Annotated in this window: 100 protein-coding genes, 1 tRNA gene and 1 pseudogene (1 of these 102 cut by a window edge); 61 read left to right on the top strand and 41 right to left on the bottom strand. The window is 64.9% G+C overall.

The features are described from left to right. Both ssb and ABIE56_RS13465 read left to right on the top strand, forming a co-directional pair. On the top strand, window positions 1–294 hold the final stretch of the coding sequence (gene ssb / locus ABIE56_RS13470; RefSeq protein ID WP_429244295.1) for a single-stranded DNA-binding protein. 339 nt of this gene lie to the left of the window's left edge; only the last 294 of its 633 coding nucleotides appear in the window; the start codon falls outside the window, past its left edge; its stop codon occupies window positions 292–294. Window positions 295–395: 101 nt separating this feature from the next. Continuing rightward, a complete protein-coding gene (locus tag ABIE56_RS13465) occupies window positions 396–860 on the top strand; it encodes a GNAT family N-acetyltransferase (RefSeq protein WP_429244294.1) in 465 nt (154 codons plus the stop codon). On the opposite strand, the gene ABIE56_RS13460 is transcribed toward ABIE56_RS13465, so the two are convergent. Further along, window positions 857–5,377, bottom strand: a complete 4,521-nt coding sequence (locus ABIE56_RS13460) for an autotransporter domain-containing protein (RefSeq protein ID WP_429244293.1) — start codon at window positions 5,375–5,377, stop codon at window positions 857–859. The genes ABIE56_RS13465 and ABIE56_RS13460 overlap by 4 nt on opposite strands. A gap of 335 nt (window positions 5,378–5,712) precedes the next feature. Between ABIE56_RS13460 and ABIE56_RS13455 the strand changes: the two genes are divergently transcribed. Further along, window positions 5,713–7,035 (top strand): epoxide hydrolase family protein, encoded by a 1,323-nt coding sequence (locus ABIE56_RS13455; RefSeq protein ID WP_429244292.1) that lies wholly within the window; start codon window positions 5,713–5,715, stop codon window positions 7,033–7,035. Here ABIE56_RS13455 and ABIE56_RS13450 read toward each other — a convergent pair. Then, complete coding sequence (locus tag ABIE56_RS13450) at window positions 7,013–8,545, bottom strand: FAD-dependent oxidoreductase (RefSeq protein ID WP_429244291.1); 1,533 nt, start codon at window positions 8,543–8,545, stop codon at window positions 7,013–7,015. The two genes, ABIE56_RS13455 and ABIE56_RS13450, sit on opposite strands and share 23 nt — an antisense overlap. Before the next feature lie 47 nt (window positions 8,546–8,592). On the opposite strand from ABIE56_RS13450, the gene ABIE56_RS13445 reads away from it, so the two are divergent. Next, window positions 8,593–9,120: a MarR family winged helix-turn-helix transcriptional regulator gene (locus ABIE56_RS13445; protein WP_429244290.1), complete on the top strand. Its 528-nt coding sequence runs from the start codon at window positions 8,593–8,595 to the stop codon at window positions 9,118–9,120. On the opposite strand, the gene ABIE56_RS13440 is transcribed toward ABIE56_RS13445, so the two are convergent. Then, the gene (locus ABIE56_RS13440) at window positions 9,076–9,978 is read right to left on the bottom strand and encodes a LysR family transcriptional regulator (protein WP_429244289.1); all 903 of its coding nucleotides are present in this window, start codon (window positions 9,976–9,978) and stop codon (window positions 9,076–9,078) included. The two genes, ABIE56_RS13445 and ABIE56_RS13440, sit on opposite strands and share 45 nt — an antisense overlap. A 96-nt stretch (window positions 9,979–10,074) precedes the next feature. On the opposite strand from ABIE56_RS13440, the gene ABIE56_RS13435 reads away from it, so the two are divergent. Continuing rightward, complete coding sequence (locus tag ABIE56_RS13435; RefSeq protein WP_429244288.1) at window positions 10,075–10,950, top strand: aldo/keto reductase family oxidoreductase; 876 nt, start codon at window positions 10,075–10,077, stop codon at window positions 10,948–10,950. A gap of 75 nt (window positions 10,951–11,025) precedes the next feature. On the opposite strand, the gene ABIE56_RS13430 is transcribed toward ABIE56_RS13435, so the two are convergent. Further along, window positions 11,026–12,153: an aminotransferase class I/II-fold pyridoxal phosphate-dependent enzyme gene (locus ABIE56_RS13430; RefSeq protein ID WP_429244287.1), complete on the bottom strand. Its 1,128-nt coding sequence runs from the start codon at window positions 12,151–12,153 to the stop codon at window positions 11,026–11,028. A gap of 124 nt (window positions 12,154–12,277) precedes the next feature. On the opposite strand from ABIE56_RS13430, the gene ABIE56_RS13425 reads away from it, so the two are divergent. From ABIE56_RS13425 to ABIE56_RS13410, 4 genes are all read left to right on the top strand, one after another. Further along, complete coding sequence (locus ABIE56_RS13425; RefSeq protein WP_429244286.1) at window positions 12,278–13,153, top strand: EamA family transporter; 876 nt, start codon at window positions 12,278–12,280, stop codon at window positions 13,151–13,153. Between the two features lie 514 nt (window positions 13,154–13,667). After that, window positions 13,668–13,919: a hypothetical protein gene (locus tag ABIE56_RS13420; protein ID WP_429244285.1), complete on the top strand. Its 252-nt coding sequence runs from the start codon at window positions 13,668–13,670 to the stop codon at window positions 13,917–13,919. 167 nt (window positions 13,920–14,086) lie between these two features. After that, window positions 14,087–15,994, top strand: coding sequence for a CocE/NonD family hydrolase (locus tag ABIE56_RS13415; protein ID WP_429244284.1), 1,908 nt, complete (start codon window positions 14,087–14,089; stop codon window positions 15,992–15,994). 199 nt (window positions 15,995–16,193) lie between these two features. Beyond that, entirely contained in the window at window positions 16,194–17,123 is a 930-nt protein-coding gene (locus ABIE56_RS13410; RefSeq protein ID WP_429244283.1) for a Ku protein, read from the top strand. A 3-nt stretch (window positions 17,124–17,126) separates the two neighbouring features. On the opposite strand, the gene ABIE56_RS13405 is transcribed toward ABIE56_RS13410, so the two are convergent. The 4 genes from ABIE56_RS13405 to ABIE56_RS13390 all read right to left on the bottom strand — a co-directional run bounded on the left by ABIE56_RS13405 (window position 17,127) and on the right by ABIE56_RS13390 (window position 21,798). Then, window positions 17,127–18,344 carry an AGE family epimerase/isomerase gene (locus tag ABIE56_RS13405; protein ID WP_429244282.1) on the bottom strand — a complete coding sequence of 406 codons (1,218 nt, stop codon included), beginning with the start codon at window positions 18,342–18,344 and terminating at the stop codon, window positions 17,127–17,129. Next, entirely contained in the window at window positions 18,341–19,330 is a 990-nt protein-coding gene (locus tag ABIE56_RS13400; RefSeq protein ID WP_429244281.1) for a carbohydrate kinase family protein, read from the bottom strand. Before ABIE56_RS13400 ends, ABIE56_RS13405 begins: the two co-directional genes overlap by 4 nt. A 72-nt stretch (window positions 19,331–19,402) precedes the next feature. Further along, a complete protein-coding gene (gene fucP / locus ABIE56_RS13395; RefSeq protein ID WP_429244341.1) occupies window positions 19,403–20,632 on the bottom strand; it encodes an L-fucose:H+ symporter permease in 1,230 nt (409 codons plus the stop codon). Window positions 20,633–20,748: 116 nt separating this feature from the next. Further along, window positions 20,749–21,798 carry a LacI family DNA-binding transcriptional regulator gene (locus tag ABIE56_RS13390; protein ID WP_429244280.1) on the bottom strand — a complete coding sequence of 350 codons (1,050 nt, stop codon included), beginning with the start codon at window positions 21,796–21,798 and terminating at the stop codon, window positions 20,749–20,751. A 166-nt stretch (window positions 21,799–21,964) separates the two neighbouring features. Between ABIE56_RS13390 and ABIE56_RS13385 the strand changes: the two genes are divergently transcribed. The 5 genes from ABIE56_RS13385 (at window position 21,965) to ABIE56_RS13365 (ending at window position 28,872) form a co-directional block, all read left to right on the top strand. Continuing rightward, window positions 21,965–24,310 carry a GH92 family glycosyl hydrolase gene (locus ABIE56_RS13385; protein ID WP_429244279.1) on the top strand — a complete coding sequence of 782 codons (2,346 nt, stop codon included), beginning with the start codon at window positions 21,965–21,967 and terminating at the stop codon, window positions 24,308–24,310. A gap of 134 nt (window positions 24,311–24,444) precedes the next feature. Further along, complete coding sequence (locus tag ABIE56_RS13380; RefSeq protein ID WP_429244278.1) at window positions 24,445–26,244, top strand: sensor histidine kinase; 1,800 nt, start codon at window positions 24,445–24,447, stop codon at window positions 26,242–26,244. Further along, window positions 26,241–26,687 carry a response regulator gene (locus ABIE56_RS13375; protein ID WP_429244277.1) on the top strand — a complete coding sequence of 149 codons (447 nt, stop codon included), beginning with the start codon at window positions 26,241–26,243 and terminating at the stop codon, window positions 26,685–26,687. The genes ABIE56_RS13380 and ABIE56_RS13375 overlap by 4 nt, the downstream gene beginning before the upstream one ends. Window positions 26,688–26,704: 17 nt before the next feature. Next, window positions 26,705–28,282 (top strand): response regulator, encoded by a 1,578-nt coding sequence (locus ABIE56_RS13370; RefSeq protein WP_429244276.1) that lies wholly within the window; start codon window positions 26,705–26,707, stop codon window positions 28,280–28,282. Between the two features lie 215 nt (window positions 28,283–28,497). Beyond that, window positions 28,498–28,872 (top strand): hypothetical protein, encoded by a 375-nt coding sequence (locus ABIE56_RS13365; protein WP_429244275.1) that lies wholly within the window; start codon window positions 28,498–28,500, stop codon window positions 28,870–28,872. Between the two features lie 118 nt (window positions 28,873–28,990). Here the strand turns inward: ABIE56_RS13365 and ABIE56_RS13360 are convergent, their stop codons facing one another. Both ABIE56_RS13360 and ABIE56_RS13355 read right to left on the bottom strand, forming a co-directional pair. Further along, window positions 28,991–30,403, bottom strand: a complete 1,413-nt coding sequence (locus ABIE56_RS13360; RefSeq protein ID WP_429244274.1) for a sigma-54-dependent transcriptional regulator — start codon at window positions 30,401–30,403, stop codon at window positions 28,991–28,993. Between the two features lie 67 nt (window positions 30,404–30,470). After that, window positions 30,471–32,093, bottom strand: a complete 1,623-nt coding sequence (locus tag ABIE56_RS13355; protein WP_429244340.1) for a sensor histidine kinase — start codon at window positions 32,091–32,093, stop codon at window positions 30,471–30,473. Window positions 32,094–32,326: 233 nt separating this feature from the next. Here ABIE56_RS13355 and sucC point away from each other — a divergent pair, with 233 nt between their 5' ends. Then, window positions 32,327–33,529 carry an ADP-forming succinate--CoA ligase subunit beta gene (gene sucC, locus ABIE56_RS13350; protein WP_429244273.1) on the top strand — a complete coding sequence of 401 codons (1,203 nt, stop codon included), beginning with the start codon at window positions 32,327–32,329 and terminating at the stop codon, window positions 33,527–33,529. Window positions 33,530–33,542: 13 nt separating this feature from the next. Beyond that, window positions 33,543–34,415, top strand: coding sequence for a succinate--CoA ligase subunit alpha (gene sucD, locus ABIE56_RS13345; protein WP_247329115.1), 873 nt, complete (start codon window positions 33,543–33,545; stop codon window positions 34,413–34,415). A gap of 1,028 nt (window positions 34,416–35,443) precedes the next feature. Here the strand turns inward: sucD and ABIE56_RS13340 are convergent. From ABIE56_RS13340 to ABIE56_RS13315, 6 genes are read right to left on the bottom strand one after another with little or no spacing between them, the layout of a single operon-like run. Further along, window positions 35,444–36,550: an NAD(P)/FAD-dependent oxidoreductase gene (locus ABIE56_RS13340; protein WP_429244272.1), complete on the bottom strand. Its 1,107-nt coding sequence runs from the start codon at window positions 36,548–36,550 to the stop codon at window positions 35,444–35,446. Continuing rightward, on the bottom strand, window positions 36,547–37,299 hold the full coding sequence (locus ABIE56_RS13335) for a L,D-transpeptidase family protein (protein ID WP_429244271.1): 753 nt from the start codon (window positions 37,297–37,299) through the stop codon (window positions 36,547–36,549). Before ABIE56_RS13335 ends, ABIE56_RS13340 begins: the two co-directional genes overlap by 4 nt. 16 nt (window positions 37,300–37,315) lie before the next feature. Next, window positions 37,316–38,149, bottom strand: coding sequence for a MurR/RpiR family transcriptional regulator (locus tag ABIE56_RS13330; RefSeq protein ID WP_429244270.1), 834 nt, complete (start codon window positions 38,147–38,149; stop codon window positions 37,316–37,318). 15 nt (window positions 38,150–38,164) lie between these two features. Continuing rightward, window positions 38,165–39,256 carry a dipeptide epimerase gene (locus ABIE56_RS13325; protein WP_429244269.1) on the bottom strand — a complete coding sequence of 364 codons (1,092 nt, stop codon included), beginning with the start codon at window positions 39,254–39,256 and terminating at the stop codon, window positions 38,165–38,167. 20 nt (window positions 39,257–39,276) lie between these two features. Next, entirely contained in the window at window positions 39,277–40,677 is a 1,401-nt protein-coding gene (locus ABIE56_RS13320) for an SH3 domain-containing protein (protein ID WP_429244268.1), read from the bottom strand. A 13-nt stretch (window positions 40,678–40,690) separates the two neighbouring features. Further along, entirely contained in the window at window positions 40,691–41,839 is a 1,149-nt protein-coding gene (locus ABIE56_RS13315) for a DUF819 domain-containing protein (protein ID WP_429244267.1), read from the bottom strand. Window positions 41,840–42,209: 370 nt separating this feature from the next. Between ABIE56_RS13315 and ABIE56_RS13310 the strand changes: the two genes are divergently transcribed. The 7 genes from ABIE56_RS13310 to ABIE56_RS13280 all read left to right on the top strand — a co-directional run bounded on the left by ABIE56_RS13310 (window position 42,210) and on the right by ABIE56_RS13280 (window position 52,696). After that, a complete protein-coding gene (locus ABIE56_RS13310; protein ID WP_429244266.1) occupies window positions 42,210–43,622 on the top strand; it encodes a transglutaminase domain-containing protein in 1,413 nt (470 codons plus the stop codon). Window positions 43,623–43,664: 42 nt separating this feature from the next. Continuing rightward, on the top strand, window positions 43,665–46,658 hold the full coding sequence (locus tag ABIE56_RS13305) for a TonB-dependent receptor (RefSeq protein WP_429244265.1): 2,994 nt from the start codon (window positions 43,665–43,667) through the stop codon (window positions 46,656–46,658). A 114-nt stretch (window positions 46,659–46,772) separates the two neighbouring features. Further along, window positions 46,773–49,334 (top strand): membrane dipeptidase, encoded by a 2,562-nt coding sequence (locus tag ABIE56_RS13300; protein ID WP_429244264.1) that lies wholly within the window; start codon window positions 46,773–46,775, stop codon window positions 49,332–49,334. Then, on the top strand, window positions 49,288–49,992 hold the full coding sequence (locus ABIE56_RS13295) for a M15 family metallopeptidase (protein WP_429244263.1): 705 nt from the start codon (window positions 49,288–49,290) through the stop codon (window positions 49,990–49,992). The genes ABIE56_RS13300 and ABIE56_RS13295 overlap by 47 nt, the downstream gene beginning before the upstream one ends. A 161-nt stretch (window positions 49,993–50,153) precedes the next feature. Beyond that, entirely contained in the window at window positions 50,154–51,770 is a 1,617-nt protein-coding gene (locus ABIE56_RS13290; RefSeq protein ID WP_429244262.1) for an NAD+ synthase, read from the top strand. Between the two features lie 178 nt (window positions 51,771–51,948). Continuing rightward, window positions 51,949–52,263, top strand: a complete 315-nt coding sequence (locus tag ABIE56_RS13285; protein WP_429244261.1) for a DUF6968 family protein — start codon at window positions 51,949–51,951, stop codon at window positions 52,261–52,263. A 13-nt stretch (window positions 52,264–52,276) separates the two neighbouring features. Further along, window positions 52,277–52,696 (top strand): DUF4279 domain-containing protein, encoded by a 420-nt coding sequence (locus tag ABIE56_RS13280; RefSeq protein WP_429244260.1) that lies wholly within the window; start codon window positions 52,277–52,279, stop codon window positions 52,694–52,696. A 338-nt stretch (window positions 52,697–53,034) separates the two neighbouring features. Here ABIE56_RS13280 and ABIE56_RS13275 read toward each other — a convergent pair whose 3' ends face one another. Beyond that, window positions 53,035–53,865, bottom strand: a complete 831-nt coding sequence (locus ABIE56_RS13275; RefSeq protein ID WP_429244259.1) for an outer membrane protein assembly factor BamD — start codon at window positions 53,863–53,865, stop codon at window positions 53,035–53,037. 69 nt (window positions 53,866–53,934) lie between these two features. Between ABIE56_RS13275 and rluD the strand changes: the two genes are divergently transcribed. Then, the gene (gene rluD, locus ABIE56_RS13270) at window positions 53,935–54,912 is read left to right on the top strand and encodes a 23S rRNA pseudouridine(1911/1915/1917) synthase RluD (protein ID WP_429244258.1); all 978 of its coding nucleotides are present in this window, start codon (window positions 53,935–53,937) and stop codon (window positions 54,910–54,912) included. 3 nt (window positions 54,913–54,915) lie between these two features. Beyond that, window positions 54,916–55,647 (top strand): peptidoglycan editing factor PgeF, encoded by a 732-nt coding sequence (gene pgeF / locus ABIE56_RS13265; protein ID WP_429244257.1) that lies wholly within the window; start codon window positions 54,916–54,918, stop codon window positions 55,645–55,647. Window positions 55,648–55,802: 155 nt separating this feature from the next. On the opposite strand, the gene otsA is transcribed toward pgeF, so the two are convergent. Beyond that, the gene (gene otsA / locus ABIE56_RS13260) at window positions 55,803–57,218 is read right to left on the bottom strand and encodes an alpha,alpha-trehalose-phosphate synthase (UDP-forming) (protein WP_429244256.1); all 1,416 of its coding nucleotides are present in this window, start codon (window positions 57,216–57,218) and stop codon (window positions 55,803–55,805) included. Further along, window positions 57,215–58,000, bottom strand: a complete 786-nt coding sequence (gene otsB / locus ABIE56_RS13255; RefSeq protein WP_429244255.1) for a trehalose-phosphatase — start codon at window positions 57,998–58,000, stop codon at window positions 57,215–57,217. The genes otsA and otsB overlap by 4 nt, the downstream gene beginning before the upstream one ends. 174 nt (window positions 58,001–58,174) lie before the next feature. On the opposite strand from otsB, the gene clpB reads away from it, so the two are divergent. Next, window positions 58,175–60,757 (top strand): ATP-dependent chaperone ClpB, encoded by a 2,583-nt coding sequence (gene clpB, locus ABIE56_RS13250; RefSeq protein WP_429244254.1) that lies wholly within the window; start codon window positions 58,175–58,177, stop codon window positions 60,755–60,757. A 102-nt stretch (window positions 60,758–60,859) separates the two neighbouring features. On the opposite strand, the gene ABIE56_RS13245 is transcribed toward clpB, so the two are convergent. Continuing rightward, window positions 60,860–63,349, bottom strand: coding sequence for a TonB-dependent receptor plug domain-containing protein (locus tag ABIE56_RS13245; protein ID WP_429244253.1), 2,490 nt, complete (start codon window positions 63,347–63,349; stop codon window positions 60,860–60,862). Between the two features lie 329 nt (window positions 63,350–63,678). On the opposite strand from ABIE56_RS13245, the gene ABIE56_RS13240 reads away from it, so the two are divergent. From ABIE56_RS13240 to queC, 18 genes are all read left to right on the top strand, one after another. After that, window positions 63,679–63,975 (top strand): FmdB family zinc ribbon protein, encoded by a 297-nt coding sequence (locus ABIE56_RS13240; protein WP_429244252.1) that lies wholly within the window; start codon window positions 63,679–63,681, stop codon window positions 63,973–63,975. Between the two features lie 98 nt (window positions 63,976–64,073). Further along, entirely contained in the window at window positions 64,074–64,613 is a 540-nt protein-coding gene (locus ABIE56_RS13235; protein ID WP_429244251.1) for a DUF3011 domain-containing protein, read from the top strand. An 85-nt stretch (window positions 64,614–64,698) separates the two neighbouring features. After that, window positions 64,699–66,471 (top strand): aspartate--tRNA ligase, encoded by a 1,773-nt coding sequence (aspS, locus tag ABIE56_RS13230; protein ID WP_429244250.1) that lies wholly within the window; start codon window positions 64,699–64,701, stop codon window positions 66,469–66,471. 17 nt (window positions 66,472–66,488) lie between these two features. After that, complete coding sequence (locus tag ABIE56_RS13225; protein WP_429244249.1) at window positions 66,489–67,124, top strand: esterase/lipase family protein; 636 nt, start codon at window positions 66,489–66,491, stop codon at window positions 67,122–67,124. Between the two features lie 175 nt (window positions 67,125–67,299). Beyond that, window positions 67,300–68,046, top strand: a complete 747-nt coding sequence (locus ABIE56_RS13220) for a YebC/PmpR family DNA-binding transcriptional regulator (protein WP_429244248.1) — start codon at window positions 67,300–67,302, stop codon at window positions 68,044–68,046. 45 nt (window positions 68,047–68,091) lie between these two features. Further along, window positions 68,092–68,613, top strand: a complete 522-nt coding sequence (gene ruvC, locus ABIE56_RS13215; protein ID WP_429244247.1) for a crossover junction endodeoxyribonuclease RuvC — start codon at window positions 68,092–68,094, stop codon at window positions 68,611–68,613. Then, on the top strand, window positions 68,610–69,206 hold the full coding sequence (gene ruvA, locus ABIE56_RS13210) for a Holliday junction branch migration protein RuvA (protein ID WP_429244246.1): 597 nt from the start codon (window positions 68,610–68,612) through the stop codon (window positions 69,204–69,206). The genes ruvC and ruvA overlap by 4 nt, the downstream gene beginning before the upstream one ends. Window positions 69,207–69,214: 8 nt before the next feature. Beyond that, window positions 69,215–71,107, top strand: a complete 1,893-nt coding sequence (locus ABIE56_RS13205) for a potassium transporter Kup (protein WP_429244245.1) — start codon at window positions 69,215–69,217, stop codon at window positions 71,105–71,107. A gap of 129 nt (window positions 71,108–71,236) precedes the next feature. After that, the gene (ruvB, locus tag ABIE56_RS13200; protein WP_429244244.1) at window positions 71,237–72,277 is read left to right on the top strand and encodes a Holliday junction branch migration DNA helicase RuvB; all 1,041 of its coding nucleotides are present in this window, start codon (window positions 71,237–71,239) and stop codon (window positions 72,275–72,277) included. Further along, window positions 72,274–72,678 carry a tol-pal system-associated acyl-CoA thioesterase gene (ybgC, locus tag ABIE56_RS13195; RefSeq protein WP_429244243.1) on the top strand — a complete coding sequence of 135 codons (405 nt, stop codon included), beginning with the start codon at window positions 72,274–72,276 and terminating at the stop codon, window positions 72,676–72,678. The genes ruvB and ybgC overlap by 4 nt, the downstream gene beginning before the upstream one ends. A gap of 30 nt (window positions 72,679–72,708) precedes the next feature. Then, a complete protein-coding gene (tolQ, locus tag ABIE56_RS13190; RefSeq protein ID WP_429244242.1) occupies window positions 72,709–73,392 on the top strand; it encodes a protein TolQ in 684 nt (227 codons plus the stop codon). 9 nt (window positions 73,393–73,401) lie between these two features. After that, window positions 73,402–73,851, top strand: coding sequence for a protein TolR (tolR, locus tag ABIE56_RS13185; protein WP_247429403.1), 450 nt, complete (start codon window positions 73,402–73,404; stop codon window positions 73,849–73,851). Beyond that, window positions 73,838–74,779 (top strand): cell envelope integrity protein TolA, encoded by a 942-nt coding sequence (locus tag ABIE56_RS13180; RefSeq protein WP_429244241.1) that lies wholly within the window; start codon window positions 73,838–73,840, stop codon window positions 74,777–74,779. Before tolR ends, ABIE56_RS13180 begins: the two co-directional genes overlap by 14 nt. A 114-nt stretch (window positions 74,780–74,893) precedes the next feature. Beyond that, on the top strand, window positions 74,894–76,210 hold the full coding sequence (gene tolB, locus ABIE56_RS13175; RefSeq protein WP_429244240.1) for a Tol-Pal system beta propeller repeat protein TolB: 1,317 nt from the start codon (window positions 74,894–74,896) through the stop codon (window positions 76,208–76,210). 248 nt (window positions 76,211–76,458) lie between these two features. Continuing rightward, window positions 76,459–76,968 carry a peptidoglycan-associated lipoprotein Pal gene (pal, locus tag ABIE56_RS13170; RefSeq protein ID WP_247429394.1) on the top strand — a complete coding sequence of 170 codons (510 nt, stop codon included), beginning with the start codon at window positions 76,459–76,461 and terminating at the stop codon, window positions 76,966–76,968. Beyond that, a complete protein-coding gene (ybgF, locus tag ABIE56_RS13165; protein WP_429244239.1) occupies window positions 76,968–77,810 on the top strand; it encodes a tol-pal system protein YbgF in 843 nt (280 codons plus the stop codon). Before pal ends, ybgF begins: the two co-directional genes overlap by 1 nt. A 4-nt stretch (window positions 77,811–77,814) precedes the next feature. After that, window positions 77,815–78,507: a 7-carboxy-7-deazaguanine synthase QueE gene (queE, locus tag ABIE56_RS13160; RefSeq protein WP_429244238.1), complete on the top strand. Its 693-nt coding sequence runs from the start codon at window positions 77,815–77,817 to the stop codon at window positions 78,505–78,507. A 16-nt stretch (window positions 78,508–78,523) separates the two neighbouring features. Beyond that, window positions 78,524–79,207 (top strand): 7-cyano-7-deazaguanine synthase QueC, encoded by a 684-nt coding sequence (gene queC, locus ABIE56_RS13155; RefSeq protein WP_429244237.1) that lies wholly within the window; start codon window positions 78,524–78,526, stop codon window positions 79,205–79,207. A gap of 87 nt (window positions 79,208–79,294) precedes the next feature. Here the strand turns inward: queC and ABIE56_RS13150 are convergent, their stop codons facing one another. The 10 genes from ABIE56_RS13150 to ABIE56_RS13105 form a co-directional block, all read right to left on the bottom strand. Beyond that, window positions 79,295–79,753 carry a hypothetical protein gene (locus ABIE56_RS13150; protein WP_429244236.1) on the bottom strand — a complete coding sequence of 153 codons (459 nt, stop codon included), beginning with the start codon at window positions 79,751–79,753 and terminating at the stop codon, window positions 79,295–79,297. Between the two features lie 128 nt (window positions 79,754–79,881). Next, window positions 79,882–79,957: transfer RNA gene (locus ABIE56_RS13145), tRNA-Lys, on the bottom strand. A gap of 69 nt (window positions 79,958–80,026) precedes the next feature. Next, window positions 80,027–80,971: a VTT domain-containing protein gene (locus ABIE56_RS13140; protein WP_429244235.1), complete on the bottom strand. Its 945-nt coding sequence runs from the start codon at window positions 80,969–80,971 to the stop codon at window positions 80,027–80,029. An 83-nt stretch (window positions 80,972–81,054) separates the two neighbouring features. After that, window positions 81,055–82,443, bottom strand: a complete 1,389-nt coding sequence (locus ABIE56_RS13135; RefSeq protein WP_429244234.1) for a sensor histidine kinase — start codon at window positions 82,441–82,443, stop codon at window positions 81,055–81,057. Between the two features lie 105 nt (window positions 82,444–82,548). Then, window positions 82,549–83,583: a phosphate/phosphite/phosphonate ABC transporter substrate-binding protein gene (phnD, locus tag ABIE56_RS13130; protein WP_429244233.1), complete on the bottom strand. Its 1,035-nt coding sequence runs from the start codon at window positions 83,581–83,583 to the stop codon at window positions 82,549–82,551. A 99-nt stretch (window positions 83,584–83,682) separates the two neighbouring features. After that, window positions 83,683–84,408 (bottom strand): LuxR C-terminal-related transcriptional regulator, encoded by a 726-nt coding sequence (locus tag ABIE56_RS13125; protein WP_429244232.1) that lies wholly within the window; start codon window positions 84,406–84,408, stop codon window positions 83,683–83,685. Window positions 84,409–84,495: 87 nt separating this feature from the next. Continuing rightward, window positions 84,496–86,352, bottom strand: a complete 1,857-nt coding sequence (locus ABIE56_RS13120) for an ATP-binding protein (protein WP_429244231.1) — start codon at window positions 86,350–86,352, stop codon at window positions 84,496–84,498. 123 nt (window positions 86,353–86,475) lie between these two features. Beyond that, the gene (locus ABIE56_RS13115) at window positions 86,476–87,213 is read right to left on the bottom strand and encodes a TVP38/TMEM64 family protein (RefSeq protein WP_429244230.1); all 738 of its coding nucleotides are present in this window, start codon (window positions 87,211–87,213) and stop codon (window positions 86,476–86,478) included. Then, a complete protein-coding gene (locus tag ABIE56_RS13110) occupies window positions 87,188–87,745 on the bottom strand; it encodes a nucleoside deaminase (protein WP_429244229.1) in 558 nt (185 codons plus the stop codon). Before ABIE56_RS13110 ends, ABIE56_RS13115 begins: the two co-directional genes overlap by 26 nt. Further along, the gene (locus ABIE56_RS13105) at window positions 87,745–89,472 is read right to left on the bottom strand and encodes a glutamine--tRNA ligase/YqeY domain fusion protein (RefSeq protein ID WP_429244228.1); all 1,728 of its coding nucleotides are present in this window, start codon (window positions 89,470–89,472) and stop codon (window positions 87,745–87,747) included. The genes ABIE56_RS13110 and ABIE56_RS13105 overlap by 1 nt, the downstream gene beginning before the upstream one ends. A 102-nt stretch (window positions 89,473–89,574) precedes the next feature. On the opposite strand from ABIE56_RS13105, the gene ABIE56_RS13100 reads away from it, so the two are divergent. Together ABIE56_RS13100 and ABIE56_RS13095 are read left to right on the top strand one after the other, a co-directional pair. Beyond that, entirely contained in the window at window positions 89,575–89,844 is a 270-nt protein-coding gene (locus ABIE56_RS13100) for a DUF2007 domain-containing protein (protein WP_429244227.1), read from the top strand. A gap of 25 nt (window positions 89,845–89,869) precedes the next feature. After that, window positions 89,870–90,388: an adenine phosphoribosyltransferase gene (locus ABIE56_RS13095; protein WP_429244226.1), complete on the top strand. Its 519-nt coding sequence runs from the start codon at window positions 89,870–89,872 to the stop codon at window positions 90,386–90,388. Here ABIE56_RS13095 and ABIE56_RS13090 read toward each other — a convergent pair. Then, on the bottom strand, window positions 90,378–90,992 hold the full coding sequence (locus ABIE56_RS13090; protein WP_429244225.1) for a hypothetical protein: 615 nt from the start codon (window positions 90,990–90,992) through the stop codon (window positions 90,378–90,380). The two genes, ABIE56_RS13095 and ABIE56_RS13090, sit on opposite strands and share 11 nt — an antisense overlap. A 12-nt stretch (window positions 90,993–91,004) precedes the next feature. Then, window positions 91,005–91,964, bottom strand: a complete 960-nt coding sequence (gene oxyR, locus ABIE56_RS13085) for a DNA-binding transcriptional regulator OxyR (RefSeq protein ID WP_429244224.1) — start codon at window positions 91,962–91,964, stop codon at window positions 91,005–91,007. A gap of 157 nt (window positions 91,965–92,121) precedes the next feature. On the opposite strand from oxyR, the gene ABIE56_RS13080 reads away from it, so the two are divergent. The 5 genes from ABIE56_RS13080 (at window position 92,122) to ABIE56_RS13060 (ending at window position 97,771) form a co-directional block, all read left to right on the top strand. Next, complete coding sequence (locus ABIE56_RS13080; RefSeq protein ID WP_247429358.1) at window positions 92,122–92,670, top strand: peroxiredoxin; 549 nt, start codon at window positions 92,122–92,124, stop codon at window positions 92,668–92,670. A 256-nt stretch (window positions 92,671–92,926) separates the two neighbouring features. Further along, window positions 92,927–93,469 (top strand): carboxymuconolactone decarboxylase family protein, encoded by a 543-nt coding sequence (locus tag ABIE56_RS13075; RefSeq protein WP_429244223.1) that lies wholly within the window; start codon window positions 92,927–92,929, stop codon window positions 93,467–93,469. A gap of 105 nt (window positions 93,470–93,574) precedes the next feature. Further along, entirely contained in the window at window positions 93,575–93,934 is a 360-nt protein-coding gene (locus tag ABIE56_RS13070; protein WP_429244222.1) for a DUF1428 domain-containing protein, read from the top strand. Window positions 93,935–94,031: 97 nt separating this feature from the next. After that, the gene (locus ABIE56_RS13065; protein WP_429244221.1) at window positions 94,032–96,710 is read left to right on the top strand and encodes a M1 family metallopeptidase; all 2,679 of its coding nucleotides are present in this window, start codon (window positions 94,032–94,034) and stop codon (window positions 96,708–96,710) included. 68 nt (window positions 96,711–96,778) lie between these two features. Next, on the top strand, window positions 96,779–97,771 hold the full coding sequence (locus ABIE56_RS13060; protein ID WP_429244220.1) for a LacI family DNA-binding transcriptional regulator: 993 nt from the start codon (window positions 96,779–96,781) through the stop codon (window positions 97,769–97,771). A 3-nt stretch (window positions 97,772–97,774) separates the two neighbouring features. On the opposite strand, the gene ABIE56_RS13055 is transcribed toward ABIE56_RS13060, so the two are convergent. Next, window positions 97,775–98,890, bottom strand: a complete 1,116-nt coding sequence (locus tag ABIE56_RS13055; RefSeq protein ID WP_429244219.1) for a Gfo/Idh/MocA family protein — start codon at window positions 98,888–98,890, stop codon at window positions 97,775–97,777. 133 nt (window positions 98,891–99,023) lie between these two features. On the opposite strand from ABIE56_RS13055, the gene ABIE56_RS13050 reads away from it, so the two are divergent. Next, window positions 99,024–99,905, top strand: coding sequence for a phytanoyl-CoA dioxygenase family protein (locus ABIE56_RS13050; protein ID WP_429244218.1), 882 nt, complete (start codon window positions 99,024–99,026; stop codon window positions 99,903–99,905). A 69-nt stretch (window positions 99,906–99,974) separates the two neighbouring features. Here the strand turns inward: ABIE56_RS13050 and ABIE56_RS13045 are convergent, their stop codons facing one another. The 3 genes from ABIE56_RS13045 to ABIE56_RS13035 all read right to left on the bottom strand — a co-directional run bounded on the left by ABIE56_RS13045 (window position 99,975) and on the right by ABIE56_RS13035 (window position 102,505). Next, window positions 99,975–100,820, bottom strand: coding sequence for an alpha/beta hydrolase (locus tag ABIE56_RS13045; protein WP_429244217.1), 846 nt, complete (start codon window positions 100,818–100,820; stop codon window positions 99,975–99,977). Between the two features lie 80 nt (window positions 100,821–100,900). Beyond that, window positions 100,901–101,608, bottom strand: coding sequence for a TIGR02117 family protein (locus ABIE56_RS13040; RefSeq protein ID WP_429244216.1), 708 nt, complete (start codon window positions 101,606–101,608; stop codon window positions 100,901–100,903). A gap of 42 nt (window positions 101,609–101,650) precedes the next feature. Continuing rightward, window positions 101,651–102,505 (bottom strand): alpha/beta hydrolase, encoded by an 855-nt coding sequence (locus ABIE56_RS13035; RefSeq protein ID WP_429244215.1) that lies wholly within the window; start codon window positions 102,503–102,505, stop codon window positions 101,651–101,653. A 134-nt stretch (window positions 102,506–102,639) separates the two neighbouring features. Between ABIE56_RS13035 and ABIE56_RS13030 the strand changes: the two genes are divergently transcribed. The 7 genes and pseudogenes from ABIE56_RS13030 to ABIE56_RS13000 all read left to right on the top strand — a co-directional run bounded on the left by ABIE56_RS13030 (window position 102,640) and on the right by ABIE56_RS13000 (window position 106,594). Then, window positions 102,640–103,317, top strand: a complete 678-nt coding sequence (locus ABIE56_RS13030) for an RHS repeat domain-containing protein (RefSeq protein ID WP_429244214.1) — start codon at window positions 102,640–102,642, stop codon at window positions 103,315–103,317. Between the two features lie 255 nt (window positions 103,318–103,572). After that, window positions 103,573–104,244 carry a hypothetical protein gene (locus ABIE56_RS13025; RefSeq protein WP_429244213.1) on the top strand — a complete coding sequence of 224 codons (672 nt, stop codon included), beginning with the start codon at window positions 103,573–103,575 and terminating at the stop codon, window positions 104,242–104,244. Window positions 104,245–104,276: 32 nt separating this feature from the next. Then, window positions 104,277–105,101 carry a peptide chain release factor N(5)-glutamine methyltransferase gene (gene prmC / locus ABIE56_RS13020; RefSeq protein WP_429244212.1) on the top strand — a complete coding sequence of 275 codons (825 nt, stop codon included), beginning with the start codon at window positions 104,277–104,279 and terminating at the stop codon, window positions 105,099–105,101. 125 nt (window positions 105,102–105,226) lie between these two features. Then, window positions 105,227–105,706: pseudogene (locus ABIE56_RS13015) on the top strand (RHS repeat domain-containing protein); the annotation flags it as partial. Between the two features lie 286 nt (window positions 105,707–105,992). After that, entirely contained in the window at window positions 105,993–106,121 is a 129-nt protein-coding gene (locus tag ABIE56_RS13010) for a colicin E5-related ribonuclease (protein WP_429244211.1), read from the top strand. Continuing rightward, on the top strand, window positions 106,118–106,405 hold the full coding sequence (locus ABIE56_RS13005) for a hypothetical protein (protein WP_429244210.1): 288 nt from the start codon (window positions 106,118–106,120) through the stop codon (window positions 106,403–106,405). Before ABIE56_RS13010 ends, ABIE56_RS13005 begins: the two co-directional genes overlap by 4 nt. Before the next feature lie 45 nt (window positions 106,406–106,450). Beyond that, window positions 106,451–106,594 (top strand): Imm8 family immunity protein, encoded by a 144-nt coding sequence (locus ABIE56_RS13000; protein ID WP_429244339.1) that lies wholly within the window; start codon window positions 106,451–106,453, stop codon window positions 106,592–106,594. Here the strand turns inward: ABIE56_RS13000 and dxs are convergent. Both dxs and ABIE56_RS12990 read right to left on the bottom strand, forming a co-directional pair. Then, a complete protein-coding gene (dxs, locus tag ABIE56_RS12995; protein WP_429244209.1) occupies window positions 106,591–108,486 on the bottom strand; it encodes a 1-deoxy-D-xylulose-5-phosphate synthase in 1,896 nt (631 codons plus the stop codon). The genes ABIE56_RS13000 and dxs overlap by 4 nt on opposite strands. Before the next feature lie 77 nt (window positions 108,487–108,563). Then, window positions 108,564–109,166 (bottom strand): HNH endonuclease, encoded by a 603-nt coding sequence (locus ABIE56_RS12990; protein ID WP_429244208.1) that lies wholly within the window; start codon window positions 109,164–109,166, stop codon window positions 108,564–108,566. A gap of 269 nt (window positions 109,167–109,435) precedes the next feature. Here ABIE56_RS12990 and ABIE56_RS12985 point away from each other — a divergent pair, with 269 nt between their 5' ends. Continuing rightward, window positions 109,436–110,197: a SapC family protein gene (locus ABIE56_RS12985; protein WP_429244207.1), complete on the top strand. Its 762-nt coding sequence runs from the start codon at window positions 109,436–109,438 to the stop codon at window positions 110,195–110,197. A 122-nt stretch (window positions 110,198–110,319) separates the two neighbouring features. Here the strand turns inward: ABIE56_RS12985 and ABIE56_RS12980 are convergent, their stop codons facing one another. The 3 genes from ABIE56_RS12980 to ABIE56_RS12970 all read right to left on the bottom strand — a co-directional run bounded on the left by ABIE56_RS12980 (window position 110,320) and on the right by ABIE56_RS12970 (window position 113,195). After that, a complete protein-coding gene (locus ABIE56_RS12980) occupies window positions 110,320–110,796 on the bottom strand; it encodes a GNAT family N-acetyltransferase (RefSeq protein WP_429244206.1) in 477 nt (158 codons plus the stop codon). A 94-nt stretch (window positions 110,797–110,890) separates the two neighbouring features. Then, window positions 110,891–112,669, bottom strand: a complete 1,779-nt coding sequence (locus ABIE56_RS12975; RefSeq protein WP_429244205.1) for an acyl-CoA dehydrogenase C-terminal domain-containing protein — start codon at window positions 112,667–112,669, stop codon at window positions 110,891–110,893. Between the two features lie 34 nt (window positions 112,670–112,703). Then, window positions 112,704–113,195 carry a hypothetical protein gene (locus tag ABIE56_RS12970; protein ID WP_429244204.1) on the bottom strand — a complete coding sequence of 164 codons (492 nt, stop codon included), beginning with the start codon at window positions 113,193–113,195 and terminating at the stop codon, window positions 112,704–112,706. A 151-nt stretch (window positions 113,196–113,346) separates the two neighbouring features. Between ABIE56_RS12970 and ABIE56_RS12965 the strand changes: the two genes are divergently transcribed. Next, window positions 113,347–113,826, top strand: a complete 480-nt coding sequence (locus tag ABIE56_RS12965) for an SET domain-containing protein (protein ID WP_429244203.1) — start codon at window positions 113,347–113,349, stop codon at window positions 113,824–113,826. Window positions 113,827–113,950: the final 124 nt, after the last annotated feature.

Genomic DNA, 113,950 nt, shown 5'->3' with positions numbered 1-113,950 from the left:
GGCGAAGGCGGCGGTGGTGGTGGCTTCGGCGGCGGCAGCCGTCCGCAGCAGGCCCGCGGCGGCCAGGGCGGTGGCAGCTACGGCGGTGGTGGTGCCGGCGGCGCCGGCGGTGGCGGCAACTGGGGCGGCGGTGGTGGCGGTGGCCAGCAGCGCGGCGGCCAGGGCGGCGGCAACTACGGCGGCGGCAACCGCGGCGGCGATGACTACGGCCAGCAGCGCGGTGGCGGCAACGCCCCGGCGCGTTCGGCCCCGCCGGTCAACGAAGGCTTTGACGACGACGATATTCCGTTCTGAGCCACGGTTGCCCGGCAACTTTGTCCTTCTGGAAAGCCCCGCCATGTGCGGGGCTTTCTTTTGTGGTTGGCGACGCCGCCACTCATGGCATGCTCGACCCCATGAACGAGTACACCATTCACGAAGACGACCTGACAGGTGAGCCCACGCTCGCGCTGCTTGCCTTGCACCTGCGTCAGATGCACGCCAACTCACCCGTGGGCAGCGTGTTTGCCCTCGACGTGTCCGGTCTCAAGGCGCCCAGTGTCACTGTGTGGACGGCATGGCACGACGGCCGCATTGCGTCGGTCGGTGCGCTGAAACAGTGGAACGCTGACTCGGGTGAACTGAAGTCGATGCGTACGCACCCGGACTTTCTCCGCCAGGGTGCGGCGACAGCCATGCTGGAACATATCGTGGTCGAGTCCCGGCGGCGCGGCCTACGCCGGCTTAGCCTTGAGACCGGCAGTGGCGATGCTTTTGAACCCGCGCTTGTTCTCTATCGCAAGCGCGGGTTCGTAGCAGGGCCCGCGTTCGGCGACTACGAGGCCAGTAGCTTCAATCAGTTTTTCCACCTGGCGCTTTAGAAAGCCACGTTCACCCGCGCCGACACCGTCTGCGCCTGGTCACGCTGGCCCTTCTCGTAGTCATACGCGACGTTCAGCGTCGTGCGCGCCGATAGCGCCGCATTGAGCCCCATGTTCAACACCCCGCTGTAACGCGACAGGCCCACGCCAATCAGCGGCTGCCACTGTTGCAAGCCTACGAAGCTGGCGTCGAACACATCGCCGTGTGAAGCCAGCGTGCGGCGGAACTGCGCACCCGCGGTGAAGTCGATGCCGCGGCCGCCATCGAGGTTCCAGTGATGCGAGGCGCGCATGCCCACGCCCGCCTGCCAGCGATCGATGTTCTGCGCGTTGGTGCGCAGGCCGAAGCCGCCCGCGCCCTGCTCGGTGAAGCCATCGCGGTTGATACTGGCGTATTCCAGGTTCACGAACGGCATGATGCGCGTGCCACCCGCATCCAGGTGCAGGCCGCTCTCGCCGTACGCGACGTTGTAGTTGCCGCTGTAGTTGGTGGATACGCCTTGCGCGCTGGTCCCCAGGAGCAGCTCGCGACTCACATCCTGCTGGAAGTGGCCGAAGCCGATACGGCCCTGCGTGTACCAGTTCCCGTTGAGCCAGCCCGCGTACAACATGCCCTCGGTATTGCGGCTGCGGTTGCGGTCGATGCTCCCATCCAGCCGCTGCTGGCCCTGGCTCTGGCCGAACGCGAAGCCTGCCACGCCGTTGCCGCCGATCTGCCGGTCGTTGCCGACCAGCCAGCCGTTCAACTGGAAGCCGACACCATCGTATCCGGCGCGGCCCATGTCGCCGCCTACGTTGAGGTTCTGTGTCCAGGTGCCGAACGCTGTGTTCTTGCCCAGTACGTCGTCAAAGTGATCGGCCAGTGCACGACCGGATGCATCGATGGCTTCAAAGGTCATCGCGGCACTCGCTGCGTGCAGCTGTCCGGAAACACTCTGCAACGACGCCTGCGCTGCCTGCAGGGTGGGCGCCTGCTGGAACTGGCCCGCGGCCTGCACGAAGGCCTGCGACACATTGCTGCTGTTCCCGCTGGCGATCGCCGTATTGAGCTGGGTGAAGGCACCCTGCACACGCTGGGCGCTGTTGAGCGAAGTTGGCGTGTACGCCACGCCGTTGCCCGCGGCCGCGGTGGTCACGTTCAGGCCGGTCGTGTCGAGCCACGCGCTGTTGGCGTCGTAGTGGATCGTCGTCGCGGTAAAGACCACGCCAGTATCCTTTACCAGCTGGCCGAACGTGCCGGTCAGTCCCGTAGCTGCTGTCAGCACAGGCGTGTGCGTGTTCACGACGTAGCCGCTATCCGCACCCGTGATTTCAAGCTTGCCCCCGTTGAGCGTCGCAGATCCGCTGACGGCAAGCTGGCTTCCCAGGCTGACGGCGAGCGTACCGGTGGATGCCTGCGTGTAGCTGCCGCCCACCACCGTGTCGCCCCCATGTACGGCGACCTTGCCAGCATTGGCGAGGTCGCCGCCGACGCCGGCGAGTCCCGGGCCCGGTCGCGAAGCGAAGTTTATGCCATCGATCATGCCACCCTGGGCCACGGTGACGCCGCCTGGCAGAGCGTACCGCGTCATCAACAAGCCTTCGTTGACCGTGGTGACGCCGGTATACGTGTCCTGCGCTTCCAGGGCCACGATGCCTGAACCGTTCTTCGTCACCGAACCATGCCCGGAAATGACGCCACCGGCATCGATGTAAAGGTTGCTATCGAACACCAGCGCGCTGTCGTTCTTTATCGATGCGGACAACGGATAGTTTCCGATATCCGGCGCCGGCAGGGCTCCCGTGTTATCGATCTGCAGCGTGCCATCCTGGACGGCGATGTTCGAGGGGCTGAAGTTATAGCCCGACAGCGCCACCGTGAGCTTGCCGCTACCGGCCTTGATCAGCGTGTCACTGTAAGGCTCTGAACTGACACCGTAGATGGAGCCAGCGAAAGTGAGGTCGTCGCTGCGATCGAAAATGAGCGTACCGCGGCCTATGCTGTACGTGGCATCGCCAAGCCAGCCGTTTGTCGTGCCGTCGCCGACTTGCAGCGTGCTTCCCGTACCGACACCGACACTCCCTGCGGTGAGGTCGTTCGTATCGATGACCCACTTCGCACCATTCACGACACTAAGGCCACCGTCGAATGTGGTGTGGCCGGTTACCGCCTGGGAATAATATTGGGTCGTCCCTGACGCACCATTCAGGCTCAGGGAAGAGGTATGGCCCGTGCCAATCGACAGATCGCCGTGGATAACACCGCCCGCGGTGAGGGTTACGCTATTATGCGAGGTGGGAAGCAGCTGTACGTTGCCGAAGATGGTGCCAGCGTTGACCAGCGTCACCCCGCCATCGAGCGTCGATGCCGTCTGTGCATTCGATTCGACGTAAATAGCGCAGCCGCCCGACCCCGTACACGCCCCGCTGCCGGCGCCCGTGCTTGTGATCGTAGAGCCGGCGCCGTTCGTCACGTAGCCCCCGTGCTGAAGATATAGCGCGGTAGTAGGGCTCGTGATGGTTGCGCCGTTTCGATTGGTCACATTGGCAGCATCGCCAAGTACGTGTACGGCGGCATCGTTCAGGGACCTGATCGTGCTCCCGGCGCCATCGTTGAGGACCCCGCCACCCGCCTGGATGTCGATGGCGATGCCTGAAGCGAGCACAGAAGCACCAGCGAGGTTTTCCACGATGGCCACCCCGCCGCGCGCGCTAATGGCCGTACCGCTGAGAGAGCGAATGGTGCTTCCTGCGTCCTGGTTGTGGACCTGGCCGCCACTGGGAAAATAGATGCCGTAGTCATCGCCTTCGACCATGGCGCCCGCGCTGTTGAGGATCTCGCTCTCGGGGCCGTCCAGCGAGATGCCCGCATGCGAGCCAGCGATGACGCCGCCATCGTGATTCCATACCGCAAGCGAACCGCTGTATGTAAAGCGGCTGTCGACGGCCGCCACCTGGCCGGCGTTATCCAGGATGCCATTACCCTGCAGCGTAATGACGTTGGTCAGGATGGTCTGCGGGTCGACCTGAAGGATGGAGGCCGGGTCGAACTGCATGACGTCGTCGGGATTACCAACGATGATGGCACCCGAACCTGGCGTACCCCGCTGTAGCTCGAGCACGCCACCCGTGATGGCGGTGCCCCCGGTGTAGCTGTTTTGCCAGAGGAGCGTGAGTGTTCCCGCACCCGCCTTTACCAGGTTGCCAGTACCGCTAATTTCGTATCCAAAGACCGAGTTATCACTACGGTCGAATGCCAATGTGCCGTTGTTGATCACGTTCCCGGTGATGGAGCCACTCGTGCCCCCGTTGCCGACCTGCAGCGTACCGCCGCTGATCGTCGTGCCGCCGGTGTAGGTGTTATTCCCACCCAACACCAATGTTCCCGCATCGGTTTTGTCGAGCGAGACGAAGCCTGTCAGTTCGTTGTTGATCGTGGCCTTGAAGCTGGCACCGGCGGCGGTACCGTCGCCAACCCGGATGGTCGTTTGCGTGTCACCGAGCGTGGCGCCGGCGAGGTGTATGGCATCGCCCTGGATCACATAGCCGTCGCTGGCGAACTGCATGCCCGGGGTGTTAAGGGAGCCGCTTGGGTCGCTGACCGTCACCGTGCCGGGCATGCCCTGGAAGACCGCGAACGCGCCATTGGAGAAGCGCGAGTTCAGTGTGCCCGTGGTGTCGGTCCAGCTCGCATCCGGCGTGTTAACCACCCACGTGCCGCTGCCGCCATCGATCACGCCATTCCCCTTGGGCCCGGAACCATCCCAGAAGGTGAACGTCATGCCACGGGTATCCACCAGGTTCACCTGATGGGCCACGCTGGTCTGTATGGCCCAGTACGGAGACGGTAGCGCGCCCAGTTCCAGGCCGTTATCGGCCAGGGTGCCGTCGTAGTTGATCAAGCGGTGCACGCCCGGCCCCAGGTCGCCGCCGCCGATTACGTTGACGTTGAGCGTGCCGTCAAGACGAAGGTTGCCCTTGACGTTGATGAGATCGTCGCCGGTGCCCCCAGGCACGGGACCGGAGTCATAGTTGAGCACCGAGCCTGCGGACAGATTGAGGTTGCCCTTGATCGTAAGTGTGCCGACGTAACCGCTCGAGGCGGGCGCCAGCGTGCCACCATCGCCGATGTTGACGTCACCACCGATAGTGCCGTGTCCTCCAAGCGTTGCGCCGCTGGCGACTGACGTAGCACCTGTGGCGGTTGACTGATCGCCGTCGACATTCAATACGCCAGCGTTGACCTGGGTAGCGCCGCTGTAGAGGTTAGTGCCGGTCAGGGTGAGCGTGCCTGCACCACCCTTGGTGACGCCTGCCGCTCCCGTGATCACATCATCCACGGTCGACGACTGGCCGGCGGCGACATCGAATTCGCCGCCTGGGATACCGGTGGGCGTGGAAGGATTTGATGGGTTAGTGGGGTTGGTCGGGCTGGTCGTGTTCGCTGGCGGTGTCGTGGCCTTGACGTTCCCGCCGCCACCTCCGCCGCCGCCCCCGCAGCCTGAGAGGCCCAGTGCCAATGCCACGGCCAACGCCATGACGCGTGGCTTCCCCCAAACGTCCACGGCCGTCCGACCGGGTGCTCCCACACCGCGCAAAGCTTCCATGTTGTCCCCCTGTTGGTCGCGGAATCTTGCCGTAACAGTTTTCGACTTGCCAGTAGCGACGAAAGGTTTGCGAAAGGCACTTTTTCTTGCGATTCCGTGCGCTGCGGGGTCGGTCTTAAGGCCTAGTGCCGGGCCCGGATACGGCGCCTAGACTCATGGATCACTGCCGCCCACGCACGGACGCGCAGGGGCTACACATCAGGGAGCGATTCCCCTAACGACAATGCATCGCCGGCCTGGCAGCGCTAATGCATGAGGGTTCCCCCATGACACCCGGAGTCTTTTCCTCGCTTCGCCGGCCGTTGCTTGTCGCATTAGCGCTTGTCGGCGCGTCCTTTCTTGCTCCCTCGCTGGCGCTGGCGGCCCCACCCGGTGGCACCGGCATGCTCCTGGACATGACCGACGACTCATCGATCCGCCCGTTCCCCGGCCTGCACGTTTCCGATGACGACCTGGCGGACCTGATCCGCCGGGTGAAGGCGACCAAATGGCCCGACAAGGAGATCGTCGCCGACGACACGCAGGGCGTGCAGTTGGCCACGATGAAGAAGCTCGCCGATTACTGGGGTTCGAGCTACGACTGGCGCAAGTTCGAGAAGCGCCTGGACGCTATCCCGATGTTCGTCACGACCATCGACGGCGTGGATATCCAGTTCATCCACGTGAAGTCGAAGAACAAGAACGCGCTGCCGTTGATCATCACCCATGGCTGGCCAGGTTCGATTGTTGAACAGCTGAAGGTGATCGATCCGCTGGTGAATCCCACCGCGCATGGCGGCAAGGCCTCCGATGCGTTCGATGTAGTGATTCCTTCGCTGCCCGGCTATGGCTTATCCGGCAAGCCCACCGCACTGGGTTGGGATCCACAACACATTGCCCGCGCATGGACCGTGTTGATGAAGCGCCTTGGCTACAAGCACTTCGTGGCGCAGGGCGGTGACTGGGGTAACGCCGTGTCCGAGCAGATGGCGGTGCAGGCGCCACCGGAACTGCTGGGTATCAGCACCAATATGGCCGCGACCGTACCTGACGATATCGCCAAGCTTCTCGCCGCGGGCGCACCGCCGCCGGCCACGCTCAACCCCGACGAAAAGAAGGCCTACGAGCAGCTCGATGACTTCTATAAACACGGCCTTGGCTACGCACAGGAAATGGCGGGCCGGCCGCAGTCGCTCTACGCACTGGCCGATTCACCGATCGGCCTGGCGGCGTGGATGATCGACCATGACATCCGCAGTTACCGCATGATCCGCCGCGTGTTCGATGACCAGAAAGAAGGGCTGTCGAAGGATGACATCCTCGATAACGTGTGCTTCTACTGGTTCACCAACACAGCCGTGTCGTCAGCACGCCTGTACTGGGAGAGCAAGCTGCCATTCTTTGCACCGAAGAACATCCAGATCCCGGTGGCGGTGAGTGCGTTCCCGGACGAGATCTACCAGGCGCCGGAAACCTGGGCGAAGGCGGCCTACCCGAAGCTGATCCACTACAGGCGCTTGCCTGCCGGTGGTCACTTCGCCGCGTGGGAACAGCCCGATGCGTTCGTCACCGAGCTGCGTGACTCGTTCAGGCCGCTGCGGAAGAAGTGAGCATGGCATGGCGCGGGGTTAGCCCTGCGCCTTCCATGTAGGTAAGCAGGGCAGGGACGTGCGCGCTATCGACGATGGCGCCGATATAGCCGTCGGGTCGAACCAGGATCCAGTCGCCGATGGCAAGGCCGTAGGCCGCGTGGAAGTGGCCTTCCGCGTCGCTCAGTTCGTCGTGCTCGCCGATGATGTGCGTGGCAACCCCGGGGCACGCCGGCACCGGCGAACGATCGGCCTGTACGCCTAACAACGTCCAGTGCGGCCCGCGGAACAGATCAAACAGGCGCACGGGTTGCCCACCTGCACCACGTAACGTGGCATCGGGTGCGCGATCGCCGGCCAGCAGCACCGCGGCGTCGCGAACGGGAGCGTCAAGCGCAAGCGAACGCTGCGCGTAGCCAAGGTCGAGCTGTTGCACTTCGCGTGTGCGACGCATGCTGCCTTGTTTCAGGGCATCGAGCATGCGGGTGGAAAGCCCGAGCATGCCGGCCGCTACCGGGCGGCGTTCTTCTTCATAGGTATCGAGCAACGACGCCGGCGCACCCTGGATGACCGCTGCGAGTTTCCAGCCGAGGTTGTAGGCATCCTGGGTGCTGGTATTGAGACCCTGGCCGCCGGTGGGCGGATGCACATGGGCAGCATCGCCGACCAAAAAGATATCGCCGACCCGGTAGTGGTCGGCCAGGCGCGCGCTCATCCTGTAAGCCGATGCCCAGTGCACGGCGTGAACCTGGAGATCGGCGCGGCCGCTACGATCGCGCACCAGCGCGGCGAGGCCTTCCCGTGAGAGGTCAACGTCCCCTTCTAGTGGGACAGGCGCCTGGATCTGGAACAGGTCCGTGCCGGCAAGGGGGCACACAGCCAGCTGGTGCTCCATGTCGCCCTCGCCGAAGCGGTGCCATGCATCGCGGTCGAGGCCGCTCAAGGTGACATCGGCGACCACCGCCCGAACGCCAAGGTCCTTGCCGGGAAAGCCGACATCCAGCGCATGGCGAATGGCACTGCGGCCGCCATCCGCAGCGATCAGGTAGCGGGCACGCACGGTTTCCTTGCCTGAGGGGCCTTCCACCACGGCGGAAACGGCGCCGGCTTCCTGGGTGAAGTCGACCAGCGCGCAGCCGAATTCTACGGTGCCGCCCAGCTCCGCCAGGCGGTCGCGCAGGATGCCCTCGGTAAGGAACTGGGGAAGCATGAGCGGCGTGCCATACGGCTCGGCCGGGCTCGGCGCAGAGGCCTCGATCGCGGCGGCGTCGGTATAGCTGCCGTCGGGGGCGTGGTGGCGCACGTGAGGGTAGGGCCCCCCGGTGGCGATCATGCGGTTCACCACGCCCAGGTCTTCATAGATCTCGAGCGTGCGCGGCTGGATCCCTTTGCCACGCGAGCCGCGAAAGGGAACCGGTTCTTTTTCGATAAGGCGAAAGCGCACGCCGCGGCGGGCGAGTTCGATGGCGAGGGTGAGGCCGGACGCGCCGGCACCGCAGATCAGGACATCGACGGAAGGGGTGGGGGACATGGCGGGCTCCGAATAGGTGTAAGATGCACATATCGCGGGAGCATCCTATGCCAATCAGAAAACATGTGCAAGATGCACATATTAGAGACCAGCTGCGTACCCTGCACGGGTCGATGATCAGCCTGGTGAGCGTCATGAACCGGCCGCAGAACGACGAGGCCCTGATCCGGGAGGCCGGGATCAAGCTGGATCGCGCGCTTTTCCCGCCCCTGGTGCTCGTGGAGCGCCTGGGGCCTATTGGGGTGGTGGACCTGGCCGAGCGGGTGGGGCGCGACTACACGACCGTGAGCCGTCAGGTGGCGAAGCTGGAAAGCCTGGGGCTGGTCCGCCGCCAGGCCCAGCCGGGCGATCGCCGGGTACGCGAATCGGTGATCACGGATGAGGGCCGGGTCATGACCGGCATGCTCGATGCCGCACGCCTCCGCATGGCGGAGCAGGTGTTCGAGGATTGGGACCGGAAAGACTTTGATGACCTGGTGCGATTAATGCGCCGGTTCACCGATGCGATCGAAGCGCGCGTGGATACAGCCTCAACCGGTGGCACGTTCGCGGATGAAATCGACGAAGGCCCGTAACGGCGAGGGCAGGTGTTTACGCCCGGGGTAGTAAAGGAACGGGCCACTGAACTCCTGCACCCACTCATCGAGCACCGTCACCAACGCACCGCTTTCCAGGTGCGGGCGCAGCCAGTCGTCGAACAGGTGGATGATGCCTAGCCCTGCGACAGCACCCTCGGCCGCAAGATCGAACGCGGCGCCCTGCCGTACGAGCAGCGGGCCCTGCGGGTCCACCCGGATGATCTCGCCCCCGCGCTCGAACTCCCACAGCGGTATGCGCCCGCCGGAAAACTGGCCGCGCATGCAGCGGTGTTTGAGCAGATCGCGCGGGTGCAGTGGCGTGCCGTGTTCGCGCAGGTACGCGGGCGATGCCGCGGTCACCAGGCGCTGCGTGCGCGGGCCGATGGGCAGGGCGATCATGTCCTGCTCCAGGCGCTCGTCGTAGCGGATGCCAGCGTCGCAACCGGCCGCCAGCAGGTCGACGAAGCTATCTTCCACCACGATCTCCAGGTGGATATCCGGGTAGCGCTCCAGGAAGGGGACGATGATCGGGGCGAGCACCGTGCGGGCCACGTTGGCCGGCACGTTGATGCGCAGGGTGCCGGCAGGGCGGTCGCGGAAGTGGTTCACCACATCGAGCGCGGCCTCCACTTCGCCAAACGCCGGGGCAAGCCGCTCGGCTAGCCGGGCGCCAACCTCGGTGGGGGCCACCGAGCGGGTGGTGCGGTTGAGCAGGCGTACGCCCATGGCGGCCTCGAGCCGGCGCACAGCCTCGCTAAGGCTGGAGGCGGATTGGCCCGCAGTGCGCGCGGCTTCGCGGAAGCCGCCGGCGCGTACCACGGCCAGGAAGGCAGAAAGATCCTGGAAATCGGTCATTGTGCGGAACGCCGTACGGCCCGTGCCGGTTTGCACGGATTATCGCGCAAAGCCGTACCCCCTATAGTCCTCGCAACCCAACGTGGAGCGATACCGATGATCGACATTTCCAAATCCGGCAGCTGGACCTTAGGCGACCGTCCGGTACACCGCATCGGCTATGGCGCCATGCAGCTGGCTGGCCCGGGTGTGTTCGGGCCGCCGAAGGACCGCGCCACCGCGCTTGCCGTACTGCGCGAAGCGATCGAGTCGGGCGTGAACCATATCGACACCAGCGATTTCTACGGCCCACACGTCACCAACCAGCTGATCCGCGAGGCGCTCAGCCCGTATCCCGATAACCTCACCATCGTGACCAAGGTGGGCGCGACGCGCGGCGACGATGCCTCGTGGTTGCCCGCGATGAAGCCGGCGGAGTTGCAGAAGGGCGTGCACGATAACCTGCGCAACCTGGGCGTCGATGTGATCGACGTGGTGAACCTTCGCCTCATGGGCGACATCCATGCGCCGAAGGAGGGTTCGATCGAGCGGGAGTTCACCGCGCTGGCCGAGCTGCAACAGAAGGGCCTGATCCGTCACCTTGGCCTTAGCAACGCCACGCTCGCCCAGGTACACGAGGCCCAGCGCATCGCGCCGGTGGTGTGCGTGCAGAACCAGTACAACCTGGTGCAGCGCCAGGATGATGCGCTGGTGGATGAACTGGCCGGGCTCGGCATCGCCTACGTGCCGTTCTTCCCGCTGGGCGGCTTCAGCCCGCTGCAGTCCGATCGCCTGGCGGCGGTGGCCAAGCACCTGGATGAAACGCCGATGCAGGTGGCGCTGGCGTGGCTGCTGCACCGCTCGCCGAACATCCTGTTGATCCCGGGTACGTCGTCACTTTCGCACCTGCGCCAGAACCTGGCGGCCGCGGATATCGTGCTGCCGCACGAGGTGCTGGATGAGCTCGAGGTGATTGGCGCGAAGGCGCACTGAGGCACGCCCATCGCGCGCATGCGCGCTCCTACAGATGACCTGCGCAGGCTCTTGTATGAGCGCGCTTGCGCGCGATCAACCGCCAAGGTGTGCCTCAAGCGCGGCAATGGCCTCGCCACCATCGGCCCGGCCAAACCCAATGCGAAAACGCTCCGGCGGCGTGGGCCCCAGCGCCGACACATAGTTGGATGCCGGCAAGAGCAACACCCCACTACGCTCGGCAAGCCCCGCGGAAAACGACTCCACCCCATCCGCCCCGAGGTATCGCGGATACGCCACGCAGCCGCCATCGGGCCGGTACCACGCGAAACGATCGGCATGGCGCGCGAAGAAGGCATCCAGCGTGGCGAGGTTGGCATCGATGATCGCCGTGTTCCGCGCCAGGATCCGTTCGCGCGCTTTCAGGGCGATAAGGGCCAGCTGTTCTGAAGGGCCTGCGTTGCATATCGACAGGTAGTGCTTATAGCGCTCCATGCGCTGCAACAGCCCACGGTCGGCCGAGGCGATCCAGCCAATGCGCAGGCCGGGCAACCCATAGGCTTTCGACATCACGCCCAGCGACAGGCCGCGCTCGTACACATCCCCTGCCTGCGGCAGGAACACCGTGCCCGACGGGCCGAGCGGCCGGTACACCTCATCGCTGAACAGCCACAGGCCGTGTTTGCGGCATAGCGCGACCAGCGCATCGAAGCGTTCGCGCTCGAGGATCTTGCCGGTGGGGTTATGCGGGAAGTTGATCGACACCAGCCGCGTGTTCGGACGGATCGCGGCCGCGACCCGGTCGATATCGAGTGACCAGCGGTCCTCCGGATCCAGTGGCACCCCCGTCGCCGTACCGATCGTGAGCGGCAGGGTCTCCGCCGACTGGTAGTTCGGCGTCACCACGATGGCGTGGTCGCCGGGTTCCAGCAGCACGCGCATGGCGATGTACAAGCCTTCCTCGGCCCCTGCGAAGCAGAGGATGTCGTCGGCGGTGCGCTGCTCGTACGTGCCCGCGATCGCCTCGCGCAGTGCGGGGGCGCCGTACGTCGGGGTGTAGCCCATGTGCAGTCGCTCGAACGCCTCGCGATCGGCAGGCGAGGCCATGGCCAGCAGCTCGTCGATCCGCATGCTTTGCGCATCCGAGGCGGTGAGGTTGTAGCGCGCGGCAAATTCCCAGCGCGAGAACCAGGTTTCGAGGTTGAAGTCGGGGAGGGTGCTCATGAATGGACTATATGTCTATGTGAAACACATTGTCTACATGCCGTGACACCCGTTGCCTGCCGAGAAAAACACTTCGACCCGAATGGCATAAGCCTGCGCCATGCACGTCGGATAAAGTGCGTGGATGGAAGCCCAAAAATCCCCCTGGCTACCCGCGCTTGCCGTGCTCGGGTCGGTCACGTCGTTGTGCATCGGCACCTCGTTTGCCAAGAAGCTTTTCCCGCTGGTGGGCGCGGAGGGCACCTCGGCACTGCGCGTGGGTTTTTCCGCGCTGGTGTTGCTGTTGTTCTGGCGCCCGTGGCGCTGGCCGCTGAGTCGCCGCGATGCGGGCTTCGTCATTCGGTACGGCCTCACCCTGGGCGTCATGAACCTGCTGTTCTACATGGCCTTGCGCACCATTCCCTTCGGCCTGGCCGTGGCCATCGAATTCAGCGGCCCGCTGGCCGTGGCCATGTTGTCATCGCGGCGCGCGGTGGATTTCGTGTGGCTGGCGAGTGCGATCACGGGCCTGGTGATGCTGCTGCCCATCGGGCAGCAAAGCACGCTTGATCCCACCGGGGTGATGTTCGCGCTGGGCGCGGCGGTGTGCTGGGCGCTGTACATCCTGTTTGGCAAACAGGCCGGCCACCTGCATGCGGGCCATTCCGTATCGCTCGGCCTGGTGGCGGCCAGCCTGGTGGTGGTGCCCTTCGGCGTGGCCCATGCCGGTGCCAGCCTGCTCAATCCGGGCATCCTGGCGGCCGGCGTGGGTATCGCCATCGTTTCCAGTGCCATTCCCATGTCGCTGGAGATGATGGCGTTGAAGCGCCTGCCCAGCCAGACGTTCGGGATCATGGTGAGCCTTGAGCCCGCCGTGGCGTCACTGCTGGCCATGCTGTTGCTCGGCGAGCACCTTACCGGCCACCAATGGCTCGCGATCGGCTTCATCGTGCTGGCATCCATTGGCAGCACGATCACCGCCCGCCGGGCCCGGCCGGAAGCCGTCGAACTCGCTGGCTAGGCAAGACCCCCTTCAGGGGAGCTAAGTTTGTCAACCATCACGTGTCGTGTGCTGTGACCTCTTTCATAGGAATTCAGCCGCCGTTGCCGACGTTCCCCGGCCAGTTCGGCACTTTTCCTGCGTGATCACGGGGGCAGCGGTTTTCACCAAATGACGCGCTTATAGGCATATGCGTTCACATTGCCGGTCGCTGCGGCCGGGTTCGCAGGGACACACGGCGTATACGTCATGTCATAATGCCAACTTAACCATGACAAGTCCGGGGGCTAGCCCCGTGCGTGAAGACGCGTTTATTCTGAAAATGGCTGGGAACGCGTCTGCGCCGGGTAGCCAGACAGACTCGCTTCGCCATTGTCGTTGAACCCTAGACGCGGTTATCTTCGGATAAGTACGTCCAGGGTGTTAGATCGATAAGCCCGCAAATGCGGTGGTAGCCGTGGAGGGTTCCGCCTTTGGTGGTGGGGTATCCACTACCGTATTTGCTTCATAAAAACATTTTGAGGAGCCACACACCATGAAGTTTGCCCCGATCGCCGCTCTCGCCCTCATCGCCGTCGCCGCCCTCTCGGGCTGCAACAAGAGCGAAGACAACGCTGCTGCCCCGGCTGCTGACACCGCCCCGGCTGCTGCTTCGACCGCTCCGGCTGCCGCTCCGGCTGCTGAGGCTCCGGCTGCTGCTTCGACGGCTCCGGCTGCTGACGCTGCTGCCCCGGCCGCTGCTTCGACGGCTGCCCCGGCTGCTGCTTCGACCGCTGCTGGCCAGTAATGGCTGACGGCCCGGGCGCCGCAAGGCGCCCCGGTCGACAAGAAAACGCCGCCCCCGGGCGGCGTTTTTTTTGCCCGTGGCGCGTGTGACCACTGGGCATGGTGCGCGCCGCGTGGATCGGGCAGGCTAGGGCGGTTGTGCCGTCCCACTGCCACAGGAACCGCTCCATGACCCGTCGCACGCTGCCGTACTCGCTCCTTGCCCTCTCCCTTGCTGTCACCGCCGGCCTTGCCGCCGCGCAGACCGCCCCGATGACCCCGGATATTCCGGCGAAGTACGAGGCGCCGACCACGGCGAACGACTTCATCAAGCGCGTGGTAGAGATCCCCATGCGCGATGGCGTGACGCTGCATACCGTCATCGTGATTCCCAAGGGTGCCAAGCACGCGCCCATCCTGCTCACCCGCACGCCCTACAACGCCGATGGCCGCGCGGCCCGCGCCGATGCGCACACCATGCGCGACCTGCTCCCGCAGGGCGATGAGGTGTTCGTGGATGCCGGCTACATCCGTGTGTTCCAGGATGTGCGCGGCAAGTACGGCTCCAAGGGCGATTACGTGATGACCCGGCCGCTTATCGGCCCGCTCAACGACACCAAGGTCGATCACTCGACCGATGCCTACGACACGATCGACTGGCTGGTGAAGAACCTGCCCGAATCGAACGGCAAGGTCGGCATGCTCGGTTCCTCGTACGAGGGCTTCACCGTGGTCATGGCGCTGGTGAATCCGCACCCGGCGCTGAAGGTGGCTGCGCCGGAAAGCCCCATGGTGGATGGCTGGATGGGCGACGACTGGTTCCACTACGGTGCGTACCGCCAGACCAACTTCGATTACTTTACCGGCCAGACCGCGAAGACGGGCAAGGGCAGCGAGATCACCCGCGCCGGTTACGACGATTACGAGAACTTCCTGCGCGCCGGCTCGGCGGGCGATTACGCACGCGCCGCCGGGCTTGACCAGCTGCCGTACTGGCGCAAGGTGAGTGAGCACCCCGCCTATGACTCGTTCTGGTCGAACCAGGCCCTGGACAAGGTGATGGCCCAGCAGCCGCTGAAGGTGCCCACCATGTGGCTGCAGGGCCTGTGGGACCAGGAAGACATGTGGGGTGCCATCCACAGCTACGAGGCCGTGGAGCCGAAGGACAAGGGCAACGACAAGAACTACCTGGTAATGGGCCCGTGGCGGCACAGCCAGGTGAACTACGGTGCGGATTCGTTGGGTGCGCTGAACTGGGATGGCGATACCGCCCTGCAGTTCCGCCGCGACGTGTTGCTGCCGTTCTTCAATCAGTACCTGGTGGATGGCGCGCCCAAGGCGAACACACCACCGGTCTTCATTTACAACACCGGCGAGAACCACTGGGACCGCTTCAAGTCGTGGCCGCAGGCCAAGGGCACGAAGCCGCTGTACCTGGAAGCCAACGGCGGCCTGTCGTTCACCGCCCCGGCGGCCGATGCGGCGAAGTTCGATGAGTACATCTCCGATCCGGCCAAGCCGGTGCCCTACGTGCCGCGCCCGGTGCACTTCGCCGATCGCCAGTCATGGACAACCTGGCTGGTGCACGACCAGCGCTTCGTGGATGGCCGCCCGGACGTGCTCACGTACGTGACCGAGCCGCTGACCGCGCCGGTGCGCGTGGCCGGCGCCCCGCAGGTGAACCTGTATGCCTCCACCAGCGGTACGGACAGCGACTGGGTGGTGAAGCTGATCGACGTGTACCCGGATACCAACGCCTCCGAGCCGACCATGGGCGGCTACGAGCTTTCGGTGTCCATGGATATCTTCCGCGGCCGCTACCGTGAGAGCTTCAGCGAGCCTAAGGCGCTTACGCCCAATACGCCGCTGCAGTACAAGTTCGGCCTGCCCACCGTGAACCACACGTTCCAGCCGGGCCACCGGATCATGGTGCAGGTGCAGTCGAGCTGGTTCCCGCTGTACGACCGCAACCCGCAGACCTTCGTGCCGAACATCTTCTTCGCCAAGCCCACCGATTACGTGAAGGCCACCCAGCAGGTATGGCACACGCCCGGCCAGGCCAGCGCGATCGAGCTGCCGGTCGTCGAAGGAAAATAACGCTGCGCGCCCCTTGGGGCGCAGGCTAACCCTGTAGGAGCGCGCTTGCGCGCGATAACCCAACGAAGCGGCGACGCGGCTGGCCATCGGCTGGCCATCGCGCGCAAGCGCGCTCCTACAGGTCCTGGGGCCACGGCCCGACATTTCCTCGACATCCGCGGCGCGATGCTCAGTCTCCCTCTGCTCGAGGATCGCCCCCATGGCCCGCCCCATCTGGACCGGCACCCTGTCGTTCGGCCTGCTCAACGTGCCCATCCGCCTGATGACGGGCGAGCGGCGCAGCGATATCCACTTCCGCATGCTCGACCAGCGCAGCAACACGCCGGTGCGCTATGAGCGAGTGAATGCCGATACGGGCGAAGAAGTCCCGTGGAAGGACATCGTCAAGGCGTTCGAGTACCAGAAGGGTAACTATGTCGTCCTGGAAGAGGACGACATCAAGAGCGCTGCAAGCGATGCCCACGAGACGGTAGAGATCGATAGCTTTGTGGATGCGGGCGCCATCGCGCCGGCCTATTTCGAGAAGCCCTATGTGCTCGCGCCAGCGAAGAAGGCCGAGAAGGGCTACGTGCTGCTGCGCGAAACGCTGAAGAAGACCGGCAAGATCGGCATTGCCCGCGTGGTGATCCGCACGCGCGAATACCTCGCGGCGGTGATGCCCGAGGGCGACGCGCTGCTGCTCAACATCCTGCGCTACCAGGCTGAACTGGTGGACCCCGAGGAATATGGCCTGCCTTCGAAGGAGGCCTCGGCGTACCGGATCACCCCTAAGGAGATCGGGATGGCTGCGGACCTGGTCAAGTCCATGGCCGGCAAGTGGAAGCCCGACGACTACCGCGACGATTTCCGCGACAAGCTGCGCAAGGTGATCGAGAAGCGCCTGAAGAGCAAGGGCGTGACCACCACGGTGGCCGACGATGACGACCATGTGCCGGAGCACGCGACCACCAACGTGGTCGATTTCATGGAACTGCTGAAGAAGAGCATTGGCGCGAAGAAGCGCACGCCGGCGGCGAAGAGCGCCGCGAAGGCCGCGCCCGCAAAAAAGGCCGCAGCGAAAAAGGCCCCCGCAAAGAAAACGGCGGCCAAAAAGGCCGCCGCTAAAAAGAACACGAAGAAGCGCGCTTGACGGTTATTTCTGCATGCGACGCAGCGAGGCCATCACTTCGTAGCAAGCGCCCATCGTGTGATAGTCGGTCTTGCCGGCGGGGCTCTTCTCGTCGTCGTACTTCTTGTTGTCGCGGGTGAGGATCCGGTACCACGCGCCGTATTTGTGATCGACGAAGTGCTCCCAGCTGTACGCCCAGATTTTCTCGTACCACTGGTCGTACTTCGCATCGCCGGTGGTTTCGAACAGCAGCTGCGCGGCGGCGAGGGATTCGGCCTGCACCCAGAAGTACTTGTCGTCATCGCAGACGTCGCCTTCGGGCGAGAAGCCATAGGCGATGCCGCCGTACTCGCTGTCCCAGGCCTTTTCCAGCGCCACATCGAACAGGTGCGCGCCGGTGGGGACCAGCCACGCCTTATGACGCGCCGTGCCCTTGGTGTAGCGCTCCAGCATCATGAGCAGCTTGGCCCATTCGGTCTGGTGACCGGGCTGGAAGCCCCACGGGCGGAACAGGTGCTTGGGATTGTCCAGGTTGTATTCCCAGTCAATCGACCAGTCCTGGTGGTAGTGCTCCCACACCAGCTTCTGCGGGGTAAGGCCCGCCTGGCGCTGGGTCATGTTCTCGGCCAGCAGCAGCGCGCGATCCAGGTAACGATCGTCCTTCGTGGCTTCCCACGCGGCGATCATGGCCTCGGTCATGTGCATGTTGGCGTTCTGGCCGCGGTAACCGGTGAAGTTCCAGTCCTTGTCCGCTTCATCGCGGTAAAGGCCGGCCGAGGGCTCCCAGTAGCGCTTCTCGAGCAGGTCCCAGATTTCGCCCTGCCAGGCGCGGGCTTCATCGAAACCGACTTTCACGCCGCAGGAGTAGGCCAGCAGCATGAAGGCCAGGCCGTAGCAATGGTTCATCTGGTCATCGCGCTGGCCATCGGCGATGGTCCACGCGTAGCCGCCCGTGGCCGGGTTCAGGTGCACCTCGCGCAGGTACTTCAACCCGTGCATGGTGAGTTCCTTGTCCTCGGGCTTGTTGAACTCGAGGTAGGCCATGGCGTGGTTGAACACGAAGCGCGTGCTGGATACCAGGTGGCGGTGGCTGCGGTCGTACACCGAGCCATCGTCCTTGTAGTACTGGAAGAAGCCGCCGGCTTTATCCACTTCGTTGGGCGCGTAGAACTTCATCGTGGTGGCGACGTGTTCGCGCAGCACATCCACGTTGTGGAAATCGGGGAGGGGGACGTTCGTCATGCGTGCTTCTCCATGAAGGCCTTCACTTCGGCCTGGTCGGGAATGGCGGTGAACGAGCCTTTGCGGGTGGCCGTGATGGCACCGCAGGCCGCGGCGAAGCGGACAAGGCTCGTAAGGCGGCCCTCATCGGCCACCAGGGCATCCAGGTCGGCATGCGTGGTGCCTTCCGCGGCCAGGCGCGCGAGCATGCCGCCCACGAAGGCGTCGCCCGCGGCGGTGGTATCCACGGCCTCGACCTTGTAACCGTGGATGACGCCGTTGGCCGTGCGGGTGAACCAGCGCATCGGGGCGGGGCCGTCGGTAATCAGCAGCAGGCGGGCCTTGCCCTCCCACAAACGCTTCATCACCGCCTCGTCGGAGCCGGCACCCGCGTGGATCACGGCGAATTCTTCGGCGCTGAGCTTGATCACGTCGGCTTCGGAAAGCGTCTGCCACAGGCGCGACAGCTGCTCATCCTGCTCCTTGCCCTTCGGCCACAGGGCCGGGCGCAGGTTCATGTCGAAGCTGACCAGCGCACCGGCGGCACGCGCGCGGCGCATGCCTTCCACCGTGGTATCGGCAATGGCCGCCTCGGTGAGCGAGTTGGAGCAGACATGGAAGATCGCGACGTCATCGAACGCTTCCTTGCGGAAGTGCTCGGGGCGGAACAACAGATCGGCCGCCGGCGGGCGGTAGAAGCTGAAGCTGCGATCACCCTTGTCATCGTGCGCCACGAAGGCCAGCGCGGTGCGGGCCTCGTCGGTGCGGGCGATATCCTCGGTGCCTACACCGAGATCGGTGAGGCTCTTGAGCAGGAAATCACCAAACATGTCGCGGGCAAGCATGCCGGCGAAACGGGCGCGGGCCCCAAGCAGTGCGGCAGCAACGGCCACATTGGCGGGGGCGCCGCCGGCAAACGGAACGAAGGCGGGAGGCTGACCGGCGCCGCCCTGGGGCTGTGCGTGGAAATCGATCAGCGCCTCGCCGAAGCAGAGGATTGAAGACATGCGTACGGCCTGTCCTTGGTGCGGTTGAAAACGCGACGGCCGGCGCGTGCCGGCCGTCGCCATGGAAGGTTCTTAGCGGGCGGCGACAGGCGTGCCGCGAACCTTGGAGCCGGAAAGGCCGAAGAACACGATGTAGGCGTAGCAGATCAGCGGGATGAAGAACGCGTGCTGCAGGCCGATCTGGTCGGCGATCACGCCCTGGATCCAGGGGATGAGCGCGCCACCGACGATGGCCATGATCAGCAGGGCCGAGGCCTTGCCGGTCAGCGGACCCATGCGCTCGATACCCAGCGAGAAGATCGTCGGGAACATGATCGAGTTGAACAGGCCGATGGCCACGATGCTGTACGTGGCGACGAAGCCCGTGGTGACCATGGTGGTGATGACGAGCAGCACGTTGATCACGGCGAACGCGGCCAGCAGCTTGCGCGGCGAGAACTTGGCCAGCAGGGCCGAACCGATGAAGCGGCCGACCATCGCGCCACCCCAGTAGAACGCCACGTGGTTGGCGGCGACCGGGCCGGTCATGTTGCCGATCTCCGGCAACTGCAGGTAGTTGATCATGAAGCTGCCGATCGACACTTCGCCGCCGACGTAGAAGAAGATGCCGAGCACGCCGAAGAACACGTGCGGGGTCTTCAGGGCGTCCATCAGCGAGTGCTGGCCGTCATCGGCCTTCTCGGTGGTTTCTTCCAGCTTCGGCAGGTTGAACAGGTACACGCCGATCGCCAGCAGCACCAGCACCACGGCCAGGCCGATGTACGGGCCCTGCACCGACGCGGCTTCGTGGGCGCGATAGGTGACCTGCTCGGCGGCGGAAAGCTTCGCCACATCGGCGCTGGACTTCACTTCGTTCGACAGGATCAGCACGCCGCCGAAGAACGGGGCGAGGAAGGTACCGAAGGAATTGAGGGCCTGGGCCAGGGTGAGGCGGCTGGACGCCGTCTTCTCGGGGCCCAGCAACGCGACGTACGGGTTGGCTGCCACCTGCAGCACGGTGATACCCGTGGCCAGGATGAACAGCGCGCCGAGGAAGAATTCATACACGCGCAGGCCGGCCGCCGGCCAGAACAGCGCGGCGCCGATGCCGGTGATGATCAGGCCGGCCACGATGCCCTTCTTGTAGCCCAGGGCGGCAACCAGCTTGCCGGCGGGCAGCGACATGATGAAATACGCGCCGAAGAAGGTGAACTGGATGAGCAACGCCTGCGCGTAGTTCAGCTCGAACACCGCCTTGAGGTGCGGGATCAGGATGTCGTTAAGGCACGTGATGAAACCCCACATGAAAAAGATGGTGGTCATCACGCCAAGGGCGAGCGGGAAATAGGTGTAGCGGGTGTCGCCCGGGGTCGACGCGGCGGTCGACGAGTTGGGCAATGGCGTGGAACCGGTGGCCATGGGGCGCTCCATTGGATGGGTCAGGGGGAAGACGGGGCGCAGCTGCTTTCGCGTACGACGAGCCGCACGGGCGCGATCGTATAGGCTGTGTCTGTCTCGGGATTGCGAAGTCTTTCCAGTATGAGTTCGGCGCTGCGCCGGCCCAGGCCACGCGGATCCACCGCGACGGTGGTGAGGGGCGGGACGCACACCGAGGCCTCGGCGACGTCATCGAAGCCGGTGAGGGCGAAGTCTTCACCCGGGCGCCGGCCACGTTTGGTCAGGCCAAGCATAAGCCCAAGGGCCACGGCATCGTTGTAGCAAACCGCCGCCGTCGGTGCCGGGTCCCGCGCGAACAGCGCGCCGGTCTGGCGTGCGGCCTCCAGGCGGGTGGGGGCGCTTTCGATCAGCCAGTTCGGGTCGACCTTCAGGCCGGCATCCCGCATGGCGTTGGCGTAGCCGCGGCGGCGCTGCTCCACCGAGCTGGAATCGCGGTGGCCGCCGAAAAAGGCGATGCGCTGGTGGCCCAGCTCGATCAGGTGCTGCGTGGCTAGCCGCGCGCCGTGTTCGTTATCCATCTCCAGGGTATCCCAGCGGTGCGACCCATCGTCATCGGGCAGCTCGCGGTTGAATACCAGCAGCGGCGTATGCATGCCCACGGCGGTGAGCACGCGCTCGCCATCGCTGCCTTCGGCAGGGGAGAGGATGATGCCGGCCGGGCCGTGCTCGATCATGGAGTTGAGCACCGCCTGCTGGCGCTCGGGCGATTCACCGGTGTTGCCCAGCAGGGTGACGTACCCGGCGCTGGCCAGGGTTTCGTCCGCCCCGGCGGCGAATTCGGCGAAGAACGGGTTGCCCAGGTCGTTGATGACCAGGCCGATGCTCGAGGACGTGCGCCGGCGCAGGTTGGCCGCCGCCCGGTTGTAGACGTAGCCCTGGCGCTTCAGCTCGGCCTCTACCCGGGCCCGGGTGACCGAGTTGACCAGGGGGCTGCCACGCAGCACCAGCGAAACGGTGGCCCGTGAAACATCGCAACCCTGGGCGATATCGGCCAACGTTACCTTGCGGCGCTGCGGGGTTGTCCTCGCCATCGTGACTCCTTCAAACGATCTAAACCACGCGATCATCGCGCGGGACGGCATGGGATACATCACGCACTGCAACATGCGTGGGTGCGCTATCTTTGCTACGTTCGACGTGTTTGTCACGATCCAAATGATCGGGACGTGCTTTCAGTCCATTTCCGGGGAGAAACCGATGTCGAGTTCCACGCGCCTGCGCCGCGGCCTGCTGGCCGCCGCCCTGTCCCTCGCCCTGCCGGCCCTGGCCATGGCGGCCAACGGTGGCAAGGGCACCAGCGCCTGGTCGGCGGTGGATCCGATGATCGGCACGGGCGGCGATGGCCACACGTTCCCGGGCGCCACGGTGCCGTTCGGCATGGTGCAGCTTTCCCCGGATACGGCCATGCCGGACTTCAAGCACGCCTATAAGTGGGCGGCCGGCTACCAGTACGGCGACTCGAGCATCCTGGGCTTCTCGCATACGCACTTCTCCGGCAGCGGCCACTCCGACCTGGGCGACGTATTGGTCATGCCCATCGCCGGCGACGTGAAGCTGGACCCCGGTTCCCCCGACCAGCCCGGCAGCGGTTACCGCTCGCGGTTCTCCCATGCGAGCGAAAAGGCCGAGGCAGGTTACTACGCCGTTACCCTCAGCGACTACGATGTTCGCGCCGAACTGACGGCAAATGCGCGCGTGGGCTTCCACCGCTACACGTTCCCCAAGGGCAAGCCGGCCCACGTGCTGCTGGACCTGCGCCCCAGCATTTATGACTACGACGGCAAGGTGCTGTGGGCGAGCCTGCGCGTACGCCCGGATGGCACGGTGACCGGCGGCCGCGAAACGCGCGGCTGGGCGCCGGGCCGCCAGTTGTATTTCGCCATGCGCTTTAACCAGCCGATCACCTCGCGCGCCCTGAAGAACCGCGAGGAGAAGATCGTGTACCGCGGCTTCGGTGGCCCGGGTAACCGCAACGATGACGTGGATGGCATCAGCGGCCGCGAGCTCGAGGGCGTGTTCGATTTCGGCAACCTCGATAAGCCCTTGATCGCCAAGGTGGCTATCTCGACGGTGAGCGAGGACAACGCCATCGCCAACCTGGACAAGGATGGCGCCGGTTTCGACTTCGATGCCCGCCGCGCCGATGCCCGCCAGCTGTGGGAGAAGACCCTCTCGGTGGTTGACCTGCAGGCCCCGGCCGAGACCCGCAAGACGTTCTACACCGCGCTTTACCACGCCATGCTCTCGCCCACGCTCAGCATGGACGTGAATGGCCAGTACCGCGGCCCGGATAACCAGGTGCACGATGCCAAGGGCTTCGATTTCTATTCCACCTGGTCGCTGTGGGATGTGTACCGCGCCCAGCAGCCGCTCATGACCTTGCTGGAGCCGAACAAGAGCAACGATTTCGTCAGCTCGCTGATCGCGGCCCGCGAGGCCAGCCCGTTCGGGATCCTGCCGGTGTGGGCGTACGGCGGCATGGAAACCTGGTGCATGATCGGCTACCACGCCGTGCCGGTGATCGCCGATGCCTACGTCAAGGGCATCCGTGGCTACGACGGCGGCAAGGCGCTGGAAGCCATGGTGGCCAGCGCCACCTACGGCCCGTACGGCGGCCTGGATGATTACATGAAGATCGGCTATGTGCCGATCGATCACCAGCCGGAAGCGGCCTCGAAGACCGTGGAGTACGCGTTCGACGACTGGTCCCTGGCCCAGGCGGCCAAGGCCATGGGCAAGGATGACGTGGCGGCGACCTTCATGAAGCGTGCCGGCAACTGGAAGAACAGCTTCGATGCGAAGACCGGCTTCCTGCGTGCCCGCAAGGCCGATGGGCAGTTCCGCGAGCCGTTCGATCCGTCCTCGGCCGCGTACGGCAGCGATTACACCGAAGGCAATGCCTGGCAGTACTCCTGGTACGTGCCGCAGGATGTGGCTGGGCTGATCCAGACCCTGGGCGGCAACGATGCCTTCGTGAAGAAGCTGGATTCGGTGTTCGATGCCAAGGTGGATCCGAAGTCGTTTGCGCATGTGGAAGACATCACTGGCCTGATCGGCTGGTATGCCCACGGCAATGAGCCGAGCCACCACGTAGCCTACCTGTACGACTACGCCGGCCAGCCCTGGAAGACCCAGGAGCGCCTGACCCAGATCATGAAGACCCAGTACACGCCGACCCCGACGGGTTTGGTGGGTAACGATGACCTGGGCCAGATGTCGGCCTGGTACGTCTTCAGTTCCCTGGGCTTCTACCCGGTCGCTCCGGGTAGCAGCCAGTATGTGATCGGCCGCCCGTTCGTGGAGAAGGCCACGCTGAACCTGCAGAACGGCAAGCGCTTCACCGTCTCCACCGACCACCTGGATGCGAAGCACCCGTACGTCGGCAAGGTCACGCTCAACGGCAAGGACCTGGCCCGTACCTGGGTGACGCATGAAGAACTCACCGCCGGCGGCGAGCTGCATTTCTCCATGCAGGCCGAGCCGTCGAAGTGGGGCACGGCCGCCGATGCCGCGCCGTACTCGATGAGCACGTCAAAGCAGTAAGCGTCAAGCCACACCCCCGTCACGGGGCCTTCACGGCCTCGTGGCGCCAATATCGCCTTTGACCTCAGGTATTGGCGCTGCGCTTACAATGCCTTTTCACACCAGGCAGGAGTCGTCGTGGGGATGACGAAGGCATGATCAAACGCGTTGGAGTGCGCTGGCGCATCGTCGGCTTGTTGGCCGCGGTGCTGGTTAGCGTCGCTTTGCCTTACTTCATTACCCGCTCCAGTTCCGAGCAGGCCCTGAGTTCGCGCGATTGGGTGACCCATACCGCCGATATCAAGGCCAGCATCTACCGGGCCGATGCGATCCTGCGCAGCAGCGAGGCCGCCATATACACGCTGGCCGCCGGTGGCACGCTGGATAAGGACCTCGAAGAGCGCGTGCTCCTGCCCGAGAGCCGGCTGCCGCCGCTCCTGGACGGGCTGCGCGATATGGTCAGCGATAACCCCGACCAGATTGCGCGGGTCGCGGGCCTGGAGGCCGTCGCGAACGGCCGGTTGAAACTCACCAAAGAGGCGCTCGCGAAGATCCGCACGGGTGACCGTGCCGGTGCGTTCGCCCTCATGGAGAGCGCGCGGCAGATGTTCCCGTTCCGCGAACGAGTGGTCGATATTCTCGCGGAAGAATCGAAGCTGCAGGACGAGCGCCGGGCCAACGCGAAGGGTACGGCCACGGATAACCGCGTCGTGCTTGGCGTGGCAGCGCTGGCGCAGATCGCCCTGCTGGTGATCGTGGTGGTGGTTTCCGAGCGCCAGATCGCAATCCGCCTGGCCGCCGAGTCCAAGGTGGATGAGGCCGTGAAGCGTTCGCAGCTGATCGTGCAGGCCGTGCGCGAACCCATCGCCTTGCTCGATTCAGAGCTGCGCGCGCTGCTGGTCAATACGGCGTTCGCCGAGTTGTACGGCTACGACGCCGAGGACGAGCAGGCCCATATGCCGCTGCGCTCGCTGGGCAACGGTGCCTGGGATGACATGGCACTGCTGCAACGCCTGAATGATGTGCTGGCGCGTGACCGCGAGCTGTGGGATTACGAGCTCACCCAGCGCACCGTCGATGGCATCGATCGCTTCGTGGTGATCAACGCCCGCCGCATTACCCAGCCCGATACCCAGCACCCGGCGCTGTTGCTCACGGTGAGCGACATCACCGCCCGCGCGCTGGTGGAGCAGAAGATCAATGAGCTGAACCGCCAGCTCGAAGGCAAGGTGGAGCAGGTCTCCGATGTGAACCGCGAGCTGGAAGCGTTCAGCTACTCGGTATCGCACGACCTGCGCGCGCCGTTGCGGCACATCTCCGGGTTCGCCGGCAAGCTCGAGGCGCAGCTGGGCGACCAGGCCGACGACCGGGTGCGCCACTACATTGATGTGATCAGCAGCTCGTCGCGGCGCATGGCCCAACTGATCGACGACCTGCTGGTGTTCTCGCGCCTTGGCCGCGGCGCGCTGCGCCTGCAGCCGGTGGATATGCAATCGCTCGTGGAAGAGGCGCGCGCGCTGGTGGAACCCGAGGCGCGCGATCGCCGCATCGAATGGAGCATTGCGCCGTTACCGATCGTGATCGGTGATGAAAACATGCTGCGCACCGTGTGGCAGAACCTGCTGGGCAATGCCGTGAAGTACACGGGCAACCGCGAAGTCGGGCAGATTTTCGTCGAGGTGGAGCGCACCGCCGTCGGCGATTACGAGTTCGCCGTGCGTGATAACGGCGCCGGTTTCGATATGCAGTACGCAAGCAAGCTGTTCGGCGTGTTCCAGCGCCTGCACCGCGCTTCGGAGTTCCCCGGCAACGGCATCGGCCTTGCCAACGTGCGGCGCATCATCGCGCGCCACGGCGGCCGTACGTGGGCCGAGGGTGAGACCGATCGCGGCGCCACTTTCCATTTTTCATTGCCAGCGTCCGATGTACCGGGCGCGCGCCTGGGTGACTTATGAACAATACCGACCTTCGTACCATCCTCCTTGTTGAGGATTCCCCGTTCGATGCCGAGATGGCCGCTGAAGCGCTGGTCAAGGCGAACCTGGCCAACCCGGTGGTGCACGTGGAGGACGGCGTGGACTGCATGGACTGGCTGAACCGCCGCGGCCGTTATGCCGATCGCCAGGAGCAGGATCCGGCCGTGATCCTGCTCGATATCAAGATGCCGCGTAAGGATGGCCTTGAGGTGCTGAAGGAGCTGCGCAGCGACGAACGCTGGAAGCGCACCCCGGTGGTGATCCTTTCCTCCTCGCGCGAAGAAAGCGACCTGGCGCGCAGCTGGGACCTGGGCGTGAACGCCTACGTGCTTAAGCCGGTGGATGCGCAGCAGTTCTTTACGGCCGTGCAGACGCTTGGCCATTTCTGGGCGGTGCTCAACCAGCGCCCCGGCGGCGAGTAAGGGTCAGGTACGCACGCATGAACGCGCACAGCGAGAAGGTCCGGATCCTGCAGGTCGAGGATAGTGAGCTCGATGCAGAGCTGGTGTTGTCGGAGCTGGACAACGATGGCCTCGCTTACGAGGTGCGGCTGGTGGACGACGAGCCGGCCTACGTTGCCGCGCTGGACGAATTCCGCCCGGATATCGTGCTATCGGACCTGAGCATGCCGCACTTCAGCGGCGAGCGTGCGTTGCAGATCCTGCGCGGCCGCTCCAGCGATATTCCCTTCATCTTCATTTCGGCGACGCTGGGCGAAGAGGCTGCTATCGAGGCGCTGCGCAGCGGTGCGACCGATTACATCCTGAAGCAGAACACCGCGCGCCTGGCATCCGCCGTGCGCCGCGCCCTGCGTGAAGCCGATGAACTCAAGGCGCGTGCGCGCGCCGAGCAGGAGCTGATCCGCGCCCAGCGGTTTGAAAGCCTTGCGTTGCTTGCAGGCGGGCTCTCGCACGATCTGCGCAACCTGCTGCAGCCGCTGCTCCTCGCGGGTGACACGCTGGAAGATTATGCCGACGATCCGCGCCTGGCACGCCTTGGCGCGCTCGTGCGCGACTGCGGCCGGCGCGGCCTGGAGATGGTCTCGTCCATGCTTTCGTTCGCTCGTGGCGCGCGCCGCGCCGAGCAGGTGAAGCTGGGCGCGCTGACCGATGCGTTGAAGCTGCTTCTGCAGGGCAGCGTGCCGCGTGCGATCCAGATGCAGGTCGATGTGTACGACCCCGACGTGGCATTCGAAGGCAACCACACCGAATTGCAGCAGTGCCTGCTCAACCTCACGCTCAATGCGATCCAGGCCATGCCCGAAGGGGGCAGCCTGCGCATCGAGACCTCGCAGGTCACGCTGGCGGATGACTTCTTCAGCGAGGATGAAAGCAGCATCCCGGGGCGTTACCTCAAGCTGTCGGTCATCGATACCGGCGCAGGCATGCCGCCCGACGTGCTGCAGCGCCTGTTCGAGCCGTTCTTCACCACCAAGGAATCCGGCACGGGCCTTGGCCTGCTTTCCTGCAAGCGTATCGTCGCCAGCCATGGCGGCCTGATGCGCGTACGCAGCCGCGTTGGCGAGGGTACGGAGTTTCATCTGTACCTTCCCCTCGGCACGGAAGAGAGTGACCTGGGCGAGATGCCGATCCTCGAGCCGTACCTGCAAGGCGAAGCCGAGCGGGTGCTCGTCGTGGTCGAAGAAGCCGTGCAGCTTTCGCTGCTTTCCGACACGCTCGATACCTACGGCTACCAGGCCGGTGCCAGCCAGAGCGGTACGGCGGCGCTACAGTGGATCGAAGCCCACGGCGTACCGGACCTCGTGGTCATGGACGCCGACATGAACCTGTTCACCGGTGTACGCACGCTCGCTGCGCTGCTTGAGCACGGCTACCGCGGCGCCGTACTGCTCCTGGCCCGCCCGGATGCCCCGCCTAACCTCGACGAGCTTCCCGACATCAAGCACCTCTACATCATCGACAAGCCCATCCAGTCACGGGCGTTGTTGAAGAAGGTGCGCGAGGCGCTTGAGGCAAGTCAGTCGAGCGTGGATGCTGGGGCGCGCCGGTTGGTGTAACGCGTCTTCGCTTCGTCAGGCCATCGCGCGCAAGCGCGCTTCTACACGAGCCTGCGCAGGTCTTGTGTAGGAGCGCGCTTGCGCGCGATGGGGACTTGCCCCGCGGCCAAATCCGACGCATTTTTCAGAATCCTTCCATATCTTTCCGCCAAACCCGCTGACTAACCTTTCCGTTCCTGCACACGCAGGTTCAACGGGCGAAGGGTGGGCGTGGGATGAAATGGAATCCGGAAGCGATGCGCGTGGCGATGGTGTGGAAAACGCGCGCTGCGATCTTTGTAGGCGCGTGCTTTGCCCACTGCCTGGGCGCCGTGGCGATCCTTGGCTTTCAGACCAACTGCTACGACCTGCCGTGCGTCGACTCGTGGTTCTTCGATGCGGTGCGCGGCGTGTGGAAGTTCCCGTTGTTCTACACGCCTGCGGGGCGTTTTCCTGCGCAGGATGTGGAGATGGTGAGGAGCTGGGGCCTGCACTGGCAGCTGTGGGCCAATGCTGCGGCGGCTACCGCCTTCTACTGGGGCGCGTGGGTGGCGGGTAAGCATGCGCGCGCGTGGTGGGTGGCGCGGCGGGCGTTGCAGAAGATCGGGTAGGTTGTCGCTAGCACCCATCTCGTGCAAGCACGCTCCTGCAAAGGCCTGCGCACGTGCCGTCGCCAACAACGTGCGCAGATCTTGTGTAGGAGCGCGCTCGCGCGCGATGCGTTTCCGTTTAATCGATGCCGAGCTTTTTCAGCTTGTAGCGCAGTGCGCGGAAGGTGATGCCGAGCTTCTTGGCGGTGGCGGTCTTGTTGTAGCGGGACTCTTCCAGGGCCTTGATGATCGTGTCGCGCTCGATGTTGGTGATGTAGTCCTCGAGCGAACCATCCGCGGCCGGGTTGCGCGGTGCGGGCGAGCCCGCGGGCACGCCCGCCGTGGGCACCGGTGCGCCGATTGCCGCAGGCAGCACATCGCCCGGCATGGCCGTGCGTTGCGGCAGCATCAGGTCGTCGGCCTCGATCGTGTCGCCTTCGCACATGGCCATGGCGCGTTCGAGGATGTTCTCCAGTTCGCGCACATTGCCCGGGAACTGATAGGCCTCGAGTGCGGCCAGTGCTTCGGGCTTGAGCTTGCCCGGCGGGCCGCCGGATTCCACGGCCAGCTGGCGCAGGATGAAATCGGCCAGGCGCGGTACGTCACCGCGGCGCTCACGCAGCGGCGGTACGCGCAGTTCGATCACGTTGATGCGGTAGAACAGATCCTGGCGGAACTGGCCCTGTTCCACCAGGGCGGCGAGGTTCTTGTGCGTGGCTGAGAGGATGCGCACATCCACCGGCACTTCGTCGCGCCCGCCAATGGGGCGCACGGCCTTCTCCTGGATGGCACGCAACAGCTTCACCTGCATGTGCAGGGGCAGCTCGGCCACCTCATCGAGGAACAGGGTGCCGCCGTGGGCCGCCTGGAACAGGCCTTCCTTGTCCGCGTGGGCACCGGTGAAGCTGCCCTTGCGGTGGCCGAAGAACTCGCTTTCCATCAGTTCCGATGGAATGGCGCCGCAGTTCACCGGCACGAAGGTGCCCGTGGCACGCGGCCCCAGTTCGTGGATAAGCCGGGCCACCAGTTCCTTGCCCACGCCGGATTCGCCAGCGATGTAGACAGGCGCCTGGTTGCGGGCCAGCTTGGCGATCTTGCCGCGTACCTCGACCATGACCGGCGAATCGCCGATCAGGCGGTCGGCGCCCGGCGCAGCCTTGCTCCCGGCTTCGCTCCGGCGTTCCTCGGAAAGGCGCAGGGCCGTTTTCACCAGGCGGCGCAGCAGGTGGATATCCACCGGCTTGGAGACGAAATCGAACGCGCCCGCTTTCAGGGCGTTCACGGCCGCATCCACGTTGCCGTAGGCGGTGATCATGGCTACCGGCATGTCGGGGTAGGTGGCCGAGATCAGCTCAATGATCTCCTGGCCACTGCCATCGGGCAGCCGCATGTCGGTAAAGCACAGGTCGTAACGGCGGGATGCGAGGGCGTTCCTGGCCTCGCTGACACTCCCCACGGCGTCCACGTCGAGTTCCATTCGACCGAGAGTGATGGTCAACAACTCGCGGATGTCCCGCTCGTCGTCGATGACCAGGACAGTCTGCTTGCTCATCGGGTCCGAAAGTTTCGGTGAATGTTCCAAATGTAACCGGCCCGGGCCCCCACGCAAAGCTCGGCTGTCATGCGCGGGCCGCGATGGGCGCCACAGCGGGCGTCCGGGCAGGTGGCGTCAGGCTGATCCGGAAGCAGCTGCCGCCGCCGGCCACGCGTACGTACTCCAGGGCGGCCTGGTTGGCCTCGGTCATCTGCCGGGCCAGGTACAGGCCCAGCCCGGTGCCGTATTCGTGGGTGGTGAAGAACGGCTCGAAGATCTGCGCGGCCACCTTCGGCGGGATGCCGGGGCCACGGTCGATCACCTCGAGGATGGGGATGCCCGCCTCGGAATGCCGGGCGACGACCATGACCCGGGCGGGCTCGCTGGGCATGCGCCCGTAACGCAGGGCGTTCTGCACCAGGTTCCAGACCACCTGCTGCAGGTGCTGCGGATCGGCCACGGCGGCCACCGGCTCGGAGCCGGAGACGGCGCGGAGCACATCGGCGCCCAGGTCGTTGCCCTGGCGGTATTCGCCGACGAAATCGTGCACCCAGCGGCTCAGGTCCAGCGTTTCCGGGCGCGAGCGCTCGCGGCGGGAAAGCTGCAGGATGTTTTCGATAATCTCATTGAGGCGTGAGCAGTGGTTGTTGATGATCTCAACCATGCGCAGGTCGGTATCGGCCAGGTCGGTGGATTCGGCCAGCAACTGGGCGGAATAGTGGATGGCCGCCAGCGGGTTACGAATCTCATGGGCAATGGAGGCCGAGAGCCGGCCCAGCGAGCTCAGGGTGAGTTCTTCGGCACGGCGGGACACCAGCGAGGTGTCATCCAGGAAGATCAGCACGTGGGAATCGTCGTTGGGCGCCAGGCGCGAGAAGCGCGGGATGACCTCGGGCGTGCCGTCGGCCAGCATGGTGGCGCTCTCATCCAGCTTGCCCGAGGCGCGCCAGTGGTACAGGCGCCGCGACAGCTCAGGGGCCAGCGAGCCCAGGTCGCGCTGCTCGGCCGAAGGGTTACCCATCAGCATCCAGGCCGATTCGTTCAACTGGTGGATCCGGTTGCCTTCATCCACCAGCAGCACGCCGGTTTTCATGCGGCGGATGATCAGTTCGTTGACCTGGGAGAGGTTGGCCAGGTCGATACCGCGCTGCTCGGCCAGCGCCTCCGAGGCGCGGATATTCCGGCCCAGCACGTAGCAGAGCGAGGCGCAGGCGAAGTAGGCCGCGCCGAACAGGCCGTATTCGACCACCTCGCGATCGGAGGCGCCGGGCTGGTCCACATCGAACAGGGAGTGGCCCAGCATGCACAGGGTGGCCAGGGCCGCGAAGAACATGGACAGGCGCAAGGGCAGCAACAGCGCGCCCGTGGCGATGTTCACCGCCAGCATCATGGCCACGCCCATCCGCACATCGTGCATGAGGATCAGGGCCAGCACTGCCGCGGCAATATCCAGGGTCAGGCCGATCGAGACGGCCAGCACCGGCCGGTGGAGCAGGGCCCGGGTGCGGGCGACCATGACCAGGGCGGCCAGCAGGTAGGCCATGGCCATGACCCGGGCCAGCACCGGATCGGGCAGGGTGGGCCACGCCATATGCTCCGGGCGGAATGCCAGGGCGGTGTACACCGCCGCCTGGCCCAGCCGGAAGTAATTGAAAAAGAACAGTTCGTGGCGTGCCGTGGCCTGGTTTGCCCGGGCGGTGGCGGTCATCGTCGGCGCGGGCGTGGACACGTTCTTGGCTCTCCGCCAGGGGGCCCCGGGTGCTGGGTATGACAGCCAGTATAGGGCGCCCCTGATACACGGCAACACGCCGCAACGGCACCGGCCTGCCCGGCGGCCCCTTTCCTTTGGGGGCGCCATCCGCGAAAATACTTGGCCGTATTGCGCAGTTTTTGCGTAGTTCGCGTGTTATCCCCCATCCCCGCGCGGGCCGCCAGCGGCCAGTGCGTGTTCACTCGCTTTTCTCCGTTCGCTCGAGGTATCGAATGAATTTCCACGAGTACCAGGCTAAAGAACTGTTCGCGAAGTACGGCATTGCCGTGCCCCCGGGCAAGGTTGCCAACTCTCCCGACGCCGCTGTCGATGCCGCCAAGCACCTTGGTGGTTCGCAGTGGATGGTCAAGGCCCAGATCCATGCCGGTGGTCGCGGCAAGGCCGGTGGCGTCAAGTTCTGCCGCAGCCTGGACGATGTCCGCGCCGCTGCCAAGGGCATGCTCGGCACCAACATGGAAACGTACCAGTCGGCTGGCCGCGCGCTGCCGGTGAACCTGGTGCTGGTGACCGACGCGACCGACATCGCCAAGGAACTCTACCTGTCGATCCTCACCGATCGTGACACCAAGGCCATCTCGTTCATCGCCTCCAAGCACGGCGGCGTGGATATCGAGCAGGTCGCTCACGATACCCCGGAAGACATCCACACCCTCGTGGTGGATTACGTCGAAGGCCTGCAGCCGTACCAGGCGCGTGAACTCGCGTTCAAGATGGACCTGGAAGGCAAGCAGGTGAACCAGCTCGTCAAGATCATGCTTGGCCTGTACAAGCTGTTCAACGAGAAGGACCTGGCCCTGGTCGAGCTGAACCCGCTCGCCATCCTCGCCGACGGCAACCTCGCCGCGCTCGATGGCAAGGTCAACTCCGACGACAACGCCGAATTCCGTCACCCGGACCTGGCCGCCATGCGCGACCTGACCCAGGAAGATGCGGCTGAGGCGGCTGCCGTGCAGCACAACCTCAACTACGTGACGATGGACGGCACCATCGGTTGCATGGTCAACGGCGCAGGCCTGGCCATGGCCACCATGGACGTGATCAAGCTGGCAGGCGGCGAGCCGGCCAACTTCCTCGACGTGGGCGGCGGTGCGACCAAGGAGCGCGTCACCGAGGCGTTCAAGCTCATCCTCTCGTCGGACAAGGTGAAGGCCATCCTGGTCAACATCTTCGGCGGTATCGTGCGTTGCGACCTCATCGCCGAAGGCATCATCGCCGCGGTGAAGGAAGTGGGCCTGAAGATCCCCGTGATCGTCCGCCTGCAGGGCACCAACGTCGACCAGGGCCGTGAGCTCCTGGCCAACTCGGGCCTGGCGATCACGCCGGCCGACGATCTCAACGATGCGGCCCAGAAGGCCGTGGCCGCAGCGGCCTGAGGAGCGAAGTAACATGAGCGTCCTGATCAACAAAAACACCAAGGTCCTCGTCCAGGGCTTTACCGGCCAGCAGGGCACGTTCCACGCCCAGCAGGCTCTCGATTACGGTACCCAGGTCGTGGGTGGCGTGACCCCGGGCAAGGGCGGTTCCGAGCACATTGGCCTGCCGGTGTTCAACACCGTGCGCCAGGCTGTCGACCAGACCAAGGCGGATGCCTCGGTCATCTTCGTGCCGCCTCCGTTCGCTGCCGATTCGATCCTCGAAGCCATCGATAGCGGTATCAAGGTCATCGTGGCTATCACCGAAGGCATCCCGGTGCTCGACATGATGCGCGTGAAGAACGTGCTGAAGTCGCACCCGGATGTGGTGCTGGTCGGTCCGAACTGCCCGGGTGTCATCACCCCGGGTGAATGCAAGATCGGCATCATGCCGGGCCACATCCACAAGCCGGGCAAGGTCGGTATCGTTTCGCGTTCGGGCACCCTGACGTATGAAGCGGTGTTCCAGACCACGAACGAAGGCCTGGGCCAGTCCACCTGCATCGGTATCGGTGGCGATCCGATCAACGGCCTGAACTTCATCGACTGCCTGAAGCTGTTCCAGGACGATCCGCAGACCGAAGGCATCATCATGGTCGGCGAAATCGGCGGCAGCGCGGAAGAAGACGCGGCTGAGTTCATCAGCCAGTACGTCAAGAAGCCGGTGGTGTCGTTCATCGCGGGTGCGTCGGCTCCTCCGGGCAAGCGCATGGGCCATGCCGGCGCGATCATCTCGGGCGGCAAGGGCACGGCGGAAGCCAAGTTCGCGGCTCTCGAGAAGGCAGGCGTCACCACGGTGAAGTCGCCGGCCGATCTCGGCAAGACCCTCGCGGGTCTGATGAAGTAATACGCGCTTCGCTTCGGCGAAACGAAGAAAGCCCCGCTTCGGCGGGGCTTTTTTTTTAAGCGGTTCATTCGCTGGCGCGAATGCATGTATTAAGCGGCTTGCGCCGTCTTAGGCTGGGATTCCGTTGGGGTCGGGGGCGGTCAGGCCCTTGCGGCCGCCAGACGCGGACCTTCGGACCGGGCCGTCGTGCCCTCGTCGCGAAAATCGATTCGTTAGGCGGCCCTCCGCTAATGTCGGCCGCAAGGGCCTGACCACCCCCGAGTCCACATGCCGCGTTACGTGTCGCACAAGCTCGCACACCGAAGCGTCGCTCCCTGTAGGAGCGTGCTTGCACGCGATGGGTGCTCGGCGACATTCCGATATCCACAGCCTGTGTGGATACGCACTGCATAAGCATGTGCATAAGTCGCAAGCAGGCTTGGATGACAACGACTTGCGTTGTGCTGCTCATTTCTTCGCCACGCGAACGCATTCATCCACAGCGTGTGTGGATACGCACTGCATAAGCATGTGTATAAGTCGCAAGCGGGCTTGAGCGACAACCACTTGCGTTGTGCTGGTTATTCCGTGAGCACTGCGCGGCGTGCATAACTCGTCCGATATCCACAGGGAATGTGGGTATCGCCTGCATAACAGTGTGGATAAGTCGCGTCTCATAAGCTGCGACAAACACTTGCGTCATCGTGGTCATTGCGTGACCACGGCGCGTCGGGCTATCGCGTGCAAGCACGCCCCTACAGAAGAACCACTGCCAAGTGAGACGACCCCTGTAGGAGCGCGCTTGCGCGCGATCCAAGCCTCGCGATATCCACAGCGAATGTGGATACGCCCTGCATAAGCATGTGCATAACTCGCAACCGGCCTTCCTCAACAACCACTTGCATTGCACTGGTCAATCTCTGCCCAGATGGAAGTGCGCAAGTGCGTCGATATCCACAGGGCGTGTGGGTATCAACTGCATAACAGTGTGGATAACCCGCATCTCATATGCTGCGACAACGACTTGCGTTGTGCTGGTTACTTCGTGGTCAGCGCGGTGCGAGCATGGCCGCGTTGATGCCTGCATCCGTCAGATGCGCAGGCATCGCATGGCCAAGGATGATCGACGCACAGGCTTCCGCCATGGCCGCGCTGGTCTGGATGCCGTAGCCGCCCTGGGCGGCTAGCCAGAAGAAGCCGGGTGCATCCGCGGCAAAGCCGCCGACCAGGTCGCCATCGGGCACGAAGCTGCGCAGGCCGGCCCAGGTGCGCGTCGGGCGGCGGATGCTCATGGTGGTGGCTTCTTCGATCTGGTGGATGCCCAGGGCGATGTCGTAGGCCTCGGGCTGCACGTCGTGCGGATGCGTGGGATCGGCGTTGGCGGCGGACCCGAGGAGCAGGCCGGCATCGGGTTTGAAGTAGTACGACTCGTCGAGGTCGACGACGAACGGCCAGTCCTGGGTCGCGATACCTTCCGGCGGCTCGAACAGGAAGGCCGAGCGGCGGCGCGGCTCGAGGCCGATGGGTGCCACGCCAGCGAGGCTGGCGATGACATCCGCCCATGCACCGGCGGCGTTTACGACGATCGCTGCCTGAAGGCTGCCGTTGACGCACCAGCCGCCGCCTTCGCGGGTGAGAGTGCGCACGTCGGTATCGAGTTGGACGCTGGCGCCGCGCGTCTTCGCGCCGCGTAGAAAAGCCTGGTGCAGCTCGTTCACATCGATATCGGCTGCTTCGGGTTCCCAGATGGCCGCATGCGCCGCTTTGCGCCGGAGTACGGGCACGGCGTCGTGTACCGCATCGCCATCGAACCACGTGAGGCTGGGTGTACCGGCGCACATGAGTTCGTAATCAGCGCGCAGCTGATCCTCCTGATCGGCGCGCGCCACAACGAGCGAGCCGCGGGTATGGAGGATCGGGTGGTGTGAGAAGCCTGCGGGTGGGCTTTCAAGAAATGGCCGCGTTGCCCGCGACAATGCACGTACCTGGGCCGAGCCGTAGGTTTCGCTGAAGTGCGCCGCGGAGCGGCCGGTGGTGTGCATGCCGGCGAACACTTCGCGCTCGAGCACCAGCACGCGCGCGTGGGGTGCGAGGAACCACGCGACCGATGCGCCGGCGATCCCCGCGCCGATCACGATGACATCGTACGAGCTCATAGGGCGGGCAGGTTCCAGGCGTCACGCAGGCGTGCGTATTCGGTTTTCGGCAGCAGCACGAACACAGGCTTCTTCGAGGGGTCCAGCCAGGCGAGCAGACGTTCCATGGTGGTGTCGGCCATGGCGGTACAACCGGCCGTGCCGGAGGTCGGCGTTTTCCACAGGTGCGCGAAGATGCAGCTGCCCGCAGCTTTCTTCCCATCGGGGTTGTGCTCGATGACGAACCCAATGCGGTAGGCGTGGTCGCCCTGGAAATGAATGTCACGGCGCATGGCCTCGGTGGCACCGGCCACGGCCTTCTCGCCGACCTTCTTCTCGTCGACGAGCTGGTTGTAGTAGGGCGAGCCATCCACGTCCACGCAATAATCGGATGCCGTGAGGCCCTTGTAGGGCAGGGCGGTGGGGTTGGTTTCGGCATAGCCGAAGGCGGTACCGATGCGGAAGATGCCGGCAGGGCTGCGGCCGTCGCCTTCGCGTTTCTGCGGGCCATCCGTCTGCGGCGGCGAGAGGCCCACGCCCCACGCGCTGCCGGTCTTGCCGATGACGACGGGCGAGGCATCGCCCACCTGCTTCCACTTGCCGCCGTCGCGCGTGTACGTGCGCAGCGTGCCCTGGATATCGTTCCAGCCACCGGTGGTGACCACGACCATCTGCCGCGAGACGGACCAGGAGGCGGGCGCCTCGAACGCGCTGGCGGGTAACGTGAGCGAGAAGGCGAGCAGGCCGGCGAGCCGGGGCAGGAAGGCCATGGGTGGCTCCGTGGGGCTAGGGTTCCAGCAGCTGCTGGGTACGGTCGAGGTTTTCCACCAGGCGCAGGTGGCGGTCATCGTCGCCTTCGCACAGGTGGATGAACACGGTATCCACCAGATGCTGCACGGTGGTCTGGTAGATGAGTGCCTGCACGTACGAGGCATCGTCGTGGGCCGCCACGACCAGCGAAAGATCGGCCATGGCGCGCAGCGGGTTGGCGGTGTGGCGGGTCAGCGTGATGACCTTGCCGCGGCGCTCGCGAACGAAACGGGCCAGCTTGGCCAGCGCCGGGTGGCGGCCATGCTCGGAGAACACCACGAGCACATCGCCCGGCGCGGCCACGCCCACCTGCGCGGCCATGCGGCCGACATCGGCGTGGCGGATGGCGGTGATCCCCAGCAGTGACAGGCGCATGGCAAACGCGCGCACCTGCAGGTCGTCTTCGCCCAGGCCGATCAGGAACAGCTTGCCCGCCCCGGCGATCGCCGCGACGACAGCCGCCATGGTTTCCGGGGTGTTGATCGCGTGGGTGGCTTCCTCGGCCTGCGTTTTGCGGTCCCACAGCTCGGCGCCCACCGCGTCGCCGGCGCGCGCTGCCACGGGTGCCTCATCGTCGTCACTGCGGCCGATCGATTCGCCGACCGAGTACTTCAGGTCCGGGTAGCCGCGAAAACCCAGCTTCTGGGTGAACTTCACCACGCTCGACTGGCTGATACCCAGCGCGTTCGCAAGCTGTTGCGAGGAGTAATCGCGCAGCAGCTGCGCGTTTTCCAGGATGAAATCGGCGATGCGCCGCTCCACCGCGCTCATGCGGTCGCGTTCGGAGCGGATTTTCACCAGGGGCGACATGCCAGCGGATTTCCTTTAGAGCGCTTCCAGGCCGCGGATCTCGCGGATGCCAAGGCCAGGTGCGTCCGTGATCGAGATTTCCGATTCGTTGAACGTGACCCCGCCATCGACCGGATCGTAGGCGCACAGCGACGGGCCGTCGAGATCCACCTTGGTGATCACATCGGATTTGGCCACGGCGACATGGACGGCGGCGGCCACGCTGATACTGGATTCCAGCATGCAGCCGATCATGCACTCGATGCCGTAGAGGCCGGCGATGTCGGCGATCTTGATGGCGTTGGAGATACCGCCGGTCTTCATCAGCTTGATGTTGATGATGTCCGCGGCGCGCATGCGGATCAGTTCCATGACCTCCATGGGCCCGAACACGCTTTCATCGGCCATGACCGGGGTGTGCACGCGTTCGGTCACGTAGCGCATGCCTTCCAGGTCGCGCGCCTTCACCGGCTGTTCGACCAGCTCCAGGCGCACGCCTGCATCTTCGAGTGCATGCAGGGCGTAAACGGCTTCCTTCGCCGTCCAGCCCTGGTTCGCATCGAGCCGGAGCAACGCGCGGTTTTCCACGGCGGCATGGATGGCGCGGACGCGCTCGATATCCACGCCGATATCCTTGCCCACCTTGATCTTCAGCGATTCGAAGCCACGCTCCACCGCTGAGACCGAATCGGCGACCATCTTGTCGATGTAATCGACGCTGATGGTGATATCGGTGGTGATCACCGGATCGCCACCGCCGAGCAGCTTGTATAGCGGTGCGTTGTAGAGCTGGCCCCACAGGTCGTGAACCGCGATCTCCACGGCCGCCTTGGCGCTGCTGTTGCGCTCCATCGAGGTCTGGATCAGCCGGGTGATCCGGTTGAGGTCGGCGATCTCTTCGCCGATCAGGCGCGGGGCGATGTAGTGGCGGATGGCATCGATGATGGAGCCGTGGGTGTCACCGGTGATAACCGCCGTGGCCGGCGCTTCGCCATAGCCGATATGGCCATCATCCGTGTGGACCATCACGACGATGTCTTCCACGTTCTCCACCGTGCGCAGCGCGGTCTTGAATGCGGTTTTCAGTGGCACGCGCAGCATGCCGAAGCGAATGTCCGTGATCTTCATAAAATCCTGTCGTTCGGCGTTTAGCGGATGCGCACGATGCTGGTCATGCGATCGACGAAGGTCTGGGTGTCGTTGAACATCATGGGCAGCAGCGGTGTCACGGACACGGCGTTGAGCTTCACCCGGCGCATGCTGCCATCGGCCTGGCGGTAGCTCATGCCACCCACATCGTGGATCACGTACGGCTGGCCATCGAGGTTGCCGATCACCATCATCACGTGGCCCGGGATGTAGACCAGGTCGCCCGGCTGCAGTGCCATGGCGGCCTTCACGCGGGCGTCGTGGCTGTCCTTGTCGGAATACAGGGTGTGGTCGAGGCCCGGGCTTTTCGCCTGGTCGCCGGTGTTACGCGGCATCTGCACGCCCACGCTGCGGTACACATCGGAGACGAAGCCGCTGCAGTCGCGGCCGTTATAGGCATGGCCCCAGCCGTAGCGCTCACCGAGGAACTTGAACGCCTGGCGGATCAGGTTCGCGCGGGTGAGCGGCAGGTAATCGGCGGTGGAATCCTGGTTGCGCGGGAGCAGGGCGGGGTGGAACGACAGCGAGCCGTCGTTGCCACGCAACGGCAGGCTGAGCACCCACGATGTATACGCGGTCTGCCCATTCACCGGTTGATCCGGCGGCAGCGTTGTATCCAGTGGTACGCGCGTTCCCATATCCAGCTGCAGTTCGGATAGCACGGGGACTTCTGGCGTATACACCGTCTGTGGCTTGGCGCCCGTGATCACGCGGTAAGGCGTGGCATCCACATGGGCGAAGATCGCCTGCGCCTCACCGTAGGCGATATCCGCCGCGCGCATCCATGCGGCATAACGCGTGCTCACCACGAAGGCCCACTGGCCATCGTGGCTCATCTGCACCACCACTAGCGGATCGCCGGGGAACAGCGTGCTTTCCTGGAACCGGTCGATATCGGTATCGCCCGCGTGGCTGAAGACGCGCAGGTCACTCGGGTAACCACGCAAGGCGCTGCGGCGCACGGCCATGCCGTAACGCGGGGTCACGTTAGCGGGAATGGCATCGATGGCCGCGTTGGCCATGATCGCGTCGACGGTGGTGGCGGGTACGTCCTTGCCTTCCACGTCGTAGAAGGCCTTTGAGGGCTTGCGGGTGAGCTTCGTGATCCAGCCCTTTACCTGGTCACGCGGTAGCGTCGCGCCCAGGTGGCGGATGTCATGCATGGACGGGTCCAGCCGCATGATCTTGTCGTTGATAGCGGCGATGGACCGCGTATCCAGCACGACCTTGTCGGCATCGGGCAGGCGTGCCACCCAGAACGAGGGATCCAGTTGGGCATCCGTGACACCCAGGACGCCCGATGGGGGCGCGGTGGGGACGTCGGCGGCGCGGGCCAGCGCGCTGCCGGCCACTGCCACGGCGAGCATGGCGGCAAGCAGGGTATGGCGAAGGGTAGTCATGCCAAGGTCCATGTCAGGTGGCCAGCGCGGAAAGGACGGATGCGACGACCAGGCCGAAGCCCGTACCGAGGATATAACCGAGGAGCGCGAGCAGGATGCCCACCGGCACCAGCGAGCGCGAATAGGTGGCCGCCAGCACAGGGGTCGCGGCCACGCCACCGATGTGCGCCAGCGAGGAAATGCCGCACAGGTACAGATCGAAGTGGAACAGGCGGGCGAAGCCGCAGAGGAACACGGCGTGCAAGGCGATCACGGTGACGCCGCACAGCAGGTAGAGCGGCGCGGCGGCGATGCCGGCGAAGCTGCTCTGCGAGGCGAGCACTGCCACCACCGAGATCAGTATGGCGCTGGAAACGGCCTGCGCGCCGGGTAACCGGGCCAGGGGCGTATGCGCGGCGAACAGGCCAGCGAAGGTGGCGATGAGGATGGTCCAGGTGGTCGAGGAGACCATGCTGCCCACCGGCAGGTGGTTGCCCAACACGGTGGCGATCGCTGCCACGGCCAGGGCGAGGCCCAGCCACAGCAGCACGCTATCGACGGTGGCAGGGGCGCGCACGGCGGTTTCCGCCACGGCCATGTCGGCGCTGGATCGCGCCTTCGTCCAGCGGTTAAAGGCTGGGGCAAGCCGGGCCACCGCGAACAGCACCACCACCCACATGGAGTAGCAAAGCGCATCGGTGAGCAACGTGGTGGCCAGAGACGTATCGGACATGCCGATGGCTTGCTTCACCGCGATCATGTTGGCGGTGCCACCGACCCAGCTGCCGGAGAGCGAGGCCAGCGGCATCCAGCCATTGCCCGGCATCCAGTGGCGGAACATGAGGAAGGCCAGGACAAACGCGGCGAACAGGCTGATCGAGGTGCAGGCGAACACGCCAAGTACCCGTGGGCCCAGCGCCAGGATGGCGCGCAGGTCGCAGTTGATCATGAGCAGGAAGAGCAGGGCCGGCACCATGCGCTTCACCAGCATCTCCTGCGCATCGTGGATCTCGGGCGAGGCCGTCCACAGGCCGGCGACCGAGAGCGCGGTGACCGTGAGGTAGGTAAGCACGATGGGTGGAAGGACTTCGAACACCTTCCAGCCGAAACGCCTTTCGATCGCCGGCCAGAAGCCGGCGGCAAGGAGCATCACGGCCAGGTAAGGCCAAACCGACTGGATCACGCGTCCCCTCCCAGGGTGGTGCCGCACGGCGTCTCGGAATTATCTATTCCTGACGAGCTATGGCGAAGCATAAATTATTGACCGGCGTTTGCAAGCATGTTACACAGCCCTGACGCACGACCCACCCACCACGGTGCAACGGGGATACCGAACGGTGCAAGCGGCTCTTCGACATTCGATTGCCTGTCACGCCTTGGCCGCATGCCTTGTGCTGGCGCCCGGCGCATCGCGCGCAAGCGCGCTCCTACACGAGCCGCTCTGCGCCGATCCGGCGCCCGCCCAAGGAACGCCCGCCCCCACCAACGGAACGCCCGCCCCGGCCAACGGAACGCCCGCCCCCTGTAGGAGCGCGCTTGCGCGCGATGGCAGCTTGCCCCAGTCCCCGGACCCCGGAACAGCGGCCGCCACCGCCAGCCAACAGATCGACACCGGCCACTTCAAAGCCGCCGAAGCTACGATCACCAAGGCACTCGCCACACCCAACCTCACACTCGCGCAACAGCAAACGCTGCTCTTCCAGCGCGAACGCATGCGCCGCATTCATCTCGATTTCAAACTCGACACCGCCGCCGCCAAAGCCAGGCTGCGCAAGCAGATCCCCGACCTCACGGACGCCGAATTCGCGACGTGGGATGCGGCCGGGCTGCTGGAGAAGCAGGTGATCGATGGCCAGACGCTTTACTTCAACCGCGCCCCCGCGAACCTGTTCCGCCTGAGTGCCGAGGCCCGCGCGCGGCGCCAGAAGCAAACGCCGTTCAATGATGGCCCCAACGAAGTCTTGAACGATCATCACCGCGCCATTCGTGCGGCGGCCGAACAGACGGATAGCAGCAGCGTGTTGCCCATGCGTGAGGAAGTGACGCAGACGCTAACCGTTCGTGCCGACGCGGTACCTGCCGGTGAAACGCTGCGCGCGTGGCTGCCGTTCCCGCGCGAGATCACGGGCCAGCAGGAGAACGTGCAGCTCGTTGCGCATGCGCCCGAGGCGTTCGCGACCAGGCCGAGCGACGCTCTCCAGCGCACGGTGTACCTCGAACAGAAAGCCGTGGCCGGCCAACCCACGGTCTTCTCCGTGACCTGGCAGGCCACGCTCTATGGCCGCGATTTCAACATCGATCCGTCGAAGGTGGTTCGCGCGCCGATCACGCCGGCGCTGAAGCCGTTCGTCGAAGAGCGCGCGCCGCACATCGTCTTCACCGAGGCGATGCGGGCGTACTCGAAGAAGGTGGTCGGGAACGAGACGAATCCCTACCGCATTGCGCAGAAACTATTCGCCGCCGTCGATACCATTCCGTGGGCCGGCGCGCGCGAGTACTCCACTCTCTCCAACATCAGTGATTACACGCTGCACGCGGGCCACGGCGATTGCGGTGAGCAGACCCTCTTGCTCCTGACCTTGCTGCGCATGAATGGCATCCCGGCGCGCTGGCAGTCCGGCTGGATGTTCTCCGACGGCACGTACAACAACATCCACGACTGGGGCCAGGTGTACCTCGCGCCCTACGGCTGGGTGCCGGTGGACGTGACCTTCGGCCGATTGAACGGCGATGCGAAGCTCGAGTACTTCTATCTCGGTGGACTCGACGCGTATCGCGTCGCCTTCAACGATGACTTCTCGCAACCCTTCGTTCCCGCGAAGACATTCCCCCGTTCGGAAACGGTGGATTCGCAGCGCGGCGAGGTGGAGTGGAAGGGCGGCAACCTGTACTTCGATCAGTGGGACTACGACTTCAACTGGCACCGGGTCGACGCGTCGCGAGGGGACGCCACGGCACACCGGTAGCCTGTTCGACAACCCGAAACATCATCTTATGGGAGTGGGGAGATGGGGGATACCAAGACGAACCGGCGCGTGCTGCGCCATGGCGCCTTGTGCCTTGCGATAGGTGTTGGCTTGCTCGCGGCATCCGGTGCAAAGGCCGCGAATACCGATGGTTCGATCGTCGGCCGCACGAAACCGGGTGCGACGGTAACCGTCCGCGATCCATCCACGGGCCTGACCCGTACGGTGACCGCGGATCGCGACGGCAGCTACCGTTTCCCGTTTCTCCCGGTAGGTCACTACCGGCTCGACAGTTCGCTGGATGGCGCCGCCGTCGGCCAGACCGCTGAAGTGAATGTCAGCCTGGGTAACGCCACCACGGTGAACCTGGTCGAGCGGCAAAAAGCCACGACCGACCTGGAAGGCGTGCAGGTGAGCGCTCCGGTGGTGATCTCCGCGGTGGACGTGAGTTCGACGGAAACGGCGACCAACGTGAGCCGTGAAGAAATCCGCCGCCTGCCAGTGGACCAGAACGTACAGTCAGTGGCGTTGCTTGCCCCTGGCGTCAATAAGGGCAACGCCGGTTTTGGCGGTATCTCCTTCGGCGGTTCCTCGGTCGCCGAGAACTCGTTCTACGTGAACGGCCTCAACGTCACCGACTTCTACAATCGCAATGGATTCTCGGAAGCACCGTTCGCCTTCTACCAGGAATTCCAGGTCAAGACCGGCGGCTACTCGGTGGAGTTCGGCCGCACGACGGGCGGCGTGGTGAACGCGGTGACGCGATCGGGTACGAACGAGTTCAAGGCGGGCGCGGAGATGACCTTCGAGGCCAGCGACTGGCAGGCGCAGACAAAGAACCGCTACTGGGATGGCGAGCGCTATATCACATCGTCTGAGGACCATTACACCCGCACCAAGATGAACGTGTATGCGTCCGGCCCCATCGTGAAGGATAAGCTGTTCTTCTTCGCAATGTACGAGGCGCGCGGTTACACCCCGCAGAACACGAACAACGATGGCACCGTGCTCACCCAGAACGATACCGACTCGGGCTTCTGGGGCGCGAAGGTCGACTGGCACATCAACGACAAGAACCTGCTCGAGTTCATGGCCTTCTCGGACAAGAACAAGAACGTCGGCTCGGTCTATGAATACGATTACCCCACCCAGGCCAAGGGCGTGAAGCAGGACGAGATCTACAGCGACACCGGCGGCAAGAACTGGAACGGCACCTTCACCAGCTACCTCGTCGACAACCTCTCGATGAAGCTGATGTACGGCAAGAACAACCGCGAAGACTTTACCCGTGGCCTGTCGGACGAGGAGTGCAACCCGGTGGCCCGCGTGAACGCGGTGCCTTCGCCGGGCGTGCCGCTCGGTTGCAGCACCAGCACCGCCGTAGAAAAGCGCAACGACACCCGCAAGCAGGGTCGCGCCGATTTCGAGTGGACCCTGGGCGATCACGTGGTGCGCTTCGGTTATGACCACGAGGTGGATACCTCGCAGTACTCACGCCGTTACCCGGGACCGGGTGCTTACTACTACAACATCTACAACACGACCCCGGGTGCCACCATCGAGAACGGCGGCGTCGTGCCCCCGGGTTACACGGCCTATGTGCGCGCCCGCCGCTACGAGATCGACGGCACCTTCGAGACGGACAACAACGCGTACTACGTTGAAGATAACTGGAACATCACGCCCGATTTCCTGCTCAACCTCGGCGTGCGCCGCGATGCCTTCGACAACAAGACCGGCGAAGGCAAGAGCTACATCAAGATGGACAACATGATCGCGCCGCGCCTGGGCTTCTCGTGGGATATGAAGGGCGATGGCACGACCAAGATCTTCGGCAACCTGGGCCGCTACTATCTGCCGGTCGCGAACGTGATCAACATCAAACAGGCGGGCGGCCTGCTCGATCAGCGCACGTACTACGGCTTCGACGGCTACCAGATCCTGGATCGCAACGGCGGCCAGTACGCCGTGCCCATCCTGGGGCCGCAGATCGGTCCGGTGGATGACTCGCAGGGCAATGGCACCGTGGGCGACCTGCGTGCCGAAGTCGACAAGCACATGGACTCGGTCTACCAGGACGAGGCCATCCTGGGCTTCCAGCAGGCGCTGGACGAGAAGTGGTCGTGGGGCGTGAGCGGCACGTACCGCAAGCTGCACAACGCGATCGACGACATGGAGATCAGCGCGACGCCTCAATGCGGTGGCGATGGCTACATCGGTTATGTGATGGGCAACCCCGGTCGCAAGACCACGGTGTACGGCGACACCAACTGCGACGGCATCCCGGACGGCTACGTCACGATCGATACGTCGAAGGAAGGCTGGGCCATGTACGACGCCGACGGCAACTACCTCGGCCAGCGTGGCTGGAAGAAGCCCCGTCGCACCTTTGGCTCGCTGGAGTTCCAGCTGGATCGCGCGTGGGACGAGAAGTGGATGTTCAATGCGTCCTACGTGCTCTCGTGGAGCCGCGGCAACGCCGAAGGTCCGGTGAACTCGGATACGAACTTCGACGACACCGGCCGCACCGAGAACTTCGACGACCCGTGGGTGAACCTCAACGGTGGCTACCTGCCGAATGATCACCGCCATCAGTTCAAGCTGCGCGGCACCTATGCGATCAGCAAGCAGTGGCAGGTGGGTGCGGATGTCACCGCCCTGTCGGGCAGCCCGATCACCGGCTATGGCGTTGGTAACCCGTATGACGCTACCGTGTACCACAGCTACTTCATCTGCGTGTCCAACTGCGCTGATCCGGTGTCGGAGAACCGTGTGTACGAGCGGTCACCGCGCGGCGAGCACCGCACGCCGTGGACCTTCAACCTCAACGCCAGCATCACCTACCTGCTGCCGATTGATGAGAAGAACAACCTGCGCGTGAAGTTCGCGGTGTACAACGTGCTCAACCAGCAGCGCACGCTGGGCGTGGACCAGGATCTGCAGACCAGCGTGGGTGGCCTCAACCCGACCTACCTTCAGCCCCAACGCTTCCAGTCGCCGCGCTTCGGCCAGCTCACGGTGTCCATCGACTTCTGATGAAACATGGCTGCCCTGTAGGAGCGTGCTTGCACGCGATGGTCTTGCGGCAAGCACCCATCGCGCGCAAGCGCGCTCCTACAGGGACCGATAGATCTGTAAAGGGAGTGACTGGTGAAACGCTTTCTTCTTCTCGCCCTCGCAGCATCGAGCCTTCACGCCCAGGACCACCCCCTCACGATCGACACCCACGTGGACATCCCTCTGTCCTACATGGCCGATCCGAAGTTCGACGCCGGCAGGGATGGCCCGCTCAAGGTCGACCTGCCGAAGATGCGCCGGGGCGGACTGGATGCCGCCTTCTTTGTCATCTACGTGGCGCAGGGGCCGCTTACCGATGCGGGTTATGCGAAGGCGGTGGCCCAAGCGACGCGCAAGTACGATGCGATCGACCGGATGCTGAAACAGTATCCCGGGCAGATCCGTGCTGCCCGCACGCCGGAGGATGTGCGTGCGAACAAGGCCGCCGGCGTGCTGTCGGCGATGATCGGTATTGAGAACAGCTATTCGCTGGGCCACGACCTTCGCCGGCTGGATACGGCCTATGCGCGTGGTGCCCGTTACGTGGGACTCGCCCACGTAGGCAACAACGACCTTTGCGGAAGCTCGCTGCCCGACAAGGACCTGGGCGACAAGCCCGACCGTAACCTCGGCATCAGCGCGTTCGGCCGGCAGGTGGCGGCCCGCGCGAATGCGCTGGGCATGATGGTGGATGTCTCGCACGCCTCGGATGCGTGCGTGCGCGATGTGCTGGCGCTGTCGAAGGCCCCGATCATCGCCTCGCATTCGTCCGCGCGCGCGCTCACCAACCACCCGCGCAACCTGTCGGATGACCTGCTGCGCGCGATCGCGGCGAAGGGCGGCGTCGTCCAGGCGGTGGCTTATAAGGAGTTCCTGAAGATCGATCCCGCGCGCGAGGCGGCGGAGAAAGCCTTGCAGCAACGCGTGGCGAAGGAAGCGGGCGACAAGGCATACGACAGCGAGAAGCACGATTACCTGCCCGCCTACGCCCAGGGCATGGCGCAGATCCAGCGCGAGCACCCGCTGGCGACGCTGGATGATTTCCTCAACCACATCCAGCACATGGTCCAGGTCGCGGGTATCGACCACGTCGGTATTGCCTCGGACTTCGATGGCGGTGGGGAGATCACCGGCTGGATGGACGCCTCGGAGACGCGTAACGTCACCGCCGCGCTGAAGGCTCGCGGGTTCTCGGACGCGGATATCGGCAAGCTGTGGGGCGGCAACCTGTTGCGCGTATGGGCGGATGACGAGAAGGCGGCGACGGCGAAACCTGCGGTCGCCTCGTACGACCAGCTCGTGGACGAGGCCATGGCCCGCTACAAGGTGACCGGCATGGCCGTGGGTGTCATCGACGAGGGTAGGGTGGCCTATACGCGTACCGCCGGGGACGTGCTCGATGCAAAAGGGCACAAGGTCGATGTGAACACGCGCTTCAAGATCGCCTCGAACAGCAAGGCGATGACGACTGCGCTCCTGGCCCGGCTCGTCGCACAGGGCAAGCTGCGTTGGGATGACCCGGTCACGAAGTACCTGCCGGACTTCAGGATGCACGATCCCTGGGTGACCGCACAGATGCAGGTACGTGACCTGCTGATCCACGACACGGGCCTGCGCGAGGGCGCCGGTGACCTGATGCTCTGGCCCGAGCCCAACACTTTTACACGGAAGGACATCCTGCACGGGCTGGCTTATCTGCAGCCCGCGCACAGCTTTCGCTCGACGTATGCCTACGACAACCTGATGTACGTGGTGGCGGGCGAAGTCGCTGCCGCCGCTGGCGGCGCGCCTTACGATGTGCTCATGCACCGCGAGGTGTTCGATCCGCTGGGCCTGCACAGCTGCGAAGTCCTCGATATCACCTCAGCGGCGGCAGGTGGTATCCGTTGCGATCTCGACGACATGCTGCGCTGGGCGGATAACTGGCTCGCGCCAGACGAGGCGCAGTACGCCTGGCTGGATGCGAAGGCGCGTGCTCCGTTATGGACGATCCAGAACCCCATGCCGGTGGGTGATCGCCGCAGTGCGTGGAATGACACGCACCTCTATGGCTACGGTTACGGCTGGCGCCTCGCCGATGTGGATGGGCAATGGAGCGTGTCACATACCGGCACGCTATCGGGCTACTACTCCACCGTGAGCCTGCTGCCTGAGCGGCGGAGTGGCTTCGTCATACTCATCAACGGCGGCAGCGAGGACGCACGCGATACGCTCGCCGAAGCGTTGCTGAAGCGGTTTACGGCGCCGTCGGAAGCGCACACGGTCGGCGAGTACGCGGACCGGATCGCGGCCGCCGCCTCGGCCGCACCTGCCGCGGCGCGTGTGCCGGATACCTCGGCCCGCGTGGCCACCTCGGCGAAGGAGGCGAAGGCCTTCCTTGGCGTCTGGAATGACCCGTGGTTCGGAGAAGTGAGCGTCTGCCCCGGCAAGGGCGGTGTCCGTTTCGAGGCCACGCGTTCGCCGGCGATGAAAGGCACGCTGAAGCGCGTCGGCACGCGATACCTCGTACAGTGGGATGGCACGCGGATGGATGCAGAGCCCTGGCTCGACCTCGCCGCACCGGACCAGCTGCGTCTTTCAAAGGTCGATCCCGATGCCGACTTCAGCAATGATTTTGAAGACCTCGCTTTTACTCGCGTCCGCGCTTGCCCTTGAGGCCGTGGCGGCAGAGCAGCCGCCCGCGCTGTCGCCCGCGCGCACGATGACCGAAGGGGGGATGGTGGACGTACGCACCCTGTCGCCGAAGCTGGCTGAGGACATGAAGTACGCCGGCACGGACAACTTCACGGGCGCGGTTGTCGAGGGTTACCGTGCACCGAAGTGCTTCCTGCGCACCGGGGCGGCCGAGGCGCTCGCCCGGGTCGAGGCGTCGTTGCGCAGCCAGGGATACGCGCTGCGCGTGTGGGATTGCTATCGCCCCGCGCGGGCCGTCACCGCGTTCGTTCGCTGGGCGGGCGACCTGTCGGATACCTCCACCAAGCCCACGCACTACCCGAACCTGGGCAAGGACAAACTGCTCGGCGAATACATCGCTCCCGTGTCCGGGCATAGCCGCGGCGCCACGGTCGATCTCACGCTGATGCATTGCGCGGCAGGCAAGTGCGAGCCACTCGACATGGGTACGGACTTCGACTTCTTCGATCCGCTCGCACATACCGCCAACCCGCGAATCACCGCCACGCAGAAGGCCAACCGCGAGCGCCTGCTGAAAGCCATGGCCGCCGAAGGGTTCGTCAACTATCCGCAGGAGTGGTGGCATTTCTCCCTCCCAGCCGCCGCTCCGCCCGTCATCTACGACGTCCCCATCCTGTAGGAGCGCGCTTGCGCGCGATGAGCCTACGTAGTGGCGACGAGGCAAGCCCCCATCGCGCGCAAGCGCGCTCCTACAAAGGCCGGGGGGCGTCTCACGGGGCTTACAGGGCCCGGGGCCGGGCGCGGTATCATGGGGGGTCCCCGCGATTCCACGGATCCCCCATGTCCACCTTTCGCTTCGCCCTGGCCCAGCACGATTTCCCTGTTGGCGCGACCGCCGACAACGCGCGCCGGGTACGGGCCCTTGCCGCTGAAGCGCGTGACCGCCTCGGCGCCAAGCTCATCGCCTTCCCGGAGCTGACCCTCTCCGGTTACCCGCCGGAAGACCTGCTCCAGCGGCCGAGCTTCCTGGAAGCCTGTGGCCGCGAACTCGAAGCCCTGGCGCCGGACCTGAAGGGCATCGCCGCGATCGTGGGCTACCCGGACAGCCAGGGCGAGGTCTATAACGCCGCCTCGCTGATTCGCGATGGCAAGGTCGAGTGGACCTACCATAAGCAGGCGCTACCGAATTACACGGTGTTCGACGAGAAGCGCTACTTCCGCGCCGGCGAGCAGACCCACGTCTTCAACATCGAAGGCGTCCGCGTCGGCATGCTGGTGTGCGAGGACATCTGGGAAGCCGAACCGGCGGCGCATGCCGCGGATGCCGGCGCGGAGCTGATCCTGGTGATCAACGCCTCGCCCTACGACCAGCGCCAGGCCGCCACGCGCGAAGCGCTGCTGCAGCAGCGCGCGACGGAGAACGGTGTCGCCATCGCCTACGTGAACCTCGTCGGTGGCCAGGATGACCTGCTGTTCGACGGCCACTCGCTGCTGGTCCAGCCGGATGGCAGCATCGCCGCCCGGGCGCCGTTCTTCGAAGACCTGTTGCTGGGCGTGGAATACGACAGTGCCACGAAGCAGCTGAAGGCGCTGGACTGGCCTGCACCGGATACCCGCAGCGCCGAGGCCGTGATGTACGACGGTATCGTCCGCGGTATCCGTGATTACGTCGGCAAGAACCACTTCGATGGCGTGCTGTTGGGCCTTTCCGGTGGCATCGATTCGGCGCTCACCTTGGTGATGGCGGTCGATGCGCTGGGCAAGGACAAGGTCACGGCGGTGATGATGCCGACCAAGTACACGTCGGATCTTTCCCTGCGTGAAGCGAAGGCACAGGCCGAGCATCTCGGCGTCGAATACCATGTGCTGCCGATCGAAGGTATCTACGAGGCGTTCACCGGCGCGCTCGCCCCTGTGTTTGAAGGCCGCAAGCCGGATATCACCGAAGAGAACCTGCAATCGCGCTCGCGCGGCGTGCTGCTGATGGCCATGTCGAACAAGACCGGCCGCCTGCTGCTTTCCACGGGGAACAAGAGCGAGATGGCGGTGGGCTATGCCACGTTGTACGGCGACATGTGTGGTGCCTACGCGCCGCTGAAGGATGTCTACAAGACGGTGGTGTATAACCTGTCGCGCTACCGCGCGGCGATCGATGGAGGTATTCCCGACGCCGTGATCGAGCGCCCGCCCTCGGCCGAGTTGCGCCACGACCAGACCGACCAGGATTCGCTGCCGCCGTACGATGAGCTGGACGCGATCCTCCAGCATTTCATCGAGGGCGAGGCCTCCGCGGAAGACATCATCGCGGCCGGCTACGACGACGCCACGGTCCGCCGGGTGATCCGCCTCGTCTACATCAACGAGTTCAAACGCCGCCAGGCGGCGCCGGGGCCTCGCGTGACGACCAAGGCCTTTGGCCGCGAACGGCGCTACCCGATCACCTCCGGCTGGCGCTAAACCCCCTGTAGGAGCGCGCTTGCGCGCGATAGCCTTTGCCGCGCATCCCATAGCGCGCATGCGCGCTCCTACAGGTAGCTGGCTCCTCGGGTCAGGCTTCGCCTACAGACGGCGGCGACATTCAGCTCTACCATCGGGCGGTGTTCGTATCTGTCTACGAGAATGCTGGAGGGCGTCTGTGGATAGCGAAGAGCCTATTGAGCTCGGTCAGGTCATTGCGTCGAGGAGCTTGGAGCTGGACGGTCGCGAGATCAGCCTTTTGATCGGCATACCCCGGCCATTCTCTGATGACGTCAATTTTTACTGTCCCTTCCAGTTGAAGGGCTACGGAGATGAGCGAGTACGTTACGCCGGCGGTGTCGACGCGATGCAAGCCTTGATCCTGTGCATCGACATGGCATCCGTCTATCTGGAGACCCGCCCCGAAACGCTGGCTGGTCGGTTGACGTGGCTTGGAAAAATCGGAGTTGGGGCTAATGCTTCCCTTCGTTGAGATTGGGTGAAAGATGGGGTGTATCGGACATTCACTGGTTTCATTGCGGATCTTTGGCGACGCGCTCCGCCCTGTCGAGATCACTCGGATGCTTGGATGCGAGCCCACGCAAGCTGAGTACAAAGGTGAGGAAATCCACGGCCGCTCAACGGGCCGAGTGCGAATCGCCCGAACGGGCTCATGGCGCTTGCAGGCAGAACGGCGTGAACCCGAAGACCTGAACGGGCAGATTGAGGAAATCCTCGGCAAACTCACTGCTGACCTCGATGTCTGGGCAGGCATCGGGCAGCGGTATCGGGTAGATCTGTTCTGCGGACTGTTCATGGCGACCAGCAACGATGGGATGTCGCTCGCGCCCGCTTCTTTACTGGCGCTGGGGCAGCGTGGCATTGAGCTGGCGCTGGATATTTATGATGCGGGCGACAATCGCTAGATCAAATCAACGGCGACAATAGGACCAACGATCCGAACGGCGCGTGTGGCCAGGCGCTTCTACCAGATTCTCCACCCTTTTCACGAGGCGTGGAAAACGCTAGGTACGACTGGCTTCACTCCTGGAAAAAAAGCCCCTCATCGCTGAGGGGCCTTCGAAATGATGCCGGGCCACTTGGTTATTCCCAGTTGTGGGAACCAGTGCGATCAGCACTGGCGGCATGGGCGCTACCCGCAGGACACCGGCTTCCGCGCTCCACCCGCCAACTATAGGACCCCAGCATGGGTCGATCAATCGTGGGGCAGGCAGAAAAAAGCCGGCTTGCGCCGGCTTTTCTCTTAGTGGTGTCCCGAGAACGGGATGGCCTTGCGCCAGATCGACGGGTGGTGCGGCCAGTTCGGGTCCGTGAGGTACGGGTGGTCCGGGTAGTTCAGGGCCAGTACCTGGCGGGTCTGGTCGGCCAGCGGCTTGCGGTCCAGCGCCAGGTAGCTGCGGGTGAGGATCGCCAGCGCATCGGCCGTTTCCGGCGACTGCTGGTAGTGCTCGACCACGTACTGGGCGCGATCGGCCGAGGCGATGTAGGCCTTGGTGCGCAGGTAGTACTCAGCCACGTGAATTTCGAACTGGGCCAGCTGGTTACGCAGGTAAATCATGCGCTGGCGGGCATCCGTGGCGTACGCGCTGTTCGGGTAACGACGGGTCAGCTGGCTGAAATCGTCGAACGCGGTCAGGTTGAAACCCTGGTCGCGGCGGGTGGCGCCCGTATCGTCGCCACGCTGCAGATAACGCTCCAGGAAACCGCTGGTGCGATCAAAATTGATCAGACCACGCAGGTAATAGGCATAATCTGCATGCTTGTGGGTCGGAAACGTCTTGATGAAGCGGTTAATCGTCGAGTACGCGTCATCCGGCTTGTTGTCTTTGTACTGCGCGTAAGCCAGTTCGATCTGCGACTGTTCGTTGATATCGCCGGAAGGGAAGCGCGCGATGAGGCGCTGGTAGGCCTTCTCGGCCGCCGCATAGTCGGCATGCTCCAGCGAATCATGTGCGTTCGCATAGAGCCGGTCGATCGGCATGGTGTCGATCGTCTCCTTCTTGCTGCGGAACATCGAGCAGGCGCTCATCGACAAGGCGAGGACGAGCAGAATGGTGATCTTGGTTGCACGCATTGAGAGAGTTCGGATGCTTGAGCGAATGGGCATGATAGCTGAAACCGGCCTCCAGCCGGGTGGAGCGGTATGACGACGGTAAGACACGAGGCCACGGTGCCGCTGACGGCCGCAGGACGGCGTTTCGACCAGTCTTTGGCCGAGATGTTCCCCGATTACTCCCGATCCCGCCTTACGGCTTGGATCAAGGAGGGCAAGGTATTGCTGAACGGGGCCCCCGCGGCACCGCGCCAGCTCCTGCACGGGGGCGAGGCCGTGGTCCTGGAGGCCGAGCTGGCCTCGGAAGTCGGCGATGCCCAGCCCGAGGACATCGCGCTGGACGTGGTCTACGAGGATGATGACCTGCTGGTGGTCGACAAGCCCGTGGGCCTGGTGGTGCATCCCGGCGCCGGTAACCCGGCGGGGACCATGCTCAATGCCTTGCTGCATCGGCTCCCGGCGCTGGCCGAGATCCCGCGCGCCGGCATTGTCCACCGCCTGGACAAGGACACCTCGGGCCTGATGGTGGTCGCCAAGACCATCGCGGCCCAGACGGCGCTGGTGAAAATGCTCTCCGAGCACGATGTGCACCGCCAGTACGAGGCTATTGTCCTGGGCACCATGGTGGCCGGCGGTACGGTGGATGAGCCCCTGGGCCGTCACCAGCACGATCGCCTGAAGCAGGGCATCCGCGATGAGGAGCAGGGCGGCAAGCGGGCGGTTACCCACTACCGGGTCCGCGAGCGCTTCCGCGCCCATACGGTCCTGCAGTGCAACCTGGAGACCGGCCGCACCCATCAGATCCGCGTGCATATGGCCCATATTGGCCACCCGCTGGTCGGCGACCAGCTTTACGGCAACGGCCTGCGCCTGCCGCGCGGAGCCAGCGATGAGCTGATCGGCGCCCTGCGCGGGTTCAAGCGCCAGGCCCTGCACGCCGAGCAGTTGGCCTTTATCCACCCGGTGACCGGTGAGGAGCTCTCGTTCACCTCGCCGCGCCCGGCCGATCAGGAAGCCCTGATCGAACAGCTCCGGGTCGATACCGCCATCCACCCGATCGAGGACTGAGCCATGGCCGACGCCTGGATCCGGCCCGATTGGGCCGCTCCCGATGGCGTGGAGGCCGCGGTCTCCACTCGCCAGGGGCCGGGCGTCTCGGCTGGCCCCTATGGCCGTTTGAACCTTGGCCTGCGCTCGGGGGATGACGCGGCGGCCGTGCTGGCCAACCGGGCATCGCTCGTCACGGCCCTGGGCCTGCCGGCGGAGCCGCTCTGGCTCCGCCAGGTCCATGGAACCGACGTTGCCGAAGGCCCGGCCGGGGCGGACGAGCCGGTGGCTGATGCCGCGGTGGCCCGGGGCCCGGGCCAGGTGCTGGCCATCCTCACGGCCGATTGCCTGCCGGTGCTGTTTGCTTCGGTCGATGGCCAGACCATCGGGGCCGCCCATGCGGGTTGGCGGGGGCTGGCGGCCGGAGTGCTGGAGAACACGGTGAAGGCGATGGGTGCCGAAGGTATCCGGGCCTGGATGGGGCCTGCGATCGGTGGTGGGTCGTACGAAGTGGGCGAGGAAGTCCGCGAAGCCTTCGTGTCCCAGGATCCGGGTGCTACCGAGGCGTTCCAAGCAACGCGGCCTGGGCATTGGCTATGCGACCTGTACACCCTGGCCCGTCGGCGCCTGGCTGCGGCGGGTGTTACCGAGGTGAGTGGTGGCGGTTTCGATACGCTCACCGATGACCGGCTGTATTCCTACCGGCGCGATGGTGCGCAGAGCGGGCGGTTTGCCAGCCTGGTCTGGACCAGGTAGCCGCTTAACCGCTTCGTAGGCTATCGCGAGCAAGCTCGCTCCTACACAGGACCCAGGCGGGCCCCTGTAGGAGCGCGCTCGCGCGCGATCCGCCGGCAGGCGGCCAATCCACGAACTCACCCGTAGGAGCGCGCTCGCGCGCGATCGGCTTCCCCTCAGGGCGCCGTCATCGGCGTGGGCACGTAAATCTCCGGCTTCACCTTCGGCGGCTCCATCAGCGCATGGAGGAAGTTGTTCCGCCAGGTGGTGATGTCGTTGCGCTCGAGCACATCCATCATGGATTGCCAGCGCATCCGCCGTTCCTTCAGCGGCATTTCCAGCGCGCGCTTCAGCGCCTCGGATACTTCATCCAGATCGGACGGGTTCACCAGCAGCGCCGCATCCAGTTCCTGCGCCGCGCCCGCGAAGCGCGACAGCACCAGTACGCCCGGATCCTGCGGATCCTGGCAAGCCACGTACTCCTTCGCGACCAGGTTCATGCCATCGCGCAGGGGTGTGACCAGGCCCACCTTGGCCACGCGGAAATAGCCCGCCAGCACCTTGTGGCCGAACGACTTGTTGACGTAGCGGATGGGTACCCAGTCCGGTTCGGCGTACTGGCCGTTGATGTGGCCGGCGCTGCGCTCCAGCTCGCGGCGCAACGAGCGGTACTCCGGCACATCGGAACGCGAGGGCGGGGCGATCTGCAGCAGCGATACCCGGCCGCGCATGTCCTTGTGGTCGCGCAGTAACCGGGCGAATCCTTCGAAGCGTTCCGGCAGGCCCTTCGAATAATCCAACCGGTCCACCCCGATGATCAGCGCGCGGTCGTCGATCGAAGCCTTGAGCTTGGAGACCGCGCCACTGTCCTCGGCCCGGTGGGCCAGCTCCACCGCCTCGGCGGTATCGATGCTGATGGGGAACACACCCGCGCGGAAGATCCGGCCGTTGGCGGCGCGGATGCGGCCACCCGTGCGCATGGCGGCGCCCAGTTCGTGCAGGAAATAATCCTCGAGTGCACGCAGGTCGCGCTGGGTATGCAGGCCGACCAGGTCGTACGAGGCCAGCGGTTCAAGTAGCTCGCGGTGCCGAGGCAGGGTAATGAGCAAGCCGGCGGCGGGTAGCGGGGTATGCAGGAAGAAGCCGATGCGGTTTTCCACGCCCAGCTCGCGCAGCATCGCTGCCAGCGGTATCAGGTGGTAATCGTGCACCCACACGATGTCGTCTTTCTTGAGCAGCTTGGCTACGCGCCGGGCGAAGATGCGGTTGACCCGCAGATAGCCCTCGAGATGATCGCGGCGGTAATCGACCAGGTCGGCGCGGTAGTGGAACAGGGGCCAAAGGGCCCGGTTGGCGAAGCCGCTGTAGTAGTCGTCGTGGTCCGCCTTGGACATATCGATGGTGGCGTAGGCGATATTGCCCTCGTCCACCTCGTGCAATTCCTTGCCGGTCTCGGCGGCGATGTTGCCGCTCCAGCCAAACCACAATCCCCCCATTTCCTGCAGCGCCGCGTTCATGGCCGATGCCAGGCCCCCGGTCTGCGTCTGCTTCGGCAGGGCCACGCGGTTCGAAATGACGACCAGTCGGCTCATGTTTGACTTGCGGCTCCCCGTGTCAAAGTGGAATTCAGCTTATCCAGCCAAGCATGGACATCCGCCGGGCTAGACAATGTGAACGCGGCGTGTGACGGCGTTCTTGCACCAATCCGCACTGACATGCCGCCGAGTGCGTTCACCACCACGAAGGCGTGTTCGTCGGTCAGGTCATCGCCCAGGTACACCGGTTTGCGCGCTCGAAATGGCGCTTCGTCAAGAAATTTCGCCACGGCGACGCCCTTGTCCATGCCGCGCGGCTTGAACTCGCACACATGGTTGCCCGGCTGAAGCTCGAAGCCGGGGAAGCTGGCGGCAATGGCTGGGGCAATGCGCTCCACCCGGGCGCCCTGCTCGGGGTGTTCGCGCCAGTGCAGGGCTACGGACCAGCTCTTGTCTTCCACGCGTACGCCGGGAAGGGCGCTGGCGGCCGTGTGCACGGCCTCGCGCAAGCGGGACAGTTCGTCGCCATCGACGGGTACGGTGGTCAGGGTGCCATCGGCGCCACGCCGCTCCAGGCCATGCTGGCCGGCAGCGGCCCAGCCGGGACGGTTGAAAATACGGTCCAGGCCCTCGATGGGTCGTCCGCTCACCAGTGCCAGGGCGCCGCCCAGCGCATCGTGCAGGGCATCCAGCGTGGCCAGCAGGCCGTCCGCCACCACCACGGCTTCCGGGTCATCAGCGAACGGCAGGAGGGTGCCATCGGCATCCAGGAACAGGGCTGCGCCAGCATTCACTCGGTCGGGCGGCGGCGGGGGCAGGGGGGTGCGGCTATCGGTCACGGGGGCTCCTGCAAAGCGGTATTTCCCGAGCATGCCTGCCCGCCCGTGAAAAAAGCGGAGGCGAACACCGCGCCTGCACCGTTGAAGGCGCAAGATCTCACCCGCATCTGTGACACCAGAGGCGGCTGCGGGGAGGGCCCGGGGCGCGCCATAACCTTTGGGAGACACCAAACGATGCGTATGGACAAACTTACGTCGCGTTTCCAGCAGGCGCTGGCCGACGCCCAGTCGCTGGCCGTGGGCCGCGACAACAATATCCTTGAGCCGGTGCACGTGATGCTGGCGCTGCTCGACCAGCAAGGCGGGTCCACCGGCCCACTGCTCACGCAGGCGCAGGTGAACGTGCCCGCGCTGCGCCAGCGCGTGGCCGAAATGGTTGAGCGCCTGCCGCGGGTCAGCGGCCAGGAAGGCAACATCAGCGTCGGCAACGACCTGACCCGCGTGCTCAACCTCACCGACAAGCTGGCCCAGCAGCGTGGCGACCAGTTCATCGCCAGCGAGCTGTTCGTGCTGGCGGCGCTGGATGATCGCGGCGAACTCGGTGGTGCGCTGAAGGGCGCGGGTGCCACCAGGGAGCGGCTTGAGGCCGCTATCGACAAGCTGCGCGGCGGCGAGAAAGTGCAATCGGAAAACGCTGAAGAGCAGCGCCAGGCGCTGGAGAAGTACACGATCGACCTGACCGAGCGCGCGGAGAGCGGCAAGCTCGATCCGGTGATCGGCCGCGATGAAGAGATCCGCCGCACCATCCAGGTCCTGCAGCGCCGTACCAAGAACAACCCCGTGCTGATCGGTGAGCCCGGTGTCGGCAAGACCGCGATCGTGGAAGGCCTGGCCCAGCGCATCGTCAATGGCGAGGTGCCGGAAGGCCTTCGCGACAAGCGCGTGCTCTCGCTCGACATGGGTGCCCTGATCGCCGGCGCCAAGTTCCGTGGCGAGTTCGAAGAGCGCCTGAAGGGCGTCCTCAACGATCTCTCCAAGCAGGAAGGCCGGGTCATCCTGTTCATCGATGAGCTGCACACCATGGTTGGCGCCGGCAAGGCCGATGGCGCCATGGATGCGGGTAACATGCTGAAGCCCGCGCTCGCGCGCGGCGAGTTGCACTGCATTGGCGCCACCACCCTCGACGAGTACCGCAAGTACGTCGAGAAGGATGCCGCGCTGGAGCGCCGCTTCCAGAAGGTATTCGTGGGCGAGCCGAGCGTGGAAGACACCATCGCGATCCTGCGTGGCCTCAAGGAGCGCTACGCCGTGCACCACGGCGTGGAGATCACCGATCCGGCCATCGTCGCCGCCGCCACGCTGTCGTCGCGCTACATCCCCGATCGCCAGCTGCCCGACAAGGCCATCGATTTGATGGACGAAGCGGCGTCGCGTATCCGCATGGAAATCGATTCCAAGCCGGAGGAGCTCGATCGCCTGGAGCGCCGGCTTATCCAGCTCAAGATCCAGCGCGAGATGCTGAAGAAGGAGCAGGACGACGAATCGAAGCAGCGCCTGGCCGCGCTCGAATCGGATATTGAAAAGCTCGACCGCGAGTTCTCCGACCTCAACGAGGTGTGGAAGTCGGAGAAGGCGATGCTGCAGGGCGCGACCAAGATCAAGGAGCAGATCGAAGCGGCCCGCGTGGAGCTCGAAGCCGCGCAGCGCCGGCAGGATTTCGCGAAGATGAGCGAGATCCAGTACGGGCGCCTGCCTGCCCTTGAGCAGCAACTGGCGGATGCACAGAAAGCCGAGCAGCAGGATTTCACCCTGCTGCAGGATCGCGTGACCGCGGAAGAAATCGCCGAGGTCGTGGCGCGCTGGACCGGCATTCCCGTGGCCAAGATGCTTGAAGGCGAGCGCGAGAAACTGCTGCACATGGAAGAGGCGCTGCATGGCCGCGTGGTGGGCCAGGATGAAGCCGTGCGCGCCGTTTCCGATGCGATCCGCCGTGCCCGCGCGGGCCTCTCCGACCCGAACCGCCCCTACGGTTCGTTCCTGTTCCTCGGCCCCACGGGTGTCGGTAAGACCGAGCTGTGCAAGGCGCTGGCCGATTTCCTGTTCGATACGCAGGACGCCACGGTGCGCATCGACATGAGCGAGTTCATGGAGAAGCACTCCGTGAGCCGGCTGGTCGGCGCGCCCCCAGGCTACGTCGGCTACGAAGAAGGCGGTTACCTCACCGAGGCCATCCGCCGCCGCCCGTACAGCGTCATCCTGCTCGACGAAGTGGAGAAGGCACACCCGGATGTGTTCAATATCCTGCTGCAGGTTCTGGATGATGGCCGCCTGACCGATGGCCAGGGTCGCACGGTCGATTTCCGCAACACCGTGATCGTGATGACCTCGAACCTGGGCTCGAACCTGATCCAGGAACAGGCCGGCGATAGCGAAGCGGACTACATGCAAATGAAGGCCTCCGTGCTGGGTGTCGTGCAGGCACACTTCCGCCCGGAGTTCATCAACCGCCTCGATGACCTGGTGGTGTTCCGCCCGCTCGACAAGAAGCAGATCCGCTCCATCGCGCGCATCCAGCTCAACTACCTGGCCAAGCGCCTGGGCGAGCGCCAGCTTGGCCTTGACCTGACCGATGCCGCCCTGGACCTGCTCGGTAGCGCGGGCTTCGACCCGGTGTATGGCGCCCGCCCGCTCAAGCGTGCGATCCAGGTGCAGCTGGAAAACCCGCTGGCGCAGAGCATCCTGCGTGGCGAGTTCTCGCCGGGCCAGACCATCCGGGTGGATTCGGATGGCAACCACCTGCGCTTCAGCGCTGCGTAAAGCATCGCGTGCAAGCACGCTCCTACACCAGCCGTTCCGTAGCGACGAAGCGGGTGGTGTAGGAGCGCGCTTGCGCGCGATGGGTGCTCGCGAACGCCCCAATCAGAACCGGAATCCTGCCTTGGCGTAGTAATACCGCCCGTTGAACCCGAACGGCGACAGCGCCGAATACTGCAGGCCGCTGAAGTAATCCTCACCGGCATCGGTAGGACTAACCCGCGTCGGGTACTGGTTGGTGACGTTATCCACGCCCAGTGTGAAATTCCACTGCTCCAGCGTGTAGCCCACCGACGTGTTCAAAAGCCAGCGCGCCGAAAACTTCTGGTCGGTCGACGGATCCGGCGTCACGCGGGTCACTGAGCCGTAGCGGGTCAGGTCAGCGTGGGCGTTGAAGCCATCCAGTGACCAGTCGCCGCCGAACACGAACTTGGTTCGCGGCGTCGCCTTGGTCAGCAGGCCCTGGCTGGCGCGGCCGAACAACTCGATGGGACCGGAGGCGTTGTCCTGGAGAATGGTCGGCGTAGCGGCCACGTCCAGGATCTTCACCTTGTTGTAATTGCCGCTGGCCATCAGGTTGAACTGCCCCACGTTCGTCGTGGGAATCCGGTAGTTGAAAACCAGGTCGGCCCCGCGCGTGCGCGTGGTCGCCGCGTTGGCGAAGTACTGCACGGCGGTCACCTGCTGCCCGGGAACGACGCTGTTGAAGTACGCCGCAAGGACCGGATCGGTCAGGCTGATGGTGTCGGAGTAGAGGATCTGGTGCCAGATGCGGATCTGGTACACATCGAGCGTGGCGCTGAAGTTGGCGATGGGTTCCCACACCGCACCGATGCCGTAATTCGCCGACTTCTCCGGCTTGAGCGCCTTCGCGCCCAGTGCAATCGCGGCAGGATCCGAGGTGCGATAGGTGCCGGTCTGCGCGAGCTGCCCGGTATTCGGGTCAATGATCGTCACCACCGACTGGTAGTTCTGCTGGGCGAGCGACGGCGCGCGGAAGCCGTTGGAGATCGTGCCGCGCAGCGCGAACGTGGGCGTGAACTGATAGCGCGCGGACAGCTTGCCGGAGCGCGTCGAACCCGAATCGCTGTAGTGCTCGTAGCGGCCGGCGACGCCCGCGGAGAACTTGTCGGTGACATCCGTTTCCAGATCCATGTACGCCGCTTCGCTATGCCGGGTGAAGCTGCCAGCCGCCGAGGGCGAGAGACCGGGGAACACCTGCGCGCCACCGGCGTACGGCGTATCCGTGCCCGGGATCAGGGTGTCCTGGTTGAAGTAGTACGAATCCGGGTCGCCCGCATCGATCTGGTACTTCTCCTTGCGGTACTCGGCGCCGAATGCGAGGGTCAGTGGGTTCGGTAACCAGCCCACGCTGAAGTCCTTGCCGATATCGATATTGGCCAGCGCCTGGGAGTTCTTGAAGGTGCCCGCGTTGAAGTACGTGGGTGAGGCACCGGTGGTGTAGAACAGGTTGGTATTGACGCTGTTGTTTACATCGAACACCAGCGAATTGATGCCGTAATTCCCGGACGCATCCCAGCGCCATCCGCCGTCAGTAACACCTTTGACGCCGAGGATCGCGGTGGTGTCGTTGGTGTGGTTGATGATCTGCGGCAGGAAACCGTCCGGGTAGATTTCGGGCACGTTGCGCGCATTGGTTGCGCCACGGTAGTAGCCGTTCGACGTGACATCACGGCGGCTCATGCTAAGCACCCCGTACAGGTCCACGTTGTGCGCAAGCGAATACTGGAAGTTCGTCAGGGCCTGGTAGGTCTTTACCGCGGGATCGCCATAACGCTGGTGGGCCACGTTGCCATCAGCAGCTTCCTCGGGCGTGAACAGGCTGACGGGCGATGCCCGGTTCGTATTCATCGAGTTCTGGTAATTCCAGGCCACGCGCAACCAGCCTTTCGCGTCGTCGCCCTTGCCGCCAAGGTCGATGCCCATGGAGCCGTCGATACCGTTGGTATCGCCATCGCCCTTGTCCATGGTGCCGCCGTTGACGGTGATGCTGTTGCCGCCCTTGGTGGCGCCATGCTTCAGCACGATGTTAATCACGCCGGCGATGGCATCGGAGCCGTATTGCGCGGCCGCACCATCACGCAGCACCTCGATGTGATCGATGGCCGAGATGGGAATGGAGTTGAGGTCCGCAGGCGCGGAGCCGCGTCCGACCGACGGGTTGTAATTCACCAGGGCGGACGTGTGGTAGCGCTTGCCATCCACCAGCACCAGCGTGGCATCCGGCGACAGCCCGCGCAGGCTGGCCGGGCGGATCGCATCGTTACCGTCGTTGATGGCCGGGCGTGGGAAATCCAGCGAGGGCAGGAGCCGTCCCAGCGCCGTAGCGAGTTCCGTGCTGCCGGTGGAGGTCAGGTCCTTGGGTGTCAGTACGTCGATGGGTGAAAGCGAGCTGGCTTCCGTGCGCGTGGTGGAGCGGGTGCCGGTCACCACGACCTGGTCCAGCTGGCGCGCCTGGCTGGCGTCCGGCGGTGGCGTCGCATCCTGCGCGTAACCGGGGGTTACGATCATGAGGCCAAGGGCCGGCAGCCACAGGCTCCCGGGCTTGCGTCGGAGGGTCGTGCCTTTCGTCATCGATGGGTCCCCAGGGCGAGCTTTTTGGCACACGGGGCGCGGCACGCCCCGCGACACGGCCGGCGGCCGTGTTGGGAACGACGCTAGGCAGGCCTATTGCGGCGCGTCAATGCGACTGTTTCTTTTGCGCCAAGGCGGGGAATGGGGTGGCACTAAAGGCCTTAAATCATGGGTTTGGCACGAAACTGGCTAATTCTCGCTAGTTTGGTGCAATGCCGAATTGGTATGGCGCCGGCGCACGCGCGAGGTGAGCGCAGGCTGGGTCCCCAGCATTGAATTGGGGGCGCGTCCCCCGATAATGACCGGTTGGAGCATCACGAACCCTTTCTATGCCTATCTATGAATTCCAGTGCCAGGCCTGCGGCCACCGCTTCGACCGGTTGCAGAAGATGTCCGACCCGGATCCGGAAACCTGCCCGACCTGCGGCGAGCCCCGCGTGGGCCGCATGCTGAGCGCGCCCCAGTTCCGACTGGCCGGTGGCGGCTGGTACGAAACCGACTTCAAGAAGGATGGCGACAAGAAGCGGAATCTTGCGGAGGGTTCGTCGGGTGCACCGGCTGCGCCGGCTGCCGCCACTCCCGCCCCGGCCCCGGCGCCGGCGCCCGCAGCTAAATCGGGCGACTGAAAACCGCGGCAACGATTTCCTGCGATCCGTTCAATCAGCGTTGCGGATCCTTCCGATAGTTTTTGCGCCACCCCTATCGAAAGGACGTACCGGTTGCCATGAAACGCCTGCTTGGAATGGTTGCAATGCTCGCCGTTGGCGCGGGCCTGTTCATGGCGCCGCCCGCCGCCCACGCCCAGCGTGGCGGCGACACCGTCAATTGCTATAGCGACAACGGCAAGCGTTCGTACTGCCGCGTGCCGTGGCGTGATGCGCGCCTGATCCGCCAGGATTCAAAGACCGCCTGTATCCGCGGCCGCACCTGGGATATGGATCGCGGTGGCCTGTGGGTGGATGACGGTTGCCGCGGCATTTTCCAGGAAGCCGGTGGCTGGGGCGGCGGTGGCCGCCCGGGCTGGGATGATGGCCGGCCGGGCTACGGCGGTGGTCGCCCGGGCTACGGCGGCGGTGGCCAGATCGTCAGCTGCGACAGCAACGATAACAAGCGCGTGTTCTGCCGCTGGCCGATCGGCCGTGGCGCACGCCTGGTAGAGCAGACCTCCAAGACCGATTGCCGCGAGGGTTACACCTACGGGTTTACCCGGGATGGCATCTGGGCGGATCGCGGGTGCCGCGGGCGGTTTGATATCGGCCGGTAAGGCGTAGCGGCGGCCGTTAGGGACCCCGGGTCGTGGTACGATCCGGGGTCTTTTCTTTTGCATTGCACCGCGGAGCCCCAAGCGCATGCGCACCCATTTTTGCGGCCTCATCGACGAGTCCCTGGTCGGCCAGGAAGTCACCCTTTGCGGCTGGGTCAACACCCTGCGCCTGCAGAGCCACGTGGCCTTCGTGGACCTGCGCGACCACGAGGGCATCGCCCAGGTCGTGATCGAGCGTGAGAACGCCGATGCGTTCGCCGTCGCCGGCGAGCTTGGCTACGAGTACGTGGTGAAGGTGACCGGCCAGTTGCGCAAGCGCCTGTCGGTGAACGACAAGCTGAAGACCGGCACGGTCGAACTGCTGGCGGAGAAGGTGGAGATCCTCAACGCGGCCCGCGACCTGCCGTTCGCGCTGCACGAGAATCCCAACGAGGACATGCGGATGACCTACCGCTACCTCGACCTGCGCCGCCCCGAAATGCAGAAGATGATGCGCACGCGTACCAAGCTGGTTCGCGAGCTGCGCCGTTACCTGGATGCCGCTGGTTTCCAGGATATCGAAACCCCGATCCTCACCAAGGCCACGCCGGAAGGCGCGCGCGATTACCTGGTGCCCAGCCGCGTGCACCCGGGGCAGTTCTACGCCCTGCCGCAGTCGCCGCAGCTGTTCAAGCAGATCCTGATGATGGCCGGCTTCGACCGCTACTACCAGATCGCCCGCTGCTTCCGCGACGAGGACCTTCGCGCCGATCGCCAGCCGGAATTCACCCAGCTCGATCTTGAGTTTGCGTTCGTCGAAGAGCGCGACGTGCAGGGTTTCGTCGAAAACATGATCCGCCACGTCTTCCGCGAGGTGCGTGGCGTCGAGCTCGATGCCACTTTCCCGCGCATGACTTACGAAGAGGCCATGCGCCGCTTCGGTTCGGACAAGCCCGACCTGCGTATCGCGCTGGAGCTGGTCGATATCGCCGAGGCAGTGAAGCACGTCGAGTTCAAGGTGTTCGCCGATCCGGCGAACGACCCGGCGGGCCGTGTCGCCGCGCTCCGTGTGCCTGGCGCTGCCGATCTGTCGCGCAAGGATATCGATGGCTTGACCGAGTACGCCTCGCGCTACGGCGCCAAGGGCCTGGCCTGGCTGAAGGTCGATGACCTGGCCAAGGGCCGCGAAGGCATCAACTCGCCGGTGGCCAAGTTCCTCGACGATGCGGCGCTGGGCAAGGTGCTGGAGCTCACCGGCGCCGCTAATGGCGACATCGTGTTCTTTGGCGCGGGTGGCTGGAAGGTCGTGAGCGATTTCATGGGTGCGCTGCGCCTGAAGCTGGGCCGCGACCGCGGCCTGGTGGAAGACAGCTGGAAGCCGCTGTGGGTCACTGATTTCCCGATGTTCGAGTACGACGAGGAAGAAAAGCGCTTCGTGGCGCTCCACCACCCGTTCACCGCGCCGAACATCGATGACATCGCCGACCTTCGCGCCAACGCCGCCGTGGCGTTGAGCCGTGGTTACGACATCGTCCTCAACGGCAGCGAGATTGGCGGTGGTTCCATCCGTATCCACCGCCCCGAGATGCAGAGCGCCGTGTTCGAGCTGCTCGGCATCGGCCCGGACGAAGCCGAGGCCAAGTTCGGCTTCCTTCTGAAGGCGCTGCGCATGGGTGCGCCGCCCCATGGCGGCCTGGCATGCGGTATCGATCGCATCGCCGCCATCATGGCCGGCACCGAATCGATCCGCGATGTCATCGCGTTCCCGAAGACCACCAGCGCGCAGGATCTGATGACCGACGCGCCGTCGCCGGTCTCGGCGCCGCAGCTGAAGGAACTGCACGTGCGCGTGGATGCCGCGGAGCCGCTGAAGGCCTGATCGCCGTAGCACAGCCGATGAATGCCGTATCGCCCGATGTCATCCTGCTCCATGGCCTGTGGATGCGGGGTTTCGCCATGGCGATGCTGCACCGTCGGCTGCGCGAGGAAGGCTTCAACGTCCACCAGTTCGAATACATGAGTGTGGCCGCGCCGCCGGAACAGGCGATAGCGCGGTTGCGCAAGCGGATCCGGGCGCTTGCCCCGGGTCCGGTCCACGTGGTGGGCCACAGCCTGGGCGGCATCCTTGCCCTGCTGGCCTGCCGCGACATGGATGAGCCGGGCGGCCGTATTGTCTGCCTGGGCTCGCCGCTCAACGGCAGCGGCGCGGCCCGCGGCCTTACCCATCATTGGGGTGGGGATGTGCTCCTGGGGCGCTCGCGCGAACTGCTCGCCCACGGCCTGGACCATTGGGATGGCCCGCGCGAAGTGGGCATGATCGCCGGCCGCCAGCAGGTGGGCCTGGGTGCCCTGATCGGCGATGTGGGTCACGAGCATGATGGCTCGGTCGGTGTCGAAGAGACCCGGCTACCCGGGCTGACCGCCCACTGCATCCTGGAAACCAGCCACACCGGCATGCTGGTCTCGGCCGACGTGGCCCGCCAGGCCGCGTATTTCCTCAGGGAAGGCCGCTTCGACGCGCCACTGGTCTGATCCGTCCGGGGAATCGCCGCTACCCCTGTAGGAGCGCGCTTGCGCGCGATAGCCAGGTGGCCGCGGCCCCCATCGCGCGCAAGCGCGCTCCTGCATTGCCCTACGTACATCCCCGTTTTTCCCCAGTTCCGCTAGAATCCCGCCCCTGTCCGTCCGGTATCTCCAGGAAACGCACATGGGTAGAGGCCCGTCCATCGAAGGTCGCAAGAACGCCGAAGACGCCAAGCGCGCCAAGGTGTTCACCAAGCTGATCCGCGAAATCACCATCGCCACCCGTGGCGGCGTGCCCGACCCTAACGGCAACCCGCGCCTGCGCGCGGCTGTCGACAAGGCCCTGGCCGCCAACATGACCAAAGACACCATCGAGCGCGCCATCAAGCGCGGCTCCGGTGCCGATGGCGGCGCCGACATGCACGAGATCCGCTACGAAGGCTACGGCCCGGCGGGTACCGCGCTAATCATCGATTGCGTGACCGACAACCAGACCCGCACCGTGGCCGATGTGCGCGCGGCGCTGACCAAGCTCGGCGGCAACATGGGCACCACCAACTCGGTGGCGTTCCAGTTCACTCGCGTGGGCCAGGTCGTGGTCCACACCGGCGGCGATGCCGAGGTGGAAGCGAAGCTGGAAGAGGCCGCCATCGAGAACAACGCCGAAGACATCGTGATTGCCGACGGCGTGGGCACCGTACTGCTCGCTGCCGATCCGATCGCCGTGGAGGCCATGCGCAAGGCGCTGGCCGCCGCGGGCTTCGATATCGATGGATCCGACGTGGTCATGCACCCGAACGGCCCGCTGGTGACGCCCACGGGCGAAGCCCTGGAGCAGTTCCAGAAGCTGCTGGCGCGCCTGGATAGCCTCGACGACGTGGATGAGGTCTACCACAACGCGGTCCTGCCACAGGAAGCGGACGACGAGTAAGGCCGGCCAGGCCTTGCACGCACCGCAACCCGGCGCCCCACTGTCATGACACGCATCCTCGGCATCGACCCGGGCAGCCAGCGCACGGGCGTCGGGATCATCGACGTGGCCGACAATGGCGCCTTGGCGTACGTGTGGCACGGAGCGCTGGTGGTGGGCGGGGAAGCGACTTTCCCGCTGCGCCTGAAACGCATCTTTGACGAACTCTGCGCCATCATCGGCACGCACGGTCCGGCGGAAGCCGCGATCGAGCGTGTCTTCATGGCGCGTAACGCCGATTCGGCCCTGAAACTGGGCCAGGCGCGTGGCGCGGCCGTGTGTGCCGTGGTCAGCCAGGGAATCGTCGTGCACGAATATGCAGCGACCGAGGTCAAGCAGGCAGTGGTCGGTACCGGCCGCGCCGACAAGACCCAGGTCCAGCACATGATCGGGATGATCCTCGGCCTGAAAGGTCCGCTGCAGGCGGATGCGGCCGATGCCCTGGCGATCGCCATCGCCCATGCGCACACCCGGTCCAGTATTGAACGCGTGGGTATCCCGCGCACGGCTTGGAGACGTCGCCGATGATCGGCCGCCTGCGTGGCACTCTTATCAGCAAGCAGCCGCCGTCGCTTCTTATCGAGGTGGCGGGTGTGGGCTACGAGGTCGATGCGCCCATGTCGACCATTTACGATCTTCCCGCCACGGGCCAGGAAGTGATCCTTCTCACGCACCACGCGGTGAAGGAAGATGGCGTTGCTCTCTACGGTTTCCTGCGCGAGGCCGAGCGGGCCATGTTCCGCAACCTGCTCAAGGTGAGCGGCATTGGCGCGAAGATCGCGCTGGCCGTCTTGTCGGGCGTTTCCACGGAAGAACTCTCGCGCCTGGTGCATGCCGGCGATGTCGTGGCCCTGACCAAGATCCCCGGCATCGGCAAGAAAACCGCCGAACGCATGGTGGTGGAACTGCGTGACCGCGTGGAGGCCACGGGTGTGCGCCTGCCCGCAAGCAGCAACGGGATCGCCGCACCGGTTGATCCGGCCGGCGAAGCCACGGTGGCCCTGCAACAACTCGGCTATAAGCCGCCCGAGGCGACCCGCCTCGTCAGCAAGGTGGCGGCCGAGGGCGATACGGCCGAGGCCATCATCCGCAAGGCGCTCCGCGCCGCCCTGGGAACCTGATCATGGGCATGAGCCACGCCGACGAGTTGCGTAACGCACACGGCAAGAAACTAGCGAAGCTGGCGCTGGGTGCCATTGGTGTCGTGTTCGGCGATATCGGTACGAGCCCGCTGTACACCATGAAGGAAACCCTGGGCACGCACGGCATGACGCCGCAACCGCTCGCGGTGCTGGGCGTGCTGTCGCTGATCTTCTGGTCGCTATTGATGGTGATCTCGCTGAAGTACGTCACCTTCGTGATGCGCGCGGATAACAAGGGCGAGGGCGGCATCATGGCGCTCATGGCCCTGGCGCAGCGCAGTGTCGCGGGTTCGCCGCGTACCCGCTGGGTGCTCGCGGCCATCGGCATCTTCGGCGCATCGTTGTTCTATGGCGATGGCGTGATCACGCCGGCCATGTCGGTGCTTTCGGCGGTGGAAGGCCTCGAAGTGGCCGCGCCGACGCTCGATACCTATGTGCTGCCCATCTGCCTGGTGATCCTGTTCATCCTGTTCGCCATCCAGCGCCACGGCACGGACCTGGTGGGCAAGGCGTTCGCGCCCGTGATGTGCGTGTGGTTCCTCGTGCTTGCCGCGCTGGGCCTCAACCAGATCACGCAGCACCCGCAGGTGTTGTACGCGCTGAACCCGATGTACGCGGTGAAGTTCTTCACCGAGCACGGCAAGCAGGCGTTTATCGCCCTGGGTGGCGTGGTGCTGGCGCTCACCGGCGGCGAAGCGCTGTATGCCGATATGGGCCACTTCGGCAAGAAGCCGATCCGCCTTGCCTGGTTCTTCTTCGTGCTGCCGGCCCTGCTGATCAACTATTTCGGCCAGGGCGCGCTGCTGCTGCATGACCAGACCGCGATCGAAAACCCGTTCTACAAGCTGGTTCCCGAGAACCTGCTCTACCCGATGATCGCGCTCTCCACGGCGGCGGCTGTCATCGCGTCGCAGGCCGTGATTTCGGGCGCGTTCTCGATGACCCGTGAAGCCATGTCGCTGGGCTATTCGCCGCGCATGGCGGTGGTGCACACCTCGCGTGAGATGTCCGGGCAGATCTTCGTGCCGTGGATCAACCGCTTGTTGTTCGTGCTGGTGATCCTGGCCGTGCTGGGCTTCCGCTCGTCGAACAACCTGGGCGCGGCCTACGGCATTGCCGTGACCGGCACCATGACCATGACCACGCTGCTGGCGCTGGTCGTGGCCAAACGCCGCTGGAACTGGCACTGGTCGGCGGTCATCACGGTCGGCGTCATCTTCCTGGTCACCGACCTTTCGTTCTTCGGCGCCAATGCGCTGAAGATTGCGCACGGTGGCTGGTTCCCGCTGGTGCTCGGCGTGGTGATCTTCACCATGATGACCACCTGGCGGCGGGGCAGGGACCTGGTGGTCCGCGAAATCAAGCAATCGGGCCTGGCGCTGGAGCCGTTCGTCGCGAACATCGCCGATCACCCGCCGCTCATCGTGCCGGGCACCGCCGTGTTCCTTACCGCGAACCAGAACAGCGTGCCCCACGCCATGCTGCACAACCTCAAGCACAACAAGGTGCTGCACGAGCGCAACGTGCTGCTTACCGTGGAAATGCTCGAGACGCCGGTGGCGGATTACGAGGAGCGCATGGAAGTGCTCGAGTACGGCAATGGCTTCTTTGGCCTGCAGCTGCGCTACGGCTTTGCCGAGGACCCGAACATCCCGCAGTCGCTGTCCCGCGCCAGCGCGCTGGGCCTGGATTTCGACATGATGGATACGACGTTCTTCCTGTCGCGCGAAACCATCGTGGCCGACGTGCGCCGTCCGGGCATGGCGCTGTGGCGTGACAAGCTGTTCGCTTTCCTTGCCCGCAACGCGCTGCCTGCCACCGCGTTCTTCCAGATCCCGGGCAACCGTTTGATCGAACTGGGTGCGCAAGTAGAGATCTGAACGGGTCGGCCTGGCCCGGATCGCGCGCAAGCGCGCTCCTACATCGTTCGTGGCTGACCCGAGGCGTTCGCCCTGTAGGAGCGCGCTTGCGCGCGATGAGGGCTCGCCGGCCATGCCATAATGCGACCCATGTCCGAGCACCGCATCATTTCCGCCGCCGCCGCCATGGATGATGAGGCGCTGGAAGCCAGCATTCGTCCCAAGCGCCTTGCCGAGTACCTTGGCCAGCCGACGGTGCGTGAGCAGATGGCCATCTATATCGAGGCCGCCCGGCGCCGGCAGGGTGCGCTGGATCACGTGTTGATCTTCGGGCCGCCCGGCCTGGGCAAGACCACGCTCTCACACGTCATCGCCAACGAGCTGGGCGTGAACGTTCGTTCCACCTCGGGGCCCGTCCTCGAGCGCGCCGGTGACCTGGCTGCGCTGCTGACCAACCTCGAGGCCAACGACGTCCTGTTCGTCGATGAAATCCACCGCCTCTCGCCCGTGGTGGAGGAAGTGCTCTACCCGGCGATGGAAGATTTCCAGATCGACATCATGATCGGCGAGGGCCCCGCGGCCCGCTCGATCAAGCTGGACCTGCCACCCTTCACTTTGATCGGCGCCACCACCCGCGCCGGCCTGCTGACAGGGCCGCTGCGCGATCGCTTCGGCATCATCCAGCGCCTGGAGTTCTACAGCGTCGATGAGCTGACCGCGATCGTCCGCCGCGCCGCGAAAATCTTTGGCATCGATTGCGATATCGACGGTGCCATCGAAATCGCCCGCCGCTCGCGCGGCACCCCGCGTATCGCCAACCGGCTGCTGCGCAGGGTGCGCGATTATGCCGAGGTGCGCGGCGATGGCCGCATTACCCATGAGTTGGCCCGAGCCGCCACCGACATGCTCAAGGTGGATGCCCAGGGGTTCGACGACCTGGACCGCCGGCTGCTCAGCACGATTATTGAAAGCTTCGACGGCGGCCCGGTTGGCGTCGAGTCGCTGGCCGCGGCCCTCAGCGAGGACCGCGGTACCCTGGAGGATGTGGTCGAGCCCTACCTCATCCAGCAGGGCTACCTGATCCGCACGGCGCGGGGGCGCATGGCCTCGGCCAAGGCCTGGCGCCACCTGGGGCTGAACCCGCCGCCGCGCCAGGCGGCTACCCCCGACCTGTTCCAGGACAGCCCATGAGCCCGTTTTCGTGGCCGGTGCGGGTGTACTGGGAGGATACGGATGCGGGAGGGGTGGTCTACCACGCCAGCTACGTCCGCTTCATGGAGCGCGGCCGCACTGAGTGGCTGCGCGCCCAGGGCATCGACCAGATGGCGTTCCGGGAAACCACGGCGCTGGGCTTCGTGGTTCGCGAGATGCACCTGGATTTCCTCCGGGCGGCCCGTCTGGATGATGAACTCCTGGTCAGCGTTGCCGTCAAAGAACGTCGTTCAGCAAGTATGCTGTTCGGTCAGGAGATCGTGCGGGGGGATACCACGCTGTTGCGCGCCACGGTGCGCGTGGCCTGCGTCAACCTCGATACGATGCGCCCGGCCCAGATCCCCGCGGATCTGTTTTCCCCCGAATTTCCCCTTACCTAAGCCACAGATACCCGGCGGAGCCTTCAAGCAATGAACGGTGGACTCAACATTTTCAAGCTGGTCACCGAAGCCAGCCTGCCTGTGCAGCTGGTCATGCTGCTCCTCCTGGTCTTCTCGTTCCTGTCGTGGGTGATCATCATCCGCAAGTACACCCAGCTGAAGGAAGCCCACACCAACGCCGAGACCTTCGAGGACCGCTTCTGGTCGGGCGCCGACCTGGCCGCCCTGTTCCGCGAAGTGGGTAACCGCGAAGGCCAGCACGGCATTGAGAACGTGTTCGAGGCCGGCTTCCGCGAGTTCGCCCGCCAGCGCCAGCGCCGTGTCACCGATGCCGACCGCATCATGGAGGGCTCCGAGCGCGCCATGCGCGTGGCCGGCACCCGCGAGATCGGCAAGCTGGAGCAGAACCTGGAATTCCTGGCCAATGTGGGTTCGATCAGCCCGTACATCGGCCTGTTCGGCACCGTGTGGGGCATCATGGGCGCCTTCCAGGGCCTGGGCGAGATGAAGGACGTGACCATCTCGGTGGTCGCCCCGCACATCTCCGAAGCCCTGATCGCCACTGCCATGGGCCTGTTCGCCGCCATCCCGGCCGTGTGGGCGTACAACCGCTTCGCCACCAAGGTGGAGCGCGTGGCGTCGCGTTACGAGGTATTCCAGGAGGAGTTCTCCTCGGTGCTGCAGCGCCAGATCCACGCCGACGACACGGTCTGAGCCACTGCCATGGCTACCCGCAACGTCTACCGCCGTCATAAGCGGAAGCTGAAATCCGAGATCAACGTCGTGCCTTACATCGACGTGATGCTCGTGCTGCTGATCATCTTCATGGTCACTACGCCCATGATGAACCTCGGCGTGGATATCCAGCTGCCGCAGACCAACGCCAAGTCCCTGCAGGACAAGAAAGATCCGGTCGTCGTCTCCGTGGACGAACAGGGCCAGATCTACCTGACCGCCAACGGCACCAAGCGCGAGCCGGTTAGCGTCGATGAGTTCACCAAGAAGGTCACCGCCTTCCACGACGCCAACCCGGAGCTCCAGGTGCTCCTGGCCGGTGATGCGCGCGTGGGTTACGGCAAGGTCTACCAGATCCTCCCGATCCTCCAGGCAGCTGGTATTTCCAAGATCGGCCTGATGAGCCAGCCCCAGTCCGCGCCGAATGGAAAACCGTAACGGTACCCCTCGCGCGGTCGTCCTGGCCGCGCTCCTGCACCTGGGCATCGTGGCCTTCCTGGCCATCGCGGTGATCCCCTGCACGGACTACGAAAAGTGGGCCGAGGCCATTGGCGTGCCCGCGGAATGGAATCCGATGAAGTGTCCGGCGCCCATCCAGCTGCCCGGCCAGATCATCGAGGCCACCATCATTGGCCCGACCGGCTCGCCGCCGCCCAAGGCCACCAAGGTCAAGCCGACGCCGGATACCACCCCGCCGCCGCCGGTCACCCCCGCACCCACCCCTCCGCAGGAGAAGGTGCCGGTGCCGACGCTCCCGCCGCCGCCGAAGCAGCCTGACGTCAAGGATCAGCAGAAGATCGTCGACGACGCCCTGCAGAAGGCCGAAGACGAGAAGAAGCTGCAGGAAGAGAAGCAGCGGCAGCGCCAGGCCGAGCTCGACGCGCAGCAGGAAGAAAAGAAGAAGCAGGATCAGAAGAAGGTGGACGACATCTTCAAGCAGCTCGATATTGCCAAGGCGCAGACGAAGAAGGCCGATTCCAGCAAGAAGCAGGCGGAGCAGCAGCTCAAGGACCTGCAGAACGCCAAGGACGACGGCCTGCCTGACCTGCCGCCGGCCGACCAGAAGCAGACCGGTCAGAACGGCAAGGACAACAGCAAGCAGGCCTTGTACATCGCCGCGATCCAGAACGCGGTGACGCCGAACTGGCTCCGCCCGGATAACACCCCGCCCGCGCCCTGCATGGTGCACATCGTGCAGATCCCGGGTGGCCAGGTGCTGAGTGCCAAGGCGGATGCGAGTTGCCCGTACGATGCCGCCGGCAGGGCGTCCATCGAGAATGCGGTGCTCCGTGCCCAGCCGCTGCCGTATCAGGGCTTCGAGGATGTGTTCCAGCGCAACCTCACCTTCACGTTCCGGCCGCAATGATGTAGCGCGCCTCGCCCGGTCGCCGGGCGGGGCGGTTCAGAAACGGGTCACGCAACTTGCGACCCACGCGTTAAGATTCCGTCGACGTCCCCAGCCCAGGCCATGACCCCACCCATGCGCAGAATGCTTCCCCGCTTTGTCCTTCTCCTGGTGGCCCTGGCCGCCCTCGTGGCTGGCCCGGCCTCGGCCCAGTCCCTCAACGTCGATATCGTCGGCGGCCTGAAGACCGCCACGCCCATCGCGGTCGTGCCGTTCGCCCAGGCTGGCGGGGCACCGTTGCCCACCGACGTCGCCGATGTCATCCGCGCCGATTTCAACCGTTCGGGCAAGTTCCGCTCGCTCGACAAGGCCGATATCGTCGAGACCCCGTCGCAGGGCTCGGATATCAAGTTCGCCACCTGGCGCCTGCTCAAGCAGGATTTCCTGACCATCGGCCGCATCAGCGATGCCGGTGGCGGCATGGTCAAGGTGGATTACGAACTGTGGGACGTGAACCGTCAGCAGAGCCTGCTGGCCCAGTCGTTCACCGCCCCCACGGGTGACCTGCGTGGCGTGGCACACCAGATCGCCGACCAGATCTACGAAAAGATCACCGGCGTGCGTGGCGCCTTCTGGACTCGCATCGCCTATGTCACGGCGGTGGGTACCGGCAACAACTCGACATACTCGCTGATCGTGGCCGACTCCGATGGCTTCAACCCGCAGGTCGTGGCCCGCTCGCGCGAATCGCTGCTTTCGCCGGCCTGGTCGCCGGACGGCAGCAAGCTGGCCTACGTGTCGTTCGAAAGCGGCAATTCGGCCGTGTACGTGCAAAACATCTCCACCGGTTCGCGTAGCCTCGTCGCCTCGCACCCCAAGGGCATCAACTCTGCCCCGGCCTGGTCGCCGGATGGCAGCAAGCTCGCCGTGAGCTTGTCCTACGTGGGTAACCCGGAGATCTTCATCATCGACGTTGCCAGCCGCACCGAAACCCGTGTGACCAACAACTTCGCGATCGATACCGAGCCCACCTTCACCCCGGATGGCCAGAGCCTGATTTTCACCTCGGACCGCTCCGGCAAGCCGCAGCTCTACCAGACCTCGATCTCCGGCGGCAACGCCCAGCGCCTCACCTTCCAGGGCGGCTTCAACGCCAGCGCCTCGGTAAGCTTCGATGGCAAGCAGATTGCGATGGTGCAGGGCAACGGGAACGTGTATCGTATCGCCATCATGGACCGCAGTCTGGGCGGGCAGGTGCGCTTCGTCTCCCCGGGTAACGTGGACGATTCGCCCAGCTTCGCGCCCAACGCCAGCATGCTGCTTTATGCCGCATCGCAGGGTACGCGTGGCGTCCTGTATGCGGTTTCGGCGGATGGCCTTGTGCGTCAGCGTCTCGTCCTTTCGGATGGTGACGTACGCGAGCCGTCCTGGGGACCGTACCGACAGCGTTGATGGCGCGCCCGTCAGGGCTGCGACATCAACACCGTCCCGGGAGGGCGCGGCTAGTCCGCGCCTTTCCTGCGGGCGAAGAATTAGGAACACCCGGCGATCGCCCACAAGCGGCCGACGGAGCGAAGGCGTAGGGTGCGGGACAGCGCCCCGTCTGCGTGGATGTAAGTAGAAAAACAGCCGGCCAACCGGCGGTGTCTGTCCCGAAACCGTAAAAGACTGTCGGAACTCAACTGTTGAAGGAACGTCCCATGAATAAGACCGTTACCGTCACCCTGGCCGCTCTGCTCTGCGTGGGCGCGGCCGCGTGCGCCAAGAAGAACACCAAGCCGGCTCCCATGCCGGAACAGCAGCCGGTCGCCACGACCCAGGCCCCGACCAACGATGGCAAGTACAAGCCGGAAGATCTCGACACCGACGCATGCCTGCGTCAGCGCGTCGTGTACTTCGACTTCGACAAGAACGATGTGAAGCCGGAATTCCAGCAGATCATCGCTTGCCACGCCAAGTACCTGCAGGACCGTCCGCAGTCGGCCATGACCCTCGAGGGTAACACCGACGAGCGCGGCACCCGCGAGTACAACCTGGGCCTCGGCGAGCGCCGTGGCAATGCCGTCTCCAGCGCCCTCCAGGCCGCTGGTGGTTCGGCTGGCCAGGTCAACGTGACCTCGTACGGCAAGGAAAAGCCGGTGTGCAAAGAGCACAACGAAGACTGCTGGGCCAAGAACCGTCGCGTTGAGATCGTCTACACCGCGAAGTAATGAAGAAGTCTCTGGCTAAAAGTTTCACGGCCAGGCTTGGCGTGGCGGGCGCAATTGCGTCCGCCACGCTTTTTGCGTCTGTGGCCCCCGCGCAGGATCGCCTGAGCCTTGCCGACCGCGTTGCGCGGCTCGAGCAGCAGAACCAGGCCAACTCGGGCACGACGCAACTGGTGAACCAGGTCAACGACCTGCAGCAGCAGGTGGCCCAGCTCCAGGGCCAGATCGAAGAGCTGCAGCACCAGAACCAGCAACTCCAGGATTCCCAGAAGGCACAGTACGCGGACATGGATTCGCGGCTGGGCCGTATCGAAAAGGGTGGTGCGCCAGCCGGCCAGCCGGCCGCGGCAGCTCCCGGCCCACAGCAGCCTGCGCCCGCCGCAGGCGCGCCGCAGCAAGCGGCCGCCCCGGCGCCGGCCGCGAGCACCGGTGGCAACAACCCGGGCGCCGCATCGCCGGCCGAGCAGGCCGCCTACGATGCCGCGTTCAAGTCGCTTCGCGCGGGCGACTACGTCACCGCCTCGCGTGGCTTCCGCGATTTCCTCGTGAAGTACCCGGATAGCCCGCTCGCGCCCAATGCCTATTACTGGCTGGGCGAGTCGTACTACGTCACCATGAATTACCAGGTGGCCATCGAGGCGTTCCAGCGCCTGGTGAAGAACTACCCGCAGAGCGACAAGGTTTCCGATGGCCTGCTCAAGGTCGGCTATTGCCAGATCGAGCTGAAGCAGCAGGATGCCGCCATCGCCACGCTGAAGCAGGTTTCGGCGAAGTACCCGGGCACGAAGGCCGCTGGCCTCGCACAGGAACGCCTGCGCCGCCTGCAGCGCCAGACGGCCAACTGATCCCATGAACGGCAGCACCGCAATCCCGACGGATGTCTCGCCGGCGGCTCCTGTCCGGGAGCGCCTGCGGATCACCGAGATCTTCCACTCCGTGCAGGGCGAGGCCGATGCCATCGGCTGGCCCACCGTGTTCGTGCGCCTTACCGGCTGCCCGCTGCGCTGCGTGTGGTGCGATACCGAATACTCGTTCCATGGCGGCCAGTGGCATGATATCGATGCGATCGTCGAGCACGTTGCCAGCTTTGGCGCGAAACACGTCTGCGTCACCGGCGGTGAGCCGCTGGCGCAAAAGCGCTGCCAGATCCTGTTGCGCAAGCTGTGTGATGCCGGCCATGAGGTCTCCCTGGAAACCTCCGGCGCGCTGGATGTCTCGCAGGTGGATCCGCGCGTCCGCAAGGTCATGGACCTCAAGGCCCCCGACTCAGGCGAGAGCGCGCGCAACCTGTGGTCCAACCTCGATCACCTGCTGCCCCACGACCAGGTGAAGTTCGTCATCGCCAGCCGCGGCGATTTCGAATGGTCGCGCGATGTGGTGCGCGAGCACAGCCTGGACAGCAAGGCGATGGTGCTGTTCTCCCCGGTGTGGGGCAACGTCGAGCCGCGCGAGCTCGCCGAATGGATCCTCGCCGACCGCCTGCCGGTGCGCTTCCAGCTGCAGCTGCACAAGCTGCTGTGGAACGACGCCCAGGGCCATTGAACCCCAAGGTAATTGCATGAACGCTTCGAACTCCCCCCGCAAGGCCGTCATCCTCGTATCGGGCGGCATGGATTCCGCCGTGACGATTGCGATGGCCCGCGAACAGGGCTTCGACGTGCACGCCCTCAGCGTGGCGTACGGCCAGCGCCACAGCTCCGAGCTCGAAGCCTCCGAGCGTGTCTCGAAGATGCTGGGTGCCGTCGAGCATAAGACCGTGCACGTGGACCTGCGCAGCATCGGCGGCTCCGCGCTCACCGCGGATATCGATGTGCCGGAAGATGGCGGTGAAGGCATCCCGGTCACCTACGTGCCGGCACGCAACACCATCATGCTCTCCATCGCGCTGGGCTGGGCTGAAGTGCTCGGCTCCACGGATATCTTCTGCGGCGTCAACGCCGTGGATTACTCCGGCTACCCCGATTGCCGACCCGCTTTCATCGAGGCGTTCGAGACCCTCGCGAACGTCGCCACCAAGGCCGGCGTCGAAGGCGCGGGCATCCGCATCCATGCGCCGCTCATGCAGATGGGCAAGGGCGACATCGTGACGGAAGGCATTCGCCTCGGCGTCGATTTCTCGGAGACCGTGAGCTGCTACCAGGCCGATACGCAGGGCCGCGCCTGTGGCCATTGCGACGCCTGCCGCCTGCGCGCGGAAGGCTTCGCCAAGGCGGGCGTACCGGATACGACGCGTTACGTCTGATCCCAACCGCGTTGCGGTGGGCATGAGGCAGTCCGTTACGCGGGCTGCCTTTTTTCTTTGTACCGCTGCGGCAATAGTCGGCGATGCTTACAGCGCGCCGGGTCGCAGCAGTTGGATCACCGCAGGTTGGATCATGCCCCACATGACGCCGAGAAGACCGAGCACCATGGCGAGGGCCAGCCAGAGCACCCAAGACTTGGTGGCGAAGGTGGACATGCGCGCGTCGAGTCGGCCGACTGCCTCGGCGAGCGCGGCGAGTGTGTGGTCGATGCGGGTAAAGCGCGCATCGAGCCGTTCCTCGAGTTTCGCAAAACGGTCGTCCATGCGATCAAGCCGAATGTCGATGCGATCGAATCGTTCATCCACCTGCTTGAAACGTTTGTCGACTTGTTCGAACCGCTTGTCGACCTGCTCAAACCGAATATCGACGGACGCGAAGCGATCGTCCATGCGCATGGCGAGTGCGTTGAGCTCGGCCTGAGTCGCGAGGCCGCGCAGCCCGGAAGTGAACTCGCGGGACGAAAGAATGGATTCTCTGTGCTTCATATTGCTCTCCGGGACGGGGGAGAGCAGCGTAGCCGGAGCGGTTGGCGCGAAGCATGAGAATCACGCCCAACAACGCTCAGCGAATGCCGACACGTCGCGTAGGCGGAAGGGAAGCCGGGAGGGCGCGATGGTGGGTCGTGACGGACTCGAACCGTCGACCTACGGATTAAAAGTCCGCTGCTCTACCGACTGAGCTAACGACCCATGCGCACGAAGCCGACTAGTTTAGTGCCCGGGGCGGGGTGGCACAAGCCAACGAGCCGCCTGGCCCGTTCAGGTGGCCAGGATAATAGCCTCAACGTCGCGACCGGCATCGCGCCAGGCCGAGATCCCGCCCGTGAGCGGGCGGACGTTGGCGAAGCCCAGCTTGGTCAGCCGCTCGGCCACCTTGGCCGCCGAGACCTCGTTCGGGCAGGAGCAATAGATCACCACGGCGGTGTTCCGCGGCAGCTCGGAGAGCTCGGCGCTGGCCGTGGTCAGGTCGAACAGGCGCGAGCCGGGGATGACGAAGGGATCGTCCTTGCGGTTCGAGATACTGCGGACATCCACGATGAGCGCGCCGGGATCGTTAGCCAGGAGAACGGCCAGCTCATCGACCGAAATGCGGCTCTTGCGTAGCCGCGCGATGAGCAACGTGCGGCGGATATAGCGAAAGGCGATCCACACGACCAGGCTGACGGCGGCCAGCGTGGCCAGGCCAAACCCGAACTGTTTCAGGAAGGCCAGAACGGCATCGATCTGCCGGTAAAACAGCATGCCGGCCGAGAGGCCCACGGAGATCCACAGCGCCGCGCCCGCCAGGTCGTAGACGGTGAAGCGGCTGAAACGGGTATCCCCGGCGCCTGCGATGGGAATGGCCACCAGCGACAGGCCGGGGATGAATCGCGACACCAGCAGCAACTTCACCCCGCGCTTCTCGAAGAACCCGCTCGCACGGCGTACGCAGGTGTCCGGCGACAGGGAGATGCGGCACAGGCTATCGAGCACGCGGTAACCGAAGCGGCGCCCGGTGAGGAACCAGGCAGTATCCCCGGCAAAGGCCCCCGCAAGCGCACCCAGGAAGGTGGCGAGGATAAGGACGGGGTCGCGCGCCAGCACCAGCGTGCTGCCCACGACGATAAGGGTGGGCATGGCGGGAACGGGCAGGCCGATGGCACCGGCAAATACGCCAAGAAACGCCACTACCGGCGCGGTATCCGACCAGTTGACGCTCGCCACGACCGTACCCTCGGATGCTCGGTTTCAGTGGCGCAAGGGTACGCCGGTCCCTGTTGCAATCACAGGGGCCGCATGCGCATTTTTTAATGCGCCGGATGGTGGCTGAGCAGGCTCGCCGGCCGCACGGCGGGGCCCACGGCGGCGCCCTCCAGTTGCACCCAGAAAAGCGAGCCACGACCGGGGCTGGAGCGGACGCCAATCGTCCCGCCGAGCAGGTCGGCGATGCGCCGGGCTACCGCCAGGCCAAGGCCGTAACCAGGGTGGCCCGGGAGCCGCGTGAAATCGTCAAACAGGCGTTCCTGCTGGCGCGGTTCTAATCCCATGCCGTTGTCGCGAACTTCCAGGCGCACCGCGCTGCCATGTCGGCGCATGGCGACCAGCACGCGGCCGTGCGGCGTGCTGATCACCGCGTTGGCTACCAGCCGGTGGATCAGCTCGGAAAGCAGGTTGGGATCGCTGCGCATGGCCAGCCGGCCACCGCGCCAGTGAATGTTGACGCTAAGGCGCTCCGCATCATTCGCAATGGCATCGCGCTCGCGCACGAACAGGTCGGCCGCGATGACTTCGCTGCTGGTGGGTTCGATGGCGCCGGCGTCGAAACGGGCGAGGTCCAGCAAGCCATCGAGCAGTTCATTCAGGCGTGTGACATTCGTACGCATCTGCCCTTGCACCGCGCGCTGGCGCAGGTCATCGCCAGGCTGCATGCCACCGACGAACAACGACAGGGCCTGCAAGGGCTGGCGGAAATGATCGCCCAGCTGTTCGATGAAACGCGTCTGCCGGGCCATCTCCTGCATGCGTTGCCGGAACGCATCGGCGAGTGCCGCATCGTGGCGGGCGCGCAGTTCACGCAATTCGCCAAGCAGGCGGCTCACCGCAATTTCCAGCGATTCCGTGTCACCCAGCCCACGGTCGGTGCGGGCGCGCAGATCCGTATCGATACGTGCCTTGATGGCGTCGACACCGTCGACCAGTTCACGCTCCATGAGGCGTTTGCTGGCGATATATACGGCGACGATGCCCGCGCCCAGCAACAGCACCATGAGTGTGCCGGCCAGGCGGCGTTCGCGCAGCGCGGAGGTATCCGAGATGGTTTCCAGCTCACCCAGCGGTGTTGCCACGGTCACGCGCAACTGATGGCCGTCACGCAGCGGCCGCCCGCTATCGAGCAGCATCTGGGTGCCTTCGTTGCGGTGAAGAATGACGCGCCCCGTGGGCGAGCTTCGCGACAACGTGCGCGAAAGCGCATCACGTGCCGCATCATCTCCCATGGTGGGCGTCACGACGCCGGCAAGGCGCACTGCCTGGATCCGCGCCACGTTGCGCGCTTCCAGGGTGATGCCGCGCAGATGCATCACGCCCAGCGTTCCCGTCAGCGCGAGCGCGACCGCCGCCATCGGCAGCAGGCCCTTGCGGACCCGCCGCTCGCTCGGCGGCAATGACCGGCCGGGGAGGGTGGTAGACGCGATCATGGAAACGCCTTGGACGAAATCTATGACGAATCTATGAAACGCCCGGGCGCCGCGCGATAGACAAGGGGAGCTAAGACTTGCGGCGTATCCCTTTCGGCCGATGGCCTATTTGCCACGCAGGCGTGCCACCAGCCCGTCGTGATCGGTCTGGATTTTCTTGAAACGTGCCTCGCGCGCGTCCTCGCTGACCCACTGGGCCGTGGTGGCACGGCGCTTCTCCAGGGTGTATTCGATATCCGCGAAGGGCACCAGGCAGGCATTCGTGGCCGGCGCAAAGCCGCTGATATCGTGGATCAGCTTCAGGTTGGCTTCCTCGCGGGCGCCATCCTTGCCCTTGCCGTACCCGGTAATGAACGCGGCAACCTTCTCGCGCAGGACGGGCGGCAGGTCATTGCGAATGACGATCACCGCGTGGGGAATAAGCGAGGACTTCCAGAGCACGCGTAGCCGCGCATACTGATCGGGAAAGTGCTGCTGGAAGCGTTCCATGTCGGCGGTGTTGTTCGTCGCCACGTCCGCTTCGCCGTTGGCAACGGCAAGCGCGTTGTTCTGGTGATTATCGACATGAACCTTGGCAAAGAACGTATCGGAATCCACGCCGCGCGCCGCGAACAGCTGGGTTTCGGGAACGAGGTAGCCTGACACCGACAAGGCCTCGCCCCTGGCGAAACGCCATTGGCCGGGGCGGGCGAACAACTGGTCGAGATTCGCGATCCGTGAATCGGTGGCGACGAGCAACACCGCGTAATAGCCCTTGGAACCATCCCCGCGGGTGAGCTGGCCGATCACCTGCATGTTCTGGCCCATCACGGCATCCAGCGCGAGGCGGCCAGACAGGAACGCGATATCGACGCGCTGCTCACTGATGGCCTGGGCGATGCCCTCGTACGTGGTGACTGATACGGCCCGCACCGGGCGCCCCAGCGCCGTGTGCAGGTCATCGAGCATGGGCCGCCAGGCCTCGAGTGATTCAGCCGGGCCGCCAATGGGGAGGATGCCGAAGGTGAGCGGTGCGTTCGGGTCGATATCCGTGCCGCGGGCCCCGCCGGTGCCCGCAACGATGGTCAGGAGTGCCAGCAGCGCCGTGCCGAGCCAGCCACGGTGGCGCACTCCGGTCGTGCCTGCCCTGCCTGCCTGCATGCGCCTGCCCCGCGTCGTTTGACTTGTCGTCCCCCGGCGGTCCCTGCCCACACGGGCGCCAGCTTACGCCGGCCCCGTGGCAAAACCGTGTCCCGTGTTTCAGTCCCCGAGGTGCTGCGCGGCCACCAAAGCCTCGAGCCGGTTGCGCACGTGCAGTGCGCGGAATATGGCCGCAAGGTGGATTTTGACGGTGCCCTCGCTGATACCCAGTTCACGGGCGATCAGCTTGTTGGGGCGGCCCTTGGCCAGCAACTTGAGCACGTCGATCTGGCGGTCCGTCAGTACCGTGGCCAGGCGTTCCTTGGTGGTCAGGCCATCGCCGCCAGCCAGCGCGAACGCCGGGGTCAGTGTCGTGGTGGAAGCGGCCTTCATGGCCTCGGGCGGGACATAGATACCGCCCCCTACCACCAGCCTTACCGCGTTCAGGATGACATCGGGCGGGGAAGATTTCGGGATGTAGCCCTGCACGCCCAGGTCAAGCACGTGGCGGATCGCGGCGGGGTCTTCCGTGCCCGAAAGCACGATCACCGGGCGCGCCCGGTCGACGGCCACGACATGCTGCTCAGGGTGGTCCTTGTCTTCAAAGTTATCCCGCGAAGGATCCTTGAGCGCAGCCACGGCTTCCTTGATGTGCTCGACCCCGTCGGCACCAGGCATGGCCATATCGATAAGTGCGATATCAGGGAGGGGGTGTCTTCCCAGGTGGGCACGCAACTGCGCCACCGTTTCAGCTTCGACGAATTCAACGGAATCGTCGAGCTCGCGAAGCTTCAGCTTCACGCCCTCGATGATGAGCCGATGATCGTCCGCGATCAGAACACGCATGCCACTCCTCCGCCCGCACTGCCACGAGCATCCCCGTTCGAAGGACCATAGCCCTCCCGGGTCCCGGCGGCAAGCAGGCCATTTGCATCAGACGGCCGCATGATGGACAGACCATGCGGAAACCATTACATCGTGGAGCCGTTCGGGGGAAACCGGCTTGTACAGGACCTGCGTCGTTGTCGTATCCACGCTTGCCAGGTAGTCGCTGCGCGTTTCGCCCGTGATCAGTACCCGGGCGAATGGCGGCGGGTCGCCCGGCCGGCGCCGGTAGTAACGATCGAGCAGGGCCAGCACGTCCAGCCCGGTGCCCTCGCGCAGGCGCAGGTCGGAGATGACCAGGTCCGGTGGCTGCATCCACAGGTGCACCGCCTCCATGGCTTGCTGGGCGTCCTCGGCGGTCATCACCTCGCAGCCCCAGCTACCCAGCAGGTAGCTGATGCCTGCCAGGATGCTGGGTTCATCATCGATCACCAGTACGCGCATGCCCGCCACATCGCGCGGCATGCCTGGATCGGGCGTGGGCGCCGCCGGCGCCTCCGGCACCGGGTTGGCGGCCACCTCGGGCAGGGTGATCGAGAACACGCTGCCCCTCCCCGGTTTCGAGGTTACCGTGGCCTTCGTGTTGAGTAGCCCCGCCAGGCGCTGGACGGTGGAAAGGCCCAGGCCAAGGCCGCGTCGCGTGCCCTCGGGGCGGCCGGCCTCAGGGCCGCTCTCCACGCGGTAGAACTCATCGAAAATGTGCGCCACATGTTCGCGCGGGATGCCCAGGCCGGTATCCCACACATCAATGCGAACGGTGCCATCCCCGCGGCGCCGAGCGCCCACGAGCACCCCGCCGCAGCGCGTGTAGCGCAACGCGTTGCTCACGAGGTTGTTGAGGATGCGCGCCAGCATGGTGCGGTCGGTGCGCACCCATACGCCAGTGGTGCGCACGACCAGGCGCAGGTCGTGCTGCTCGGCCACCATCCGGAAGTTCACGCTCACTTCCTCGAATACCTCGTCCAGCGCCATATCGCGTGGCGCCGGTTTCATGCCACCGGTATCCAGTCGCGAAAGGTCCAGCAGCTCGCTGAACAGGTGATCGAGTGACTCGACGCATTCCTGGATGTGAGCAATGCGGTTCAGGCGTACCGGGTCGAACTCATCCACGGCCAGGCCAGACGAGAAGAGTGTCAGTGCGTAGAGTGGCTGGCGAAGATCGTGCGAGGCGGCGGCAAGGAAACGCGCTTTCGCCACGCTCGCGGCCTCCAGCGCCGCGTTCTTGCGGGCCAGTTCGTCGGTCGCGGTGGCAATCTCGCGCTCCATGCCGATCTGCGCATGCAACAGCTTGGATGCCGCGCCGTTGAAGCCACGCTGCAGGTCGCCGATCTCCGTGTCATCGGTGACAGGTACGACCACGGTGCGGTCGCCCAGGCCGAGCTGGCGCACGGCAATGGCCAGGTTGCGAAGCGGCGCGCTCATCCAGCGTGCGGCCGACCAGCCGATCATCACGGCAATCAGCAAGCTCAATGACAGCCAGATCAGCGCGTTGTGGACGCTCGCCCGCTGGGCGGCCACCGCATCCTCCACGCTGACATCCACGGTGACCGAACCGACCACGCGGCGGCTCACCGGATCGAGCACATCACGCGATACGGTGAGGTTGTCGTCATCCTCGACCGCGCCGTTAACGCGATCCGCCAGGATTTCGCCATCGCGATCGGCAATACGTACACGCGACACCTGCGGTAACTGCACGATGGATTGCGCGATGCGGCCGAGCTCTCGCCGCTGTTCGCCGCGTAGCGCATCGCCGGAGACGGTGGCCGCCTGCTGGGCGATGGCATCCGCAGTGGAGCGGCCCATCTCGTGCAGGGTATCCATCTGGTGCCGGGTGAGCAGGGTGACGAGCAGGACGGCGCTGATGGCGGTAGGGGCAAGCGCGACGCAGGTCAGGCGTTGCACGAGCGACGTGCGCCGCCAAACCTTTTCAAGCCAAGAAGCCGATCCATCCCGCATGCCTTGTCCCCTGGCGCCGCATTGGCCGGCGCGAGCCATTAGCCTAGCGCAGTTTGCCGGGGGTGCGTGTCAGCCGCGGCGCCGGTCCTGCCACGCCTTCACCGCGGGTGGCAGGGCCGCGATAAGCACGAACACGGCAAGCGGCACGAGCAGACGCGCATTGGCGAGCGTCGCCGCGGTGACAGGGCCCTGGCCCAGGGTATCCGCCAGCCCCGCGCCGATCGCACTTTCCACGGCGATGGAAACGGTCCCGCCCAGCCAGGTCGCCGCGATGAACAGGCCCGGCGGGCAGCCCAGCCAGGCCAGCGCCACGGTCATGGCGCCCAACGGCACGACCGGGACGAAGCGCAGGGCGAAGGTATGCCGCACGGGGTGGCGCGCATACCGCTCACGCAGGCGCATGGCGAAGGCGGGTGGCTTACGCGAGCCCGCGGCAAAGGCGTGGCGGCTGGCCGCGTATAGGGCCAGGGAACCCGCCACCAGGGCGACGGAGCCGAAGAGGGTGGCCTCGACCGTACCGAACAGCAGACCGCCGGCGAGCACCAGCACGATCGTCCCGGGCACCCCGGTAGCAATCGCGGCGGCGAGGGCGGCGGTAAACGCCGCACGGGATGCGATGGGATGGACGGCCACGAAGGCGCGGAGCGAACCTTCGCCATGGACCCGTTGCGAGGCATCCAGGTGTTCCAGGGCGCCGCTGGCGACCAGGCCGATGCCCAGTGCCAGCAACAACACGAGCGGCAGCGCAGCGCGCCATGCGCGCCGGCTGCCAGGCTTGCCCTCAGTAGGCGGCGCCGATCTCGCCATAGTGACGTAACACCGCGCGCGCCTCATCACGCAGGATATCGCGGCGCACCCCGATGCCGCGGCGCTCAAGTTCGCCCACCCAGTCGGCGGGCAAGGGGCCTTCGTCGAACGGGGTGAGTTCTTCCACGTCGCTGGCGCGTGCGCCGATCAGCAGGGTATCCACGCCGGCCCACACGGTGGCGCCATAGCACTGGCAGCAGGGCTGTGAGCTGGTGGCGAGCGTGAACTGCCCACCATCCTCGTTCAGGCGGAAACGCTGCATGCGCTGTTGCGCGAGCATGTAGGCCATCATCTCGGCGTGGGCCACCGAACAGCTGTGCGGTACGACACGGTTCACGCCCACGGCCACGATGCGATCGTTGCCATCGAATACGGCCGCGCCGAACGGGCCGCCCGTCACGCTATCGACGTTGTGGGCGGAGAGATCGATAGCGAGCTTCACCTTGGCGTCGTCGCCCACGTACGGCTTCGATGCATCGACGAACTCGTGCACCCAGGCGGGCAGGGTGAGATGGACTTGTGCGTATAACATCAGCCTTGCTTCGCCCACGAATCACGCAGCGTCACGACGCGGTTGAACACGGGCGCATCGTGCGTGTGGTCGTGCATGTCGGCTACGAAGAAGCCGAGACGCTCGAACTGCACGCGATCCTCGCGTTCCGCACCCGCGGCGGCGGGCTCGACATAGCCGTGCACCACGCGGCGCGACTCCGGGTTCAGGTGATCCTTGTACGTCTTGCCGTCGGTATCGTCGTCCGGGTCGTTTACATCGAACAGGCGATCGTACAGACGCACTACCGCGGGCACGGCATCGCGCGCGCTCACCCAGTGGATGGTGCCCTTTACCTTGCGATCGGCGCCGGGCATGCCGCTGCGCGATTCGAGATCCAGCGTGCAACGCAGCTCGGTGATGTCGCCTGCGTCGTTCTTGACCACTTCGTCGCAACGCACGATGCCGACGCCGCGCAGGCGCACTTCGCCTTCGGGCTTCAGGCGGTGGAAGCCCTTGGGCGGCACTTCGGCGAAATCCTCGCGCTCGATCCACAGCGCCGGCGAGAACGGCACGCTGCGCGTACCGAAGCTCTCGTCCTTCGGGTGGTTCGAGAACGTGAGCGTCTCGGCGTGATCGGCCGGCAGGTTGGTGATCACCAGCTTCACCGGATCGATGACGGCGAGGCGGCGCGGAGCCTTCGCATCCAGGTCCTCGCGAATGCAGCCTTCCAGCACGCTCATGTCGATCACGCTGTTCTGCTTGCTCACGCCGATGCGCTCCCAGAACAGGCGGATGCCTGCCGGGGTGAAGCCGCGGCGGCGCACGCCGGCAATGGTGGGCATACGCGGATCATCCCAGCCATCGACCAGGTTTTCGGAGACGAGCGTGATCAGCTTGCGCTTGCTCATCACCGTGTAATTCAGGTTGCCGCGCGAGAACTCGATCTGGCGGGGCTTGCTCGGCGTGGTCGGCAGGCCGGCGGCCACCAGCGATTCCCACAGTGCGGGATCGTTGGCCAGGTCCACCTTGTCCACGCACCAGTCGTACAGCGGGCGGTGGTCTTCGAATTCCAGCGTGCACAGCGAATGGGTGATGCCTTCCACTGCATCCGAGAGGGAATGCGCGAAGTCGTACATCGGGTAGATCGGCCACGCATCGCCGGTGTTCTGGTGGTGCACCTTGCGGATGCGGTACAGCGCCGGGTCGCGCAGGTTGATGTTGCCCGAGGCCATGTCCATTTTCGCGCGCAGCGTCTTGCTGCCATCGGCGAACTCGCCCGCGCGCATGCGCTGGAACAGGTCGAGGTTTTCCTCCACCGAGCGATCGCGATACGGCGAGTTCCGGCCCGGCTCGGTCAGGGTGCCGCGGTACTCGCGCACTTCCTCCGCCGACAGGTCATCCACATAGGCCAGGCCCAGGCGGATCAGCTTCAGCGCCGAACGATAGAACACCTCGAAGTAATCCGAGGCGTGGCGCAGCTCGGCCCATTCAAAGCCCAGCCACTTCACATCGCGCTGGATCGCATCGACGTACTCCACGTCTTCCTTCGACGGGTTGGTATCGTCGAAACGCAGGTTGCAGGTGCCCGTGAATTCCCCGGCCAGGCCGAAATTCAGGCAGATGGACTTGGCGTGGCCCAGGTGCAGGTAGCCGTTCGGCTCCGGCGGGAAGCGGGTGTGGATGACCTTGTGCTTGCCGGAGGCCAGGTCGTCGCGGACGATCTGGCGGATGAAATGCTGCTGCAGGACGGGCGTTTCGGTGGACATCGTCGAGTGACTCTGGGGTGGGTGCGGCGCAAACGTCCGAGTTTACCTTCCCTGCGCTCGCGATGCTTGCCGTAGGCACGGCGGCCGGGGTAGCTTGCCCCCATGCGGATCGCTTACCACGCCCAGAGCCTCATCGACGCCCACCTCGTACGGGACGCGCTGGAGCAGGGTGGGATCCCCGCATTCGTTTCCGGCGAGTACCTCACCGGCGCCATGGGCGAGCTACCTGTCATGGGCCTGGTCTCGGTCATGGTGCCCGATAGCGCGGCGGAAGCCGCCGAGGGCATCGTTCGCGCGGTAGACGCGCGGCTGGCCGAGGCTCGCGCCGCGGCCGCCGAGGGCGATTTCGACGCCGGAATCCTGCCGGCCTGAGGCCGGCACTCCCACAGGACGACCCATGCAGGCCATTTTCGACCTTGTCCGCGACGTGCCGGATTTCCCGCGCCCGGGAATCATGTTCAAGGACATCACGCCGTTGCTGGCGGATGCCTCCGCCTTCGCCGAATGCATCGAGGCGCTGTGCGCCCCGTGGCGCGGGCAAGGTATCGGTGCCGTGTGCGGCATTGAATCCCGCGGATTCATCTTCGGCGCCGCCATGGCGCAATCGCTCGCGGCGGGGTTCGTGCCCCTGCGCAAGGCCGGCAAGCTGCCCCCGCCGGTCGTCGGCATGGATTACGGCCTGGAATACGGGCTGGACCGCCTGGAAATCGGCACGGATGCGATCAAGCCGGGCGAACGGGTCATCATTGTCGATGACGTGCTGGCCACGGGCGGCACGCTGGATGCCGGACGCCGGCTGGTCGAGCGGCTAGGCGCCGAGGTGTTGGGTGCCAGCGTGGCCATCGAACTGGCCGGCCTGAACGGGCGTGCCCGCTGGGGCGGCAGCGCGCCGTTACACGCACTGGTTACTTACTGACCGCCGCGGGCTTTTCTTCGGAAATGCTCTCGACCAGCACGATCTCGCAACCACCCGCGCCAGTATCTTCGCGGGTGAGCGAGGTATCCCAGTGCCAGCCATCGTCACGCTTCACATCGACCAGGAACCCCTCGAAGTGCACCACTTCGCCCTGGCGCACGTTGCGCAGCTCGCTGGCCGCCGTGTCATTCGCGGGGATCATGTGCATGTTGGCGCTGGAATCCTCGATCTCATGGCGCGGGATCGGGAAGTGGTCGGTGTACCAGAAGTAGAAGCGGTTCGATTGCGAGATACGGATCTTGTCCAGCACGGAGGAATCCGACATCCGGCCCCAGCCCATGGCCAGGTCGGTCGGCGCGATCGGCGCCAGGTCATCCAACTGGTAGTCCTCGCGGGAAAGCACCCGCCCGGTCATGGCGAACCTGGCCCGCGGCTCCAGCTTGAAGCGGCCCCGGGCCAGCTCGGTGCCGCGGCGGATATCTTCCTGGTCGGGCACATCGCCCGCGACAATGCCCGGCGCATTGTGCACCGGCCTGTGCCGCCACCAGTTGTAGCCGCCCCAGCCGCACAGGACGACCAGCAGGACGACAAGCCATGAACGCATCGGGAAAAACCGTCAGGGGGTCGGGTGGGCAACGTTTGAAGGCTTGCCCGGTTGACCGGTGGCGCAGCCCTGGGTGTTGAACAGCTCGGCCGGAACGCCACGGACGACCTCGGCCAGTGCCTCGAAGAACGGGGTCATGGCCGAACTCTTGCGCCACAGCATGGCGATGCGCCGGCTGGGTGCGGGTGCCTCGAACTCGATCAGTTCGACGTTGGATGACTGGGCCACTGGCGGCTTCACCGCCAGGCTGGGGAGCAGGGTAATACCGACGTTGGCCGACACCATCTGCCGTAGCGTTTCCAGACTGGTGGCCCGGAAGCCCGACTTTTCGCCGGCCCCGGCCATGTGGCACACCTCAAGGGCCTGGTCGCGCAGGCAATGGCCATCCTCAAGCAGCAGCAGGTTTTGCTCGGCCAGGTCATCCATGCGTAGGCGCGAGCGACCGGACAGTGGGTGTCCGCTGGGTACGGCCAGTACGAAGGGTTCTTCGAACAGGAACTCGGTATGCAGCGAATCGTCGTGCACCGGCAGGGCAAGGATGCCGGCATCCAGCGTGCCCTCGCGCAACATATGCAGCACCTGTTCGGTCTTTTCCTCGCGCAGCAGCAGCTCCAGCCGCGGGAAGCGCTCGCGCAGGCGCGGGATCACGTGCGGAAGCAGGTAGGGGCCGAGGGTAGGGAAGATGCCCAGGCGGATCGTGCCCGACTCGGGGTCGCGCGTGCGCTGGGCGATCGCCTTGATCTCTTCGACCTGGGAAAGCACGCCGCGGGCGCGGCGGGCGATCTCGCGGCCGGTTTCGGTAAGCAGGACCTTGCGCGGGGTTCGCTCGACCAGCGCCACCCCCAGCTCATCCTCGAGCTTGCGGATTTGGGTGGAAAGCGTGGGCTGGCTCACGAAACTGGCTTCGGCCGCGCGACCGAAGTGGCGATGCTCGGCCAGGGCCACCAGATAGGATAGGTCTCGGAGGTTCATGGGACGTCTCGAGAGGCATTGCGATAGCCTAAGACTATCACATTCATGCCTACAATCGATTTGAGATATATGTATCCCTTCGTTAACCTTGCTCCATCGCTCGCTTCCCCAGGCGGGCAACCCTTGTAAACCAACCCTCACTCTGGAGAGTCGATCCATGCTGACCATTGGCGATAAGTTCCCCGAATTCAACCTGCTGGCCGTCGACGGTGGCCCGCTGGCTAACAAGATCGAAGACGCTTTCACCACGATCTCCGACAAGTCGTACGAGGGTAAGTGGAAGCTCGTGTTCTTCTACCCGAAGGATTTCACCTTCGTGTGCCCGACCGAGATCAAGGGCTTCAGCGACCTGAACGAGCAGTTCGCCGATCGTGACTGCCAGATCCTGGCCGCCTCGACCGACAGCGAGTTCGTCCACCGTGCATGGCGCATGGACCACGCTGACCTGAAGGACCTCAAGTTCCCGATGCTCGCGGACATCAAGAAGGAGCTGACCTCGGCTCTCGGCATCCTGACCAACGACGGCGTCGCCCAGCGCGCCACCTTCCTGGTCGATCCGAACAACGAGATCCAGTTCGCCTACGTCACCGCCGGTTCGGTCGGCCGCAACCCGGACGAAGTGCTGCGCGTCCTCGACGCCCTGCAGACCGACGAGCTGTGCGCCTGCAACTGGAAGGCCGGCGACGAGACCCTGAAGGTCGCCTAAGCCTTACGCGTTAAAAGTCCCGCGCCGCACCCCTCCCTCCCCCGCGCGGCGCGGGCACTTTGTAGGAGCGCGCTTGCGCGCGATCGGGGTTGCAGCAAGCACCCATCGCGTGCAAGCACGCTCCTACAACCCTATTCGTAACACCCCTTCTTCTTCTGGAGCACCAGCCGGCGCTCCCCGCGTGAACCGGTGCTTTCGCTCCGAGCCATTCCGCGCCTGATTCCCTTTGTCCTTCTCTACTATCTGGAGCACACCGATGAGCATTGCCGATCTTCGCAGCCAGCTGCCCGAATACGCCAAGGACCTTAAGCTCAACCTCGATTCCGTGCTGAGCGAAGCCGGCGCGCCGGGCCTCAACAAGGCGCAGATCGCCATGATCGCCCTGGGCGCCGCGTACTCCGCGCGCTTCAAGCCGTTGACCGAAGCCGTTGCCGCGTTCGCCGCGGAGCATGCCAGCACCGAGCAGCTGACCGCCGCCAAGGGTTCGGCTGCGATCATGGGCATGAACAACATCTATTACCGCTTCCAGCACCTGGTCTCGCACCCCGAGTACGAAACCATGCCGGCCAAGCTGCGCATGAACGTGATCGGCGCCTACAAGGGCGATGCCAAGAACGATTTCGAACTTGTTTCGCTGGCCGTCTCGGCCGTGAACGGCTGCGGTATGTGCATCGATTCGCACGACCGCGTGCTGCGCGAGGGTGGTGTCACGGTCCAGGCAATCCAGAGCGCGGTGCGCATTGCCTCGGTGATCCATGCCGTGGCCGTGGTGCTCGAGCAGGCTGACGCTGCGGGCTGAGATCTTTCGTAAAGTCTGTCGCAGTCTCATCGCGCGCGATGCTTTTGACGCCGCCTTAGCGCCCCCCGGCCCATCCTCCGCCCACCACTAAGCGGAGGGTGTGCCATGAGCTATGTCGATGGTTTCGTCATGCCGGTGCCGGAAGACCGCCTGGCCGATTACAAGAAAATGGCCAGGGTGGGCGCGAAGGTGTGGATGGACCACGGAGCGCTGGCCTACACCGAATGCGTGGCCGATGACGTCAAACCCGGCAAAGTGACCTCCTTCCCCCAGGCCGTGAAGCTCAAGCCAGGCGAGGTCGTGGTGTTCTCCTGGATCGTCTACAAGAACCGCCGCGAGCGCGACCGGATCATGAAGAAAGTGATGGAAGATCCGCGACTTGCGAAGTACATGGACGCGAAGAACATGCCCTTCGACGGCAAGCGGATGTTCTGGGGCGGGTTCAAGCCCATCGTCGAGGCGTGACGCACTGCGGTAAGCGAGGGGTGCCTTCCGGCACTGTGTCAAAGGTCACCCCTCTACGCAGGATGGGCGGGATTATCCACAGGGAGTCCCACCCGTCATGCGTCGTTTCGTCCGTCCCCTTGTTCTCACCGCGCTCGCCGCCTGCTGTGGCGCCGTGCTCGCCGCCGGCACGGACGCCGCGCCGCCGCTTGGCCACCTGCCTGAGTGGGCCCAGCCCGAGAGCTACAAGCTCGCCTTCAAGGTCGACCCCAAGCAGGAAGACTATTCCGGTTCCACCACGATCAAGATCAAGCTTACCCAGCCGTCCGACTTTGTCTGGATCCACGGCAAGGAGCTGAAGGTATCCAAGGTGGTCGTCACCGACGCCGCCGGCAAGAAGCACAACGGCAAGTACACCGTCGCCGCCGAGAAGGAAGGCGTCGCCCGCCTTGACCTGGGTGGCAAGCTCGAAGGCGAGATTACCGTCGCCATCGACTTCAGCGCGCCGCTGAACAAGCAGCTGCAGGGCCTGTACAAGGTCTCGCACGAAGGCATCCCGTACGCCATGACGCAGATGGAGCCGGTATCGGCCCGTTATGCGTTCCCGGGCTTCGACGAGCCGCGCTTCAAGACCACCTATGACATCAGCCTGACCATCCCCGCCGATGACCAGGGTGTGGCGAACACCGCGCAGGTGAAGGAAGAGAAGGCCGGCGCCGGCTGGAAGACCCTGACCTTCTCCACCACCAAGCCGCTGCCGACCTACCTGGTCGCGTTCGCTGTCGGCCCGTGGGATGTGGTGAAGGGCCCGGATATCTCGCCGACCGAATACCGCACCACGGCCACCCCGCTGCGCGGCATCGCCGCCAAGGGCGAAGGCCACCGCATGCAGCACGTGCTGGGCGAAACCAACTCGATCATCCACACGCTCGAGGACTACTACGGTTTCGGCTACCCGTTCGACAAGCTGGACCTGCTCGCCGCGCCGGACTTCAGCGCCGGCGCCATGGAGAACGCCGGCCTGGTCACGTTCCGCGACTGGCTGCTGTTGATCGATCCGGATTCGGCCGCGAATTACGTGCGTGGTTCGTTCAACGTCAACGCGCATGAGCTGGCCCACCAGTGGACCGGCGATACCGTGACGATGGCCTGGTGGAACGACCTGTGGCTCAACGAAGCCTTCGCCACCTGGATGCAGCAGAAGGTGACGCAGAAGGTGCACCCGGAATACCGCGCCGACCTGGACCGCGTTCGTGGTGCGCAGGGTGCGATGAACAACGACAGCCTGGTCAGCGCCCGCAAGATCCGCCAGGAAATCACCGGCAACGGCGATATCGAAACCGCGTTCGATGGCATCACCTACCAGAAGGGTGCGGCGGTGCTGGGCATGTTCGAAGGCTACGTGTCCGAGCCCACGTTCCAGAAGGGCATGCGCGCCTACATCCAGAAACACAAGTTCGCCAACGCCACCGCCGATGACCTGGTCGATTCGATCGCCGAAGCCGCAGGCCAGGGCGAGCAGTTCAAGAAGGCGTTCAACACCTTCCTCGACCAGTCGGGCGTGCCGTACGTCAGCACCGAAGTGAAGACGGAAGGCGGCAAGACCGTGCTGCACGTGAAGCAGAGCCGTTACCTGCCGCTGGGCAGCACGGGTGATGCGAACCGCGTGTGGGGCGTGCCGATGTGCGTGCGCTACGCCGCGACCACCGGCGACAAGGTGAAGTGCGAGATCTTCGATACCGCCGAAGGCAGCATCGTGCTCGACGGCGCCGCCAAGAACGCCTGGGTCATGCCCAACGCGAACGGCCGCGGTTACTACCGCTTTGCCCAGAGCAAGGCCGACCTCGCCAACTTGGCCAAGGTCGTTACCAAGCTGACCGATGCCGAGCAGCTGGCGTATGCCGACGCCGTTCGTGCGGGCTTCCAGCATGGCGACATCAACGCGGGCGATGCACTGGCTGCACTGAAGCCGATCACCGCTTCGGAAACGCGTGAAGTGTTCACCGCGCCGCTTTCCACCTTCACCTGGATCATGGACCGCGAAGCGACCACGGATGCCCAGCGCACCGTGCTGCGCAAGTGGGCCATCGATGCGTACAAGCCGAAGCTGGTGCCCCTGGGCTACCGCAAGAAGGCCGGCGAGAAGGACAACGACACGCTGACCCGTAACGCCCTCGTCGCGCTGCTGGCCGACAAGGACATCGCGGACAAGGACGTGCGCGCCGAGATGCTGAAGCAGGGCGATGCCGCGCTGAAGCTGAAGGATGGCCGCCTGGATCTCGACGCCGCCGATCCGGATCTGCTCGCCACCGCCCTGGGCGTGGCCGTGCAGGAACGCGGTGCGCCGGCTCTCGATGCGCTGATGACGGAAATCCCGAAGACCTCGGACCCGGCGAAGCGCAACGCCATGCTGTCCGCGCTGGGTGATGCGCCTACCACCGATCTTGCCAACAAGGCACGCGACTTTGCCCTGGGCAAGGACGTGAAGGTGGGTGAGATGGCCATGGTGCTGATGGGTGGCCGCGATAACGAGAAGTCGCGCGACGACCTGTGGCAGTGGTTCACCACCAACTACGACAAGATCGTGGCCCGCACCGGCAGCTTCGCCGGCGGCAAGCTCCCGGCGCTCGCATCGCAGGGTGGTTGCTCCAAGGCCGAAGCCGACCGCCTCAGCGCGTTCTTCAAGCCGCGCATGGCCCAGGTGAGCGGCGCCGAGCGTGGCCTCGCCCAGACCAGCGAATCGATCCTGCTGTGCTCGGCACTGAAGGACAAGCAGGACCCGAAGACGATTAAGTAATCCTTCGGTGTAAAACGACGAAAGGGCCAGGTTTCCCCTGGCCCTTTTTTTGTGCGCTACGCTAGGGCATGCACAGCCGCACCACCACCGCTCGTGACGTGGCCGAACTCGCCGGGGTTTCGATCTCGGCGGTGTCGCGCACCTTTACGCCGGGTGCCAGCGTGTCGGCGAAGACCAGGGAGAAGGTGCTGGCTGCCGCAGAGTCGCTCGGCTACCGGCCCAACCAGCTCGCCCGCAGCCTGATGACCGGCCGCACAGCCCTCATCGGGCTGGTCTCCAACCACTTCGCGAACCCCACCTTCATGGAGGTGTTCGATCTGTTCACCCGCGAGCTCCAGTCGCGCGGCCTGCGCCCCTTGCTGGCGAACCTGGGTGAGGACGAGGACGGCAGCCAGGCGCTGGACATGATGCGACAGTACAGCGTGGATGCCGTGCTCATCGCCACGTCGGCACCACCCGCCGGGTTTGCCGCCTCGTGCCGGGCGGCGGGCATGCCGGTGATCCACGTGTTCGGACGGGCAGGGCGGGGCTCGCCCGTGCCTGTGGCGACGGTCGATAACGTTGCTGGTGGAAGGCTTGTCGGTGAAGCCATGCGCCAACGCGGGCTGAAGAAGCTCGTGTTCCTCGGCGGTTCGCCGCACGACGCATCGTCCATCGATCGCGCCAACGGCTTTGCCGAGGCGGCAGGCAAGGCGCTGCGCCGAACGGTCTTCGCCGGTAACTACACACACGATCACGGCCGCGACGCCATGCTGGCGCTGCTCGATGACGACGCAAGCATCGACGGCGTGTTCTGCGGCGATGATGTGCTCGCCATGGGCGCCATCGATGCCTGCCGCGAGCGTGGCGTGGAGGTGCCGGGCCAGATCAGCATCGTTGGCTTCGACGACATGCCCCTCGCCGCGTGGTCGTCGTATTCGCTCACCACCGTCCGCCAGCCCATCCGCGCGATGATCCTGCATGCCATCGACCGCATCGCCGTATGGATGGAGGATGCCAACGCGGTCCCGCGCAGCAAGCTCTTTCCCTGCGAACTCATCGAGCGCACCAGCCTGCGCTAGCCTTCACACATCAACCCAGCGGCGCTCGCGCGCCGACACCAACGCCGCCGCGACCACCTTATCCACCTCGTACCCGTCCCGGAACGTCGGCCACACCGCCTCACCCGTCTCCACCGCCCGCAGGAAGTCGCGTATCTCGATCACGATCTGGTCGTTGTAGCCCGTGCCGTGCCCGAAGCCCTGGTTGAACGCGAGGTAATCCGGATGCGGCGGCCCCATCAGCAGCTTCTGGAAGCCACGCCGCGCGGGCTCGCGTGAGGCGTCGTACAGCCACAGCGCGTTCTGGTCTTCCTGATCGAAATGCAGGGCGCCCTTGGTGCCAGTGATTCGATAGGTGTAGCCCATCTTGCGCCCCGCGGCCACGCGGCTGAAGCTGAGGCTGCCGCTGGCGCCGTTGGTGAAGCGCAGCAGCATCTGGCCCTGGTCGTCGTTCTCGATGGCCTCGTCGCCAGTAGGGCCGGGGCGCGTTGCGTGGATGATCTGCGTGTCGGCAATCAGGCGGCTTATTGGCCCGACGAGGCGCAGGCACGCGTTGACGATATGCGGCGCGACATCGGCGAGCGCGCCGGCTTCCGTACCCGTACTGATCCGTGTGCGCCATGAAGCGGGCACGGCGGGATCATGCAGATAGTCTTCCACATGTTCCGCGGTCACCTGGATCACGTCGCCGATTTCACCCGACGCGATGATCTGCTTCGCCAGCTGGCTGGCCGGTGTGCGGATGTAATTGAACCCCACCATGTTGGCGAGGCCAGCGTGTTCGATCGCTTCGACCATGCGTAGCGATTCAGCAGGATCGCAACCAAGGGGTTTCTCGCACAGCACGGGTTTACCCGCGGCAACGCAAGCCAGCACCATCTCCAGATGCGTGCGTGGCGGCGTGGCGATGATCACCGCATCCACGTCAGGATCGGCGACTAGTGCGCGCCAATCCCCTGTAGACCGTCGCCATCCCCACCGGGCGGCATGTGCGGCCGCGCCCTCGGCGCTCGATGTAGCGATCATCTCGCACACCGGCTTCAACCCGGTCTCGAAGATCGCGCCTACCGACTGCAGGGCGATGGTATGCGCCTTGCCCATGTACCCCGCGCCCACCAGCCCGATTCGAAGCTCACTCATGCCTGCCTTCCTGTCGAGGTGTCCCGGTCGATACTGCCGATGCTGCACTGCAATTTGCAAGCGCTTGCAAAACGGCCTAGCGTAAGCGCCATCAACCGCCCTGCAGCCGCCCCTGGCGGCCGGAGACCACGCCATGAACGCCGTCCGCCAGCCCGCTGTCGTCCCGCCCGTCTTCACCGAAGCCAGCCTCGACACCGACGCCATCGTGAGGGAGCTGCTGGAAGGTGCCGGCGCCGTCACCCTGCGCGGCTTGTTCACCAAGGCGGAGATCGCCGAAGCCCGCGAGATCGTCATGCGCGAATCCAATGCGGACGATCGCGGCGCCAAGGTCACCCACTTCCAGGGCGATGCCGAGAAGGCCGGGCGGATCAACCTGCAGCGCCGCGTGTGGAATCTGCTGGCCAAGGGCGACATCTTCTCGCGCATGGCGGCGCACCCGACGATCATGAAAGTAATGCGCGCCTTCCTCGGCTCCGAGTTCATCATGGGCTCCATCGCCGCGAACCGCATCCTGCCTGGCGGACCGGGGCAGGAGCCGCATATCGATTACCCGTACTGGGATTTCCATTCGCCCGAGACGCATCCGGTGCGGATCAACTCATCGTTTCCGTTGAACGGCCAGGTCACGATCATGCTGGATCCATTCACTGAGGAAACCGGCGCGACCGCTTACGTTCCGGGGTCGCAACGCGAACTGCGTTACCCGGATGAAGGCGATGGCTTCTTCGATCGTTGCGAGCGGATGCTGGGTGAGGCGGGCGATACCGTCGTGTTCTTCGGCGCGGTATGGCATTGCGCCATGCCCAACCGCAGCACGATCGATCGTTCCGCGATCATCACCCAGTACCTGCCGAAGTTCATCAAGCCGATGGAAGATTTGCCGGCGGCACTTCCCGAGGCCTTCGTGAAAGCGGCCAGCCCGGACATCAGGCAACTACTCGGTTTGAACTACCCGTACCCCGAAGTGCTCGATGCTGCACGCGGCGGCAACGCGGAAGGACGCAAAAGGTATTAACGCTCGTGTAGGAGCGCGCTCGCGCGCGATGGACCTTGCGACAAGCACCTGTCGCGCGCAAGCGCGCTCCTACAGGAGCGGTGCACCCACGAAATGCGCGACGTCATCGAGCACTGGCGCCTTGTCCTTCGAGGGCCCCAGTGCGAACAGGATGCTCATGTGGGTTACGCCAGGGTAGAGCCGCAGCGTGACGGGTTCGCCCCTGGCCTGGTAGCGCTGGGCCAGCGATACGGCGTTGGCGGCTTTCACGGTGGTATCGGCATCGCCCTGCAGGATGAGCGCGGGTGGCTCATCCCCGTCAACGAAATTGACCGGCTGCGACCGGGCCTGCGCTTGGGGAGTGCTACCGAACATATCGATGAAGCTACGGTTCGTCAGCGGCAGGAAATCGTAAGGGCCAGCCAACCCGATAAAGCCGGCCAGATCGCGGGGCTGCATGCCCACGCGGTTCAGCCATGCCTTGTCGGTGGCGAGCAGGGACGCGATATGCGCGCCTGCCGAATGGCCCATCACGAACAGCCGGGCCGGGTTGCCGCCGTATCGCGCGGCGTTCGCCTTCGCCCAGGCGGTCGCATGCGCGGCATCGTCCATGAAGCCATCTAGCTTCGCCTTTGGCCAGGTGCGGTAATCGGGAATCACGACCACGATGCCGCGGGCGGCTAGCGATTCGCCCACCCAGCGGTACCACTGCCGCTTTCCGCTCTTCCAGCTGCCGCCGTAGAAGAAGACCACCACGGGTGCTTTGGTGGCGCCCTTGGGGGCGTACACGTCGAGCGATAACGCGCCATCGAAGGCGATATCTCGGTGTGCGACGGTATCACCCGCGGGCTGGCGGGCATTAACGACCCCGAACAGGGCGGACTGGCAGCCTGCGAGGAGCAGGGCGGCGAGCGAAGCAAGCAGGAGTCGGGTCATACCCAAGGTTTACGTAGCTGGCGTGAAGATGGATGCAGCTTTCCGCGGGCCCGGGGCCCCGATTGCAGTGCGGCCAGCCCTTACTGGCCCCTCAGGGCCGCGTCGACCTGATGGAACAGTGGCCGGTCGAAGGGCGACCATGCCGGTACGCGTACGCCGCTCACGCTGAGCGCATCGCGCGCCCATTGGTTGCAGGTAACGAACAGGCTGTAGTGCCCGGTCCCTTCGTAGAAGGCATCTCTGTCGCCATAGGCGTGGCCGTTGATCCACACGGCGCGGCCATCCTGTCCAACCTGGGTGCTGGCGCGAATGTAAGCGACGAGGCGCACATACTGCTCGTGGGTTAGCACCAGGCGGCGCGCGTTCGCGCCTTCGATGGGCGGCGGCCCGTACTCCACGTGCATGGCCGTCTGGTCGAGTCCGCTCAGTGCGTAGAGCGCCGTCGATGCCTTGAGGTCGCCCCAGGTCGGTACGTTGAGGAAGAAGGTGCGGTCGCCCCAGCCGATGTGGGCCACGTCACCGGCGCGGAGTTCGCGCGGCGCACGTGCATGCGTGGGCGGAAAGAAGCCTGTCCAGTCCATGGCCAGGTCCCGCGCCGGCACCGCGAAGCCGGCATGCACGCCGTTGGTGGTCAACCATACGACCGTACCATTCAGGGGCGGTCGCCAGTCCCGATTAACGGGGATGAGGGCGAGCAGCAGGGCGGCGAGCAGGTAGGTGAGCGGAACCGCAATGACACCAACGGCGAGGACAAACAGCCAGCGCAAGACGCGGCGTCCGCGGGTCATGCTGCCTCCGTTGCGCGTCATGGCGAGGTCACGCGTCCATGTTCAATGGCTAGGATATCGGTGGATGAAATCGATCGTATCCACCAACACGCTGGCGCGTTGCTTCATGGGGCCAAACGCCAGTAGCAGGGCTTCGTGGCCTACGCCGGGATAGAGCCGTAACTCCGCAGGTTCGCCGGCATCGTCGTAGCGCGATGCCATCGAAATCGCCTCGGCCGGGAAGACTTCGGTATCGTCCTCGCCCTGCAGCAGCAACGCGGGTGGCGCACCGGGTGTCACGAAATTCACCGGCTGTGACGCGGCTTGTTGCTCTGGCGTGCTGCCGAACATGCCCACGTAATCGGCGTCATCGTCGATCGGCAGGAAATCGTACGTGCCGGCCACACCGATCCAGCCCGACAGGTCCCTCGGTTGCATGTCCACGATCGCCAGCCACTGGCGATCGGTCGCCAGCATCGCGGCCACGTGGCCACCAGAGGAATGGCCCATCAGGAAGAGGTTGTTGGGTGCGCCACCGAACTCGGCAGCGTGATCGCGCGCCCAGCGCACGGCGTTGGCCGCATCGGTGAGAAAGCCCGCCATACCTACGACGGGCCAGAGCCGGTAATCAGGCACCACGGCGACAACACCCTGCTTTGCCAGCGCTTCGCCCATCCAGCGATCCCACTGGCGCTTCCCTTCCTGCCAGTCGCCGCCGAAGAAGTAGACGACCACTGGCGCATGCTCGGCGTGTGCCGGAGCGTAGACGTCAAGCGCCAGATGGTGCGCCGGGTCGTAGATAAGGCCGTCGTGTGCGATCACGCCTTCCCCCGATTGAGTCGCGTTGATACTCGCAAAGAACGTAGCCCGGCAAGCCGTCAGGCACAGGAGGGTGACAGTGATGAGCAGAATGCGCATCGGTTCATTGTAGGATGGCTGGCGCCGCTTGACGGCATCGCAAGAAGTTGCGTAGTGTTTCGCGAGCCGAGGCGCCCGGCCACGGGATCTCCGAGATAGCCATATCGCACCATTCAAAAGAATGGAGGACTGCCGTGTCTGCAAGTCAAAGGAAGGCCTTTGGCCTACGCGTGCTTGTTCTGGCAGCGCTCGCACTGCCCGCGTGCTCAATGTCCGTCTACGCGCGGGATGTCACGTACTACTACACAGACCAGAACGGCACCGTACTGGCCGAGACCGACGCAGTCGGCAATGTCGTCGCAGTGAGCGACCGGCGTCCCTATGGCCGGGAGGTCATCGGAGCGCTGCCCGATGGGCCCGGCTACACCGGCCACGTAGGTGACACCGAGTCCGCCCTCATTTGTATGCAAGCGCGATACTACGATCCGGAAATCGCGCGTTTTCTCTCGATTGATCCCGACCCGGTCAAACCGGGTGACATCTTCAGCTTCTCACGTACCGCTTATGTGAATGCCAACCCTGTAGGCCATGTCGACCCGGATGGACGCGCATGCATCACGGCAACGAAGGAAGGTGGAAAATCGGGTTGCTACGTCACGCCCGAAGAAAAGGACCTGGCGAACAAGGGGGACTGGAAGGGGTACTACGACCTGGCAGGCGGAAAAGGCAACGATCCTTACGCGCGTCGAGCGGGGGGAAGTCGCGAGCCAGAAGGGATCGACCCCGTTCCTGGACGCGCTGACTACCATCACCACGGTGCGGTTGGTGAAATCGATCGTAGAGAACACAGCCAATACCCCTGCGAAGTCTGAGATCGTCAACGTCTCCATGGAAAACATACGCGTTGCCTTGGCGCGTGCGCATGTCGACGCACTAGAGTCGAGGGGTGCGACGCCGAACAACCCGGTACAGCTGAAGCGTGATGACATCGTGAAGTTTCACGAAACCGTCTTCAGTGACAATAACGCCGGTAACGTATTCGGAGGCAAGACCTGGGATAGTTTCCCCGGATCCCGGGCGCTATACGACTGGTGCCCTGCACCAAGTTGTTCGGATTGAGACGCGTCATGGCGCCAAAACTTCCGGTTTTCACAATCTGCCTCGCGGTTGCGGGCTGCTCAGATTCGTCGCGATTTTCCTTCGACCACGCAAGCACGGGATTTTGCGTGCCGCATGCATACGTCATCGAAGCGCCACTTTGGCTAACCCACGACGTTGCTTCGGATAACGGCGGCTTTGCCTTTCGTGGTTGCGGCAAATCCGATGTTGCCGGGTGTTTGCTACCACCGGAGCTGGTGGCTGGCACGGTGGGACCACGGCGCGATGCGCGGGGGAGTCGCTGGGCTGATTTCCCCGCGGGCAGCACTTATCACGACGTCGTTACGCGTGCGCTCGCACGGCACGAATACACGGCGTTTCCCGATCCGCAAGGTGGGCATGGCCAGATCCTTTCGATCCGCGAGGCAAGTGGGGGTAGTGCTGCGGTCATGTACTGGCGCACTGCCGCCGATAACCCCCCGAGCCTGCATCCTGGCGATGAACTGCTGGCGCGATGCAAAGGCGTCAACGCCCAGCGATCAGCGAGCGGGGCTGAGGTGGCTTTTGGGTGCTCGCGTACGGTCCAGTTACCAGACGCAGCAATAGATTACGATTTCTTCAGTGGCACCATCACTGCGGCATTCGTCGAGGACCTGGACAGTCGCGTGATCAGCGCAGTGGGGAAGTGGCGCTGCCCCTAGGGGCCTCGGCGCCCGGCCGCTAGAATGCGACCATGACCGATATCCGCACGATCCTGCGCACTGCCAGCCACGCCCTGGGCGATCGCTTCGAGGCCGAGCTGTTGCTGGCGTACGCCCTGGGGGTGAACCGGGCCTGGTTCTTCGCCCATGCAGAGGATGCGCTGCCCGCCGCGGACGAGATCACCTTCAACGAACTGGTGGCCCGCCGGGCGAGGGGCGAGCCCGTGGCCTACATCACCGGCCACCGGGACTTCTGGTCGTTGCCGCTCGAAGTCACCCCGGCGACGCTGATCCCGCGCCCGGAGACGGAGCTGCTGGTCGAACTTGCGCTGGCCCGCCTGCCGGAAGGCGGCCGCCTGCTCGACCTGGGCACGGGCAGCGGCGCCATTGCCCTGGCCATCGCGAAGGAACGGCCGGATGCCACAGTACACGCCGTCGACGCCAGCGAGGCGGCGTTAAAGGTGGCGCAACGCAATGCGCGTGCGCTCGGGCTGAAGGTCGCCTTCTTTCATGGCGACTGGTTCGCCCCCGTTGCTGGCGAGACCTACGACGTCGTCGTCAGCAATCCCCCGTATATCGAAGACACCGATGCGCACCTGGGCCAGGGCGATCTACGCTTCGAACCCATGAGTGCGCTGGCCTCAGGCAAGGATGGGCTGGACGATCTCCGCAAAATCATCGATGGCGCGCCGGCACACCTGGCAGATGCTGGTTGGCTGCTTTTCGAGCACGGCTGGAACCAGGGCGAGGCGTTGCGAGCACTGCTCAATCCGCCCCGATGGTTCGAAGTCGCCACTATCCGCGATCTGGAAGAGCGCGAGCGTGTTACCGGTGCGCGTGGATCGCAGGAAGGGTGATTGACCGGATCGCAATATATTGCGCATCGTCGCCAAGGCACGGATAGGCAGTAGGTAAGGGGAGCCCAGGAAGCGTCAGGCTTGCTGCAGGGCTGTTGAGGGGTAACCAGTGCGAGGTCGTCTTCATGCCGGGCATGCTCGGTGTGGCGAACACATATGGCACGGGGCTCATCAGGCGCCGATGTCTACGTCGGATGGGAAGCGCATCGGAGGCAAGCCGTATGACTCGGTACGTGAAGCTGCTGATTTGTCTTTTATGCCTCTGTTTCAGTATGCGAGCCGCGCCACAGACGAAAGTGGTGACGTACTACTACACCGATCACGCCGGATCTGTGCTCGCCGTGACCGACGCTTCAGGGGCCATCATTGCGAGCAGGGAGTACCGCCCATACGGTGCACCGTTTATCGCGCAGGGCGATATGGAACGGTCTTTCGGCGGGCACGTTGAAGATAGCGAAGTGGGTCTTGTTTATATGCAGGCTCGTTTCTATGACCCGCAAGTTGGCCGGTTCCTCAGTATTGATCCCTTTGACCTGAGGGAGGGCGAGGTCAGGCAAGCTGGCCACTACCACTTCGGGCTGAACAACCCCCTGTCATATACCGACCCGACGGGCATGTCGGCCTGCAGCATGTTCGAAGCCCTTAAGTGGAACGCCGACGGCGGAGAAAGGCGAATGCAGGACGGCCGTGATCGAACGCGCGAGTTTGTGGCGCTTGATCAGACCCAGGGCGGAGGCGACTCTCACCGGCCCGGCTGCGACACCATTGCGAAAGAGCTTAACCAGCGCCCTCGGCAGACCCTGGACTTCCAGACCCCGGCCGAGGTGCTCAATCAAAACGTTGCATCGACCGGTTGAGATCGCCGTGCGCTTCCTCGCGAGTGGCGGCCGCATGAATGATCCGGCGACAGCCTATTACAGCCGTTCTGGAGGATATGTGGTGAGGAATGATGTAACTGGGGACATCGTCCAGATCTCGAACCGCAACGATCCAGGCTGGAAGGCACCATGGGGACCTTGAACGCACTTCTTGAGCACGAAGGCATCGTCGTGATTGAGCGAGCCGGAGCGGTACTTTTGGACACGGCTAATTTGCTCAGGGCCCTGGCGCTGATTCAGGAGCGCAACATTTTCCTTGCCGGTCTTGAAGGGTTTCACCTCAATGGCGATCAGCTCACGCCGGTCATGGATATGATCGTTGACACATCGGGCGCCGCGACGGTGGCAGAGGCCGTTGACTGCATAAAACGGGTGGTTTCGGCCGAGGGCTGCAACGATATGCTCTACGAGCTGATTTCTCTCTGAGGTCGACATCCGGCGAGTTCGGCCGGCCAGCCTACATCGGCGGCGATACACACCGAAATCGAACGCTTGCTGGAACGCCTCGCGGCCCGTTGTTCGGGGGCGACATGGGACGATATCGCTGCGCAGTTGAACCGCTTCGGCCAATGGGAGTTCGATGAATACCAGGGTGTGCGGCTTGAGCGCGGTTAACCCGCGCTAGCCACTGCCGTCGCCACATACTGCGGGAACCGCCCACGAATCGCCGCGCGGATCTGCGGCAGGTCCAGACCGGCCATCGTCAGCACTTCCTCGCGGCTGCCGTGCTCGAGGTATTCATCGGGCAGGCCCAGGTGGAAGATGGGAATCGTGATGCCCTTCGCGGCTAGGAACTCGGCCACGCCCGCACCGGCACCGCCGGCGATGGCGTTGTCTTCAATGGTGACGAACGCCTCGTGCGTGCGCGCCAGTTCCAGGATCAGCTCTTCATCCAGCGGCTTCACGAAACGCATGTTCGCGAGCGTCGCATCCACTTCGGCGGCGATGATGGCCGCGGGGGCCAGCATGGTCCCGAACGACAGGATGGCCAGGCCGTGGTGGCCGCGGCGGCGGATTTCGCCCTTGCCGATCGGCAGGGTTTCCAGGCCTTCGGCAATCTTGGCGCCCGGGCCGGTACCGCGCGGGTAGCGGATGGCGGCGGGGCCGTTATACGCATAGCCCGTGCTCAGCATCATGCGGCATTCGTTCTCGTCGGCTGGCGCCATGATCACCATGTTCGGTAGCACGCGCAGGAACGACATATCGAAACTGCCGCAGTGGGTGGCACCGTCGGGGCCGACCACGCCGGCGCGATCGATCGCGTAGGTGACATCGAGGTTCTGCAGCGCCACGTCGTGGATAGCCTGGTCGTAAGCGCGCTGCAGGAACGTCGAGTAGATCGCGACGACCGGCTTGGCGCCTTCCACGGCCATGCCGGCGGCCAGGGTGACCGCGTGCTGCTCGGCGATCGCCACATCGAAGTAGCGCTGCGGGTATTCCTTGGAGAAACGCACCAGGCCCGAGCCCTCGCGCATGGCGGGGGTGATGCCGAGCAGGCGTTCATCGGCGGCCGCCTGGTCGCACAGCCAGTCGCTGAAGATGTCGGTGTAGGTCGGCTTGGCCGGTGCACCCTTCTTCACCAGCCCGGCGACCGGATCGAACGGGCCCACGGCGTGGTAATCGATCTGTGCTTTTTCGGCAGGTTCGTAACCCTTGCCCTTCGTCGTCATGACGTGGAGCAGCTGCGGGCCCGGCAAGTCCTTCACCATTTCCAGCGCCTGCACCAACTGGCCGATGTTGTGGCCATCGATGGGGCCGGTGTAGTGGAAGCCCAGCTCCTCGAACAGGGTGGAGGGCACGAACATGCCCTTGGCGTGCTCTTCCCAGCGCTTGAAGAAGCGGCCGAAGAACGATTCACGCGGCATGGCCTTCTTGGCACGCTCGCGCCAGGCGTTGAGCGTGCGGCTGGACATGGCGCGGGCGGCCATCTTGGTCATGGCGCCCACGTTCTCGCTGATCGACATGCCGTTATCGTTGAGGATCACCAGCATGTTCGGCTCGACATCGCCGCCGTGGTTCATGGCCTCGAAGGCCATGCCGGCGGTGAAGGCGCCATCGCCGATGACGGCAACGACCTTGCGGTTATCGCCACGGCGCTGCAGGGCGATAGCCATGCCAAGCGCGGCCGAGATCGACGTGGAGGAGTGGCCGACGCCGAAGGTGTCGTACTCGCTCTCGTCGCGGCGCGGGAAGGGGGCCAGGCCATCCTTCTTCTTGATCGTGGTGATGCGGTCGCGGCGGCCGGTGAGAATCTTGTGCGGGTAGCACTGGTGGCCCACATCCCAGACCAGGCGGTCCTTCGGGGTCTCGAACACGTGGTGCAGGGCCACGGTGAGTTCCAGCACGCCCAGCCCCGAACTGAAATGGCCGCCCGACGAGGCCACGGCCTCGATCAGGTAACGGCGCAGCTCATCGGCGATCGCCGGCAGCTCCTCCGCCGGGAAACGGCGGAGATCCTCCGGCGATTCGATCTGCGCCAGATAGGGGTAGTGGGAGAGGTCGTTCATACCCGTATTGTTCGCCCTGAGCGGGGCCGGGGCAAGGGACGGGGTGTGAATCCTTGCGGGCAAAAGCCGGGCAGGGTTCAGCCGGGCCTGCGGTCCCGCGGTAAGTGGCTGACCAGGAACTCCATCTGGTCGGCCAGGATGTTGCGGTTGGAGAGGATAAGGTGCTCCACCCAGCTGGGCCGGTAGGGCACGGCCAGCAGGGGCATGTTGGCCTGCTGCGGGGTGCGGTTGCTCTTGCGCAGGTTGCAGGCCAGGCAGGCGCTGACCACGTTCTCCCACTCGTCCGCGCCGCGCTTGGAGATCGGCACCACATGATCGCGGGTGAGTTCGTGGCGAGTGTACTGGTGCCCGCAATACAGGCAGATATGCCGGTCGCGGGCGAACAGGGCGGTATTGGTGAGGGCCGGGGCCGGGTCGATGGCGTGTTCCCGGCAGTGGCCGGTGCTGGCCACGATCGGGTGCAGTTCCAGGCTGCTGCGCAGGCCGGAGGCCCGGCTGATGCCGCCGCGGACGGTGACGCAGGGATCGCCCAGGGTCCAGGCGACCACGCCCCGGACATACAGACAAACGGCATCTTGCCAGCTGATCCAGTCCAGGATGCGCCCTGATGCGTCGAGCGAAAGGACCCGGGTGGCATGCAATGCCGCCACCTTGGGTAGGTCCTCTTGGAGCACTTCCATCGTCATCTAGTCTCGTCCTTCACGTGCGCGAAAGAGCGTTCCAGCAAGCCGAACTCCGTGCGGGCCAGGGTGTTGGCCCCGCCCCACAAGGGGCGTTGACCCGAGCATAGCCCATTATTGCTACAGAAAAGCACGGCGGCGGTACGCTTCTTGCGGGGCTTTTCCTGTCACCCGGCGCTGATATAGTGGGCGTTCGATAAGAGCCCGCAGGGTTTGGAAGGGGGGCCGGGGTGGCTTCCCAGGCCTGGCGGGTCCCAGAGGGAATGAAAGTGGCTGAAGTGCTTTTCTACGAGCGTCCGGTTGCGCTGAACCGTACGACCCATCGCGACCTTCGCCTGAAGGCCGTCAACAACATCCATTTCGCCGCCAAGGCCCACTCCGTCCCGCTCACGGGCGTCGAGTTCGCCCCGGCCGCGCGCGATTTCCCCATCCTGTTCGCTGGCAACAGCATCGAGGACGCGGGCCCGATGGCGCTGCTCGGCCTGCGCCAGGGTGAAAACCTGCTGGTTGGCGAGAACGGTTTCTGGGAGCAGGGCATCTACATCCCGGCGTTCGTCCGCCGCTACCCGTTCGTGCTGGCCGAGAAGCCGGCCGGTACCGAGGGCGATGATTTCACCGTGTTCCTCGATGAGGCCTACGAAGGCTTCAACGAGACCGAAGGCGAGCGCCTCTTCAACGAAGACGGCACCGATGCCCCGGCCCTCACCAATGCCGTGAACTTCCTGGGCGAGTTCCAGGATCACGTGGCCCGCACCCAGTGGTTCATGGGCAAGCTGCGCGAGCACGACCTGCTCGAGCCGCGCACCATCACCCTGCAGAAGGAAGGCCGCGGTATCAATCTCAACGGCCTGTTCGTGATCAACGAAGAGAAGCTGCGCAAGCTCGACGAGAAGGTCGCTGGCGAGTTCCTGCGCGAAGGCGCGTTCGGCTGGATCTACGCGCACCTGGTGTCGCTGGCGAACATCGACCGCATGGCGGCTCGCCTGGACAAGCGCGAGACGGTGGAAGACGGCGCGAAGGTCAACGCCTGATCGCTGCTTTGCTGTAACGCTCGACGGAAAGGCCGCCCACGAGGCGGCCTTTTTTTATGGCTTATTGCGTTCGTTGCCGATTGCGAAGCACGACGCATGGGCGCCGCGCGAATGCCCGCTCTTCAGCGAACCGGACGGGCCATGCGCACCAAATCGGTATCGAAGCCGTGCTTCACGTACAGGTCCCGCGCCCGCTCGTTGCCGGGGAACACGGCCAGGGTCACGAACTGGCAGCGGTGCTCCTTCGCCCACCCGTAGGCGTGATCGAGCAGCACCTTGCCCACCCCTGAGCCTTCGTACTTCTCATGCACCGCGATATCCGAGATGTGGCAGTTATCCCGGTGGGTGAAGAAATCCTTGGTCTTCTGCAGGTGGATGAACCCGACCGCGTCGCCGTCTTCGTTCTCGGCCACGAAGATATAGCTATTCGACGGCTGCTCATCGAGGTGCCTCACCAGGTCGGTCTCGATGCCTTTCAGGCAATCGGACTTGGTGCGGCCGTTGGGCAGCGGGAAGTGGATGAACCGGTGGACCAAACCGAGGATGAATTCATCGTCGTCGCTCTCAGCGAGACGAATCAGGAACGCTGGGTCGCTCATCGTTTCGGGAACCGTGGTTGGCTTGGGAGGTCCGGGCCCGATTAGTTCTACACCTGAACGGGAGCCGGGAAAAGTCCCGGCTCCCGTGTTTTTGTTACAGCAGCTCGGGCAGGGTCACGACGCCCGCATCGATCGCGGCCTTGTGCAAGTGGATGCGCGGCAGGATACGGGCGAAATAGAAGTTCGCCGTATCGCGCTTGGCCTGCTTGCCCTCGGCGTTGAGCAGGCTGCTGCCCTCGGCGGCCAGCACGCTGCGGGCCAGGAAGTAGGCCAGGGTGATGTAGCCGGAGTAGTAGAGGTAATCCACCGCCGCTGCGCCCAGTTCTTCCGGGTTGGCCTGGGCCTTGCCGGCGATCTCCAGGGTCAGGTCGCCCCAGGCCTTCGCGGCCGTGGCGAGCGGCCCGATGTAGGCCTTCACCGTGTCGTTGCCCGCGTTGGCGTGGCAGAAGGCTGAAATCTCGCCCAGGAAGTGCTTCAGGCCAGCGCCCTGCAGTTGCACGATCTTGCGGCCCAGCAGGTCCAGCGCCTGGATCTGGGTGGTCCCTTCGTACAACGTGATGATGCGGGCATCGCGGACGAACTGTTCCATGCCGTGTTCGGCGATAAAACCATGGCCGCCGAAGATCTGTAGCGCTTCCTTGGTGCATTCCTGCGCGGCCTCGGTAAGCAGGCCCTTGGCGATGGGGATCAGGAACGAGAGCAGCTCGCCGGCCTGCTTGCGTGCCTGCGGGTCGGTGTCACGCGATTCGATATCGCTCTGCAGCGCGGCGTAGGCGGCCAGCACGCGGCCACCCTCCACGAACGCACGCTGGGTGAGCAGCATGCGGCGTACATCGGGGTGCACGGTGAGCGGATCGGCCGGCTTATCGGGCAGCTTCGGGCCGGAAAGAGCGCGCATCTGCAGGCGCTCGCGGGCATAGTTCAGGCTGTTCTGCAGGGCGCGCTCGGAGACGGCGAGGCCCTGGATGCCCACGGCCAGGCGCGCCGCGTTCATCATGGTGAACATGGCCATCAGGCCCTTGTGCGCCGGGCCGATCAGCCAGCCCTGTGCGCCATCGAAGTTCATGACGCAGGTGGCCGAGCCCTTGATGCCCATCTTGTGTTCGATCGCGCCGGCGGCGGCGCCGTTGCGCTCGCCCAGCGAACCATCCGCGTTCACCTTGAACTTGGGCACCACCAGCATGGAGATGCCGCGGCTGCCAGCCGGCGCATCGGGCAGGCGGGCCAGCACGAGGTGGATGATGTTCTCGGCGAAATCATGCTCGCCGGCGCTGATGAAGATCTTGGTGCCGGTCACGCTGTAGCTGCCATCGCCGTTGGGCTCGGCGCGGGTCTTCAGCAGGCCCAGGTCGGAGCCGGCCTGCGGCTCGGTCAGGCACATGGTGCCAGTCCAGCGGCCTTCCACCAGCGGCTTCAGGAAGGTTTCCTGCTGCCACTCATCGCCATGGTGCTCGAGCGCATCCGTGGCGCCGTGCGACAGCAGCGGGTAGATGCCCCAGGCCAGGTTGGCCGAATCGATCATTTCCTTCGTGAGCGCACCCAGCACCGCCGGCAGCGCCTGGCCGCCGAACTTTTCGTGTGCCGTGAGGCCGGCCCAGCCGCCCTCGGCGTACTGGCGGTAGGCTTCCTTGAAGCCCTTCGGCGTGGTGACCGACGCGGTGGCCTTGTCGTAGTGGCAGCCCTCGGCATCGCCAGATGCGTTCAGCGGTGCCAGCACCTGCTCGTTGAAGCGGGCGGCTTCATCCAGCACGGCATCGAACAGTTCGCGGTTGTGGCCCTCGCCGCCCTCGAGGCGGGCGAGTACGGCTTCGGCGCCGAGCACGTCGTAGAGCGCGAAGCGCATGTCATTGAGCGGGGCTTTGTAGATCGTCATGGTGGATCCTGGCGAATGGGGGCTGGGAAATGAATCAGGGCGAGCGGTAGGTATCGGGGATGCCGGGCACCGGCGATAGCCAGCTCTTGCCGTACACCGGGAAGGTGCGCGGCTTGTCTTCTTTTTCTGGGGTGCCAGTGACCTGGCCATTGATCACGTAGGGCAGGGCGCCGGAGCTGCCCTTGGCGGCCAGTTCGGCCAGGGCTTTCGACATCTCGGGCGTGGGCAGGATGTCGATGCGCGTAACATCGGCGGCGAACGAAGGGATGTCCTGGCTGATGTTGGCATCGAGCAGCACGCCGCCGAGCGTGCCCACCTGCAAGGTGCCCTGGATGCGATCGAACGCCATGCCGCCGTAGCTGTTGTTTCGCACACGCAGGGTCACGTGCCAGGTACCGCCGGGCTTCGCGGAAACCTCCTGCAGGGTAACGGCGGGCGGGAATACGCTCTTCTTCGGCGGGCCGCAGGCGGCAAGCAGGGCTACACCGGCGAGGGCCATTACGCGGAGGATCGGAAAGCGTCGCATCAAGGTCATTCCCTGGGCTTGGGGCATCGAACACTCGTTTGATGGTAGCGCCGCGCGGGCTTCCAGCGCGAGACAGCGTTTGAAACGCGGTTCCCAAGCGCGGGGCAAGCAGGCATCATCCGTGTTTGCCTTCCATGACGACTATTTACCCATGACCCGACGCATTGTTGCGCGCCGCTCCCCCATCCATGGCAATGGCGTTTTCGCCACCGCGCCCATCAAGGCCGGCGAAGATGTCGTCGAATACAAGGGCGACCGCATTACCCATGCCCAGGCCGACAAGAAGTACGGCGATGGCGGCGAAACCGGCCATACCTTCCTGTTCACGCTGAACGACAAGTGGATCGTCGACGGCAACAGCCACGGCAATACCGCGCGCTGGATCAACTACGGCTGCGACCCGAACTGCCAGGCCGTGATCGTGGAAGACGAGCCGGGCAAGGATTCGAAGAAAGACAAGGTGATGATCGAGGCCATCCGCGATATCGCCCCGGGTGAAGAGCTGACCTACGATTACGGCATCACCATCGATATGCCTTACACGGCGCGCCTGAAGAAGATCTGGGCCTGCCATTGCGGCTCGCCCAAGTGCATCGGCACCATGCTGAAGCCCAAGCGCAAGGCCGCGTAAGCCCACGTCTCCGGCGCCATGTAGGAGCGGGGGGGGGGGGGGGGGGGGGGGGGGGGGGGGGGGGGGGGGCGGGGGGGGGGGGGGGCGCGCGCGGGCGGGGGGGGGGGGGTGGGGGGGGAGGAGG

Origin of the sequence: Luteibacter sp. 621 (assembly GCF_050435445.1) — a bacterium.
Lineage (GTDB): Bacteria > Pseudomonadota > Gammaproteobacteria > Xanthomonadales > Rhodanobacteraceae > Luteibacter.
The sequence above is the reverse complement of the archived record's forward strand: the minus strand, read 5'-3'. Positions and strand labels throughout refer to the sequence as shown.

What these genes read in the sequence shown, in the direction of transcription:
- ABIE56_RS13290 (WP_429244262.1), top strand. Translation starts at nt 50,154, where the DNA reads ATGTCCACCTTTCGCTTCGCCCTGGCCCAGCACGATTTCCCTGTTGGC.
- tolQ (WP_429244242.1), top strand. Translation starts at nt 72,709, where the DNA reads ATGAACGGTGGACTCAACATTTTCAAGCTGGTCACCGAAGCCAGCCTG.
- ABIE56_RS13235 (WP_429244251.1), top strand. Translation starts at nt 64,074, where the DNA reads ATGAAACGCCTGCTTGGAATGGTTGCAATGCTCGCCGTTGGCGCGGGC.
- ABIE56_RS13380 (WP_429244278.1), top strand. Translation starts at nt 24,445, where the DNA reads ATGATCAAACGCGTTGGAGTGCGCTGGCGCATCGTCGGCTTGTTGGCC.
- ruvA (WP_429244246.1), top strand. Translation starts at nt 68,610, where the DNA reads ATGATCGGCCGCCTGCGTGGCACTCTTATCAGCAAGCAGCCGCCGTCG.
- ABIE56_RS13125 (WP_429244232.1), bottom strand. Translation starts at nt 84,408, where the DNA reads ATGCGTGTTCTGATCGCGGACGATCATCGGCTCATCATCGAGGGCGTG.
- pal (WP_247429394.1), top strand. Translation starts at nt 76,459, where the DNA reads ATGAATAAGACCGTTACCGTCACCCTGGCCGCTCTGCTCTGCGTGGGC.
- ABIE56_RS13330 (WP_429244270.1), bottom strand. Translation starts at nt 38,149, where the DNA reads ATGTCGCCCCTGGTGAAAATCCGCTCCGAACGCGACCGCATGAGCGCG.
- ABIE56_RS13440 (WP_429244289.1), bottom strand. Translation starts at nt 9,978, where the DNA reads ATGACCGATTTCCAGGATCTTTCTGCCTTCCTGGCCGTGGTACGCGCC.
- ABIE56_RS13375 (WP_429244277.1), top strand. Translation starts at nt 26,241, where the DNA reads ATGAACAATACCGACCTTCGTACCATCCTCCTTGTTGAGGATTCCCCG.
- tolR (WP_247429403.1), top strand. Translation starts at nt 73,402, where the DNA reads ATGGCTACCCGCAACGTCTACCGCCGTCATAAGCGGAAGCTGAAATCC.
- ABIE56_RS13220 (WP_429244248.1), top strand. Translation starts at nt 67,300, where the DNA reads ATGGGTAGAGGCCCGTCCATCGAAGGTCGCAAGAACGCCGAAGACGCC.
- ABIE56_RS13070 (WP_429244222.1), top strand. Translation starts at nt 93,575, where the DNA reads ATGAGCTATGTCGATGGTTTCGTCATGCCGGTGCCGGAAGACCGCCTG.
- ruvC (WP_429244247.1), top strand. Translation starts at nt 68,092, where the DNA reads ATGACACGCATCCTCGGCATCGACCCGGGCAGCCAGCGCACGGGCGTC.
- aspS (WP_429244250.1), top strand. Translation starts at nt 64,699, where the DNA reads ATGCGCACCCATTTTTGCGGCCTCATCGACGAGTCCCTGGTCGGCCAG.
- ABIE56_RS13360 (WP_429244274.1), bottom strand. Translation starts at nt 30,403, where the DNA reads ATGAGCAAGCAGACTGTCCTGGTCATCGACGACGAGCGGGACATCCGC.
- ABIE56_RS13390 (WP_429244280.1), bottom strand. Translation starts at nt 21,798, where the DNA reads ATGGCGAGGACAACCCCGCAGCGCCGCAAGGTAACGTTGGCCGATATC.
- ABIE56_RS13080 (WP_247429358.1), top strand. Translation starts at nt 92,122, where the DNA reads ATGCTGACCATTGGCGATAAGTTCCCCGAATTCAACCTGCTGGCCGTC.
- ABIE56_RS13460 (WP_429244293.1), bottom strand. Translation starts at nt 5,377, where the DNA reads ATGGCGTTGGCCGTGGCATTGGCACTGGGCCTCTCAGGCTGCGGGGGC.
- dxs (WP_429244209.1), bottom strand. Translation starts at nt 108,486, where the DNA reads ATGAACGACCTCTCCCACTACCCCTATCTGGCGCAGATCGAATCGCCG.
- ABIE56_RS13335 (WP_429244271.1), bottom strand. Translation starts at nt 37,299, where the DNA reads ATGGCCTTCCTGCCCCGGCTCGCCGGCCTGCTCGCCTTCTCGCTCACG.
- ABIE56_RS13405 (WP_429244282.1), bottom strand. Translation starts at nt 18,344, where the DNA reads ATGACGAACGTCCCCCTCCCCGATTTCCACAACGTGGATGTGCTGCGC.
- ABIE56_RS13385 (WP_429244279.1), top strand. Translation starts at nt 21,965, where the DNA reads ATGTCGAGTTCCACGCGCCTGCGCCGCGGCCTGCTGGCCGCCGCCCTG.
- ABIE56_RS13065 (WP_429244221.1), top strand. Translation starts at nt 94,032, where the DNA reads ATGCGTCGTTTCGTCCGTCCCCTTGTTCTCACCGCGCTCGCCGCCTGC.
- ABIE56_RS13040 (WP_429244216.1), bottom strand. Translation starts at nt 101,608, where the DNA reads ATGACCCGCGGACGCCGCGTCTTGCGCTGGCTGTTTGTCCTCGCCGTT.
- ABIE56_RS13245 (WP_429244253.1), bottom strand. Translation starts at nt 63,349, where the DNA reads ATGACGAAAGGCACGACCCTCCGACGCAAGCCCGGGAGCCTGTGGCTG.
- ABIE56_RS13435 (WP_429244288.1), top strand. Translation starts at nt 10,075, where the DNA reads ATGATCGACATTTCCAAATCCGGCAGCTGGACCTTAGGCGACCGTCCG.
- ABIE56_RS13410 (WP_429244283.1), top strand. Translation starts at nt 16,194, where the DNA reads ATGGCCCGCCCCATCTGGACCGGCACCCTGTCGTTCGGCCTGCTCAAC.
- ABIE56_RS13430 (WP_429244287.1), bottom strand. Translation starts at nt 12,153, where the DNA reads ATGAGCACCCTCCCCGACTTCAACCTCGAAACCTGGTTCTCGCGCTGG.
- ABIE56_RS13365 (WP_429244275.1), top strand. Translation starts at nt 28,498, where the DNA reads ATGAAATGGAATCCGGAAGCGATGCGCGTGGCGATGGTGTGGAAAACG.
- ABIE56_RS13320 (WP_429244268.1), bottom strand. Translation starts at nt 40,677, where the DNA reads ATGACTACCCTTCGCCATACCCTGCTTGCCGCCATGCTCGCCGTGGCA.
- ABIE56_RS13150 (WP_429244236.1), bottom strand. Translation starts at nt 79,753, where the DNA reads ATGAAGCACAGAGAATCCATTCTTTCGTCCCGCGAGTTCACTTCCGGG.
- ABIE56_RS13045 (WP_429244217.1), bottom strand. Translation starts at nt 100,820, where the DNA reads ATGACCCGACTCCTGCTTGCTTCGCTCGCCGCCCTGCTCCTCGCAGGC.
- ABIE56_RS13455 (WP_429244292.1), top strand. Translation starts at nt 5,713, where the DNA reads ATGACACCCGGAGTCTTTTCCTCGCTTCGCCGGCCGTTGCTTGTCGCA.
- ABIE56_RS13280 (WP_429244260.1), top strand. Translation starts at nt 52,277, where the DNA reads ATGGGGTGTATCGGACATTCACTGGTTTCATTGCGGATCTTTGGCGAC.
- ABIE56_RS13240 (WP_429244252.1), top strand. Translation starts at nt 63,679, where the DNA reads ATGCCTATCTATGAATTCCAGTGCCAGGCCTGCGGCCACCGCTTCGAC.
- rluD (WP_429244258.1), top strand. Translation starts at nt 53,935, where the DNA reads ATGACGACGGTAAGACACGAGGCCACGGTGCCGCTGACGGCCGCAGGA.
- prmC (WP_429244212.1), top strand. Translation starts at nt 104,277, where the DNA reads ATGACCGATATCCGCACGATCCTGCGCACTGCCAGCCACGCCCTGGGC.
- ABIE56_RS13025 (WP_429244213.1), top strand. Translation starts at nt 103,573, where the DNA reads ATGGCGCCAAAACTTCCGGTTTTCACAATCTGCCTCGCGGTTGCGGGC.
- ABIE56_RS13295 (WP_429244263.1), top strand. Translation starts at nt 49,288, where the DNA reads ATGATTTTGAAGACCTCGCTTTTACTCGCGTCCGCGCTTGCCCTTGAG.
- ABIE56_RS13465 (WP_429244294.1), top strand. Translation starts at nt 396, where the DNA reads ATGAACGAGTACACCATTCACGAAGACGACCTGACAGGTGAGCCCACG.
- ABIE56_RS13305 (WP_429244265.1), top strand. Translation starts at nt 43,665, where the DNA reads ATGGGGGATACCAAGACGAACCGGCGCGTGCTGCGCCATGGCGCCTTG.
- phnD (WP_429244233.1), bottom strand. Translation starts at nt 83,583, where the DNA reads ATGCAGGCAGGCAGGGCAGGCACGACCGGAGTGCGCCACCGTGGCTGG.
- ABIE56_RS12965 (WP_429244203.1), top strand. Translation starts at nt 113,347, where the DNA reads ATGACCCGACGCATTGTTGCGCGCCGCTCCCCCATCCATGGCAATGGC.
- otsA (WP_429244256.1), bottom strand. Translation starts at nt 57,218, where the DNA reads ATGAGCCGACTGGTCGTCATTTCGAACCGCGTGGCCCTGCCGAAGCAG.
- ybgF (WP_429244239.1), top strand. Translation starts at nt 76,968, where the DNA reads ATGAAGAAGTCTCTGGCTAAAAGTTTCACGGCCAGGCTTGGCGTGGCG.
- ABIE56_RS13400 (WP_429244281.1), bottom strand. Translation starts at nt 19,330, where the DNA reads ATGTCTTCAATCCTCTGCTTCGGCGAGGCGCTGATCGATTTCCACGCA.
- ABIE56_RS12980 (WP_429244206.1), bottom strand. Translation starts at nt 110,796, where the DNA reads ATGAGCGACCCAGCGTTCCTGATTCGTCTCGCTGAGAGCGACGACGAT.
- ABIE56_RS13035 (WP_429244215.1), bottom strand. Translation starts at nt 102,505, where the DNA reads ATGCGCATTCTGCTCATCACTGTCACCCTCCTGTGCCTGACGGCTTGC.
- ABIE56_RS12975 (WP_429244205.1), bottom strand. Translation starts at nt 112,669, where the DNA reads ATGACGATCTACAAAGCCCCGCTCAATGACATGCGCTTCGCGCTCTAC.
- ABIE56_RS13415 (WP_429244284.1), top strand. Translation starts at nt 14,087, where the DNA reads ATGACCCGTCGCACGCTGCCGTACTCGCTCCTTGCCCTCTCCCTTGCT.
- ABIE56_RS13425 (WP_429244286.1), top strand. Translation starts at nt 12,278, where the DNA reads ATGGAAGCCCAAAAATCCCCCTGGCTACCCGCGCTTGCCGTGCTCGGG.
- ABIE56_RS13450 (WP_429244291.1), bottom strand. Translation starts at nt 8,545, where the DNA reads ATGTCCCCCACCCCTTCCGTCGATGTCCTGATCTGCGGTGCCGGCGCG.
- ABIE56_RS13105 (WP_429244228.1), bottom strand. Translation starts at nt 89,472, where the DNA reads ATGTCCACCGAAACGCCCGTCCTGCAGCAGCATTTCATCCGCCAGATC.
- ABIE56_RS13135 (WP_429244234.1), bottom strand. Translation starts at nt 82,443, where the DNA reads ATGATCGCGTCTACCACCCTCCCCGGCCGGTCATTGCCGCCGAGCGAG.
- ABIE56_RS13370 (WP_429244276.1), top strand. Translation starts at nt 26,705, where the DNA reads ATGAACGCGCACAGCGAGAAGGTCCGGATCCTGCAGGTCGAGGATAGT.
- ABIE56_RS12970 (WP_429244204.1), bottom strand. Translation starts at nt 113,195, where the DNA reads ATGCGACGCTTTCCGATCCTCCGCGTAATGGCCCTCGCCGGTGTAGCC.
- ABIE56_RS13180 (WP_429244241.1), top strand. Translation starts at nt 73,838, where the DNA reads ATGGAAAACCGTAACGGTACCCCTCGCGCGGTCGTCCTGGCCGCGCTC.
- queC (WP_429244237.1), top strand. Translation starts at nt 78,524, where the DNA reads ATGAACGCTTCGAACTCCCCCCGCAAGGCCGTCATCCTCGTATCGGGC.
- ABIE56_RS13420 (WP_429244285.1), top strand. Translation starts at nt 13,668, where the DNA reads ATGAAGTTTGCCCCGATCGCCGCTCTCGCCCTCATCGCCGTCGCCGCC.
- ABIE56_RS13355 (WP_429244340.1), bottom strand. Translation starts at nt 32,093, where the DNA reads ATGACCGCCACCGCCCGGGCAAACCAGGCCACGGCACGCCACGAACTG.
- ABIE56_RS13445 (WP_429244290.1), top strand. Translation starts at nt 8,593, where the DNA reads ATGCCAATCAGAAAACATGTGCAAGATGCACATATTAGAGACCAGCTG.
- ABIE56_RS12990 (WP_429244208.1), bottom strand. Translation starts at nt 109,166, where the DNA reads ATGGAAGTGCTCCAAGAGGACCTACCCAAGGTGGCGGCATTGCATGCC.
- clpB (WP_429244254.1), top strand. Translation starts at nt 58,175, where the DNA reads ATGCGTATGGACAAACTTACGTCGCGTTTCCAGCAGGCGCTGGCCGAC.
- ABIE56_RS13060 (WP_429244220.1), top strand. Translation starts at nt 96,779, where the DNA reads ATGCACAGCCGCACCACCACCGCTCGTGACGTGGCCGAACTCGCCGGG.
- ABIE56_RS13325 (WP_429244269.1), bottom strand. Translation starts at nt 39,256, where the DNA reads ATGAAGATCACGGACATTCGCTTCGGCATGCTGCGCGTGCCACTGAAA.
- ABIE56_RS13340 (WP_429244272.1), bottom strand. Translation starts at nt 36,550, where the DNA reads ATGAGCTCGTACGATGTCATCGTGATCGGCGCGGGGATCGCCGGCGCA.
- ABIE56_RS13050 (WP_429244218.1), top strand. Translation starts at nt 99,024, where the DNA reads ATGAACGCCGTCCGCCAGCCCGCTGTCGTCCCGCCCGTCTTCACCGAA.
- ABIE56_RS13205 (WP_429244245.1), top strand. Translation starts at nt 69,215, where the DNA reads ATGAGCCACGCCGACGAGTTGCGTAACGCACACGGCAAGAAACTAGCG.
- sucD (WP_247329115.1), top strand. Translation starts at nt 33,543, where the DNA reads ATGAGCGTCCTGATCAACAAAAACACCAAGGTCCTCGTCCAGGGCTTT.
- oxyR (WP_429244224.1), bottom strand. Translation starts at nt 91,964, where the DNA reads ATGAACCTCCGAGACCTATCCTATCTGGTGGCCCTGGCCGAGCATCGC.
- tolB (WP_429244240.1), top strand. Translation starts at nt 74,894, where the DNA reads ATGCGCAGAATGCTTCCCCGCTTTGTCCTTCTCCTGGTGGCCCTGGCC.
- ABIE56_RS13225 (WP_429244249.1), top strand. Translation starts at nt 66,489, where the DNA reads ATGAATGCCGTATCGCCCGATGTCATCCTGCTCCATGGCCTGTGGATG.
- ABIE56_RS13095 (WP_429244226.1), top strand. Translation starts at nt 89,870, where the DNA reads ATGCAGGCCATTTTCGACCTTGTCCGCGACGTGCCGGATTTCCCGCGC.
- queE (WP_429244238.1), top strand. Translation starts at nt 77,815, where the DNA reads ATGAACGGCAGCACCGCAATCCCGACGGATGTCTCGCCGGCGGCTCCT.
- fucP (WP_429244341.1), bottom strand. Translation starts at nt 20,632, where the DNA reads ATGACCACCATCTTTTTCATGTGGGGTTTCATCACGTGCCTTAACGAC.
- ABIE56_RS13100 (WP_429244227.1), top strand. Translation starts at nt 89,575, where the DNA reads ATGCGGATCGCTTACCACGCCCAGAGCCTCATCGACGCCCACCTCGTA.
- ruvB (WP_429244244.1), top strand. Translation starts at nt 71,237, where the DNA reads ATGTCCGAGCACCGCATCATTTCCGCCGCCGCCGCCATGGATGATGAG.
- ABIE56_RS13275 (WP_429244259.1), bottom strand. Translation starts at nt 53,865, where the DNA reads ATGCGTGCAACCAAGATCACCATTCTGCTCGTCCTCGCCTTGTCGATG.
- ABIE56_RS13090 (WP_429244225.1), bottom strand. Translation starts at nt 90,992, where the DNA reads ATGCGTTCATGGCTTGTCGTCCTGCTGGTCGTCCTGTGCGGCTGGGGC.
- ybgC (WP_429244243.1), top strand. Translation starts at nt 72,274, where the DNA reads ATGAGCCCGTTTTCGTGGCCGGTGCGGGTGTACTGGGAGGATACGGAT.
- ABIE56_RS13115 (WP_429244230.1), bottom strand. Translation starts at nt 87,213, where the DNA reads ATGGCGAGATCGGCGCCGCCTACTGAGGGCAAGCCTGGCAGCCGGCGC.
- ABIE56_RS13055 (WP_429244219.1), bottom strand. Translation starts at nt 98,890, where the DNA reads ATGAGTGAGCTTCGAATCGGGCTGGTGGGCGCGGGGTACATGGGCAAG.
- pgeF (WP_429244257.1), top strand. Translation starts at nt 54,916, where the DNA reads ATGGCCGACGCCTGGATCCGGCCCGATTGGGCCGCTCCCGATGGCGTG.
- ABIE56_RS13110 (WP_429244229.1), bottom strand. Translation starts at nt 87,745, where the DNA reads ATGTTATACGCACAAGTCCATCTCACCCTGCCCGCCTGGGTGCACGAG.
- ABIE56_RS13010 (WP_429244211.1), top strand. Translation starts at nt 105,993, where the DNA reads ATGAATGATCCGGCGACAGCCTATTACAGCCGTTCTGGAGGATATGTG.
- ABIE56_RS13075 (WP_429244223.1), top strand. Translation starts at nt 92,927, where the DNA reads ATGAGCATTGCCGATCTTCGCAGCCAGCTGCCCGAATACGCCAAGGAC.